Annotated in this window: 107 protein-coding genes (2 of these 107 only partly in view); 57 read left to right on the forward strand and 50 right to left on the reverse strand. The window is 63.1% G+C overall.

Translation table 11 applies throughout. The features are described from left to right. From CLU91_RS22065 to CLU91_RS22090, 6 genes are all read right to left on the reverse strand, one after another. Window positions 1-586, reverse strand: the beginning of a protein-coding gene (locus tag CLU91_RS22065; RefSeq protein ID WP_100875828.1) for a PAAR-like domain-containing protein. The gene continues 4190 nt to the left of window position 1, outside the view; only the first 586 of its 4776 coding nucleotides appear in the window; its start codon is at window positions 584-586; its stop codon lies off the left edge, out of view. Next, complete coding sequence (locus CLU91_RS22070; RefSeq protein ID WP_100875829.1) at window positions 583-1881, reverse strand: DUF2169 family type VI secretion system accessory protein; 1299 nt, start codon at window positions 1879-1881, stop codon at window positions 583-585. The genes CLU91_RS22065 and CLU91_RS22070 overlap by 4 nt, the downstream gene beginning before the upstream one ends. 2 nt (window positions 1882-1883) lie before the next feature. Further along, window positions 1884-4025 carry a type VI secretion system Vgr family protein gene (locus CLU91_RS22075; protein ID WP_100875830.1) on the reverse strand — a complete coding sequence of 714 codons (2142 nt, stop codon included), beginning with the start codon at window positions 4023-4025 and terminating at the stop codon, window positions 1884-1886. A gap of 77 nt (window positions 4026-4102) precedes the next feature. Then, window positions 4103-5155 (reverse strand): type VI secretion system baseplate subunit TssG, encoded by a 1053-nt coding sequence (gene tssG, locus CLU91_RS22080; protein WP_100875831.1) that lies wholly within the window; start codon window positions 5153-5155, stop codon window positions 4103-4105. After that, window positions 5119-6960, reverse strand: a complete 1842-nt coding sequence (tssF, locus tag CLU91_RS22085) for a type VI secretion system baseplate subunit TssF (RefSeq protein ID WP_100875832.1) — start codon at window positions 6958-6960, stop codon at window positions 5119-5121. Before tssF ends, tssG begins: the two co-directional genes overlap by 37 nt. A 78-nt stretch (window positions 6961-7038) precedes the next feature. After that, entirely contained in the window at window positions 7039-7851 is an 813-nt protein-coding gene (locus CLU91_RS22090) for an outer envelope protein (protein WP_100876866.1), read from the reverse strand. 445 nt (window positions 7852-8296) lie between these two features. Between CLU91_RS22090 and CLU91_RS22095 the strand changes: the two genes are divergently transcribed. From CLU91_RS22095 to CLU91_RS22120, 6 genes are all read left to right on the forward strand, one after another. Continuing rightward, window positions 8297-9811, forward strand: coding sequence for an ABC transporter ATP-binding protein (locus CLU91_RS22095; protein ID WP_100875833.1), 1515 nt, complete (start codon window positions 8297-8299; stop codon window positions 9809-9811). Further along, a complete protein-coding gene (locus tag CLU91_RS22100) occupies window positions 9804-10880 on the forward strand; it encodes an ABC transporter permease (protein WP_100875834.1) in 1077 nt (358 codons plus the stop codon). Before CLU91_RS22095 ends, CLU91_RS22100 begins: the two co-directional genes overlap by 8 nt. Then, window positions 10873-11802, forward strand: coding sequence for an ABC transporter permease (locus CLU91_RS22105; protein ID WP_100875835.1), 930 nt, complete (start codon window positions 10873-10875; stop codon window positions 11800-11802). Before CLU91_RS22100 ends, CLU91_RS22105 begins: the two co-directional genes overlap by 8 nt. Window positions 11803-11823: 21 nt before the next feature. Further along, the gene (locus tag CLU91_RS22110) at window positions 11824-12909 is read left to right on the forward strand and encodes a BMP family ABC transporter substrate-binding protein (protein WP_100875836.1); all 1086 of its coding nucleotides are present in this window, start codon (window positions 11824-11826) and stop codon (window positions 12907-12909) included. Window positions 12910-13030: 121 nt separating this feature from the next. Further along, entirely contained in the window at window positions 13031-13867 is an 837-nt protein-coding gene (locus tag CLU91_RS22115) for an HDOD domain-containing protein (RefSeq protein ID WP_100875837.1), read from the forward strand. A gap of 136 nt (window positions 13868-14003) precedes the next feature. After that, window positions 14004-15641: a M28 family peptidase gene (locus tag CLU91_RS22120; protein WP_100875838.1), complete on the forward strand. Its 1638-nt coding sequence runs from the start codon at window positions 14004-14006 to the stop codon at window positions 15639-15641. 31 nt (window positions 15642-15672) lie between these two features. Here CLU91_RS22120 and CLU91_RS22125 read toward each other — a convergent pair whose 3' ends face one another. Continuing rightward, the gene (locus CLU91_RS22125; RefSeq protein WP_100875839.1) at window positions 15673-16686 is read right to left on the reverse strand and encodes a zinc-dependent alcohol dehydrogenase family protein; all 1014 of its coding nucleotides are present in this window, start codon (window positions 16684-16686) and stop codon (window positions 15673-15675) included. Between the two features lie 174 nt (window positions 16687-16860). Between CLU91_RS22125 and CLU91_RS22130 the strand changes: the two genes are divergently transcribed. After that, window positions 16861-17778 (forward strand): LysR substrate-binding domain-containing protein, encoded by a 918-nt coding sequence (locus CLU91_RS22130; RefSeq protein ID WP_100875840.1) that lies wholly within the window; start codon window positions 16861-16863, stop codon window positions 17776-17778. A 1-nt stretch (window position 17779) separates the two neighbouring features. Here CLU91_RS22130 and CLU91_RS22135 read toward each other — a convergent pair whose 3' ends face one another. Further along, window positions 17780-18994, reverse strand: a complete 1215-nt coding sequence (locus tag CLU91_RS22135) for an MFS transporter (protein ID WP_100875841.1) — start codon at window positions 18992-18994, stop codon at window positions 17780-17782. 150 nt (window positions 18995-19144) lie between these two features. After that, window positions 19145-20143: an LLM class flavin-dependent oxidoreductase gene (locus tag CLU91_RS22140; RefSeq protein WP_100875842.1), complete on the reverse strand. Its 999-nt coding sequence runs from the start codon at window positions 20141-20143 to the stop codon at window positions 19145-19147. 260 nt (window positions 20144-20403) lie between these two features. On the opposite strand from CLU91_RS22140, the gene galT reads away from it, so the two are divergent. From galT to CLU91_RS22165, 5 genes are all read left to right on the forward strand, one after another. Next, window positions 20404-21507, forward strand: coding sequence for a galactose-1-phosphate uridylyltransferase (galT, locus tag CLU91_RS22145; RefSeq protein ID WP_100875843.1), 1104 nt, complete (start codon window positions 20404-20406; stop codon window positions 21505-21507). Next, entirely contained in the window at window positions 21504-22619 is a 1116-nt protein-coding gene (locus CLU91_RS22150; RefSeq protein WP_100875844.1) for a M24 family metallopeptidase, read from the forward strand. Before galT ends, CLU91_RS22150 begins: the two co-directional genes overlap by 4 nt. After that, window positions 22616-23683, forward strand: a complete 1068-nt coding sequence (galK, locus tag CLU91_RS22155) for a galactokinase (protein WP_100875845.1) — start codon at window positions 22616-22618, stop codon at window positions 23681-23683. Before CLU91_RS22150 ends, galK begins: the two co-directional genes overlap by 4 nt. Before the next feature lie 177 nt (window positions 23684-23860). Next, on the forward strand, window positions 23861-25600 hold the full coding sequence (locus CLU91_RS22160) for a glycoside hydrolase family 2 TIM barrel-domain containing protein (protein WP_198521500.1): 1740 nt from the start codon (window positions 23861-23863) through the stop codon (window positions 25598-25600). Window positions 25601-25653: 53 nt separating this feature from the next. Next, window positions 25654-29490 (forward strand): NAD(P)-binding protein, encoded by a 3837-nt coding sequence (locus tag CLU91_RS22165; RefSeq protein ID WP_100875847.1) that lies wholly within the window; start codon window positions 25654-25656, stop codon window positions 29488-29490. 261 nt (window positions 29491-29751) lie between these two features. On the opposite strand, the gene CLU91_RS22175 is transcribed toward CLU91_RS22165, so the two are convergent. Then, window positions 29752-30258, reverse strand: coding sequence for a hypothetical protein (locus CLU91_RS22175; protein ID WP_157814763.1), 507 nt, complete (start codon window positions 30256-30258; stop codon window positions 29752-29754). Between the two features lie 263 nt (window positions 30259-30521). Between CLU91_RS22175 and CLU91_RS22180 the strand changes: the two genes are divergently transcribed. Continuing rightward, window positions 30522-30821, forward strand: a complete 300-nt coding sequence (locus tag CLU91_RS22180) for a hypothetical protein (RefSeq protein ID WP_100875850.1) — start codon at window positions 30522-30524, stop codon at window positions 30819-30821. Here the strand turns inward: CLU91_RS22180 and CLU91_RS22185 are convergent, their stop codons facing one another. From CLU91_RS22185 to CLU91_RS22205, 5 genes are all read right to left on the reverse strand, one after another. Next, window positions 30822-31235 carry a VanZ family protein gene (locus CLU91_RS22185; protein WP_232730839.1) on the reverse strand — a complete coding sequence of 138 codons (414 nt, stop codon included), beginning with the start codon at window positions 31233-31235 and terminating at the stop codon, window positions 30822-30824. Between the two features lie 541 nt (window positions 31236-31776). Beyond that, window positions 31777-32541: an SDR family NAD(P)-dependent oxidoreductase gene (locus CLU91_RS22190; RefSeq protein WP_100875851.1), complete on the reverse strand. Its 765-nt coding sequence runs from the start codon at window positions 32539-32541 to the stop codon at window positions 31777-31779. A 23-nt stretch (window positions 32542-32564) separates the two neighbouring features. After that, a complete protein-coding gene (locus CLU91_RS22195; protein WP_100875852.1) occupies window positions 32565-33086 on the reverse strand; it encodes a TPM domain-containing protein in 522 nt (173 codons plus the stop codon). Continuing rightward, entirely contained in the window at window positions 33086-33916 is an 831-nt protein-coding gene (locus CLU91_RS22200) for a TPM domain-containing protein (protein ID WP_100875853.1), read from the reverse strand. The genes CLU91_RS22195 and CLU91_RS22200 overlap by 1 nt, the downstream gene beginning before the upstream one ends. Window position 33917: 1 nt before the next feature. Next, window positions 33918-34532, reverse strand: coding sequence for a LemA family protein (locus CLU91_RS22205; RefSeq protein WP_100875854.1), 615 nt, complete (start codon window positions 34530-34532; stop codon window positions 33918-33920). 157 nt (window positions 34533-34689) lie between these two features. Between CLU91_RS22205 and pyrF the strand changes: the two genes are divergently transcribed. Beyond that, on the forward strand, window positions 34690-35514 hold the full coding sequence (gene pyrF, locus CLU91_RS22210; RefSeq protein ID WP_100875855.1) for an orotidine-5'-phosphate decarboxylase: 825 nt from the start codon (window positions 34690-34692) through the stop codon (window positions 35512-35514). A 310-nt stretch (window positions 35515-35824) separates the two neighbouring features. On the opposite strand, the gene sbcB is transcribed toward pyrF, so the two are convergent. Beyond that, on the reverse strand, window positions 35825-37273 hold the full coding sequence (gene sbcB, locus CLU91_RS22215; RefSeq protein ID WP_100875856.1) for an exodeoxyribonuclease I: 1449 nt from the start codon (window positions 37271-37273) through the stop codon (window positions 35825-35827). A gap of 145 nt (window positions 37274-37418) precedes the next feature. Between sbcB and CLU91_RS22220 the strand changes: the two genes are divergently transcribed. Continuing rightward, window positions 37419-38033, forward strand: coding sequence for a DUF5610 domain-containing protein (locus tag CLU91_RS22220; RefSeq protein ID WP_232730840.1), 615 nt, complete (start codon window positions 37419-37421; stop codon window positions 38031-38033). Between the two features lies 1 nt (window position 38034). Here the strand turns inward: CLU91_RS22220 and CLU91_RS22225 are convergent, their stop codons facing one another. The 5 genes from CLU91_RS22225 to CLU91_RS22245 all read right to left on the reverse strand — a co-directional run bounded on the left by CLU91_RS22225 (window position 38035) and on the right by CLU91_RS22245 (window position 42887). Beyond that, window positions 38035-39000, reverse strand: a complete 966-nt coding sequence (locus CLU91_RS22225; protein WP_100876868.1) for a GGDEF domain-containing protein — start codon at window positions 38998-39000, stop codon at window positions 38035-38037. A 262-nt stretch (window positions 39001-39262) separates the two neighbouring features. Beyond that, window positions 39263-39640, reverse strand: coding sequence for an HPF/RaiA family ribosome-associated protein (locus CLU91_RS22230; RefSeq protein ID WP_100875858.1), 378 nt, complete (start codon window positions 39638-39640; stop codon window positions 39263-39265). A gap of 188 nt (window positions 39641-39828) precedes the next feature. Beyond that, entirely contained in the window at window positions 39829-40494 is a 666-nt protein-coding gene (locus CLU91_RS22235; RefSeq protein WP_100875859.1) for a DUF1345 domain-containing protein, read from the reverse strand. A gap of 38 nt (window positions 40495-40532) precedes the next feature. Next, window positions 40533-41783 carry an MFS transporter gene (locus CLU91_RS22240; protein ID WP_100875860.1) on the reverse strand — a complete coding sequence of 417 codons (1251 nt, stop codon included), beginning with the start codon at window positions 41781-41783 and terminating at the stop codon, window positions 40533-40535. A 78-nt stretch (window positions 41784-41861) separates the two neighbouring features. Then, a complete protein-coding gene (locus CLU91_RS22245; protein ID WP_100875861.1) occupies window positions 41862-42887 on the reverse strand; it encodes a CDP-6-deoxy-delta-3,4-glucoseen reductase in 1026 nt (341 codons plus the stop codon). Between the two features lie 12 nt (window positions 42888-42899). On the opposite strand from CLU91_RS22245, the gene CLU91_RS22250 reads away from it, so the two are divergent. The 4 genes from CLU91_RS22250 (at window position 42900) to CLU91_RS22265 (ending at window position 45091) form a co-directional block, all read left to right on the forward strand. After that, window positions 42900-43817 carry an SDR family oxidoreductase gene (locus CLU91_RS22250; RefSeq protein WP_100875862.1) on the forward strand — a complete coding sequence of 306 codons (918 nt, stop codon included), beginning with the start codon at window positions 42900-42902 and terminating at the stop codon, window positions 43815-43817. An 83-nt stretch (window positions 43818-43900) separates the two neighbouring features. Beyond that, a complete protein-coding gene (locus tag CLU91_RS22255) occupies window positions 43901-44161 on the forward strand; it encodes a hypothetical protein (RefSeq protein ID WP_096234162.1) in 261 nt (86 codons plus the stop codon). Between the two features lie 178 nt (window positions 44162-44339). Continuing rightward, entirely contained in the window at window positions 44340-44609 is a 270-nt protein-coding gene (locus CLU91_RS22260) for a hypothetical protein (RefSeq protein ID WP_100875863.1), read from the forward strand. A gap of 242 nt (window positions 44610-44851) precedes the next feature. Beyond that, complete coding sequence (locus CLU91_RS22265; protein WP_029496207.1) at window positions 44852-45091, forward strand: hypothetical protein; 240 nt, start codon at window positions 44852-44854, stop codon at window positions 45089-45091. A gap of 83 nt (window positions 45092-45174) precedes the next feature. Here the strand turns inward: CLU91_RS22265 and CLU91_RS22270 are convergent, their stop codons facing one another. From CLU91_RS22270 to CLU91_RS22280, 3 genes are all read right to left on the reverse strand, one after another. Continuing rightward, window positions 45175-45834: a glycine-rich domain-containing protein gene (locus tag CLU91_RS22270; RefSeq protein WP_100875864.1), complete on the reverse strand. Its 660-nt coding sequence runs from the start codon at window positions 45832-45834 to the stop codon at window positions 45175-45177. Window positions 45835-46034: 200 nt separating this feature from the next. Further along, window positions 46035-47882 carry a CHASE domain-containing protein gene (locus CLU91_RS22275; RefSeq protein ID WP_232730841.1) on the reverse strand — a complete coding sequence of 616 codons (1848 nt, stop codon included), beginning with the start codon at window positions 47880-47882 and terminating at the stop codon, window positions 46035-46037. Between the two features lie 200 nt (window positions 47883-48082). Further along, complete coding sequence (locus CLU91_RS22280; protein ID WP_100875865.1) at window positions 48083-49849, reverse strand: glutamine--tRNA ligase/YqeY domain fusion protein; 1767 nt, start codon at window positions 49847-49849, stop codon at window positions 48083-48085. A gap of 161 nt (window positions 49850-50010) precedes the next feature. On the opposite strand from CLU91_RS22280, the gene CLU91_RS22285 reads away from it, so the two are divergent. The 4 genes from CLU91_RS22285 to CLU91_RS22300 all read left to right on the forward strand — a co-directional run bounded on the left by CLU91_RS22285 (window position 50011) and on the right by CLU91_RS22300 (window position 52580). Next, the gene (locus CLU91_RS22285; RefSeq protein ID WP_010395442.1) at window positions 50011-50304 is read left to right on the forward strand and encodes a DnaJ domain-containing protein; all 294 of its coding nucleotides are present in this window, start codon (window positions 50011-50013) and stop codon (window positions 50302-50304) included. A 93-nt stretch (window positions 50305-50397) separates the two neighbouring features. Beyond that, window positions 50398-50910, forward strand: a complete 513-nt coding sequence (locus CLU91_RS22290) for a hypothetical protein (RefSeq protein WP_100875866.1) — start codon at window positions 50398-50400, stop codon at window positions 50908-50910. Further along, window positions 50900-51688 carry a hypothetical protein gene (locus tag CLU91_RS22295; RefSeq protein ID WP_046685338.1) on the forward strand — a complete coding sequence of 263 codons (789 nt, stop codon included), beginning with the start codon at window positions 50900-50902 and terminating at the stop codon, window positions 51686-51688. The genes CLU91_RS22290 and CLU91_RS22295 overlap by 11 nt, the downstream gene beginning before the upstream one ends. Window positions 51689-51707: 19 nt before the next feature. Beyond that, window positions 51708-52580, forward strand: a complete 873-nt coding sequence (locus CLU91_RS22300; protein WP_034759925.1) for a hypothetical protein — start codon at window positions 51708-51710, stop codon at window positions 52578-52580. Window positions 52581-52611: 31 nt separating this feature from the next. On the opposite strand, the gene CLU91_RS22305 is transcribed toward CLU91_RS22300, so the two are convergent. Further along, the gene (locus tag CLU91_RS22305; protein WP_100875867.1) at window positions 52612-53514 is read right to left on the reverse strand and encodes a LysR substrate-binding domain-containing protein; all 903 of its coding nucleotides are present in this window, start codon (window positions 53512-53514) and stop codon (window positions 52612-52614) included. Window positions 53515-53621: 107 nt separating this feature from the next. On the opposite strand from CLU91_RS22305, the gene CLU91_RS22310 reads away from it, so the two are divergent. Further along, window positions 53622-54905: an MFS transporter gene (locus CLU91_RS22310; protein WP_232730842.1), complete on the forward strand. Its 1284-nt coding sequence runs from the start codon at window positions 53622-53624 to the stop codon at window positions 54903-54905. 6 nt (window positions 54906-54911) lie between these two features. Here the strand turns inward: CLU91_RS22310 and CLU91_RS22315 are convergent, their stop codons facing one another. After that, the gene (locus tag CLU91_RS22315; RefSeq protein WP_100875868.1) at window positions 54912-55541 is read right to left on the reverse strand and encodes a hypothetical protein; all 630 of its coding nucleotides are present in this window, start codon (window positions 55539-55541) and stop codon (window positions 54912-54914) included. A 164-nt stretch (window positions 55542-55705) separates the two neighbouring features. Between CLU91_RS22315 and CLU91_RS22320 the strand changes: the two genes are divergently transcribed. Beyond that, on the forward strand, window positions 55706-56032 hold the full coding sequence (locus CLU91_RS22320) for a hypothetical protein (protein WP_100875869.1): 327 nt from the start codon (window positions 55706-55708) through the stop codon (window positions 56030-56032). 13 nt (window positions 56033-56045) lie between these two features. Here the strand turns inward: CLU91_RS22320 and CLU91_RS22325 are convergent, their stop codons facing one another. Then, window positions 56046-56882: a LytR/AlgR family response regulator transcription factor gene (locus CLU91_RS22325; protein WP_100875870.1), complete on the reverse strand. Its 837-nt coding sequence runs from the start codon at window positions 56880-56882 to the stop codon at window positions 56046-56048. Further along, window positions 56879-57982: a sensor histidine kinase gene (locus CLU91_RS22330; protein WP_100875871.1), complete on the reverse strand. Its 1104-nt coding sequence runs from the start codon at window positions 57980-57982 to the stop codon at window positions 56879-56881. The genes CLU91_RS22325 and CLU91_RS22330 overlap by 4 nt, the downstream gene beginning before the upstream one ends. A 198-nt stretch (window positions 57983-58180) precedes the next feature. Between CLU91_RS22330 and ugpQ the strand changes: the two genes are divergently transcribed. Continuing rightward, on the forward strand, window positions 58181-58924 hold the full coding sequence (gene ugpQ, locus CLU91_RS22335) for a glycerophosphodiester phosphodiesterase (protein ID WP_100875872.1): 744 nt from the start codon (window positions 58181-58183) through the stop codon (window positions 58922-58924). A gap of 103 nt (window positions 58925-59027) precedes the next feature. On the opposite strand, the gene CLU91_RS22340 is transcribed toward ugpQ, so the two are convergent. Continuing rightward, the gene (locus CLU91_RS22340) at window positions 59028-61085 is read right to left on the reverse strand and encodes a TonB-dependent receptor domain-containing protein (RefSeq protein ID WP_232730843.1); all 2058 of its coding nucleotides are present in this window, start codon (window positions 61083-61085) and stop codon (window positions 59028-59030) included. Window positions 61086-61243: 158 nt separating this feature from the next. Between CLU91_RS22340 and CLU91_RS22345 the strand changes: the two genes are divergently transcribed. The 6 genes from CLU91_RS22345 to CLU91_RS22370 all read left to right on the forward strand — a co-directional run bounded on the left by CLU91_RS22345 (window position 61244) and on the right by CLU91_RS22370 (window position 68763). Next, complete coding sequence (locus CLU91_RS22345; protein ID WP_100875873.1) at window positions 61244-61684, forward strand: Fur family transcriptional regulator; 441 nt, start codon at window positions 61244-61246, stop codon at window positions 61682-61684. 119 nt (window positions 61685-61803) lie between these two features. Further along, a complete protein-coding gene (gene alaS / locus CLU91_RS22350) occupies window positions 61804-64422 on the forward strand; it encodes an alanine--tRNA ligase (RefSeq protein ID WP_100875874.1) in 2619 nt (872 codons plus the stop codon). Between the two features lie 230 nt (window positions 64423-64652). Then, window positions 64653-64880: a sulfurtransferase TusA family protein gene (locus CLU91_RS22355; RefSeq protein ID WP_010395510.1), complete on the forward strand. Its 228-nt coding sequence runs from the start codon at window positions 64653-64655 to the stop codon at window positions 64878-64880. Window positions 64881-65123: 243 nt separating this feature from the next. Next, window positions 65124-65873, forward strand: a complete 750-nt coding sequence (locus tag CLU91_RS22360; RefSeq protein WP_034759884.1) for an electron transfer flavoprotein subunit beta/FixA family protein — start codon at window positions 65124-65126, stop codon at window positions 65871-65873. 76 nt (window positions 65874-65949) lie between these two features. Continuing rightward, a complete protein-coding gene (locus tag CLU91_RS22365) occupies window positions 65950-66882 on the forward strand; it encodes an electron transfer flavoprotein subunit alpha/FixB family protein (RefSeq protein ID WP_077400542.1) in 933 nt (310 codons plus the stop codon). Between the two features lie 90 nt (window positions 66883-66972). Further along, window positions 66973-68763 carry an acyl-CoA dehydrogenase gene (locus CLU91_RS22370; protein ID WP_100875875.1) on the forward strand — a complete coding sequence of 597 codons (1791 nt, stop codon included), beginning with the start codon at window positions 66973-66975 and terminating at the stop codon, window positions 68761-68763. 89 nt (window positions 68764-68852) lie between these two features. Here CLU91_RS22370 and CLU91_RS22375 read toward each other — a convergent pair whose 3' ends face one another. Together CLU91_RS22375 and CLU91_RS22380 are read right to left on the reverse strand one after the other, a co-directional pair. After that, on the reverse strand, window positions 68853-69479 hold the full coding sequence (locus CLU91_RS22375) for a glycine zipper 2TM domain-containing protein (RefSeq protein ID WP_100875876.1): 627 nt from the start codon (window positions 69477-69479) through the stop codon (window positions 68853-68855). A gap of 136 nt (window positions 69480-69615) precedes the next feature. Further along, window positions 69616-70050: an NINE protein gene (locus tag CLU91_RS22380; protein WP_100875877.1), complete on the reverse strand. Its 435-nt coding sequence runs from the start codon at window positions 70048-70050 to the stop codon at window positions 69616-69618. A 277-nt stretch (window positions 70051-70327) separates the two neighbouring features. Between CLU91_RS22380 and rpsP the strand changes: the two genes are divergently transcribed. The 8 genes from rpsP (at window position 70328) to CLU91_RS22420 (ending at window position 75346) form a co-directional block, all read left to right on the forward strand. Continuing rightward, entirely contained in the window at window positions 70328-70579 is a 252-nt protein-coding gene (gene rpsP / locus CLU91_RS22385; protein WP_010395524.1) for a 30S ribosomal protein S16, read from the forward strand. 13 nt (window positions 70580-70592) lie between these two features. Then, window positions 70593-71150: a ribosome maturation factor RimM gene (rimM, locus tag CLU91_RS22390; RefSeq protein ID WP_034759867.1), complete on the forward strand. Its 558-nt coding sequence runs from the start codon at window positions 70593-70595 to the stop codon at window positions 71148-71150. A 49-nt stretch (window positions 71151-71199) separates the two neighbouring features. Continuing rightward, window positions 71200-71946 carry a tRNA (guanosine(37)-N1)-methyltransferase TrmD gene (trmD, locus tag CLU91_RS22395; protein ID WP_099760360.1) on the forward strand — a complete coding sequence of 249 codons (747 nt, stop codon included), beginning with the start codon at window positions 71200-71202 and terminating at the stop codon, window positions 71944-71946. Between the two features lie 130 nt (window positions 71947-72076). Beyond that, on the forward strand, window positions 72077-72460 hold the full coding sequence (gene rplS / locus CLU91_RS22400; RefSeq protein ID WP_010395528.1) for a 50S ribosomal protein L19: 384 nt from the start codon (window positions 72077-72079) through the stop codon (window positions 72458-72460). Between the two features lie 77 nt (window positions 72461-72537). Next, window positions 72538-73197 carry a CoA pyrophosphatase gene (locus tag CLU91_RS22405; RefSeq protein ID WP_100875878.1) on the forward strand — a complete coding sequence of 220 codons (660 nt, stop codon included), beginning with the start codon at window positions 72538-72540 and terminating at the stop codon, window positions 73195-73197. Between the two features lie 97 nt (window positions 73198-73294). Then, window positions 73295-74254, forward strand: a complete 960-nt coding sequence (locus tag CLU91_RS22410) for a CobD/CbiB family protein (RefSeq protein ID WP_096234185.1) — start codon at window positions 73295-73297, stop codon at window positions 74252-74254. A gap of 224 nt (window positions 74255-74478) precedes the next feature. Next, the gene (locus CLU91_RS22415) at window positions 74479-74814 is read left to right on the forward strand and encodes a DUF3579 domain-containing protein (RefSeq protein ID WP_029496213.1); all 336 of its coding nucleotides are present in this window, start codon (window positions 74479-74481) and stop codon (window positions 74812-74814) included. Between the two features lie 82 nt (window positions 74815-74896). Further along, entirely contained in the window at window positions 74897-75346 is a 450-nt protein-coding gene (locus CLU91_RS22420; RefSeq protein ID WP_099760358.1) for a CBS domain-containing protein, read from the forward strand. Between the two features lie 131 nt (window positions 75347-75477). Here CLU91_RS22420 and CLU91_RS22425 read toward each other — a convergent pair whose 3' ends face one another. After that, a complete protein-coding gene (locus CLU91_RS22425) occupies window positions 75478-76218 on the reverse strand; it encodes a GntR family transcriptional regulator (protein WP_035825427.1) in 741 nt (246 codons plus the stop codon). A 388-nt stretch (window positions 76219-76606) separates the two neighbouring features. Between CLU91_RS22425 and CLU91_RS22430 the strand changes: the two genes are divergently transcribed. Further along, entirely contained in the window at window positions 76607-79267 is a 2661-nt protein-coding gene (locus tag CLU91_RS22430; RefSeq protein ID WP_100875879.1) for a TonB-dependent receptor, read from the forward strand. A 9-nt stretch (window positions 79268-79276) separates the two neighbouring features. Here the strand turns inward: CLU91_RS22430 and CLU91_RS27980 are convergent, their stop codons facing one another. Next, the gene (locus tag CLU91_RS27980; RefSeq protein ID WP_157814764.1) at window positions 79277-79525 is read right to left on the reverse strand and encodes a hypothetical protein; all 249 of its coding nucleotides are present in this window, start codon (window positions 79523-79525) and stop codon (window positions 79277-79279) included. Here CLU91_RS27980 and CLU91_RS22435 point away from each other — a divergent pair. Then, window positions 79524-80645, forward strand: a complete 1122-nt coding sequence (locus CLU91_RS22435; protein ID WP_100876872.1) for an acyltransferase family protein — start codon at window positions 79524-79526, stop codon at window positions 80643-80645. The genes CLU91_RS27980 and CLU91_RS22435 overlap by 2 nt on opposite strands. 122 nt (window positions 80646-80767) lie before the next feature. On the opposite strand, the gene CLU91_RS22440 is transcribed toward CLU91_RS22435, so the two are convergent. From CLU91_RS22440 to CLU91_RS22485, 10 genes are all read right to left on the reverse strand, one after another. Next, complete coding sequence (locus tag CLU91_RS22440; protein WP_100875880.1) at window positions 80768-82087, reverse strand: tetratricopeptide repeat protein; 1320 nt, start codon at window positions 82085-82087, stop codon at window positions 80768-80770. A gap of 159 nt (window positions 82088-82246) precedes the next feature. Then, on the reverse strand, window positions 82247-83392 hold the full coding sequence (locus CLU91_RS22445; protein WP_100875881.1) for an ABC transporter ATP-binding protein: 1146 nt from the start codon (window positions 83390-83392) through the stop codon (window positions 82247-82249). 14 nt (window positions 83393-83406) lie between these two features. Continuing rightward, complete coding sequence (locus CLU91_RS22450; protein ID WP_100875882.1) at window positions 83407-84756, reverse strand: MFS transporter; 1350 nt, start codon at window positions 84754-84756, stop codon at window positions 83407-83409. Between the two features lie 26 nt (window positions 84757-84782). Continuing rightward, window positions 84783-85631, reverse strand: a complete 849-nt coding sequence (locus CLU91_RS22455) for a carbohydrate ABC transporter permease (protein ID WP_232730844.1) — start codon at window positions 85629-85631, stop codon at window positions 84783-84785. A 12-nt stretch (window positions 85632-85643) separates the two neighbouring features. Then, entirely contained in the window at window positions 85644-86516 is an 873-nt protein-coding gene (locus CLU91_RS22460; RefSeq protein ID WP_232730845.1) for a carbohydrate ABC transporter permease, read from the reverse strand. 4 nt (window positions 86517-86520) lie between these two features. Continuing rightward, window positions 86521-87780, reverse strand: coding sequence for an ABC transporter substrate-binding protein (locus CLU91_RS22465; RefSeq protein WP_100875883.1), 1260 nt, complete (start codon window positions 87778-87780; stop codon window positions 86521-86523). Between the two features lie 131 nt (window positions 87781-87911). Then, a complete protein-coding gene (locus tag CLU91_RS22470) occupies window positions 87912-88925 on the reverse strand; it encodes an SIS domain-containing protein (RefSeq protein ID WP_100875884.1) in 1014 nt (337 codons plus the stop codon). Next, complete coding sequence (nagA, locus tag CLU91_RS22475) at window positions 88915-90027, reverse strand: N-acetylglucosamine-6-phosphate deacetylase (protein WP_100875885.1); 1113 nt, start codon at window positions 90025-90027, stop codon at window positions 88915-88917. The genes CLU91_RS22470 and nagA overlap by 11 nt, the downstream gene beginning before the upstream one ends. Next, window positions 90024-90758 (reverse strand): GntR family transcriptional regulator, encoded by a 735-nt coding sequence (locus CLU91_RS22480; RefSeq protein ID WP_100876875.1) that lies wholly within the window; start codon window positions 90756-90758, stop codon window positions 90024-90026. The genes nagA and CLU91_RS22480 overlap by 4 nt, the downstream gene beginning before the upstream one ends. A 2-nt stretch (window positions 90759-90760) precedes the next feature. Then, window positions 90761-91633, reverse strand: coding sequence for a BadF/BadG/BcrA/BcrD ATPase family protein (locus tag CLU91_RS22485; RefSeq protein WP_100875886.1), 873 nt, complete (start codon window positions 91631-91633; stop codon window positions 90761-90763). A 347-nt stretch (window positions 91634-91980) separates the two neighbouring features. Between CLU91_RS22485 and CLU91_RS22490 the strand changes: the two genes are divergently transcribed. The 9 genes from CLU91_RS22490 (at window position 91981) to bufB (ending at window position 100016) form a co-directional block, all read left to right on the forward strand. Next, complete coding sequence (locus tag CLU91_RS22490) at window positions 91981-92268, forward strand: hypothetical protein (protein ID WP_035825453.1); 288 nt, start codon at window positions 91981-91983, stop codon at window positions 92266-92268. A gap of 230 nt (window positions 92269-92498) precedes the next feature. After that, the gene (locus CLU91_RS22495) at window positions 92499-93023 is read left to right on the forward strand and encodes a hypothetical protein (protein ID WP_100875887.1); all 525 of its coding nucleotides are present in this window, start codon (window positions 92499-92501) and stop codon (window positions 93021-93023) included. 51 nt (window positions 93024-93074) lie between these two features. Further along, window positions 93075-94709: an ExeA family protein gene (locus CLU91_RS22500; protein WP_100875888.1), complete on the forward strand. Its 1635-nt coding sequence runs from the start codon at window positions 93075-93077 to the stop codon at window positions 94707-94709. A 1-nt stretch (window position 94710) separates the two neighbouring features. Then, a complete protein-coding gene (locus CLU91_RS22505; RefSeq protein WP_100875889.1) occupies window positions 94711-95376 on the forward strand; it encodes a general secretion pathway protein GspB in 666 nt (221 codons plus the stop codon). 100 nt (window positions 95377-95476) lie between these two features. Next, the gene (locus tag CLU91_RS22510) at window positions 95477-96916 is read left to right on the forward strand and encodes an alkaline phosphatase family protein (RefSeq protein WP_100875890.1); all 1440 of its coding nucleotides are present in this window, start codon (window positions 95477-95479) and stop codon (window positions 96914-96916) included. A gap of 95 nt (window positions 96917-97011) precedes the next feature. Next, the gene (mobB, locus tag CLU91_RS22515; RefSeq protein WP_100875891.1) at window positions 97012-97548 is read left to right on the forward strand and encodes a molybdopterin-guanine dinucleotide biosynthesis protein B; all 537 of its coding nucleotides are present in this window, start codon (window positions 97012-97014) and stop codon (window positions 97546-97548) included. A gap of 57 nt (window positions 97549-97605) precedes the next feature. Then, window positions 97606-97806 carry a YjfB family protein gene (locus CLU91_RS22520; protein WP_034781856.1) on the forward strand — a complete coding sequence of 67 codons (201 nt, stop codon included), beginning with the start codon at window positions 97606-97608 and terminating at the stop codon, window positions 97804-97806. A gap of 264 nt (window positions 97807-98070) precedes the next feature. Beyond that, window positions 98071-98373, forward strand: coding sequence for a BufA1 family periplasmic bufferin-type metallophore (locus CLU91_RS22525; RefSeq protein WP_100875892.1), 303 nt, complete (start codon window positions 98071-98073; stop codon window positions 98371-98373). A gap of 14 nt (window positions 98374-98387) precedes the next feature. Then, on the forward strand, window positions 98388-100016 hold the full coding sequence (gene bufB, locus CLU91_RS22530; protein WP_100876876.1) for an MNIO family bufferin maturase: 1629 nt from the start codon (window positions 98388-98390) through the stop codon (window positions 100014-100016). A 4-nt stretch (window positions 100017-100020) separates the two neighbouring features. Here the strand turns inward: bufB and CLU91_RS22535 are convergent, their stop codons facing one another. The 3 genes from CLU91_RS22535 to fumC all read right to left on the reverse strand — a co-directional run bounded on the left by CLU91_RS22535 (window position 100021) and on the right by fumC (window position 102126). After that, window positions 100021-100305 (reverse strand): hypothetical protein, encoded by a 285-nt coding sequence (locus CLU91_RS22535; RefSeq protein WP_070221826.1) that lies wholly within the window; start codon window positions 100303-100305, stop codon window positions 100021-100023. Window positions 100306-100413: 108 nt separating this feature from the next. After that, a complete protein-coding gene (locus tag CLU91_RS22540) occupies window positions 100414-100635 on the reverse strand; it encodes an RNA-binding S4 domain-containing protein (RefSeq protein WP_071079051.1) in 222 nt (73 codons plus the stop codon). 96 nt (window positions 100636-100731) lie between these two features. Beyond that, window positions 100732-102126: a class II fumarate hydratase gene (gene fumC / locus CLU91_RS22545; protein WP_100875893.1), complete on the reverse strand. Its 1395-nt coding sequence runs from the start codon at window positions 102124-102126 to the stop codon at window positions 100732-100734. A 172-nt stretch (window positions 102127-102298) separates the two neighbouring features. On the opposite strand from fumC, the gene CLU91_RS22550 reads away from it, so the two are divergent. Beyond that, complete coding sequence (locus CLU91_RS22550) at window positions 102299-103429, forward strand: FimV/HubP-related protein (protein ID WP_100875894.1); 1131 nt, start codon at window positions 102299-102301, stop codon at window positions 103427-103429. A gap of 405 nt (window positions 103430-103834) precedes the next feature. Here the strand turns inward: CLU91_RS22550 and CLU91_RS22555 are convergent, their stop codons facing one another. Both CLU91_RS22555 and CLU91_RS22560 read right to left on the reverse strand, forming a co-directional pair. After that, a complete protein-coding gene (locus CLU91_RS22555; protein WP_332870900.1) occupies window positions 103835-104086 on the reverse strand; it encodes a flagellar protein FliT in 252 nt (83 codons plus the stop codon). 224 nt (window positions 104087-104310) lie between these two features. Then, window positions 104311-105138 carry an HDOD domain-containing protein gene (locus CLU91_RS22560; RefSeq protein ID WP_100875896.1) on the reverse strand — a complete coding sequence of 276 codons (828 nt, stop codon included), beginning with the start codon at window positions 105136-105138 and terminating at the stop codon, window positions 104311-104313. Window positions 105139-105288: 150 nt separating this feature from the next. Here CLU91_RS22560 and CLU91_RS22565 point away from each other — a divergent pair, with 150 nt between their 5' ends. The 3 genes from CLU91_RS22565 (at window position 105289) to CLU91_RS22575 (ending at window position 108427) form a co-directional block, all read left to right on the forward strand. Further along, window positions 105289-107352 (forward strand): M13 family metallopeptidase, encoded by a 2064-nt coding sequence (locus tag CLU91_RS22565; protein ID WP_100875897.1) that lies wholly within the window; start codon window positions 105289-105291, stop codon window positions 107350-107352. Window positions 107353-107420: 68 nt separating this feature from the next. Further along, window positions 107421-108056, forward strand: a complete 636-nt coding sequence (locus tag CLU91_RS22570; protein ID WP_100875898.1) for a class I SAM-dependent methyltransferase — start codon at window positions 107421-107423, stop codon at window positions 108054-108056. A 185-nt stretch (window positions 108057-108241) separates the two neighbouring features. Beyond that, complete coding sequence (locus CLU91_RS22575; protein WP_034759763.1) at window positions 108242-108427, forward strand: CsbD family protein; 186 nt, start codon at window positions 108242-108244, stop codon at window positions 108425-108427. Window positions 108428-108496: 69 nt separating this feature from the next. Here CLU91_RS22575 and CLU91_RS22580 read toward each other — a convergent pair whose 3' ends face one another. Beyond that, window positions 108497-110704, reverse strand: coding sequence for a S9 family peptidase (locus CLU91_RS22580; protein ID WP_100875899.1), 2208 nt, complete (start codon window positions 110702-110704; stop codon window positions 108497-108499). Window positions 110705-110920: 216 nt separating this feature from the next. Then, window positions 110921-112315, reverse strand: a complete 1395-nt coding sequence (locus tag CLU91_RS22585; protein ID WP_100875900.1) for an MATE family efflux transporter — start codon at window positions 112313-112315, stop codon at window positions 110921-110923. Window positions 112316-112524: 209 nt separating this feature from the next. Between CLU91_RS22585 and CLU91_RS22590 the strand changes: the two genes are divergently transcribed. Together CLU91_RS22590 and CLU91_RS22595 are read left to right on the forward strand one after the other, a co-directional pair. Further along, complete coding sequence (locus CLU91_RS22590) at window positions 112525-113256, forward strand: beta/gamma crystallin-related protein (RefSeq protein WP_100875901.1); 732 nt, start codon at window positions 112525-112527, stop codon at window positions 113254-113256. A 124-nt stretch (window positions 113257-113380) separates the two neighbouring features. Further along, window positions 113381-113883, forward strand: partial view of a DnaJ C-terminal domain-containing protein gene (locus CLU91_RS22595; protein WP_100875902.1) — the 5' portion only. The gene runs 424 nt beyond the window's last position; 503 of the gene's 927 nt are visible here — the first part of the coding sequence; its start codon is at window positions 113381-113383; the stop codon falls past the right edge of the window.

Here is a 113883-nt window from a genome sequence, read left to right on the forward strand (position 1 = left end):
CAGCTGCCGGCAGGCCAACGCCGGTTGCCGCCACGCCCACTCCGGCGACTCCCAGCACGGCGCTGCCTGTCAGGACGGTGCCACCCGCATCCACGAGGTCTTCGGCGGCGCCATGCATGCTCTTCGAACCATGATCTTTGTAGTCTTGTGCCGCTTCCCGTATCGCCGCCTTCAGTTCCTTGAGCACGGGCTTGGCCGCCTCCCCACCCCGTTCATAAATCTTGCCCACGGTATTGCGCGAATTCATCCACACTTCGCGCCCCATCTGCACCAGATTGGCGCCATTGGCGCGGTGGATGGCGCTGGCGACCTTGGTGTCGACCTGCTTGCCGACGGTGCCGCTCTTGATGCCGCCCGCCTTGCCGGCCGCGTCGCCCTTGACGGTGGGAATGATGCTGCGCTGGTGGAGGATGACGGGTTCGCTGTGCGACTTGACGTTGGGCGAAGCGTTCTGTGCCTCCGCAAACTCACCGATGATGCTGTAGGGAATAGGGGGCGTGCTGGAGCCGACGGGCGTCTTGCACATGTCGGGGCTGAGGCTGACGCAATAGAAGCGCGAGGCTTTGGTGACGGTTTCATTCGTCATGATTTTTTGCCTTGCTTGGCGGCTTCGCTGAGCGCTTCCTGCGCCTGTTCCAGCAGTTCGATGCGGGCGATCTGCGCCGGTTCCATCAGGTGCAGCAGGCGCGAGGCGACCTGGCCCGCGTCGGCCGGCACGATGGCGCGCCACACCAGTTCCACGCTGGCCGCCTCGGGATCGATCAGTACCGTATCGATGGCCAGGCGCCAGACGAGCAACTGGTCGTTCTTGTCTGCCAGCAGCAGGCACAGTACTTGTTCAGGCAAGGCGAAGTGCAGCACGGTGTTGCCGCGCTGGTCGATGCGGGCCGAGGGATGGTCGTGGCGGCACAGGTTGGTCAGCGTAAATTGCTCCCGTCCCGCCAGGTACGGACATTGCTGGTCGGGCGGCGTGCTGTTCCAGTACGCGAAATCGAAGTCTTCCGGCAGGGCAGGGACTTCGTCGGTATCCCATTTTTCCTTGACGACGATACTGCCGGCCAGCGCGCGGCGCGGCAGCCAGCCACGGCCGATAACGGCCAGCCCCGCCGGCGCCGGCAAGTCCTTGCCGCCGGCGCCTTGCCAGAACTGGGCGGCCGTACACGGCTGCGATGGCGGTGTGATGCGGGGTGCGGGCACCGCATCGATCTGTTTCACGTCCAGGTACCAGTGCCGCGCAAAACCCCGTCCCAGCGGATTGGCCTGGCAAGAGTCGTGCTTCGCCGCGTTGCAGTCATCGGCCTCGATGCGGCATTGGCCGCCATATGCGTAGGCGTAGTGCAGCGGCAGTTGCAGGAACGCTTCCGGTGTGGATAGCTGCCACGGATTGGGCCGCAGCAAGCCCACGGTGGCGATGCGGGCGCAGCCTTGCGCCAGGCGCGTGAGGACGGTTTTCTTGCGGAAGGCGCGCTCGCCGCATACTTGCAGGGTCTTGTCGATCAGGGTTTTCTTTTCCGATCGCACCTTCAGGTTGACGAGAAATTGCGGCATCGCCTGGCCGCGCGGCGCATGCGCCACGCCATTGACGATCACGTCGCAGCGCGGTTTATAGGGCGCGAAATCGCTTTCCTGCACCGTGCCCGCCAGCGTGTCGCCGTCCAGGTGCCGGTCCTCCGTGGCCAGCGGCGACTGGCGCGCCATGGGCAGCAGGCTGGCCAGGCCGTCCGCGCCGCAGGGACCCAAGGTGTAACCCATGCGCGCTACCACCACATGAAAGGCCTCGCCAAACTGGTCGACCATGTCGAACTGGCTGGCCGCGTGCGGCGTGCGGTTGTCGAAGAGCAGGTTGGGGATGTTGAAATGGGCTGTGCCGGCGTCGTTCATCGTCAGCCCGGATTGTTGTCGATGTCGTCGCCATGGATCTGCACCTTCGACCTGCCGCGGATGATGATTTCATCGGCAACCAGTTCGATGCGCCCCGGCGTGATGGTGATGCTGGATGTGCCTACCGTCATCGTGTGCGAATCGGTGGCCGTGAGCGTGCTGTCGGCCCCGACGATGACGCTTTTCGTCAGGCCGACTTGCTCGGCCTGCGCCAGCACCACGGTGGTGTTCATGGCGCCGATGACGGTGGTCTGGTAGGCGGCGCCGATGGTCAGCACCTTGGCCAGGCCGATCGTTTCGTCCTTGGCCAGGGTCACCCGTTCCGAACGGTGGCCGTCAATTTGCACCTGCTCGTTGCCGCCCACATGTTCGCGGCGGTTGTCGCCGATGTCGATGTGTTCGTCATGGTCGACGCGCTCACGGCGGTTGTTGTGTACGGTGATGTCTTCATCGTGGTCCACTGTTTCCGTGCGGTCGCGCTTGACGTGCACCGTTTCATCGCGGTCGATGGTTTTGCGCCGGTCATTGCCGACCCAGTGCGACTCGTCGTGCTCGACTTCGATGCGCTGGTCTTTTTCCGCATGCAGCCATAGCTCTTCCGCATCCTTGCGGTCTTCGAAGCGCAGGGCATTGGCGTGCGCGGAGGAACCTTTTTTTGAGGAGCGGCTCAGCATGCCGCTTTGCGTCTTGTTGGCCGGTAGCTCCCATGGCGGCATATTGCGCGCGTTGTAGACGCAGCCGATGATGATGGGCATGGCGACGTTACCGTCGAGAAATTGCACGGCCACTTCCATGCCCACCCGGGGCAGGCTGATGTGGCCGAAATTCGGCCCGGCCCAGTTCGATATCACTCTTATCCATGGCGAACTTTTGTCGTCGAAGGTGCCCAGGCGGTCCCAGTGGAATTGCACCTTCACCCGACCATAACCGTCCGTATGGATTTCCTCGCCGGGCGGCCCGACGACGGTGGCCGTCTGCACGCCGTAGATCTTCGGTTCGCGGCTATGAAAATTGCGGCCGGGGCGCCAGGGAGTGGCGCGCGGGATGCACGTAAATGTGTTGCTGTAGTGCGAGGTGGCGCCGTGCCCTTGCTGATAGTTATTGCTGGCGTAGTGGTGCACGGACAGGATCAGGTATTCGCCAGCTGCGCTGTCGAAATGCCCGTCCAGGGTGAACCAGCGTCCCGGCTGCGCCGTGCGGTCATTGCCCTGCGCCTCGAACAGCTGGCCCTGTGCGTCAACCTCTTCCATGCGGCGCTGGGCCAGGGCTTCGCCATCGTCGATGTTTTTAAAACCGTAGCTGCCCGTGTTTTCATACACTTCCAGGGACGGCACGGCGCCTTGCCGGTTCAGCGAGTCGCGGCTGGCGCGGGCGCTGCGCGGATTCTTGAAGTTGAAACTGGCCACCGTCATCTGGGCTGGGGCCATGCGCCGCACCGTGCGCCATTGATGCACGCCATCGTCCTCCAGGGAACCGGCCTGGTGCTGGAAGGGCATGGCGCTCGATTCTCCATCGATGGGCTTGCCGGTAGTGCTGTCGTCGTCCAGCCACAAGGTGTGGCCGTCAAGGCGGTGTTCGTAGCGGTAGTGCCAGCCCAGCTGTTCCCAATGGCGGTGCAGCAGGTTGTGGTCGCTTTCGTTGTGCTGGCACGTGTAGGTGATGGCGGGATCCAGGCCGCTGGCGGCCAGCTTATAGTCGCGCATCAGGTAGTCATCGAAGACCTTGTCCGTCAGCGCAGCCACCGTCAAGCCGTGGAAGGCGACATTGTTTTGCCGCAAGTGCAGGTGCGACAGCCAGGGCTCCAGCACCATTTCATAGAAGGCGAAGCCGCCGTCCGTGCGCAGGAAGCGGAACTCGAACACGTAACCATTGAAGTAGCGCAAGCTGCCGTCTTCGCGCACCAGTTCGATGGTCACCATCTTGCCCATCACCTTGTCGAGCGCGATGGCGGCGTTGTCGGACAGTGCTTCCACCACATAGGAAAAGTCGCGCGACAGGCTTTCGCTGGCGGCCAGGCTGTTGGCCAGGAACTGGATGCCGGCGGGGCCGTCGCCATGCGGAAAGTACAGGCGCAGCAGGCGCTGGCCCTGCATGTCGCCCGTTAATGCCGTCCATGCCGCTGTCGTATCGGGGAACTGGCTCATCGCGCATCGCTTCACGGTAGGAATCGTTGAGCGACTGTAGCAATAGCGAACACAAGCGTTTTGCGCCGCCGCAAGGTTCAATCTTTGAGTGAGGGCATCAATTGCATTTCGTAATGCATGTCGTCGCGGTCGCGCGGTGATGCTGCATCGCCGAGGAAACTGTTGCAGCCGAGTCCGCCTTGTGGCGCGGTCGTCAATGCCAGTCCCCGCACCTCGCTGGCGCGCAACACCAGTACGATCTCGTAGCGCACGAGCGGCTGGCCGAACAGCATCAGCATGTGCCGCAGCGCTTCGCTGCCAGGGGCGCGCGGCAGGAAGCTGGCGTGCTGCTGCGCCGTGAGCGGACCGAGGCGCAGGCGTACGGCCAGGTCGGGGCGGCGGCAGCGCTCGCCGATGGTGGCGCGCTGGCCCAGCACGGCATTGGCCATGCCCAGCGCCGTTTGTTCGCGCGGCGCCAGCACGTCCATGCCCCCCGTCGCTTCGTCGATGTGACAGGGCACGCCAAAGTGGTCGGCAAGGATGCGCGCCATGACGATGGAGGAGATGTTGCGTTGCTGCAGCAAGCCGCTGTACAGGCCGGTCGCCGCCTGGTATTGGTCCTGGCCCTGGCCCGGCTGGCACGCGGCCAGGGCCAGCAGGCGCGACAGGAAGGCGCCGCTGTGGCCGGCCTGCTCGATGCGGTACTTTTGCCACGCCTGGTAAAACAGGGTGACGGCACGGCTGGAAAACAGATCGAGAAAAGCGCGCGCGCTGGTGTCGCGCTCGCCATGCTGGTGCGCGGCGATGCGTTCCGAATAGTGGCTGGGCAAGCTGCCCTGGCCGCCCAGCAAGCCCATGAAGGCGGGCGTGAGGTGGATATGTTGTAACTGACCCGACAGCAGCGCTTGCAGCAAGGCATCGGCATCAGCGATGCCGTTTGTCGTGAGCGCCTCGATCTGGCTGGCGGGAAAGCGCAGCGAGATGCTGTTGTCGAAGCGCATGATCTTTGCCAGCGCCGCGTGCTCATCGATGCCGTGTTCGGCCAGCCACGCCAGCAGCAGGCGTAGCGCCTGGAAGCACTCGAAGCGCTGCGGCGCGTCGAGCAATTGCTGGATCACGCTGGGGTGGCGTCGGCGCTGCGTTCCGGGCATCGTATGAGTTCCTCGCCGCTGCGCTTGGACAGCAGCGTCAGTTGGCTAAAGCAGTTGAGCTGGCTGTTCAGGGCGAAGTAGCGCTGCAGCACCTGGGCGAAAATATAGATGCTGCTGCCGACGAAGGCTTGCTCGTCGATGCCCAGGCGGATGGCGATGCCGGGCATCAAGGTGGGAAACGGCACGGTCGGCATCCACGCGCGCGTGCTGCCGTGCTCCAGCGTAACGATGCCCTGGATCAGGCGCTGCGTGGTGGGCGAACGGGGCAGGTCGTACAGGCTGAGCATTTTCTGGAATTCGCCAAGGCCCGCTTGCGTCAGGCTGGCGTAATTGAGCGACAGGTGCGTAATGAGGCGCCAGTGCGTGTCCGCCAGGAAGCGCATGCTGGGCGTGGGCTTGCGCAGGAAGCGCGCGGGGATGCCGTCGGGCACGTCTTCGGCTAGCAGGTCGCCGCCGGGCAAGCCGTAGTGCAACTGCGTGGGCAAGTCGCGGTTGCTGCACAGCAGTTGCGTCGAGACGGTGGCGCAGGCCGCGCTGTCCGGGGAAAACTGCGGGTCGATCAGGCTCAACCGTATTTCATGGCCGGGGCTGATGGCCGCCACGGCTTCGTCGCGGCGCGCCAGCCAGTATTGTCCATGCTCGGCTTGCGCGCCTTGCAGCGAGGCATACAGCGGCATAAAGGTGCTCAGGCGCTCGCCGGCCTCGTCCTTGCGCACCACGGTGACGGCCTCGATGCTGTGAACGTCATAGGCAAACGCATGCGTGGCATCGGCCAGCAGCGCATAGTCGGGCTCCGTATGCGTGAGGCGGATCGGCACGCCGGACTTGGCAAACAGGTTGACGACGGGCGTACATCCCAGCAAGAGGTTGTCGCGGCTGGCGCCGGACAAGAGCCGTGCTTCGTGGCTGTCGCTGCGCACGCCCTTGAGGGGCAGGTGCAGGGTGAACTGGCGGCACTGTTTCGGCAGCAGGGCCGCCAGCCGGGACCAGGCGATATCGATGAAATGGAATTTTTCCGGAAAGGCGAAATACTCGGTCAGCAGGCGCAGGGCCGGGTGGGAACGGGCGGAAATGGGGATCAGCGCGTCGTCGTCCGCATAGCCGGCCGGCGCCAGCAAGGTGCCGTCAACGGCCAGCCACGGGCTGTGGTCATCCAGCGCCACGTATGCGCCCGTGCCGCGCAGGAACAGGGCGTCGAGCAGGGCCGCGCGCACGGACGGTTCGCCATCGGCAAACAGGCGCAGGCTGGCAAAGCCGGTCTGGTCCAGGTGGTAATTATCACTGCTGCTGGTGAACTGCATGCTGAGCAAGGCGCTGGCGCCGTCGGGCAGACGCAGGCCGGGCGGCGCGTCGATGATGGCTGAAAAATGCAGGCGAGAAATGGCCAGCGGCGCCAGGGTCACGTCATACGCGCTGGTGAATTTGCAGGCCACGCCTTGCACCGGCTGCGAGCGCAGCACCGTACCGCGCGCAATATGCACAAGCTGGGCCAGCTGGCCGCCGCCCGGCGCTTCGTCGGCAGCGATGCGCACGATGGAGCACGAAGGAAACGGCCGCAGATAGTGCGGGTACAGGGTGTCGAGCAGGGAATGCGTAAATTGCGGATAGGCGTCGTCGAGGCGCTTGGCGACCCTGGCAGTGAGCAGGGCAACGGACTGGATCAGGCGTTCGACATGCGGATCTTCGCAGGTGTCGCCGGCGATCAGCAGGCGCCCGGCCGCTTTCGGATAGCGGCTGGAAAACTCGCGCGTGTACTGGCGAAACAAGCCCAGCTCACGCTCGTAATACGGCAGCAGTTGTTCCACGGTCGCGCTCTCCGCCAGCTGGAAAGCTTCATGCTGGCATCAGGCGCGACCGTGGATGTTGATGCGTGACAATGATTCTTAGAAATGGTACTCCGCGCGTATCATCGGCGTCTTCGCCGTCTGGCCCACATTGCCCGTGGTGGCGGGCGAGTTGCCGAACTTGTTCTTCCAGTACTGGTATTCCAGGCCCACGCGGAAAGTATTCTTGGCGCTGCCGAGGGCTGCGCCCACGTCGTACATCACTTGCATGTCGATATTCGTTTCCACCGCCGTCTTGCGTCCCACTTCATCGTTGCCTTTGGAGTCGATGAGGTTAAAGAAGCCTTCGAACGAGAACAGTGGCGACAGGGGAATGCCCCAGGCACCCGTCAGCATGGCATGCGTTTTAAACGTGTAGCGGCCCGTCACTTGCGAGATGGGCGGGAAGGCGCCGCTGGGGGCATTGCTTTCACGCAGCAACAGCAGGCTGGTGTTGAAGAAGCCGGGCACGTCCCACATCAGCGTCGGGCCGGCCACCAGCATGCGCTTGCGCGAGTTGTAGCCGACGTCATTTTTCGTGTTGACGTCGAAGCCCAGGGTGACGCCGACGCCGCGCACGGGGCCGAACTTGATGTCGCTGCCGCGCACCTTGCCGATGTCGATGGTGTTGCGGTACACCAGATACGCCTCTTGCGCGCCGGAAGTCTTGCCCAGCGCGCCAGGGTCCTTGCTGTCGGACATGAGGAAATCGAGGTTGACGAAGTTGCTGCCGTATTTGTAGCCGCTGGCGTGCGTGATGGCAAAGATGTTTTTCTTGATGTCATCGGGATTGAAGGGCTCGCGGTAGTCACTGCCGGCGCGCCAGCTCAGCGCGGTATCGCTCCATTCGGCAGCCTGGGCGGTCGCTCCCAGGCCCAGGGTCGTGGCAAGGCACAGGCAAGGCAACAGACACGGTAAGATTTTTGGCACTTTCGGCTCCTGATGGCGGTGTTGGAAAACGGGTACAAAGGATGGCGGGGCGCGTAGGGCGCATGATGCGCTGCGTTGCCGCAGAATGCGCGCCGTTCAATCCATGATGCGAGAGGCGCGGCGTCAGATAATATGCAGTATTTACATACCTACTATCATTTCTTGCATATAATCATCGCATCTTCCAGCCCTTGTGGGGCAAGGCGGGGGCTGCAAAGCAGCTAATTTTTTCAAAATTGTATACAGGTGTTGTTTTTTTGTAGAAATAGAAACGGACTGCCAAACGCCAGCCCCCAAGCATCCGCGGATGCCGATACGATAGCTATCGCGATGGCGTGATGCCGCACCGATCGATAGACGGACAACTTAGCGAGGCACGAAAAAAACAATGACGGCACGTCTGGAATTACACGACATCAGCAAGCGCTATCCGTCCGTGGTGGCCAATGACGGCATCCACCTGACCGTGGCGCCCGGACAAATTCACGCCGTGCTCGGCGAAAACGGTGCCGGCAAATCGACCTTGATGAAAATCATCTATGGCGCCGTGCAACCCGATGGCGGGCGCATCCTGTGGAATGGCCGCGAGGTCGAGATCGCCAACCCGTCGGCCGCGCGCGCGCTGGGCATCGCCATGGTGTTCCAGCACTTTTCCCTGTTCGATACATTGACCGTGACGGAAAACATCGCCCTCGGTTTGCCCGCCGGCACCAACATGGCGGAACTGGCGCAGCGCATCGAAGACACGGCGCGCCAGTACGGCCTGGACCTGGAACCGCAGCGCCACGTGCACACGCTTTCCGTCGGCGAATGCCAGCGCGTGGAAATCGTGCGCGCCCTGCTGGCCAAGCCGCAACTGTTGATCCTCGATGAACCGACGTCCGTGCTGACGCCGGGCGCCGTGGAGAAACTGTTTACGACCTTGCGCCAGCTGGCGGCCGAAGGCTGCAGCATCCTGTACATCAGCCATAAGCTCGACGAAATCCGCGCCCTGTGCCATACCTGCACGGTGGTGCGCGCCGGCAAGAATGCGGGCGTGTGCGACCCCACTCAGGAATCAGCGGCCAGCCTGTCGCGCATGATGATCGGCGCCGAGCCGCCCGCCGTCACGCGCGTGGCGCGCACGCCCGGTGCCGTCATGCTGAGCGTGCGGCAGCTGGAGTTGCCGAAGAGCCACCCGTTTGCCACGCAGTTGACGGACATCAATTTCGACGTGCGCGCGGGCGAAATCGTCGGCATCGCGGGCGTGTCCGGCAATGGCCAGCAGGAATTGCTCGCTGCCCTGTCGGGCGAGGACATGCGCGCGGCCCCCGCCAGCATCGTGCTGAACGGCACGCCGGCGGGACGCTTGCCGCCGGGACGCCGGCGCGCCCTGGGCTTCGGCTTCGTGCCGGAGGAGCGGTTGGGGCGCGGTGCCGTGCCCGACATGGGGCTGGCCGACAACGTGTTGCTCAGCTTGCAGACCCCCGCCACCATCCGCCACGGCTTCGTGCTCCATCACGTCATCGCGCAGCGGGCGGCCGCCATCATCGAGCGCTTCCAGGTGAAGGCGGGCGGGCCGCAAGCGCTGGCGCGCAGCTTGTCTGGAGGAAATTTGCAGAAATACATAGTCGGCCGTGAAGTCATGCGCGAGCCCACCGTGCTGGTGGTGGCGCAGCCGACCTGGGGCGTGGACGTGGGCGCGGCCGCGCAAATCCGCGCCGAATTGCTGGCGCTGCGCGACGCCGGTTGCGCCTTGCTCATCGTGTCGGAGGAGCTCGACGAATTGTTCGAGATCAGCGACCGCTTGCTGGTGATGGCGAAAGGAAAAATTTCACCGTCGCTCAAGGTGGGCGAGGCCAGCGTAGATCTCGTTGGGCAATGGATGAGCGGGCTGTGGCCGCAGGAGGTAGTCCATGGCTAAGTTCGCCTTGCGTCTGGAAGCCCGTCCTACACCATCGCGGCTGATGTCCTGGCTGTCGCCCGTGCTGGCCGTGCTGCTCACCGTGCTGTGCGGCGCTTTGCTGTTTCTTGCGCTGGGACACGATCCGCTGGCGGGACTGGCCGTCTTCTTCGTGGAACCCTTGCGCGACGCGCATGGCTGGTCCGAGCTGGGCATCAAGGTGGCGCCGCTGCTGTTGATCGCCGTGGGCCTGGCCATCTGCTTTCGCGCCAACATCTATAACATCGGCGCGGAAGGGCAACTGACCCTGGGCGCCATCTGCGGCGGCGCGGCGGCCCTGTACCTCGATGATGGCGTGGGCGGCGCGACCGTCATCGGCGTGTCCCTGCTGGCCGGTATGCTGGGCGGCATGGCGTGGGCAGGCCTGGTGGCGTGGCTGCGCGACCGCTACAACGCCAGCGAAATCCTCGTCTCGCTGATGCTGGTCTACATCGCCCAATTGCTGCTCAGCTATCTCGTGTATGGCGTGCTGCGCGACCCGGAAGGCTTCAATTTTCCGCAATCGAAACTGCTGTCCGATGGCTTGCTGTTGCCGATGGTCATCAGCGACACGCGCTTGCATGTGGGCATCATCTTCGCCTTGCTGGCCTCGCTGGGCGGCTGGCTGTATTTGTCGCGCAGTATTTCGGGTTTTCGCCTGCGCGTGGGCGGCATGGCGCCGGCCGCCGCGCGCTATGCGGGTTTTTCTTCGCGCAAGACCTTGTGGTCGTCCCTGCTGATCTGCGGCGCCCTGTCGGGCCTGGCGGGCGCCTGCGAAGTGCTGGGGCCGATGGGGCAGCTCACGCCCACGGTGTCGCCCGGCTACGGCTTTGCCGCCATCATCGTCGCTTTCGTCGGGCGCTTGCATCCGGTGGGCGTGATTTTTTCCAGCTTCGTCATGGCCCTGTTCTATATCGGCGGCGAACTGGCGCAATCGCGCCTGGGTCTGCCCAGCGCGATCACGGGCGTGTTCCAGGGCATCTTGCTGTTTGCCTTGCTCGCTTGCGACGTGCTGATCCAATACAAATTGCGCTGGAGAAAACATGGATAACCTGGCCCTGACGATAGCGCCCTTGATCGCCGCCAGCATCAATGCGGGCACGCCGCTGATGCTCGCCGCCCTCGGTTTATTGGTGAATGAAAAGGCGGGCGTGGTGAACCTGGGCGCGGAAGGCATGATGCTGGTGTCGGCCATCACGGGCTTTGCCGTGGCCGTCAACACGGGCAGCCCCACCCTGGGCTTCCTGGCGGGGGCGGGCGCCAGCATGGTGCTGTCCGGCTTCTTTGCCTGGCTGACCGTGTGGCTGGGCACGAACCAGTACGCGACGGGCCTGGCTTTATCGCTGTTCGGCGCGGGCGCGTCCACGTATATCGGCTTGAAGTATGTGGGCAACAGCTTGCAGAACGGCCGCTTTGGCATCCCGTTCCTGGAAGACATTCCCGTGCTGGGCCCGGCCCTGTTCCGCCAGCATCCGATGGTGTATCTGTCGCTGCTGCTGTGCCTGGCCATCGCCTGGTTTTTGTACCGCACGCGGGCGGGACTGGTGCTGCGCGCCGTGGGCGAGTCGCCCGCGTCCGCGCATGCGCTCGGCTACCCCGTGCGGCGCATCCGCCTGGCGGCCGTGCTGTTCGGCGGCGCCTGCTGCGGCCTGGCCGGCGCCTTCTTGTCGCTCGTGTACACGCCGCTGTGGGTCGAGGGCATGGTGGCGGGGCGCGGATGGATCGCGCTGGCGCTGACCACGTTTGCCACCTGGCGCCCGGCGCGCGTGGTGGGCGGCGCCTATCTGTTTGGCGGCATCACGATTCTGACCTTCCATGCGCAGGCGCTGGGCGTGCCGATTGCCTCGCAGCTGCTGTCGATGCTGCCATATCTGGCGGCCATCGTCGTGCTCGTGCTCATTTCCAGCAATGCCAATTACATCAAGCTCAACATGCCCGCTTCGCTGGGGAAAAATTTCAATCCCGGAAATTAATCACTCACCACAAGGAAAACCATGTCCAAGAAATTACTGTGCGCCGCCGTTTGCGGTGCCACGCTGATGTCCTCCATGCCTGCCATGGCCGCCGCGCCCGCCGCCGCTCCATTGAACGTCGGTTTTGTTTACATCAGCCCCATCGGCGACGCGGGCTGGACCACCCAGCATGACCAGGCGCGCAAGGAAATGGAAAAGGCGCTGGGCAACAAGATCACCACCAAGTTTGTGGAAAACGTGCCGGAGAGCGCCGATGCCGAGCGCGTGATCCGCGACCTGGCGCAAACGGGCAGCAAGCTGGTCATCACGACTTCGTTCGGTTACATGAATCCCACCTTGAAAGTGGCGAAGCAATTTCCTAATGTGAAGTTCATCCACCTGACTGGCTACAAGACGGCCGTCAACGTGGCCAACACGAATGCCCGTTTCTACGAGGGCCGCTACCTGGCCGGCGTGTTGGCAGGCAAGATGAGCAAAACGCATGTGGCCGGTTACGTGGCGGCGTTCCCCATCCCGGAAGTGTTGCAGGGCGTTAACGCCTTCACGCGCGGCATGCGCAGCGTCGACCCGAAGGCGGAAGTGAAAGTGGTGTGGGTCAATAGCTGGTTCGACCCGGGCAAGGAGCGCGACGCGGCCATTACCCTGATCGGCCAGGGCGCCGACGTGGTCACCCACCACACGGACTCGACCGCCGTGGTGCAGGCGGCGGAAGAGAAGGGCAAGTATGCGATCGCCTACCACTCGGACATGAAAAAGTACGGACCGAAGGCGCAGCTGGCCGCCGTCACCCACCATTGGGGCGAGTACTATACGAAGCAGGCGCAAGCTGTGCTGGACGGTACGTGGAAGTCCAGCAGCACCTGGGGCGGCATCAAGGATGGCATGGTCAAGCTGGAAGGCATCAACGCCGCCGTGCCTGCGGACGTGAAACAGTTTGTATTGGCGCGTGAGAAAGACTTGGTTGCTGGTAAGCTCAATCCTTTCAGCGCGCCGATCAAGGATAACGATGGCAAGGTGCGCCTGGACAAAGGCGTGCTGGACGATGCGGCGCTGACGAAGATGGATTATTTTGTCGAAGGCGTGGCAGGGAAAGTTTCCGGAAAGTAATAGGTTTGAGTTTGAACTTGCTGTAATATTGCCGGAAACGGGAGCAGGGCCGGGGATACATGCGCATTCCCGGCCCCTCCATAGAGCAGAGCCTGTATAGGCCCGTACCGGAGATCGACCCATGGACAGACTGGAAGTATTCAAGATTATCGCGCTGCAAGCGAGCAAGGGCGAGCTGACGTTCCCCGCCAACGTCAAGGCCACCTTGAAGCTGCAGGAAGCGCTGGACGACCCCGATTGCCATATCGAAGCGGCCGCCCGCATGGTCATGGCCGAGCCGCTGCTGTCGGCGCGGGTCGTGGCCTTGGCCAACTCGGCCGCCTACAACCGTTCCGGCAATGAAATCGCCAATGTGCGCGCAGCCGTTTCGCGGCTGGGCTTTGCCACCTTGAAATCGATGGTGGCGTCCGTCATCGTGCGCCAGCTGGGCAGCCAGATTACCGACCCGCAATTGCGCGCCAAGGGGGCCAGACTGTGGGAGCACACGGCCCACGTGGCGGCACTGAGCCAGGTCATCGCGCGCAAAGTCACGCACGTGGACGTGGAAACGGCCATGTTCGCCGCCATCGTGCACGAGGTGGGCGGCTTTTATCTGCTGTCGCGCGCCGAGGAATATCCTGGCTTGCTCGACGACAACACGGAAGACTGGATCGAATACGGCGAAAAACTGATCGGCCGCGGCGTGCTGCGCCAGCTGCAAGTACCGGACATGGTCTTGCAGGCCGTGGAAGGTATGTGGCACGGCGGCAGCCCGTTCCCGCCCCGCACCTTGGGCGCGACCCTGGTGCTGGCCAACGATCTGTCACCCGTCGGCTCGCCCCTGCACCCGCCGGAAAGCGCCGAGCGGCGCCTGGCGGCGGCGAAGATCGACTTCGGGATAGGCGGCAGCACCCTGCACACGATACTCGAGGAATCGGCCGAAGAGATCGAATCGCTGGCGGCGGCCCTGCTGGTCTGACGCTTCCCCATCGTCTATCCCCGCCTTTGCCGCGGGGATTTTTTTCGTCCGCATTTTGCTGCGCCTGCCCCATGGCATACAATCGCCGGCCCGGTTATCCGCCGGACTGACTGTCTCCTCTTACCCAAAGGATCTTATGCAGAAGCTGTTTTCTTCCCTGACCTTGACTGCGCTGGCGTTTTCCGCGCACGCCGCTACCGGTTTGCCCGTGGTACAGGAAGCGCCCCTGCGCGCCCACCTGGCCTTCCTGTCCAACGATTTGCTGGAAGGCAGGGGCACGGGCCAACGGGGCGCCGACCTGACGGTGGCCTACCTGGAAACCCAGGCGCAGATGGCCGGTTTGCGTCCCGTGCGCGGCAACAGCTACCGCCAGAGCGTGCAGATCGCCGGCGTGAAGTCGCTGCCTGCCGAGAGCAGCCTGCAGGCGCTGGCCGGCGGTAAAACCGTGCCGCTGGCGTTTGGTCCGGACTGGGTCTGGGCCACGGGCGACTCCGTTGCCGCGCACACCTTCGATGCGCCGCTGGTCTTCGTCGGCTACGGCATCACGGCGCCGGAAGAGGGCTGGAACGATTTCAAGGGGACCGATGTCAAAAACAAGATCGTCGTCATGATGGTCAACGACCCGCAGCCGACCGCTGGCGATCCGAATCGCTTTGCCGGCAAGGCGCTGACCTATTACGGCCGCTGGACGTATAAATTCGAGGAAGCCAAACGCCAGGGCGCCGCTGGCGTCTTGCTGATCCACACGAAACCGTCGGCCTCGTACGACTGGAGCGTGGTACAGAACAGCTGGAGCGGCAGCGAACGCTTCCAGTTGGCGGACCGCACTGTCGGCACTCCCCTGCAGGGCTGGATCGCGGAAGACGCGGCGCGCCGCCTGTTTGCGGCCGGTGGGCAAGACCTGGACGCCTTGCGCGCGCAAGCGGAAAGCAAGGACTTCAAGGCCGTCGCATTGAATGCCAAGTTGTCGGGCGACATGAAGTCCATCGTGCGCAAGGTGGAACAGTTCAATATCGCCGGCATGGTGCCGGGCACGGACCCGACACTGAAAGAGGAAGCCGTCATCTACAGCGGCCACTGGGACCACCTGGGCAAGCAAGGCGAGGGTGACGAAAAAGCGGGAGATACGATCTACAACGGCGCCGTCGACAACGCCTCGGGCACGGCCGGCCTGCTGGCCATGGCGCAGGAAGCCGTGAAAAAGCCGGCCAAGCGCACGCAGATCTTCCTGTGGGTGGCGGCTGAAGAGCAGGGTTTATTGGGCAGCGCCGCGTATGCGGCCGACCCGCTGTGGCCCCTGAACAAGACGGCGGCCGCGCTGAATCTCGATAGCCTGAACTTCGTCGGTGCCACGCACGACATCGGCGCGCAGGGCAGCGAGCGCACGGAACTGGGCGCCATGGCGGCGGCAACTGCCAAAGCCATGGGCATGCATATTGCCCAGGCGCGTCCCGACCTGGCCGGCGGCTATTTCCGCAGCGACCATTTCAGCTTTGCCAAGGCGGGCGTGCCCGCGTTTTCCATCAATGGAGGACGCGAGTACGTCAAGGATGTGGCAGAGTCGAAAGCCAAGGCGGCTGCCTATGGCCCCCGCTACCATCAAGTCACCGATGAGTACGATGCCAGCTGGGATTTGTCCGGCATGACGCAGCAGGCGCAATTTACCTTGAACCTGGGGCAAGCCGTGGCCAACGCGGCGAAAATGCCGGCCTGGAAGGCGGGCGATGCGTTTGGCAAGGCGCGCGAGCAGGCCGGCGCCAAGTCAGCCATGTAAACCAGGCACGGCCAGATCGTCGCCAGGTCGCTTAGCCGGCGACCTGGATGACGACCTTGCCGAAGGCGCCGCGCGACAGGTGCTCATAGGCTTGCACTGCTTCCTCGAACGCATACACATGCTCGATCACGGGCTTGATGTTGTGCTTGTCCAGGAACGGGTTCATGCGGTCGAACGAGGTGCGCGGCGCCACGGCGATGCCGCGTATCGTTGTCTGGCGGAAGATGAGCGGCATCAGTTTCAGCGCCGTGGTCTGTCCCGTCAGGAAACCGACCTGCGCGATCACTCCAGCCGCCTTGGTGGCGGCAACGGACTGGTTCAGGCCATCGCCGCCGGCCACGTCGATGGTGATGTCGACGCCTTTGCCGTCCGTCAATTCCAGCACCTTCTGTTCCCATTGCGGAAACGTCCGATAGTTGATGCCGTCCGTGACGCCCAGCGCCTTGATCCTGGCCAGGTTGGCATCGCTGCTGGAGGTGGCGATGACGCGCGCGCCGTGCGCCAGGGCGATCTGCGCGGCAAAGATCGACACGCCGCCCGTGCCTTGCACCAGCACTGTCTGGCCCGGCTGTAAGTTGCCCACATCCATCAGCGTATACCAGGCGGTGAGGGCGGCGATGGGCAGCGTGGCTGCCTCGGCGTCGCTCATCATGTCCGGCGCCCGGACGGCGCTGTCTTCATGGATGATCATGAATTCGGCCAAGCCGCCCGGCAACGGCGAACCGAAGCAATAGTCGGGTTCGTTGGGGCCTGGCGGGCCGTCGATCCAGCGCGAATACAAATGCGAATTGACGCGCTCGCCCACCTTGAAACGGCTCACGCCGGCGCCCACGGCTACCACCACGCCGGCGGCGTCGGAAACGGGAATCAGGGGTTTCGGCACCATGTGCGGCTCGTAGATGCCGTCGACAATCGCCTTGTCGCGGAAATTGAGCGAAACGGCGCCCACCTTCACCAGCAACTCGCCCGCCTGCGGCACGGGTGTCGGCACCTCTGCCATCTTCAAATTGTTCAAGCCGAAATCCTGTAACAGCCATGCTTTCATATTCTTCTCCAGTGAGCCATGCCGGGCAAGTGCCAGGCCGTGCAACGATGGAGACAGTGTAATTGCATCCTCTGGCGAGAGTTAGGGGGTAAAAAGACGGGCACTGCATCCTGTCATTCCAGAATTGACTATACTGTGCACGATTGCATTCAACACTTTTGGAATGGCGGTGACATGGAAGATCGTTTTGCAGGCATCCGCGAGTTTGTCGCGGCCGTCGACGGCGGCAGTTTCACGGCGGCGGCGCTGGTGCTGGGTGTGACCGGCTCGGCGGTCGGCAAGAGCCTTTCGCGGCTGGAAGCGCGCCTGGGCGTGCAACTGCTGCACCGCACGACGCGCCGCATCGACCTGACCACGGAAGGGGAAGCGTACCTGGGAAGTTGCCGGCGCGTGCTGGAAGAGCTGGAACAGTCCGAAGCTTGTCTGGCCACCGGCCACCAGCAGCCCGTCGGACGCCTGCGCATCGACTTGCCGACTACATTTGGCCGGCGCCACATCCTGCCAGCCCTGCTGGCGCTGGGTGAGCGCCATCCCCGGCTGGACCTGTCCGTTTCCCTGCGCGACAGGGCGGTGGACATGGTGGGCGAAGGCATCGATATCGCGGTGCGCATCGGTAGCCTGGGCAACCATGCGGATCTGGTGGCCCGTCGCCTGGGCGAGCAGCATCTGGTGATCTGCGCTTCGCCCGCGTATTTGCAGCGGCGCGGCACGCCCTTGACGCGCGCGGACCTGGCCAGCCATGCTTGCCTGGCCGGCTGGCGTCGTGGCAACCGGCCGGCATGGCTGTTAAGAAATGAATTGGGAGAAACCGCGCTGCAGGAAATCCATGCCCGGCATGAATTGGCCGATGGCGATGCCTTGCTGCAAGCTTGCGTGAGCGGCAGCGGCCTGGCGCAGCTGCCGACCTGGCTGGCAGGCGATGCCTTGCGTAGCGGCGCCTTGTTGCCCGTCTTGCCCGATATTGCCGGCGCCGCCATGCCCATCCACGTGCTGTGGCAGAAAACCTGGCATATGCCAACCAAGGTCAGGGTGACGGTCGATGAACTGTTGCGCCTGGCCGCGGCCGACAGCGCCGTCTTTTCTGCCGCTTAGATCAGGCTAGCCGCTCAAGGCGCCGCTGCGTGTGCCGATACTTGCTCCACACCAGCAGCATCAGCAAGGGCATGGCGCCGCCCACCATGCACAGGGCGGGCCAGCCGCCGGCGGCAAAGCTGGCGCTGGCCAGCGCCGAGCCAGCGGAGGCGCCGATGAAGCCGCCCGCGATGAACACGGTGGTGACCCTTGCCCGCGCATGCGGCGCCAGTTTATAGATGATGGACTGGTGCGTCACTTGCAAGCCCATCACGCCCATGTCCAGCAGGACGATACCGATCAGCAATAGCACGAGCGAGTGGGCGCCGAAGCCGATCAGGGCCCAGCCCGCGATCGAGGCGACGGCCAGCAGCCAGGTGGCCTGGCGCGCGTAGCCGCGGTCGGCCATGCGGCCAGCCGTGTTGGCGGCAAACGCGCCCGTGGCGCCGGCCAGGCCGAACAGGCCGATCTGCATTTCCGAATAGTGATACGGCGCGCCGCTGAGCAAGAAGGTCAGGCCCGTCCAGAACACGCTGAAAGTGCCCAGGCCCAGGCCCGAGAACAGGGCGCGCTGGCGCAGCAACGGTTCCTGGCGGATGATGTCGGCCAGGGAAGCCAGCAATTTTCCGTACTGCAGCTTGCCACGCGGCGCCTCGTTCGGCAGGATGCGGCGCAGCATGACGAGCAGGGCGGCCACGACGATGGCGGCCAGCACGTAGACGCTGCGCCAGCCGCCGCTGATCTGCGACACCGTGCCGGAGACGGTACGCGCCAGCAAGATGCCCAACAACAAGCCCGTCATGACGGTGCCCACCATGCGGCCCCGGCTGTGGTCGGGCGCATACGAAGCGACCATGGCCGTCACCACCATCAAGGCGCTGGATGTGATCCCCATCAAGACGCTGGCGATGGCAAAGACGATGATGTTCTGGCTGGTGGCGGCCAGCAGCAGGGCGGCTATCTTGGCGATCAGCATCCACGTCAGCAACTGGCGGCGGTTCAGCACGTCGCTGAGCGGCACCAGAAACACGATGCCCAGCACATAGCCGATCTGCGTGGCCGTGACCAGGTAGCCCGCTTGCGGCACGCTGACGCCAAACGAGGCGGCCAGCATGGAGGTGAGCGGCTGCACGTAATAGAGGCTGGCGACGAGCACGCCGGCGGACAGGGCAAACAACAGGATGCGGGTGGACGTCAGCAGGGTACTGGCGTCGACGGAGGACGGTGCGGATTTCATGCGCTTACAACTTTCTTGGAATGATGCTTTTGGATGGACATGATAGCGGGGCTGCGCATTTCTTGCCGGGCAGGCAAAAAAATCCCGGCGATCGTTGCCGACGGCCGGGAAAAGGGTATAGGGGGATATATACCGAGGGAGAGTTAAAACTTAAGCAGCGCGTGCCAGCTCCGCATGCACCTGCGCCGTGATTTCATACGAGCGCAGCCGGTGCTGGTGCTCGAAAATTTGCGAGGTGATCATCAGCTCGTCGGCGCCCGTTTCGGCGATGAAGGAAGCCATCTTTGCCTTGACGGTGTCCGGCGCGCCGATGGCCGTGCACGACAGGACGGAATCGAGCATGGCGCGTTCCTGCGGGCCCAGTTGCTCCAGGTAGCCGGGCACGGGCGGCTGCAAACGCGACGGGCGGCCCGTGCGCAGGTTGACGAAGGCCTGCTGCATCGACGTGGCGCGCAGGTGCGCCTCGGCATCCGTGTCGGCGGCGAACACATTAAAGCCCAGCATCACGTACGGTTTCGCCAATTGTTTGGACGGCTTGAAGTGTTCGCGGTAATACGCCACGGCTTGCAGCATCATTTGCGGCGCGAAATGCGAAGCGAACGCATACGGCAAGCCCAGGTGGGCGGCCAACTGGGCGCCGAACAGGCTCGACCCCAGTATCCACACGGGCACTTTCGCGCCCTTGCCGGGCACGGCCAGCACGCGCTGGCGCGGCTCGTCGGACATATAGTCGATCAATTCCAGCACGTCTTGCGGGAACTGCTCCGCGTCCGATTGCAGGTCGCGGCGCAGGGCGCGCGCCGTGGTCTGGTCAGAGCCGGGCGCGCGGCCCAGGCCCAGGTCGATGCGGCCCGGGTGCAGCGCTTCCAGCGTGCCGAACTGTTCCGCGATGACCAGCGGCGAATGGTTCGGCAGCATCACGCCACCCGCACCCACGCGGATGGTGGTCGTGCCGGCCGCCACATGGGCGATGACGACGGCCGTGGCGGCGCTGGCGATGCCGGGCATGCCGTGGTGTTCGGCCAGCCAGTAGCGGTTGTAGCCCCAGCGTTCGCCGTGCTGCGCCAGGTCCAGCGTGTTCTTGAACGACTGGCTGGCGTTGCTGCCTTCGGCGATGGGCGCGAGGTCGAGTATGGAAAATGGAATCATGGTAGCGATATCGGGACGTGGTGGAAAATCACAATGGACGATTTGTCTATCCCCTGACGACAATAGGGTCGGCCGTGAAAGCGGCAGGGATGACAGGCTGTGCACATGATAATGCGAATCGGGAATTTGCGTACTGATCGGTAAAAAACTCGTGCTGATCGGGGGCGGTACCGCTTGAACTGGAGAAATTGCCGTCGGCTTCGGAACTTTTCTTGCCAGTGCCAGTCTTAAGAAGTCGTGTCTTAAGATTGCGAAACATCATGTATTGCAAGCAACTCGTCAAGCCCGACGGCCGCCAGCTGACCCTCTACAGCCGGCGTCCCATCGTCGTCGCCGGTCTTGCACCGAGTCCTTTCCCGCTGCCGCAGCAAGCCAATCCGCACTTGCGCTGGCACCCCTTGCGCGGCGAGTGGGTGGCGTATGCGGCTTACCGCCAGGGCCGCACTTTCCTGCCACCGCCAGAGTACAACCCGCTGGCGCCCACGCGCGATCCCGACCATCCGACGGAATTGCCTGCCGGCGACTATGATATCGCCGTCTTCGACAACCGCTTTCCCACCCTGGCGCCGCATGCCCATGACCCGCCCGACCTGACGGTCGCCACGGCGCCCGCCAGCGGCCATTGCGAAGTGGTGGTGTTCGCCCAGGATGCCGGCGCTTCGCTCGGTACATTGCCTGTCAGCCACATTGCCTTGCTGCTGCAAGCATGGGCCGGACGCACGCAGGAGCTGGCCAGTCGGCCCGGCATCGCCTACGTGCTGCCGTTCGAAAACCGTGGCGCGGAAGTGGGCGTGACCCTGCACCATCCGCATGGCCAGATCTACGCCTATCCCTTTGTCCCGCCGGTGCCGGCGCGCATGCTGGCGCAGGAGCGCGCGTATTGTGCCGAGCATGGCCAGGCCTTGCTGGTGGACATGGCGCGGCGCGAAGCCGATGGCGGCACGCGCTTGCTGTATCTGGGACCGGAAGCCATCGCCTTTGTTCCCGCCTGCGCCCGCTACCCGTATGAAGCGTGGGTGATGCCGCGGCGGCAGACGGACAGTTTTACGGCTTTGTCGGCCGGGCAGCGCGAGGATCTCGCATGCGCGCTGAAAACCGTCTTGCTGAAATACGACGGCCTGTGGCAACGCGCCATGCCCTATCTGATGGCCTGGTACCAGGCGCCGCCGGACGGGTGCGCGCACCCGGAAACGCAGCTGCACGCGCAGTTCTATCCGCCGTATCGCACGCGCGAACGGCTCAAATACCTGGCTGGCACGGAGCTGGCCGCCGGCATGTACGCCATGGATGCCTTGCCCGAGGAATCGGCGCGGCAGTTGCAGCAAGTGCGCGTGGCATGGGAAATGGCAGGAGATATCGCATGAACTGGAATGTGGAACTGGAAATTGCACATAAGCTGGCGCAGATGCGCGGCTGGCTGGAACAGGAGCGCGCTGGCGTGCTGCGCTTGCGCGGTGTGGACTGGTTCGCCTGGGCCACGGCGGGCGCGTCGGGCAGCGCCAGCCACTCGGCCGAGTGCGGCTGTGCCGAGGTGCTCGTCACGCGCGATGCGGCCTACATCCTGACCGATGCGGCCGAGGCGCAGCGGCTGCGCCAGGAAGAGGTGCGCGGCAGCTGGACCTGGCAAGTGACGCCGTGGATGCAGCCGCGGATGGCCGAGCTGCGCGAACACTTCGTGCAGCATGCGGCAGGCGGGCGCTCCGTGCTGTGCGACCGGCCGGGCCTGCATGAACGCAGCCTGCCCGCCGCGCTGCGCGAAGAGCGCCTGCCCCTGCTGGCCGCGGAACAGGCGCGCTACCGCGAAGTGGGACGCCTGGCCGCCGCGGCCGCCAGCGAAGCGCTGCGCGCCGCGCGTCCTGGCTGGAGCGAGCAGGACCTGGCCGGCGCCTGCGCCCGCGCCCTGTGGTCGCGCGGTCTGCACGCCGTGTACGTGCTGGCGGCCGGTGCCGAGCGCTTCGAGCGCTACCGGCGCGCGCCACCGGCCGCGTCGCCGCTGGGCGAGCGGGCCGTGCTGGCGCTGTGCGCGCAAGCTTACGGCCTGTGCGCCAGTCTGAGCCGCCAGCGCCGCTTCGTTCCCGTCCCTCCCGCGCGCGACGGCATCGATGAAGCGGACGCGGCCATCCTGGCGCTGGAAGCGGTGGCGCTCGATGCCTGCGAAGTGGGCCACGCGCTGAGCATGGTGTATCACGCGCTCGACAGCGCCTATGCGTATGCGGGCCAGCCCGATACGGTGCATGAATACCGGCAGGGCGGCATCGCCGGCTACCGCTCGCCCGAAGTGGCGGCCGGCGCGCACACGGAAATCGCCCTGAAGGACGGCATGGCGCTGGCCTTCCATCCCAGCTTGCCCTGCAGCATGGTGGAAGACACTTTCCTGCTCAGCGGCGGGCGTCTGCACAACCTGACTTGCGACCCGGACTGGCCGGTCACTTCTGTGCAGGGAAGGCTGCGTCCGCTGACCCTGGAGTTGCCATGATCAGCCCCGACGCGTATTTTGGCGCCAGCCCCGTGGTGGAGGCGTCGGCGCCCGGCAGGGTCAACCTGCTGGGCGAGCATACGGACTACAACGATGGCTACATGCTGCCGTGCGCCACGCCGCAGCGCACGCGCGTGAGGCTGGCGCTGGCCGCCGACGGACACCACCAGTTCTATTCGGCAACCCTTGATCAGCTCGTGCATTTCGAGCAGCAGTGCGCCGCGCCGCCCGGCTTTGGCCGCTACCTGGAAGGCTGTATCCGCCTGCTTGAGGAGCGCGGCGTCGCCGTGCCCGCCGTGCGTGCCCACATCGATTCGGACGTGCCGCCGGGCGCCGGCCTGTCGAGCAGCGCAGCGCTGGAGATCGCCATGCTGCGAGCGCTGCGCCAGCTGCTGGGGCTGCAGATTGACGACGTGTCGCTGGCGCTGATGGGGCAGCAGGCGGAAGTCCGCTACGCGCAAGTCAATTGTGGCGTGATGGACCAGATGGCGTCGAGCCTGGCCGACGAGCGCCATATGCTGCTGCTCGATGCGCGTACCTTGCAGCATGAATTGCTCGACTTGCCCGGCGACAGCGAGGTGCTGGTCATCGACAGCGGCGTGGCGCGCACCCTGGCCGGCAGCAAGTACAACGAACGGCGCGCCGAATGCGAACAGGCGGCGCGCCTGCTGGGCGTGGCGGCGCTGCGCGACGTGCGCGCGCCGTCCATGGTGGACGGCTTGCCCGAGCCGTACCGCCGCCGCGCGCGCCATGTGGTCAGCGAAAACCTGCGCGTGCTGCAAGCGTGCGGCCAGCATGATCCCGTGCTCTTCGGCCAGTTGATGGCGCTGTCGCACGCCAGCCTGCGCGACGATTACGAGGTGTCGCTGCCGTTGCTCGATACGCTGGTGGCGCTGATGTCGGCACAGTCCGCCGTGTACGGCGCGCGCCTGACCGGTGCCGGTTTTGGCGGCGCTTGCGTGGCCCTGTGCCGCAAGCAGTGCGCGGCCAGCGCGGGGCGCGCGGTGGTGCAGCGCTTTAACGCTGATGGACACAGCGCACGCATGGTGGTTCCGTTGACGTGAGCGTGTGTTGATCTTGCTCATGCGTTGCGGCGCAAGCCCCCTACGCCGGAACTTGCTCCTTGCCGCATGCATCCAACAGGCATGCTCAATGACCATCTCTCCCCACCCGATACAGATGAAGGCCAGGCCGAAACCGTCCTGTCTGGCGCGGGCGGCTTCGCCTATCCCCGCCCGCAGATGGTGCGCGAAAACTGGCAATCGCTGAACGGCACCTGGCGTTTCACCTTTGACAATGAACGGCGCTATCGCCTGCCCGATGGCGGCATCGGCTGGACGCACGAGATCACCGTGCCATTTCCGCCCGAATCGCAGGCCAGCGGCGTGGGCGACCGGGGCTTTCACCGCGTCTGCTGGTACCAGCGCGAGTTCCTGCTGCAGCCGGGCGGCCCCTGCGTGCTGCTGCATTTCGGCGCCGTCGACTACCATGCGAAGGTGTGGCTGAACGGGCATGTGGTGGCCGACCACGAGGGCGGACACACGCCGTTTGTCGCCCACATCAGCCATGCGCTGCTGCCCAACGGGCCGCAGGTGCTGACGGTGCGCGTCGAGGACGATCCGCACGACCTGGCCAAGCCGCGCGGCAAGCAGGACTGGCAACTGCTGCCCCATTCCATCTGGTATCCGCGCACCACGGGCATCTGGCAAAGCGTGTGGATCGAGCGCGTGGCGGCCACCTACATCGGCAAGCTGCGCTGGACGCCCGTGTTCGAGGGCTACGAGATCGGCTGCGAAGTGTTCGCCATGGGCGACCTGCAGGATGACCTCACGGTGGGCGTGCGCATCTGGCATGGCGGCAACCTGCTGGCCGACGACCAGTACAAGCTGATCGAAAACGAGGCGAGCCGCAAGATCGCGCTGTCCGACCCCGGCATCGACGATTCGCGCAACGAATTGCTGTGGAGTCCGGAGCGTCCCATTTTGCTCGATGCCGAAGTGACCTTGTGGCATGACGGCGAGCTGCTCGATACGGTCAAGTCGTACACGGCGCTGCGCTCGGTGGCGATCAACCGCGACCGCTTCATGCTCAATGGCCGGCCGTATCCGCTGCGCCTGGTGCTCGACCAGGGTTACTGGCCCGACACTCTGCTGGCGGCGCCTTCCGACGACGCCTTGCGGCGCGACGTGGAACTGGCCAAGGCCCTGGGTTTCAACGGCGTGCGCAAGCACCAGAAGATCGAGGATCCGCGCTACCTGTACTGGGCAGACCGCCTGGGCTTGCTCGTGTGGGAAGAAATGCCATCGACCTACCGCTTTTCCAGCAAGGCCATCACGCGCATGGTGCGCGAATGGACGGACGTGATCGAGCGCGACTACAGCCACCCGTGCATCCTCGTCTGGGTGCCGTTCAATGAATCGTGGGGCGTGCCCAACCTGACGGCCATCCAGGCGCACCGCAACGCCGTCGAAGCGCTGTACCACCTGACGCGCACGCTCGACCCCACGCGCCCCGTGATCGGCAACGACGGCTGGGAAGCGTCGGCCACCGACATCCTCGGCATCCACGATTACGACTGCGATCCGGAACGCCTGCAGGCGCGCTATGCGATCAGCGATTCGGCCCGCACGACCCTGTTCGACCAGCGCCGCCCGGGTGGGCGCATCCTCACGCTCGACGGCTTCCCGCACCGGGGCCAGCCCATCGTCCTGACGGAATTTGGCGGCATCGCCTTTGACCGGGAACAGGGTGAATCGCCGGAAACCTGGGGCTATGCGCGCGTGGGCAACGAGGCGGCCTTCCTCGATATTTACCGACGCCTGATGACGGTCGTCAATACGGCGCAGATGTTCAGCGGCTTTTGCTACACGCAGTTCGCCGACACCTTCCAGGAAGCCAATGGCCTGCTGACGGCGGACCGAACGCCGAAGGCCGCGCTGGAACTGCTCAGCGCGGCCACCTGCAACATCCGGCTCAATTGAACGCAAGCCGGACCTCGCACGTTTCATCTGGTTCAGATTTCAAAGGAGCAGGCATGGCCGATACCGATGGCGCGGCAGCGCCGTTCCTGACTTACTGGCAGGCTGGCTACGAAGGTGCCGACCATGTCACCCATGGCGGCCAGGCGCTGGACATGAACCGCGCCACGGGCCACCTGGACAGGGTGCGCGCAGACTACCTGCTGCTGCGCCAGTTCGGCATTCGCAGCGTGCGCGAAAGCATAGGCTGGCGCCTGGCCGAGCGCGATGGCCAGTTCGATTTCTCTTTCATCGAGGAGCGCGCCGCCGTGGCGCAGGAACTGGGCCTGCAGATCAACTGGACCTTCTGCCACTACGGCTGGCCGGCCGGGCTCGACCTGTTTTCACCCGACTTCGTGCCGCGCTTTGCCCGCTATTGCCGGGCGGCGGCGCAGTTCCTCGCGCCGTATGCGGGTAGCGCGCCCGTGTATTCGCCCATCAATGAAATCTCGTTTACCAGCTGGGGCTTGTCCGTGCACATGTTTCAGTGCCTGAATATGTACCGGGCCGATGCGGGCCACGAAGGCAAGCGGCAGCTGGTGCGCGCCAGCATTGCCGCCTGCGACGCGATCCGCGCCGTCAGTCCACAGGCGCGCTTCCTGCAATGCGATCCCCTGATCCACGTGACCGCGCCGCCCGGACGCACGGACTGGGTCGACCAGGCGGCGGCCTGGCGCGCCTCGCAGTTCGAAGCGTGGGACATGCTGTGCGGCCGGCAAGCGCCGGAACTGGGCGGCGCGCCGCGCTACCTGGACTTGATCGGCCTGAACTATTACCACAGCAACCAGTGGGAAAGCGGCAGCAATTTGCGCCTGTGGTGGCACCTGGGCGAACCGCGCCGCATGCCCCTGCACCAGTTGCTGCTGGAAGTGCAGGCGCGCTACCAGCGGCCGCTGCTGCTGGCGGAAACGAGCCACGTGGGCAGCGGGCGCGGTGCCTGGATACGCGACGTGGCCGCCGAGGCGGCGCTGGCCGTCCAGCATGGCGCCGCGCTGCGCGGCATCTGCATCTATCCCATCATCGACCGTCCAGACTGGGATGATGCCAGCCACTGGCACCACAGCGGCCTGTGGGAGGCTGGCCTGGAAGGCGAGGGGGGCGAGCGGCTGCGGCGCATCCCCGTGCCCCCTTATGCGGCGGCATTACGGCAGGCACAGCGTCTGACCGGACAACTTTGTTCAACGTTTGCCCTGGCGGGGCAGAAAGGAACTGGCATGCGAACCATCATCGTGTTTTCCCATTTGCGCTGGAATTTCGTGTATCAGCGTCCGCAGCAGCTGCTGTCGCGGCTGGCGCAATTCTACCGCGTGGTCTTCGTCGAGGAACCCGTCTGGCACGATGGACCCGGCACGCTGGAACTGTCCACGCCGGCGCCGAACGTGACCGTGTGCCAGCCCCGCACGGCCGTGCAGGCACCCGGCTTTCACGACGACCAGCTGGCCGTGCTGCAGCCCCTGCTGAGCCAGATCACGCCTGCCGACGACCCCATCGTGTGGTTCTATACGCCGATGGCGCTGCCGCTGCTGCCGGCCCTGCACGCGGGCCTGGTCGTGTATGACTGCATGGATGAGCTGGCCGCGTTCAAGAATGCGCCGCGTCAGTTGTTGCAGCGCGAAGCGGCCTTGCTGGCGCGCGCCGACCTCGTGTTCGCGGGCGGGCCCAGCCTGTTCGAGGCGAAGCGCTCGCGTCATGCCAACGTGCATTGTTTCGCCAGCAGCGTCGACACCGTGCACTTCGAACAGGCGCTGGACCGCCACAATGGCCATCCCGCGCAGGCGGAGATCGGCCGGCCCAGGCTCGGCTATTACGGCGTGATCGACGAACGTTTCGAGCCGGCCCTGGTGGCGGCGCTGGCCGATGCCCATCCCGACTGGCAAATCGTGCTGGTCGGCCCCATCCTCAAGATCGACCCGGCCAGCCTGCCGCAGCGGCAGAATATCCATTACCTGGGCCAGCAACCGTATCAGGCCCTGCCGCACTTCCTGGCCGGCTGGGACGTGTGCCTGCTGCCGTTTGCCAGCAATGAGGCGACCCGCTTCATCAGTCCCACCAAGGTGCTCGAATACATGGCGGCGCAACTGCCCATCGTCAGCACCCCGATCGCCGATGTGGCCGTGCCGTATGGCCACATCGTGGCCATCGCCGACACGCCCGACGCCTTTGTTGCCGCCTGCGAGGCGGCGCTGGCCGCGACGCCGGAACAGCGCGCGGTCATGGCCGCGAACATGCGCGCCATCGTCGAGGCCACCTCCTGGGATGCCACGGTGGAGCAGATGCGCAACTTGCTCGACACGACACCGCCGGGGCAGGGCGCGCGCCAGGCCGTGCCCGCCGCCGGCACGGGGCAAGCCGCCGCAGCAGGCGCCGGTGCCGATGTCAATCTGCTGCATCCCCCCGGTGCGCCGCAAGCCGTGGCCTGCGCCATCATCGGCGCCGGTCCGACGGGCCTGAGCGCCGCCTATCACCTGGGCGCCGATACCTTGCTGCTGGACAAAAATGCCACCGTGGGCGGCTGGTGCCGCTCCATCCAGGACCGCGGTTTTACCTTCGATCACGCGGGCCACATCATGTTTTCCAACGATGACTATGTGCTCGACATGTACCGCACCTTGCTGGGTACTAACCTGCACTGGCAAAACCGCGAAGCCTGGGTTTACAGCAAGCAGGTCTACACGCGCTATCCTTTCCAGGGGGCGCTGTACGGCTTGCCGCCGGCCGTCATCAAGGAATGCATCGTCGGCGCCATCGAGGCGCGCTACGGCAAGGCGCCGGCCGCGCCAAGCCCTGAAGCGGCTGCGGCCTGCGCCGTGGAAGACTGCTGCGCCGACGGCGGCACGGGGCTGGAACAGGTGCACGATGCCGTGGCGGCGCCGGACCAAGCCCAGGGCCAGAGCGCGCCCAATTTCGAGCAATTCATCCATCAGGTGTGGGGCAGCGGCATCGCCCGCCATTTTGCGATTCCCTACAACAAGAAATTGTGGACCGTCCCCCTGGCCGAAATGGAAACGTCGTGGCTGGGCGGGCGGGTGCCCTTGCCGAACCTAGAAGAAATCATCGAGGGCGCGCTCGAACCGGTGGCCAGGCCGATGGGCCCGAATGCGCGCTTCGGCTACCCCTTGCGCGGCGGTTTTCAGGCCTTGATGTCGGGCTTCCTGCCGCACCTGCAGGGCAAGCTGGAACTCAATGCCGATGTGGTGCAGGTCTTGCCGCGCCAGCACGTGATCGTGCTGGGCGATGGCCGCCGTTTCCGCTATCAGCACTTGCTGAGCACCATGCCCCTGCCGCAACTGGTGCGCCTGATCGGCGAGCAGGCGCCGCCGCGGGTACAGGCGGCAGCGCGCGCCTTGCGGCATATTTCCGTGCGCTGCGTCAACCTGGGCGTGGCGCGCGAAAACATCAGCGAGAAACACTGGATTTACTATCCGGAAGAGACGATATTCCACCGTATTTTCCTGCAAGGGAATGCCAGCCCCCACTGCAACGCGCCGGGTGGTTTCGGCCTGACGTGCGAGATCAGTTATTCGCCCTGGAAACCGTTGCCGCTCGATGGACAGGCCCTGATCGACCGCTGCATGGCTGACTGCATCGCGGTGGGTTTGCTGCGCGACGATGACCGCCTGCTGGTCGCCAACCAGGTAGACATGCCGTACGCCTACGTGGTGTACGACCATGCGCGGGCCGCCAACGTGGCGCTGGTGAAAGCATGGCTGTCCACGCAGGACATCGTGCTGGCGGGACGCTACAGCGAGTGGGAATACTACAATTCCGACCATGCCTTCCTGGCCGGGAAAAAAGCGGCGGAACTGATCGCCGGGCTGGCGGCAAGCCAGCGCAAGGTGGGTATGGTGGAATAGGCGCTAGCGCCGGGAGCACGGGAATGGCGCTCCCGGCGCGTGGCAGGCACGATGGGAACGACGGACATGGGGGATGCGATGAAGATGAGGGACGGGTAACAGGCAACAGGCAACAGGCAACAGACAACAGACAACAGACAACAGACAACAGGCAGCAAGACAGGCAAGGACGATGGAACCTGCCTTGCCTGTGCAGGGCGCGGGTGGCGCGCCTGGCCAATGGCGCTCTGCGCCCCGAACGCCAAGGGCCAGGCGGGATCGTTAATAGCGCTGCAGCAAGCCGTTGACCACCTTGACCCTATCGCCAATCTGGTAGCCGGGCTGGGAGTTTTGCATGAGGGTGCGTGTGCTGCCGTCGTCCAGGCGCAGGGTGACCCGGTACTGCGTGTTGCCCGAGGTGGTGCCTGCCGTGCCGGAGCTGCCCGACTGCATGTCGCCGCTGCCCTGGTCCATGCCGCGCGCTACCGGCTCGATCGATTGCACCGTGGCGGAGGCGATGCTGACACCCGATTGGCTGCCGTCCATGCTCATGGCGTTGTTGGCCGTGGAAGTGCGCGTGTCGGCGCTGCCTGTGCTGCTTGTGCTGGTGTCGCTCATGCTGCTGGTGGCGCCGGTGTTGGTCGTTGCGTTGCCCGTCGCGGTTGTGTTGCTGTAGTTTTCGCCGCTGCGACCATTCGTGCTGCTCATGCTGGTGCCGTTCGGATTCGAACTGCAGGCGGCCAGCGTACACAGCAGGCCGGCCAGCGCCATGGTTTTTTTTGCTCTCATCTTGTTCTCCTCTTGGTCTGACAAAGTGTTAACCCGGTTTCCAGGGTGCGGCGGAGGTCAGCGTCAATGACGCATGCCAGGCATGGCCGCAACTGCTGCTAGTAAGAGAGCAGGAGGACTGAGATGTTCGGTACTTGTTATTTCACATTGAGGTACATCAAGCGCTTCAATTGTCGAGCTTGGTATAAAAGACATTCTTGTGCAGGGCGAGCACGGCGTTCGCGCTTTCCCCTTGTTCCCCGTTGCTTACTTCAGGAGAATAAATGTCTGCCGATTCCCATAGCGTCAAGCTGATCAATGAGCTGGTGATTGCGGTGTACGGTGCCCCGGGCGCTGCGAACGGGGCGCGCGCCCGCTATGCGCTGACCCAGGCGCTGCATGCCTTGACGAGGCTGTCACGGTCGGAGCAGTTGATGGAGATGCAGCGCGATGCGGCGCGTGCAGCGGGAGCGGCCAGCCGGCGCGAGATGCGCACGGCCTTGCGGCGCATCGCCAGCCGGGCGGCAGCCGGCCAGGGCCAGTTGCCGCTGGCGCTGGGCGCCAGCGATGGCGGCGCGCCGTGATCAGCCCTGCTGTTTCTTCAGCGCGGCGGCGGCCATGCCAGGCCAGCAAAAGTAGAGCGGCAGCACCACCGCCGTGGCGGCCGTGATATCGACCACCCAGTCGCTGACGGCGCCACGGCGGTAAGGCAGGAAACTCTGGATGAATTCGTCCAGCGCGCCCATGGCCGCCACCATCAGCACCGACAGCAGCGCGCGGCGCGCCATGCCGCCGGCCGTGCCGCTGAACAGGATCAGAGCCAGCACGCCATAGCCGACGGAATGCAGCACGCCGCCCGACGCATATTGGCCCACGTCCGCGCGCACGCCCGGTATGTCGCCGATCAAAATGACCAGGGCATACAGCAGCAGTGCGGTGCGGTAGCGCAGGCGTTCGTAGCGGTCGGCAAAACACAGTTCGGGCAAGGGGGCAGGCATGAGGCGTCAGGACAGGTGGAAAGGCCGCCACAATAGCATGGGCATGCCAGGTCACCATGTTTTTGCGCAAGAGCTTGCCGATCAGGCAAAAAAAGGCCCGCGGGGACGCGGGCCAAAAACCCAAATGAAATGGGTCAAGAGTTGAGAGTTGCTCGGTACTCAGCATGTCGCGCGCCTTGCCGGCGCCCGCCACGGTCATGAAAGGGGAGTGGTGTGCCATCGCGGCACACCTGTCTGTAGTCAGGCATATCGGTTGCCTGTACAGCAGATGAAGCAAGTATAGGGGGCGAAAATGACGAGCTGATGACACGCCGCAACATTTTTTCAGCGCCGGCATAGTGACTGGAAAAACCGGGCGGGATGGCAAGAATGGCCATGTTTCATTCGTGATAGCAAAAAAAAGCCCGCTGGTGAAAGCGGGCTTAAAACTATTTTCTTGGAGGAGAATAGTGGAGACAGGTGCATTATGCTGCGTCGCACGATATGTGTCTAATGATCTTTCTAGATATGCATTATTATTTTTTGATATAACTCGCCTGTTTCACTCTTTCACGGGCACCGTGTAGTTGAGTGCCATGCGTCCGCCATCGACATAGATGGTCTGGCCCGTCATGTAGGTGGCGTCGTCGCTGGCCAGGAAGGCGGCGATGCCGGCCACTTCTTCCGGTTCGCCGCAGCGGCCCAGCGGCGTGCGCGACAATATCGTGTGGCGCGCCTCCGGGCTCGACAGCACCGCCTGCCTGGCCAGTTCCGTCAGGATGGTGCCCGGGCCGATGCCGTTCACGCGCACGCCGTACGTGGCCAGGTTCAGGGCCATGACCTTGGTCAGCTGGTTGATGGCGCCTTTCGATACCACGTACGGCACCTGGTTCGGGATCGCCAGCTCCGCATTCACACTGGACATATTGATGATGCAGCCGCTGTTGCGCTTGACCATCTCGCGCGCCACGGCCTGGCCGCACAGGAACATCGATTTCAGGTTGATGCGCATGACCCGGTCGAAATCGTCTTCGCAGACATCGAGGAAATCGGCCGCGTGCGTCACGCCCGCATTGTTGACGAGGATATCGATGTGGCCGAACTGCGCCAACGTTTCCTTCAGCATGGCGTCCACATCCGCCTTCTGGCTGACGTCGGCGCAAAAGAAGCGCGCCTGCGGGCCGAGCGCGGCGGCCGCCTGCGCGCCTTCTTCCTTGATGTCGACCAGCATCACCTGCGCTCCTTCGGCGATCAGGCGGGTGGCGCATGCCAGGCCGATGCCTTGCGTGGCGCCCGTGACGATGGCGGTTTTATTGACTAGTTTCATGTAATCGCCTCAGCAAAAAAAAATCAGAGGAGGATGGGTTCGTTCGGCAACTGGTTGCCGCGCGTGCCATCGGCGGGAAAGTGGCTTTGCAGCAAGGTATTCAGCTGCGCCAGTGCTTCCAGCGTGCTGTCGTGGTAATTGCCATCCTTGAAGCCGCCCGTCATGGTGCGGCACACGGCTTGCCACTGTTCCGGCGTGACGCGGCGGCCCACGTTGCGGTCGGCCACGATATCGACCTGGTGCTCGGCCAGGTTGATGTAGATCAGCACGCCGACGTTGTCTTCCGTATCCCACACGCCATACTGGGCGAACAGTTCGCGCGCCCGCTCGCGGTTGCTCACGCCCTGGTAAGCCATGCCGGGTGTCAATGCCGCCTCGACGATCAGACGCACTTCCGCCTGGTGCATCGCTTCACCGTCGGCAATCGCCGTCTCGATGGCTTTCAGTGTACGTTCCGGAAAGGCCTGGCGCGCCGTTGCCGGCGTGCCGCGCAAATGTTTTAAAGCGCGCCCGCAGCGCTGGCCAAATGTCAGTTGTTTCGTCATTACCAATCTCCCGAGGCGCCGCCGCCGTCAAATCCGCCGCCGCCGCCACCGAAACCACCGCCGCCACCGCCAAAACCACCGCCGCCGCCGAAGCCTCCGCCACCACCGCGGTTGTTCAGCGCCTGGCTCAAAATGCTGCCCAGCACGACACCGGTGGCGCCGCTGGACCAGTTGCTGCCGCGCTGCAGGCGGTTAGGCCCGCCGCGCGAACGGAACAGGGTCAGCACGACGAGGAAGCCGAAGAACAGCAGCGGCAGCCAGAACGTCAGGCCGCCCGCTTCCACGGTGGCTGGCGCCTTTTGCTGTGCCGGAGCGGGAAATTGCTCCTGGTTCAGCAGGGTGGCAATCGACCCCACGCCGGCGACCAGGCCGCCGTAATAGTCGTTTTGCTTGAAATGCGGGGCGATCACGTCTTGCAGGATGCGTTTCGATTGCGCATCCGTCAGCACGCCCTGCACGCCGCGGCCCGCTTCGATGCGCAGGCGGCGCAGCGACGATGGGTTGTCTTTCGCCACCATCAGCAGCACGCCGTCATCGACGCCCTTGCGGCCCAGCTTCCAGGCATCGGTCACGCGGATGCTGTATTGCTCGATGGCTTCCGGTTCCGTGCTCTTGACCAGCAGCACGGCGATCTGGCTGCCCGTCTTGGCTTCGTAGTCGGCCAGCACGCCTTCCAGCGCCGCCTTTTGCTTGGCGTCGAGCATGCCGGCGTTGTCCGTCACGCGCGCGGCCAGCGGCGGCACGGGCTGCAAGCCCTGCGCGCCGGCTGGCGCCATCGTCCACAGCAGCAGCGCCGTCGCCAGCGCCGCGAGGTAGGACCAGGCTTTCATCTTATTTGCCAAAGTTGACGGTCGGCGCGGTCGAGATGGCTTTTTCGTTTTCCACCGTGAACGATGGCTTGACCTTGTAGCCGAAGACCATGGCCGTCAGGTTGTTCGGGAAGCTGCGCGCATGCACGTTGTAATCCTGCACGGCCACGATGTAGCGCTGGCGCGCCACGGTGATGCGGTTTTCCGTGCCTTCCAGTTGCGACTGCAGGTCGCGGAAGCTGGTATCGGCCTTCAGGTCCGGATATTTCTCGGACACCACCATCAGGCGCGACAGGGCCGACGACAGCTGGCCCTGCACTTGCTGGAATTTCTCGAACGCGGCCGGATCGTTCAGCACTTCGGGCGTGATCTGGAAACTGGTGGCGGCCGCGCGCGCCTTGGTCACCGCTTCCAGCGTTTCGCGCTCGTGCGTGGCATAGCCCTTGACGGTATTGACCAGGTTGGGGATCAGGTCGGCGCGGCGCTGGTACTGGTTGACCACTTCGCCCCAGGCGGCCTTGGTGGCTTCATCCTTGCTCTGGAAGTCGTTGTAGCCGCAGCCCGTCAGGACGCCGGCTAGCACGGTGATGCTCAGGGCCAGGCGCAGCCATTTGGTGAATTGATTGGTGATTTGCATGATGGGTTCCGTGCCGAGTAAAAGGGATGGGGCAAATATACCTGAAACGGCCCGCAATGGCGTTTTAATCAGCGCCGGCTGCCACCACCGGCTGACTTGACAGGACCGCGCCGCGTTACAATACGGGGTTTGCAACTGAATATAGAGAAGGTGTGCCGTGAATTTCATCAATAAATTATCCGCCGCATGGACGGCCAATAATTCCCTGCTGTGCGTGGGCCTCGACCCCGACCTGGCGAAACTGCCGGCCGAACTGCGCGACCTGCCCGATGGAATCACCACCTTTTGCACGCGCATCATCGATGCGACGGCCGACCTGGCCTGCGCCTTCAAGCCGCAGATCGCCTATTTTGCCGCGCTGGGCGCGGAAAAGCAGCTGGAAGACATCTGCCGCTACTTGCGCGAACATTATCCGCACATCCCCCTGATCCTCGACGCGAAACGGGGCGACATCGGCGCGACGGCCACGCAGTACGCGCGCGAAGCGTTCGAGCGCTATGGCGCCGACGCCGTCACCGTCAACCCCTACATGGGCGAGGATTCGCTCGATCCCTACCTGGCGTGGAAAGACCGCGGCGTGATCATCCTGTGCCGCACCTCGAACCCGGGCGGCTCGGACCTGCAATTCCTGAATACGGATGGCGAACCGCTGTACCAGCGCGTGGCGCGCCTGGTGGCCAATAAATGGAACAAGAATGGCCAGTGCGCGCTCGTCGTCGGCGCCACTTTTCCTGAAGAACTGGCGCAAGTGCGCGCCATCGTCGGCGACATGCCGCTGCTGGTGCCCGGCATCGGTGCCCAGGGCGGCGACATCGCGGCGACAGTTGGCGCGGGCCAGACGGCGAACGGCATGGGCATGATGATCAGCTCGTCGCGCGCCATCATCTACGCCACGCCGCACGATGGCGAAGACTGGGCCGACGCGGCGCGCCGCGTGGCCATTGAAACGCGCGATGCGATCAATCAGCATCGTTCGGTTTAAGCACTATCCATAAAAAATGTAGGTCGGGTTAGGCCAGCGGCCGTAACCCGACAACACCGGTAACGTCAACAATGTTGTCGGATTACGCGGGCCTTCTGCCCGCTAATCCGACCTACGGCTGCAAATTGAGCGCGCGATGTGATCAAAGCGCAACGTGCGGGCTGAAAAATTACATTCAGCAGGCCTCACGGCGCCTAACAAAACCGTAGCGAGCGGAAGGGAGAGGTGGTCGAGAAGCGCAACCGTACTCTAGTACGGTGAGCATCGCAGGCCACCTATACCGACGCGCAGTAGGTTTGGTTAGGTGCGACTAATCGCGCATGGGCGCCACCATCTCCGCGTAATCGTACAGCTCGCCCAATATTTCTTCCCCCCGCTCATCGACCGACTCCGACACCACGTCGATCTCCGTAAACAGCATTTCGATGTTGCGGGCGCCGCCGTCGCCGTCGAACAGGCGGGCGGCGCGGTGCTGTTCCCAGCGCAAGCTTTCCGCTTCGCTCAGGGTTTGCGGGAAATTGCGGGCGCGGTAGCGGAACAGCAGTTCCTGCAGGCGCTCGTCGGCAAACGAGGGGCGGGCCGTGGCCAGCCTGGCCGGCGTGTCGCGGCGCAGGGATTCGAGCAGACGGCGGTCGTCGTTGCTGACGAAACCGTTGTACAAATCCTCATCCACGTCCAGCGCGGCATTCGCGCCCGGGCGCTGGAACACTTCGGCCCAGATCGCATCCATGTTCGGCGCCGCGGCGGCCAGCTGGGCGTTGACCTTCGCCGCATCCACGTCGATGCCCCATTGCGCAGCCATGGCCGGCGACAGGGTTTTTAAATTGCCGACCAGCATGGGCGACTTGTTCAGGTGCACGCTTTTCACGGGCAGGCGCGTCATGCCTTCCGGCATGGCTTCCTTGCGCGTAAACAGGCTCGTGCGGATGGTGTCGGCGTCCAGACTGAACAGTTCGCGCGGATCGTAGGCGCAATCCCAGACGAGGATTTCATTTTTGTTGCTCGGGTGCGTGGCCAGCGGCCAGACGATGCCCAGGCAGCCCCGTTCGGCGGGGAACATGCCCGACACGTGCAGGAAGGGCTGGCGCTCGGCGGCGGCCAGGTGCATGCCCATTTCGCTGGCGACCCTGTCCTTCTTGTGCAGGGCCAGGCAGAATTCGAACAGTTTCGGCTGCTTTTCGCGGATCAGGCGGGCCAGGGCGATGGTGGCGCGCACGTCGGACAGCGCATCGTGCGCCGCTTCGTGCACCAGGCCATTGGCCTTGCTCAGGTGTTCCAGCTTAAAACTGGTCTGGCCATCGTCGCGCTTCGGCCATTGCATGCCTTCCGGGCGCAGCGCGTGCGTCATGCGCACCACGTCGAGGATGTCCCAGCGGCCGCAATGGTTTTTCCATTCGCGCGCATACGGGTCGATCAGGTTGCGCCAGAACAGGAAACGCGTGACTTCATCGTCGAAACGGATGGTGTTGTAGCCCACGCCGATGGTGCCTGGTTCCGAAAAGGCCGCTTCGATGGTGGCGGCGAACTGGTGCTCGGGCACGCCCAGCTGCAAGCACTGCTGCGGCGTGATGCCCGTGATCAGGCACGCTTGCGGATCGGGCAGGAAATCATTGGCAGGCTGGCAATACAGCATGATCGGCTCGCCGATCTCGTTGAGGTCGGCATCCGTGCGGATGGCGGCGAACTGGGCCGGGCGGTCGCGGCGCGGCTGGGCGCCAAAGGTTTCGTAGTCGTGCCAAAGGAAAGTCTGGGTAGTCATTGATGTCGTTGCTGAATTGGTTATCTGGGCCGCTCAAAGCGTCGCTGCTACAGTTTTCTGAAAACCTGCCGATACTACATGAGAGGATGGTCATCATGGCGTTTCCCGCATGGTGGCATATATTGCCCGTTCAAGGAGGTCTATCGTGTCAATTCCCATCGCCGCAAGCGGCAATTCCACCCCTTCCGTGACTTCCGTCAGTACGGGCGTTGCCGGCAAGGACGATAAAGTCCAGAAAAAGGACGGCGTCAACGCTGAAATGAGCGTGAACGAGCGCAGCAAGCTGCAGTTGAACGCCTCCATCATGCAGGCGTCGCTGAATGTCTCGATCGGTTCGGAAAACGAGCCGCTGGCGCTGCTGTACAAGACGGCCATCACCAACATCAATGAAGCGCTGAAGAGCCAGTACGGTGACGATGCGATCCAGAACGCTGCCTCGCAAGACAATAGCGCCGAAGCGACGGCAAGCCGCATCGTGTCGCTGTCGACGGGTTTTTTTGACGCGTTCAAAAAACAGAATCCCGGCATGGACGACGATGCGGCCCTGAGCAAGTTCATGGACACCATCAGCGGCGGCATGGAAAAAGGCTTCAAGGAAGCGCGCGACATCCTGGACGGCTTGAAAGTGCTCAATGGCGATATTGCCGGCAATATCGACAAGACGTACGAGCTGGTGCAGAAGGGCTATGCGGATTTCATCGCCGCGCACAGCAGCAAGAAGGATGACGCGGCCAAGCCGGCCGACAGCAAGGCTGCCTGAGCTACAGCATGACCCGGTTGCGACCCGAGGCTTTTGCCCGGTACAGCGCCGCGTCGGCGGCGGCGATCAGCGCCTCGTCGTCCTGGTCGGCCGCCAGGCTGGCCACGCCGAAGGAACCCGTGATGTGCGGCAGCGCGCTGCGCATGTCGGCGAAGATGACGGCATGCTGCATGCGTTCGCACAGGCGCTCGGCCACCCGCAGGGCCACGTGTTCGTTGGTATCGGGCAAGATCACCATCATTTCCTCGCCACCATAACGCACAGCAAAATCCGTCGGACGCAGGGCTGCGCCCAGCACTTGCGCGGCGATGCGCAACGCCTGGTCGCCCGCCTGGTGGCCGTGGGTGTCGTTGAAACGCTTGAAATGGTCGAGGTCTATCATCACCAGCGACAGCGGCGAGCCGCTGGCGTGGGCCGTGATGATCATGTTCGGCAGCAGATCCGTCAGCCAGGCGCGGTTGTACAGACCCGTCAGGCTGTCGACCATCGACAGCTGGCGGTAGAATTCGCCCAGTTTCTGGCGCCGGCGCAGCAGGGCATTGGCGGCGCGGATGCGGAAGGACAGCAAGCGCAGCAGGTTGCGCGCCAGGCCGTTCGATTGTTCGATCAATTCCCAGACGACGGCCGCGTCGATCACCAGCAAATCGGTTTCTTCCAGGGCGGAAATGGCAGCCAGGTTGCTCGCTTCATCGAGCACCGATTGTTCGCCCACGCTTTCGCCGGGCAAAACCTTGCTGACGGTGCCGTCATCCATGCCCGTGTGGGTGTCGGCCGCCACGGCCAGCGAGCCGCGCAGGACGATGTACAGGCTGGTGCCCTGGCTGTCGGCAATGGCTTCGCCCGCTTCGAGGCGCATGACGGGGCAGGGCGCCAGCATGGCGGCCGTCTGGCTGTCCGCAGCATCGCTAAATAGCTGTAAATCGCCGATGTTGCAGCCTGAAGCACCGAAATTACCGATCTGTTCCACAATCATACTTTCAAAAAGCCGGTGCGCGCGAGCAGGGGGCCGGTAGCTTCATGATAGCGTAAAGCGGCCTTGGCTGTAACGGCAAAGGCTTGCTCGACGTCACTTACTGTGGGAAATACGACAATTATTTCATTCTCGCGTCCATGCGTTGGAATGCTGATGGTTTTGGCATTCTTGTTACCGCGCACGAAAGACGGGGCCGGATGTGCAAAGGCAGCCTTGAACGGCTGCCTCAGTCTCTGGAAATCCTGCAGGTGGGGAGTTACTCGGCGGTTTCTTCCGCTTCAGCCGTATCGATCACGGCATTCTTGCCGGTGGCGTGGCGCTTGCTGTCTTGCAGGCGGCCCAGGGCACTATCGATGGCGCGTTTCAGTTTGTCCGTGGCGCCGGCAACGGATTGATGCACGGTGGCGTTCTGTTCGGTCACGGCAATCGGTTGATAGCCAGCAACGCGTGCTTCCATGACGCAGCGGATATCGTCGGCGCCGCCTTTCGGGCCATTCGTGTCGCTGATGTGGACTTCGATGCGGGTCAGGTTGTCGCGGAAGCGGTTCAGTGCGGCTTCCAGTACGGATTGCACATGTTCGTTCAGTCCAGCGGTGTTGGCGATGGTGCTGTCGGTATGAATATTGATTTGCATATGCTTACTCCTGTCAATTCAAAAAAAACCCATCTCAGGCGTGCTGCGGCCTGGTTGCTGCCTCATGCACATGACCTCTGTGCATGGAACTTATCTTACTCCTCTTTCTGGTATTTCAAGAGGGGGCGCACGATTAAGATGAGCTTAACCCTTCAGCCAGGTCAAGTTTCCGCTAGGAAATGATTTTTTCAGCCATTGATGAGTCCAGCCGCGATATTGATCGACAGTCCCAGCACGACCAGGTTGAAGAAAAAGCTCAGCACGGATTGCCCCAGCACGATTTGCCGCATCGGGCGCGTCTGCACGCACACGTCCGACGTTTGCACGGCCACGGCGATGGTGAAGGCGAAATACAGGAAATCCCAGTAATCGGGATTGGGCTCGTCGTCGGGAAACTTCAGGGGGCGCAGCGTGGGGTCGGCCTGGTAATACAGGTGGGCATAATGAAAGCAGAACAGGGTGCCGACGAGAAACCAGGAGCCGACCAGGGTGAGGATCGTCAAGCCGTAGTGCAGCGCGCGCTCGTCCGGCGCCATGTCTTTCATCGAGGACAGCTGCGAGACGATGGCCGCCAGGCTCATCACGGATGCGACGGACAGGGCCGACAGGACTGTTGCTGCCCGCTCGTCCTGGCGCGCCGCCATGGCTTTGACCTTGTGATGGTTGGCGCGCATCATCATCCAGGCCATCGTTGCCAGGTAGAACCAGACGGCCACGTTCCACGCCGTCAGCAAGCGCGTCATCTCTTGCCACGAGGCGGGCAGCAGCAGGCCGGCCGCCACGCCGATGGCCGTGGCCATGCTCAGGTGGGGGCGGCTGCGGATGAAGCTGTGGAACGGAAGCGTGATTTTCATGCTGCGGCTTGGTCAGTGGCGATAGCGCATCTTATAGCTTATGTGCCTGCCGCGGTGGCCGTCCTGGCGGCCGCTTCCTTCTCGTGGTGGGGGAAGCGGTCCATGCGCGACAGCACGGGGAACAGCACGGCCCAGATGCCCGTTACGGCCAGGGTGGCGGCGCCGCCGAAGAGCACGGCGCGCACGAGGCCGAACCAGCCGGCCGTCAGGCCCGATTCGAATTCGCCCAGCTCGTTCGAGGCGCCGATGAAGACGGCATTCACGGCGCTGACCCGGCCGCGGATCTCGTCGGGCGTTTCGAACTGCACCAGCAGGTGGCGGATGTAGACGCTGACCATGTCGCCGGCGCCCATCAGGAACAGCGCCGCCAGCGCCAGCGGGAAATAGCTGGTGCTGCCCAGCACCAGGGTGCCCAGGCCGAAGACGGCCACGCCGCCGAACATCCACGCGCCCACGCGGCGCGTGATGGGAAAGATGGCCAGCGCGATCGAGCACAGGGCGGCGCCGGCGCCCGGCGCCGTGCGCAGCAAGCCCAGGCCGCTGGGGCCGATATGCAGCACGTCATGCGCCAGCGCCGGCAGCAGCGCCGTGGCGCCGCCGAACAGCACGGCAAACAGGTCGAGCGAAATGGCGCCCAGCACGATGGGTTTCGACCAGACGAAGCGCAAGCCTTCGAGCAGCGTATGCCAGCTGACGGGCTCGCGCTTGACCACTTGCGGCGCCGGCGTGGTGGCACGCATCAGCAGCACGGACACGACCAGCAGCGACGCCGAGATCAGATACACCACCTTGGGGCCGAAGTAATACAGCAAGCCGCCCAGGGTAGGCCCAAGGATGATGGCCACGTGCGAGCTCGACGAACTGAGCGCGACGGCGCGGCTGAAGTGTTGCGTGGGCACCATGTTGACGAGCACGGCTTGCGTGGCCGGCATCATGAAGGCGCGCGCGCTGCCGAACAGCACCAGCACGGCAAACACGGGCCAGACGATGGACAGTCCGCTCAGGGTAAAGGCCAGCAGGGCCAGCGCGCACGCCAGTTGCGCCGCCAGGCACCAGGCGATGATGTTGCGGCGGTTATAGCGGTCGGCCACGTGGCCAGCCGGCAAAATCAAGACGAGGAAGGGCGCGAACTGTGCCAGGCCGATCAGGCCCAGGTCGAACAGGCTGCCCGTGATCTGGTACACCTGCCAGCCGATGGCCACGCTTTGCATCTGCACGGCCACCGTGCCCAGCACGCGGGCGGACAGGTAACAGGCGAAATTGCGGTGACGCAGGATAGCGATGGACATGAGATTTCCAGGAGGCAGCGGGGTGGGGCGGGTGGCGGCAGCGGATGCCGCGCCAGCAGCACCCCGCTGTCTGGAGGCTTACTTGGCCAGGTCGGCTTCGGTGGTGAAGGCGTCCGCGTAGAACTCGTCGGCTGGCAGCTGGCACAATTGCACGAAATCGCGGTTGGCCGACTCGACGACGATCGGTGCGCCGCAGGCATACACCTGATACGCGGACAGGTCGGGCAGGTCGGCCATGACGGCCTGGTGCACGAAGCCCGTGCGGCCGCTCCAGGCGTCTTCCGGCAGCGCTTCCGACACGACGGGCACATAGGTGAACTGCGGCAAGTCGGCGGCCCACTGGCGGCACAGCGCATCCATGTACAGGTCGTGCGGACGGCGCGCGCCCCAGTACAGGGTGATCGGGCGCGGCGATTGCTCGTTGATCATGTGCTCGACGATGGCTTTCAAGGGGGCAAAGCCCGTGCCCGAGGCCAGCAGCACGACGGGCTTGTCGGAATCCTCGCGCAGGAAGAAGGTGCCCATCGGGCCTTCGAAGCGCAGGATGTCGCGCTCTTTCATGCTGCCGAACACCTGGTCGGTGAACAGGCCGCCCGGCATGTGGCGGATGTGCAGGCTCACGGGGCCGCCGTCGACGGGCGCGCTGGCCATGCTGTAGCTGCGGCGCTTGTTGTCGCGCAGCATGATTTCGATATACTGTCCGGCGCGGTAGTTGAGGCGCTCGCTGGCCGGCAACTGCAGGGTCAGCACGACGACGTCGGGCGCGACCTTTTCGATGGTGGTCACGCGCGACGGCATTTTCTTGATCGGGTAGTCGCTGCTGCCCGCCACTTCGCGCGCCTGCACCACCAGGTCGCCTTGCGGCACTGCGCAGCACAGCAGCGAGTAGCCGGCTGCCGCTTCCTCTTCCGTCAGGGAGCGCGCCTGGTAGGGCTTATGCTGTACATTGCCGGAGACGATCTTGCCTTTGCAGGAGCTGCAGGCGCCGCTCTTGCAGCTGTACGGCAAGCCCACGCCGGCGCGGATCGCCGCCGACAGGACGGTTTCGTCCGCTTCACAGCTGAATTGGTGGCCGCTGGGCTGAACAGTAATTTGAAAAGTCATACAATCCTTGAGATGAAAAATATGTTAATGCACTCTTTGCGCAAGCCGGTGGGCTTGCCGCGCTTGCTGATCCTGGGCTGCGGCGACGTGGGCATGCGCTTGCTGCCGCAGCTAGCGGCGCGCTTTCGCGTCTTTGCCGTCACCAGCCAGCCAGCGCGTTGCGCGCAGCTGCGGGCAGCCGGCGCCGTGCCCATCGTGGCCAACCTCGATGACCGCGCCAGCCTGCAGCGGCTGGCGGGACTGGCGACGATGATCGTGCACCTGGCGCCGCCCATGTCGTCGGGCTTGCTGGACCGGCGCACGCGCAATCTGGTCGCCATTTTACCCGAGCATGCACGCATGGTGTATGTGAGTACCAGCGGCGTGTATGGCGATTGCGCCGGCGCCTGGGTCGATGAGACGCGCCCGACGGCGCCAGCGAATGCACGCGCGAAGCGGCGCGTCGATGCGGAGCAGGTCTTGCGTGGCTGGGGCGCGCGCCGCGGCGCCACGGTGGCCATCCTGCGCGTGCCCGGCATTTATGCGCCCGACCGTTTGCCGTTGAAGCGCCTGCGCGAAGGCACGCCGGCCCTGGCCGCTGACGACGATGTGTACACCAACCATATCCATGCCGATGATTTGGCGCGCATCATCGAACGGGCCTTGTGGCGCGGCAAGCCGGGACGCGTGTATCACGCCAGCGATGACAGCGAACTCAGGATGGCCGAGTATTTCGATGCCGTGGCCGATACTTTCGGTCTGCCGCGCCCGCCGCGCCTGCCGCGTGCCGAGCTGCGGCAAGTGGTCACGCCGATGCTGCTGTCGTTCATGTCCGAGTCGCGCCGCCTGCACAATACACGCCTCAAGCGCGAGCTGGGCGTGCGCCTGCGCTACGCGCGCGTAGCCGATGCCTTGCAGTTGCTGTCCGCCGATACGGCCGGCATCGGGTAAAATGGCCGGTTATCTGCGCACTTTGCCGGACCGGTGCGCAGCGCGCCGTTGCGGCGGCGCGCCATTCACTTAAGGACTACAGCATGACCACCCTCACTTACGAAGAATACCTGGACGAGGTCACCACCGTCCTGACGGAACTGTATGACCTCGACGACGACGCCGCCATCAAGCTGGTCGTGGCGGCGCAGGATGCCGAATTTTTTGTTCCGCACGATGCGCATGAGGAAATGCGGACCGCTGAGCAAGCCAAGAAAGATGCGGTCACCCTGTTCGAGCGCAAGCAGAACCGCCAGCAAACGCAGGAAAAACAGCAACAGCGCGTGCGCCAGCAAAAGAAATAAAACGCTGGGGCAGTGTGGGCTTCGGCGCAACGCCGGGGCCTTGCCATTTGATGCAACGCAAACGCGTCATGGCGCGCTGGCGATATGGTGAGCAATGTCGTCACGCGTCCTGGCTTGTTGTGGCGGGCTCGGCATCTACAATTAGCGCGACGCAGTTTCCCGTCAGCAGGAGCGATCCATGCGAGCTACGAGTCACCCCAGCAAGGAACAGGTGCGCGCCTATATGCGGCGTCGTGAACGTGCGCTGCAGCCGCCACCGCCGCCCGATGAAATTCGCCGGCAACTGGCCTGGTGCCGCGTGGATGCCTTCACCGGCACTTGCCTTCCCGCCACCCCGGCCGGCCTGGCCGTGCAAGGCTGGCATTTATCCGCCGACATGGTCCGCCTGGGCACCCTCATGGCCATAGCCTGGCTGATGCACGGCGGTGTTGCTCATCGTAAAAATTGATGACGTGCAGCAAATTTTCCCGATTTGAGTTATCCTCTAGCACATCCCAAGTGCGTCAATTCTCTTCAATTATCACAATTTTGCTTTAAGTTACGCAAAAATCAACAATAGCGTGTATTATATTGTTTGTGGCGTAAAGGCCGCATAAGTGATGGCGCTTTTTAGTGTGTTTACCCTGAATTATTGCAGAAGAGACATTCTGTTTCTTTTTGCCTTAATACAACAAGTACGGATTTTCGATCATGTCTCTCAAACAAATTACCTCTTTGCCTACCTACAACCCGAATCGCGTCCTCGACGCGATCATCGACAAGCTGCAGCTGAAAAACGATGCCGCCCTGTCGCGAGCACTGGAAGTGGCGCCACCGGTCATCAGCAAGATTCGTCACAACACCTTGCCGATCGGCGCCACGATCCTTATCCGCATGCATGAAATCAGCGATTTCAGCATTCGTGAACTGCGCGAGTTGATGGCTGCCTAAGAGCGCCTGACAGACGGCAAACTGAGAGGTGCTGTCTGGGTAAGTCAGGCTTGCCGCGTGCGGCAGCCACATCTGTTCTTTTTCTATTGCGGGTCGCGGTTCAGCACCGGACGATCGACATAGAAGCGCCCCATTTCCAGGCCAGTCGTGGACGACTTGACCACCGCCGCCGTCAGTGAGGCAGGTGCGCTGGAAAATGCCGTGCTGGCAGTCCCCGTCGCGCGGCCTGAATATGCCGTCGCTTGTACCGCCGCACTCGAAAACGCCGCCTGCACGGCACGGCCCGAGTATGCCGTCGCTTGTACCGCGCGTCCCGAATACGCTGCCTGTACTGCCCGTCCCGAATACGCCGTTTCTGCGCGGATATAATCTTCCCCGAACGTTTGCTCATACAGCTGCTTCATGCGCTCGCCCACGCGCTGGTGCGCCGCTTCGTCGTCTTCGCCGCGCAAGCCGATGTACGGGAAGTGATGCAGAAAGTAACCGAAGACCTGTTCGCAGTCCGCCGCATATTTCAGCGTGTCGAGGATGTGGTAGTGCCAGAAGGTATCGACGTCCATCAGCGGCGCCGTTTCTTCTTGCGGAAACTGTTTCATCAGGATCAGGAAACGCCGGTATTCGAATTCCACCGCATTGGCCTTCTCCAGGCTCCATCCTTCGCCTGACTCCCGGTGCATCAGCTTGACCTTGATCGCGTCCAAATTCAAATCGGCAATTGCCTTGAAACTGTCGTTCGTATCCATGAATGTCCTTGTGGTAAAGAGCGTTGTGGGAAATACAGTGCAACAAGGGAGAGCGGCGCTTGTGTGGCGGTTGTGTACTCCTGGCAAATGGTCGCGGAATGCCTGGCCCTTGGCGGGCTTGGCGCTGAGTTGTTCTACATCAATATTGCATCTAATTACAAAATACGCAAGCTGAGCTTGTTTCATGCGGGACGTGCCTGTCAAGCGCTGGCCCGGCCATCTTCCTGGTAGGGAAATGCGGTGGCGTCCGCGCCCAGTGGTACGCTGACGTGCACGCTCATGCCGGCGCCGGGACTGCTTTCGATGTAAAAAGTGCCGCCTAGCAACTTAATGCGCTCCTCGATGCCCACCAGGCCAAACGAGCCCAGCTTGTTGCGCCCGTCGATGGCCGCGCCCACGCCGTTGTCGCTGATGCTCATCGATACCGTATCGCGGCACTTTTCCAGCTTGACTTGCACGCGGCTGGCATGGGCATGCTGGGAAATGTTGCTGAGCGACTCTTGCAGGATGCGGAACAGGGCCGTCGCGCACTGGTCGCTGAGGCAAATGTCGTCATGGCTTTCGCTCACTTCGCAGGCGATGCCCGTGCGCTGGCGAAATTGCGCCACCTGCCATTCGACGGCCGCATTCACGCCCAGGTCCAGTACGGTAGGGCGCAAGTCGTTGATGATCTGCCGCACGCTCTTGATGGTGGCGTCGATCTGTTCCAGGGTCGAGCGGGCGCGGGCATTCAGGCGCGGGTGGCGGCGATGCGTGCGCGAGGCCAGCATGTCTGCGTCGATGCGCAGCACCAGCAGGTTCTGTCCCAGGTCGTCATGGATTTCGCGCGCGATGCGCTTGCGCTCTTCTTCCTTGATCTGGTCGGCGTGGGCCGCCAGGCGGCGCAGTTTCTGGTGCGACAGCTGCAGACGGATCTGGCTGGCGCGCAATTCCTCCGTCATGCCGTTCGCCATCTGGATGGCGCGCCGGCGCGACGATGCCAGGGTGTGGAACAGCATGTACAGCAGCATGGTGCTGGCAAAGCCTATCAGCAGGGCCAGCCAGGGCAAAAAGGCGTCGAAGCGCGTATACAGGTCGCTCTTGCGCACGCTGAACAGTGCTTGCCACACGCGGCTATTATGTTCGATCAGCATCGTGCTGCTCAGGTAGCGGCCGGAATTGCCGGGCAGCCACCATGGCGCATGCATGCCTGCCGTCGTGCTGTCGAAGATGGGGCGCATGTCGTGCGGTAAGTCTAGCGGTGCGCGCGCCTGCGGGCCGATATCGAACAGGGTCAGGCGGACGTTGCGTACCGGCATGTCCGCCAGCGCGCTGCGCATCATCGTCACCAGGTCGTAGCCGATGCCGACGGAACCCTGGTACGCCGCGCGCCGCTGCTCCACCGTATCGACCGGCATGCCAAAACGGTACACGGGCAGGCGCATGGCCATGCCCGTCAATTGGGGACGGCCTTGCATCGGCACGGGCACGCCGGAATTGCTGATGTTGCCGGAGTCGCGCGACTGCGCCAGCATTTCGGCGATCAGGGGGCGCGAGGCGATGTCATAGCCATATTTTTCAGGGGCGCTGGCAATCGGTTCGATATACACCAGTACGGAATAGTGTGCGCGCGGGGCGGGTGGATGGATGGCAAACGCCGGATAGCCGTCGCGCCCGGGGGGATAGTCGCGCTGCATGGCCGCTTCGAGGGCGGCGCGCTGCGTCTCGTCCAGTTCCTGGCTGTAATTGAGGTTCATCACGCCAGGATAGTTCTGTTGCAGCGCGATGTTCGCCACGTAGCGGTGGAATTGCTCGCGGCTCACGTGTTCGTTGGCGTGGAACAGGCTGGCCGTGCCGCGCAGCAGGTTGGCATACGACTTGACGCGTGATTCGATGTTTTTCTGGGTATTGCGGGCCAGATTGTTGAATAACTCACTGGCATCGTTTTCGATCGACAGCGAGGCGGCCATATAGAACAGCAGGCCCACCATCGTCGACATCACGAAGCCGAGCAGCCACAGTGGTCTTTTTTCAGCAGATAAGGGGTGTTCGCCGGCAGTAGAAGACATCGCCATCCGCATCAGGAAGAGGAATCGGGTGCCGCCTGGGCGGCGGAGGCTAGGCTGCGTTGTGTAAGCGCTATTAAAATTGCAAATTGCTCAATAGCTGCCTAATATACAAAATTATCGTTATTATAGTCAACAGGCAATATTTCTCGCTGAAACGAAAAAAACCGCCGCAGCGGTTTTTTTTCGTGTGCCGTCAGCCCTTATTTGGCGGGTTGCCAGCTGTCTTTCAGGGTGACGATGCGGTTGAATACGGGCTTGCCAGGCTGGCTGTCGACGCGGTCGGCCGCAAAATAACCGTGGCGCTCGAACTGGAAGCGCTCTTCCGGCTGGGCCAGTTCAGCGCCCGGTTCCAGCCACGCTTGCACCACTTCCTTGGCCAGCGGATTCAGGGCCAGCTTGAAGTCCTTGCCGCCCGCATCAGGCTGCGGGTCCGTAAACAGGCGGTCGTACAGGCGTACTTCGGCGGCAATGGCCGTCGGCGCGCTGACCCAGTGCATATTGCCCTTGACCTTGTAGTTGGAGCTGCCTTCCGTGCCCGACTTGCTGTCCGGGAAGTAGGTGCAATGCACGGCGATGACTTTGCCGTTGTCATCCTTGTCGTAGCCCGTGCACTCGATCACGTAGCCGTAGCGCAAACGCACGCGGCTGCCCGGCTTGTCGTCGATCGGCGGATACAGACGGAAATAGCCCTTGTTCGGCACTTCCATGAAGTCGTCTTCCTCGATCCACAGCTCGCGCGAGATGGGGAAGGTGCGCAAGCCGCGCTCGGGGAAGTGCGGGTGCACGGGCGCCGTGCATTCCACGCTTTCGCCTTCGGGGAAATTGTCGATGATCAGTTTCAAAGGACGCAGCACGGCCACCGTACGGGGCGCCTTCGGGTCCAGGTCTTCGCGCAAACAGCCTTCGAGCACGCTGTAGTCGATCCAGCCGTCCGATTTCGTCACGCCCGTGCGTTCGCACATCAGCTGGATCGCTTCCGGCGTGTAGCCGCGGCGGCGCATGCCCACCAGGGTCGGCATGCGCGGGTCGTCCCAGCCATCGACGATGTTTTCTTCCACCAGCTGGCGCAGCTTGCGCTTGCTGGTGACGATGTACGTCAGGTTCAGGCGCGAGAATTCGTACTGGTGCGGCACGGGCTTGGCGAAGAAGCCGCCGGCCGACAGGGTTTCCAGCAGCCAGTCGTAGAACGGGCGGTGATCCTGGAATTCCAGGGTGCAGATGGAATGCGTGATATTTTCCAGCGCGTCCGAGATCGGGTGCGTGTAGTCGTACATCGGATAGATGCACCAGGCGTCGCCTGTGCGGTGGTGGTGCGCATGGCGGATGCGGTAGATGGCCGGGTCGCGCAAGTTCATGTTCGGCGAACTCATGGCATCTTCGCTCATCTTCGCGCGCAGGATGTGCTCGCCGTCCTTGAATTCGCCCGCCTTCATAGCGCGGAACAGGGCCAGCGATTCGTCGCGCGGACGGTCGCGGAATGGCGAATTCTTGCCGGCCTGGCCGAAATTGCCGCGGTTGGCGGCCATGTCTTCGGCGCTCTGGCTGTCGACGTAGGCAAAGCCGGCCGTGATCAGGTACTCGGCCATCGCGTACAGCTGGTCGAAATAGTCGCTCGCGTAGTGCAGGTGGCTCTGGCCATCGGCCTGCTTCGGCTCCCAGTCAAAGCCCAGCCATTTCACGCTGTCCATGATGGTGTCGACGTATTCCTGCTCTTCCTTGGCCGGATTGGTGTCGTCGAAGCGCAGGTTGCACTGGCCGGCGTAATCGCGCGCCAGGCCGAAGTTGACGCAGATCGACTTGGCGTGGCCCACGTGCAGGTAGCCGTTCGGCTCCGGCGGGAAACGCGTGATCACCTGGGGCAGGCCGGGACGCACGTGGGCGCCGGCAGCCAGGTCGGCTTCGATGATGTTACGCAAGAAATTGGGCGCCAGCGCTGGCGCGGCGGTATTCGGTTTATCGTTGCTCATTGATCAATGCGGAAGAGTGACAGTAAAAAGCATTTTACCGTACCGCAAGCGCTTTATAAGCACGTATTTACCCCCATTTCCCGGCATGCAAGCGACGCCGACGCCGTTCTATAGGATAATTCGCCTTTAATTAGTAGAAAAACGTGACCCCGGAGCCTTTTATGGAAAATTTATATAACGTCCTCGGTGTCGCGCCCAATGCCAGCGACGATGAAATCAAGAAGGTTTACCGTTCGCTGGCCATGCGCTTCCACCCCGACCGCAACCAGGCCCCCGGCGCCGAGGCGCGCTTCAAGAGCGTCACCAAGGCGTATGAAATCTTGGCCGACCCGGCCAAGCGCGCCGAATACGACCAGAGCGTGAACCACCGCATCATCATCGATCCGGAAGCGGAAGCGTATGCGCTGTGGTGCGGCGTGTTTCGTTTACATGGCACAGTATTACCTGCCGACTAAAACGATGCGGCCCGCATCAGCCGGCCCGAATTACTTGAAAACAACAACAACGGCGCTTTTATCAGCGCCGCGCATTACATTGGAAAGCACAGCATGAGAAGAGTACACCCTGAATTCGCGTACCAGTCGCGCGAGCTGGAAGGCCAGATCGAAGGCATCCTCGGCGACCCGCCGAACCGCAAGAACTACAAGAGCATGGTCGATGCATTGGTCGGTGAATACGCGAGCGGCGGCGGCATTGAAGACGTGAACATGCTGGCCTTCGCGCTGGTCGACCACATCACCTTCAGCGACCCGAAAGGCTTGCTGGCCGAAAGCGAAGACTACGAGTTCGGCGACTCGGCCCGCGTGTTTTCCATGGCCGCCTGCGCCGCGCCGGAAGCGGCGAAGATGTACGCCGCCATCGAAGAGAGCTTCCCCGACCTGGCGCGCCAGGCCATCATCACGGCTTTCCTGCACAAGAATCCGCGCCTGTGGGACGACGACGACCAGTCGCTCGACCAACTGGCTGCCAATGACGACGGCGACGACGATCACGACGAAGACGAAGCCACCGACGATTTCGCCCAGATGTTTGACCAGGATGGAGATGACCATGGCCGATAACACGGAACAAAAGAGCAATCTTCCCGCGCTGACGAAACAGGTCACGGAATTGGTGCTGTCCGGTTCGCTGGGCCACGCCGAGCAGGCGTTTGCCGACGCGGCCGACCAGTACGGCGACCTGGCCGTGGTGGAAGTGCTGAGCGCGATCCCGCCACAGGTAACGGCCCTGCACCTGGCCGGCTTTGACGGCGGCAAGATGTCGCTGGCAACCCTGCTGGTGCCGCCGAAGGCGTGGGCCGACAGCCTGGCCTTCATCGCCGCCACCTGGAGCGACGACCAGATCGAGGACGATCCGGAACGCATCGCCGAAGCCCTGTTCGCGCACATCCACGGCGTGGTGTTTTCCACCGACGACGCCGAGCGCCGCCGCGAGCTGCTGCTCGAAGCATCCGCCACCGACTGGGGCGCCACGGCGTTCGCCATCCTGTTCTCGATGGCACCGAAGGAAATCCTCGAAGTGGCGGGCGAGATCGTCATCAAGGGACCGTACGTGACGGGCGTGACCTCGTCCGACAACGACGTCGTGCCGCTGGCCATCGAACTGGCGCAAGCGAATGAAGACGGCTGGGACCGCTCGCTGTTCGAACTGTTCCCCGACTTCCGCCACAGCGCCGACCTGGCCGACGCGGAATACTCGGACGACCCGGACGAAGAGCCGACCATGTTGCAGCGGAGCACCAAGGAATTGCTGTACCGCCTGCGCAAGCAAGTGCCGAGCACGCGCAGCGCGCCGCGTTCCAGCACGCGCCGCAGCCTGGGCACGGGCATTTTCTCGTAATGAAAGCAGGGAACGTCTAATGCTGCCAGCAATTGTTGTAGAGAATCTTCCGCGCCTCGTGCGCGCCATCAAACTGTTGCCGGGCGACCCGCGCGAGGACGCGGCCCTGAACCTGGCCGACGAATTGACGGGTATCACGGCCATGGTGGCCGAGAAGTTCACGAATGAACGCACGGCCGACGGCATCCAGAAAGCGCTGTACCTGACGGTGGGCGGCGTGTCCTTGGGCCTGGAACAGGCCGTCACGCATGAAGGCGACCAGGCCGCGCTCGATTTCCTCGTCGAGCACGGCGCCGAGCACGCGTTCCAGGTGGGCTTTCGTCTGATCAAGGAATTGTCGCAGCTGCCCGAAGACGCCCTCGTCGGTGAGTACGACCAGGACCCCGTCTACCTGCAGCGGCGCCTGCGCGAGCTGTTCATTGATATTTGCCAGGCCGACCCGAACCAGAACTGGGCCGGCTATGAAAAGTATGCGGTTCAATTGCAACAGCGCAAGGAAGTGCAAGCCGTCGTGCGCCTGGCAAGCTGGCTGCGCCGCCACCATGACAACGGCCCCGTCAGCGACAGCGACTTGAATGCCGAGGGCGTCATCGCGCTGGCCATCATCTTCGCCATCGAAGGCGGCGGACGCATCATCGCGCGCACGGGTCAAAAGGAGTTTGAACGCTTCGTGCGTTCCGTGCGCAAGAACAAGCCCGACTTCGAGGAAGGCTGGGCCGCCCTGGTGGCCAAGGTTCCCGTGCAGCACCATCCGGTCTTGCTCGACCGCATCGAGTCGTACCGCCGCAGCTGCACCGTCGTGCATAAAATCCTCACGCGGGCCAGCATGAAAAGCCTGTTCGAGGACCTGGAAAATTATGCGGGTTCGGAGCTGGACGCCGATTACTCCTGATGTACCTCAATGTAGGCCGGCACCTGCCGGCCTATTCTTTTTCTTCCAGCGCCGCTGCCTCGGCCAGTTTCACGAACGCCGCCACCAGCGGCGACGTCTCTTCTTCCCGTTGCGCAAGTAATAAGCTGGTGGTCGCCTGCGGGTCGGCGATCGGGCGGTAGCACACGCCGTCCATGCGGATGCGGTCGAACGAGGCGGGCAGCACGGAAATGCCGCAGCCGGCCGCCACCAGGCCGATGATGGTCGACGCTTCGCCCGCTTCCTGCGCCACCTGGGGCACGAAGCCGGCCGCCTTGCACAGGCGGAAGATCTGCGGATAAATCCCCGTGCCCGCATCCTTGGGATACATCACAAAACCTTCGCCCGCCATGTCGGCAATGGCAATCGCGTCCTTGGCCGCCAGCGGATGGGCGACGGGCAGCACGAGGAACAGCGGATCCTGGCGCAATTGCGTCAGCTTGATATCGGATGGATACGTCGTTTCCGGCGGGCGCACGAAGCCCAGGTCCATGGTGCGGCCGCTGATCGCTTCCAGCTGATGCAAGGTCGCCATTTCATGCAGGGTCAGTGTGACGTGGGGAAACTGCTGGCGGTAGCGGTTGATGACGGTGGCGAAATACGGCGTAAACGGCGTGGAAAACGTAAAGCCGATGCGCAATTCCCCCGCTTCGCCCCGCTGGGCCCGGCGCGCCGTGACGGCCGCCTGTTCCGACAGGGCCAGGATGCGCCGCGCATCGTCGAGGAAGAGGCGGCCCGCTTCCGTCAGCCGCACGGAGCGCTTGTTGCGCTCGAACAACTGCGCGCCCAGTTCCCCTTCCAGCGCCTGGATTTGCTGGCTCAGCGGCGGCTGGCCGATGTGCAGGCGCTCGGCCGCGCGCGTGAAGTGCAGTTCCTCGGCGACGGCGACAAAGTAACGCAGGTGGCGCAGTTCCATGTTTGTCCAGTAATCGTTTTAAAGTATGAGTTGGTCCTTAAATATATATTGGACGATATGAGTTGGCAATCCTAACATGCAGACTCGCTCCTCTTCGAAACATGGCCATGTCTGATTCATCGCTTGCCTTTGCCCCCGCTGCCCCCGCTGCCCCATCGGCCATCCCGGTTTCCGCTCCTGCTGCCCGCACGGCCATCGCCAAGGGTTCGATTGAATTCAAGCGCAGCAACCGCGCCCTGTTCTTTGGCGGCTTTTCCACCTTCAGCTTGCTGTACTGCATCCAGCCGCTGTTCCCGCTGCTGTCGCAGCAGTTTCATTTGACGCCGGCGCAAAGCAGCTGGTCGCTGTCCGTGTCGAGCGGCTTGCTGGCCATTTCCCTGGTGTTGCTCAGTGCCGTTTCGGACCGGGTGGGGCGCAAGCCGCTGATGGTGGCGTCGATGTTTTCCGCCGCCATATTGACGATTTTGTCCGCCTTCGCGCAGGATTACGCGCAATTGCTGGCGATCCGCGCGGCGCTCGGCATCGCCCTGGGCGGCATGCCGGCCGTGGCCATGGCCTACCTGGGCGAGGAAATCGAGGGACCGTCCCTTGGCTTGTCGATGGGCTTGTATATTGCGGGCAGCGCCTTTGGCGGCATGTCGGGGCGCTTGATCGCTTCCATGCTCAGCGATTTCCTGTCGTGGCGCTGGGCGCTGGGCGTGCTGGGCGTGGCCGGCGTGCTGGCGGCGGCGGAATTCTGGCGCAGCCTGCCCGCGTCGAAAAATTTCGTGCCCAGTACCAAGGGTTGGAATGCCTTGCCGCACGCCATCAAACAGCATTTTTCCGATAAGGGCTTGCCGTGGCTGTTCTGCCTGGCGTTCGTGCTGATGGGTTGTTTTGTCAGCCTGTATAACTACATCGGTTACCGCCTGCTGGCCGCACCATTCAATTTGCGCCAGAGCACGGTCGGCTTGCTGGCCTTTTTGTACCTGATCGGCATCTTCAGTTCCGTCTGGGCGGGACGCCTGGTGGACCGGCTGGGGCGCCGGGGCGTGCTGTGGATCATGCTGTCGCTGATGCTGTCCGGCATTGTATTGACCCTGTTCGATTCGCTGCCGCTGATCGTCATCGGCATGGCGCTGGCCACGTTCGGCTTCTTTGCCTCGCACTCGATCGCCAGCAGCTGGGTCAGCCGCCGCGCCCGCGCGCCGCAGGCGCTGGCCTCGGCTTTCTATCTGCTGTTCTATTACCTGGGATCGAGCCTGATCGGTTCCGCTTCGGGCATGATGTGGGGCTTCGACGGCTGGACGGGCGTCATCATCATGCTGGGCCTGTGCCTGGGCGGCGGCGTGCTGATCGCCTTGCGCCTGCGCCATCTGCAGCCGCTGGGGGCGCGCGAAGCGGTGGGCTGAGTCCGGCTATTTGGGACACATGCCGATCATCGTTTCGCCCTGCTTGCCGGCGCGCGTGGTCACGCACAAGCTGCCCAGCGCGCTGGTGATTTTATACGTGCGGCTGCCCTTGGCCTCATTCGCGCCGATTTCCTCGATTTTTGATGCCTCGTACCATTTCGGCGGCACGGCCGCGTAGGCTTCGGCAAAGCCTTGCTGCATGCGCTTGTAACCCGTGTCCTCGAATTTCTCTCCGCCCCGCTGCGGGAATTCCTTGCGCAACTCCCTGTCGATCTTGCCCACGTCGCGCTTGGCTTGCGCCAGGATATCGGCCGCGCTGGGCGCTGGCGTCACTGTGATCGCTTCCGGCGCTGCAGGTGCTGGCACCTGTTCGATGGCGGGCGCCGGCATGGGCCGGCGAGGCACTCTTGCGACAGTTGGTTTTGTGCTGGGTAACGCTACGGGGACGGGCTTGGGCGGTGCCGGCAGCGTGTGGCGCAGCCAGGTGATGGCCGGACCTTGCTGCAGGTTGTCGTCAGAGGCAAGGCGGGGCCGCGACTGCACGATGACATAGGCCAGCCCTGCGTGTAGCAGGATGATCAGCAGCAAGCCGGGCGCGCGGCGGGGCAGGATAGTCAGCGAGGTCATGGAGGGCATGGTGGTTCAGGTACGCCAATGTATCTGAGGCATTTGATCATTATCTAAAATGTCACAAGCGCTTACAAAAAAGTGCTGCATGGAAATTTCGACCTTGTGGCCGCCAGCGGGGAACCCCGTACCGGCTTGACGATCCAACTCCCTACACTGTGGGAGGACACATCATGATGCAGGTAAAGGAAGTGGCACGGCGCTTCGGCGCCATCGAACACGCGATCGGCCAGGCGGCCCAGCTGTGCGGCCAGCAGCAGGGCATGCCCATGGATTTGAAGGATTGCATCAACCAGCTGGACCAGCAAAAGAGCGCCGTGCGGCAAGCGATCGACACGCAAGACGATGCGCGCATCCGGCAAGCCGTCGACCAGATGGAATCCTTGGGCGACCGCGCCAAGCGGGCCTGCGGCACGGCGTCCAGCGTCACGCCGGAAATGAAGAGCGCCGTGCTCAAGGTGCACGATGAATTGTCGGACCTGAAGCACCAGCTGCATTAACCAGTTGCATTAGCTACATCTGGCGGAACAGATGCGCATATAAAGGACTGACGCGCAGCTGCGCCGGATGCTGGCGCAGGGTCAGCGACAGCTTGCCCGCCTCGTCGCGCACGGCCGTGGCGATGGCGCTGGCGTTGACGATGGTGCTCCGGTGGATTTGCCAGAATTGCTGCGGGTCCAGTTGGGGCAAGAGTTCCTTCAGGCTTGTGCGTATCAGCGCTTCGCTGTCCTGGCACACGACGTTGATGTATTTGTCCAGCGCTTCGAAATACACGACGTCGGCCAGGGCGATCATGCGCACGCTGTTGCCGACGGCTGCCCGTATCATGTGCAGGCGCGGCGCGGGCGCCGTCATCGCCTGCAGCTGGGCCAGTAAACGGACCATGTTGTCGTCGCTGGCGGACCCCGCCGTTGCTGCCGCCGCCGCTGGGGTTGCTGTTGCTGTGCCGTTGCCGCTGTCGCCCAAGCGCTGTTGCAGGCGTTCCACCGTCTTGCCCAAGCGGGCATCGTTGACGGGTTTGAGCACGTAATCGGCGGCCGCGTGCTCGAAGGCGGCCAGCGCATATTCATCATAGGCCGTGACGAACACGATGTGGGGAAACGCAATACCGTCGGGCCACTGTTCCGCCAGTTCCTCGGCCGCTTCCAGGCCCGTCTTGCCTGGCATCTTGATGTCGAGAAACAGTATGTCGGGCTGCAGCGCCAGGCCCTGGCGCAAGGCTTCCACGCCGTTGGGGCAGGTGGCGACGATGTCGAGTTCGGGCCACAGCCGCTGCAAGGCGTGCGCGAGGGCGGCGGCAAGGATGGGTTCGTCTTCGGCGATCAGGGCGCGCGGGGTGTGGTGGCTCATGCGATAGGACTCGTGATGGTGGGTGGAAGGGGGAGTGTCAGGCGGGCGGTCGCGCCTGCCGGATGGTTGGCGGCCAGCGACAGGCTGGCGCCATCGCCATGCATGCCGCGCAGGCGTTCGCGGATATTCGCCACGCCCAGATGCGTGCCCTTGGTCTGGCCCGGATGATCGAGGCCCAGGCCATCGTCGGCAACCGTCAGGATCAGCACGCCAGCGTCCGTGGATGCCTGCACGTGGATATGGCCGCCTTCAATCTTTGGTTCCAGGCCGTGCTGGATGGCGTTTTCCACCAGCGGCTGCAGCAGCATGGGCGGCACTTTGATATCGCGCAAGGCCTCGGGCAAGTCCAAGGTAAAGCGCAGGCGCGCACCCATGCGTATCGACATCAGGCCCAGGTAGGCTTGCATCAAGGAAAACTCCTGCTTCAGGGTGGTGGACCCGGCGCGCGAGGAAGAGAGGGTGGCGCGCAGATACTGGATCAGCTGGTCGAGCAGCAGCTGGGCGCGGTCCGGATCAAAGCTGATCAGACCCTGCAGATTGGCCAGGGTATTGAACAGCATGTGTGGTTCGATCTGCGCCTGCAGCAGCTGCAGCTGGGCCTGCATGGCCTGGCGCGCCACGGATTCGGCGCGGGCTTTTTCCTGGGCCGCCTCCATTTGCAAGCGGGCGATCTTTTCGCGGCTGCCAAAGAACAGGATGGCCGCTCCCGCCGCCGCCAAGGTGAACACCGTCATGCCGACATTGCGTGACGACATGGAGACGGGCGCGGGAACGTCGATATTGGCCAGCCAGCCGAACAGCATGGTGCCGCCAACTTGCGCCACGGCGGCGCTGACGATAATGAGGGCAGTGAAGGGCAGCAACGGGGCGCGTCGCTGTTCGCCCCAGCACGCCAGGCGGATGCCGTCGATGAGCAGGAAAGCAATACTGCCGATGCACATGGACGCAAGCAGGTTGAGCCAGAAGCTTTGCCCACCGCTCAGCACGAAGGTAATGAAGAGGGCACACAAGACATTGAGCAGCATCGCATAGCGGGCATCGCCCAGCAGGCGCCGGTAGGGAAAGCCCGTCTTGCGGGGGGCTGCGTCGGTAGTGTGCATGCGGGAATGCTTTCAGGTGGACACTCGGGTTGGCAATGCGGCAATTATGGGCGGCTCTGCACGCGGGCGCAACGCCGTTGCGACGAAACCGGGCGGTGACGGCGCCAATCGCCCGATCGCGTCCTTTACATGGTGGCGCTGGCGCGCGATGATGGCAAGATGTCTTGATCGACAACCTCATCACGATAAAGGAACAGCATGTGGCCCTATCCACGCACCCTGGCGCACCGCGGCGGCGGCACCCTGGCGCCTGAAAATACCCTGGCCGCCCTGCGCTGTGGCCTGGTCTACGGCTACCGCGCCGTGGAATTCGACGTCATGCTGGCGTCCGACGGCGTGCCCGTCATCGTGCACGACCCCGAGCTGGGCCGCACCGTGGCCGGCAGCGGCCATGTCAACGATTACACGGCCGCGCAGCTGGGCGCCATGGAAGCGGGCGCCTGGTTCGGCCCCGCATTCGCGGGCGAGGGCGTGCCCACGTTCGAGGCCGTGGTGGACTATTGCAAGGCGCAGCGCATTTGGATGAATATCGAAATCAAGCCGGCACCGGGCGTTGACGTGGCCACGGGCAAGACCGTGGCGCGCGCCACGCGCGATTATTTCGCAAAGGAAATTGCTGCAGGAGAGTTATTGCCGCTGCTATCGTCGTTCAGCATTGAAGCGCTGCAGGCGGCGCGTGAAGCGGCCCCGGAACTGGCGCGCGGCTGGCTGGTCGAACAGATACCATCTGATTGGGTGAAAAAGGCAAAGGAACTCGGCGTGGTGGCCATCCATTGCGACCATCAGCAACTGACGCCGGAACTGGCGCGAGAGATCAAGGCGGCCGGATACGGGCTGTTCTGCTACACCGTCAACACGCCGGAGCGGGCCAGCGAACTGCTGGCCTGGGGCGTGGATGGGTTTTGCACGGACAGGATAGATATTATTCCATCCATGGCGTAGGTCGGATTAGGCGCGCAGCGCCGTAATCCGACAACATTGTTGGCGCCGCTGGTGTTGTCGGCTTACGCGCTTGCTCGCTAAGCCGACCTACGTTTCAAGCAGCTTAGAAAGTCACGCGCATACCGATGGTCACATTGCGCCCCATCAACGGCGCCGCATTCTTGATGAACGAGGTGTGGCTGTAAGCCAGCTCATTCGTCAGGTTGTTCGCCTTGATGTAGAACTGGGCCGGCGTCGTGCCGATGCGCGTGTCGTAGTTGGCGGACAGGTTCAGCATGTTGTAGCCCGGGGTTGCCGTTTCAAACGCGGCGACCTTGTCTTGCTTGCTCACGCGGTAGAACTCGGCCACGCCACTCCACGCCTGCCAGTTGGCGTCGAACTTCACGCCGAAACGCTGGGCGGGGATGCGCGGCAAGTTGCCACCGCCGGCGGCCAGCTTGGCCCGAACGTAGTCGCCGAACACGCTGGCGCCGAACATGGGGTTCAGTTGCTGGCGGATCTGCCCTTCGACGCCCGTAAAGGTGGCGTCGCGCTGGGCGTACTGGATCAGCTGGAAGCCTTCGTGGCTGTCCAGCGTGGAGCCGAAGATGTAGTTATCGACCTTGTTGCGGTAGGCGCTGGCCGAGAACGTCGTGGCGCCCGCATATTTGCGCAAGGTCAAGTCGATATTGTTCGACGTTTCCTTGCCCAGGTTTTCATTGCCCAGCTCATATGTGGCCGTGGCCATGTGCACGCCGTGCGCATACAGTTCCTCGGCGCTGGGCAAACGGTGCGTGCGCGAGATGGTCGAACCGAGCGAGTACTGTGGCGCGAATTTCCACACGGCGCCCAGCGAGACCGATGTGCCCTTGGCGCTGCGGTTTTGCAGGGTGGCGCTGTCGACCGTGATGTCTTGCCATTCGTGGCGCAAGCCCGCTTCGAAGCGCCATTGGTCGAGCTTGTATTCCTCGACCAGGAAGGCCGCGTGTTTCTTCGTTACCGTTGGCGCCACGTACGCTTCTTCGCCCAGGGCGGAGAAATCGCGCTTCGATGTTTGCAGGCCCACTACGCCGCGCCAGCCGAAGACGGGATGGTGCTCCATTTCCAGGCGCGCGTCGTGGCCCTTGTTCTTGAACGTGGTGGCGATTTGCGTGCCTTCGATTTCGTCGTGCTTGTAATCGGTGAATGCGGCGCGCAGGCGCAGTTTGGCGAAGCCGGGCACGGGATCGCGCAATTCGCCGCGCACGTCCCAGCGTTCGCTCTTCAGTTTCACGTAGGGAACGGCACCATCTTCGTGCTCGTGGTCATGTTCCTCTTCATCACCGTGGCCGTGGCCTTCGTGGCCGCCGCAATGCAAATGCGTGCCGTGCGGGTGGCAGCTTTCGAATTCGTGGTTGTGGCCAGGTAATCCATACTCTGCGTTCTGGCTGGTGAAGGCCAGGCCCAGGAAGCCGCGCTGACCCACCCACGACACGCCCACGCTGCCCGTGTCCGTCTTGTTGTAGCTGCCGCCGACTTTCGAGCCGCCTTCCCAGCCGCTGCCGACCTTGTATTCCTTCGCGTCGCGCTTGACGCCTTCCGCGTGGAAAGCGATGTTGCCGGAGCCGCCAGTCACTTCAAAGGCGCCCGCCTTTTCGCGCGCGGCCGAGTTGGCGCGCACTTCCGCGCTGCCTTCAACACCTTTCGCAGGCACGCGCGTGGGGATTTTCTTGTCGATCACATTGACCACGCCGCCGACGGCGCCGCCGCCGTAGGCCAGCGCGGACGGGCCGCGCAGCACTTCAATCTGTTCCGACAGCATCGGTTCAGCAGCCACCGCATGGTCGGGGCTGATGGTCGAGGCATCTTGCACTTCGGCGCCATCGGACAGCACTTTCACGCGCGGGCCATCCATGCCGCGGATGATGGGACGGCTGGCGCCGGCGCCGAAATGGCTGGACGTGATGCCGGGCTGGCCGGCCAGGGTTTCGCCCAAGGTCGCAGCCCTTGCCAGCACCAGTGCCTCGCCTTCGAGTACGGTGACTGGCGTGCTCATGTCGTCGCTGCCCAGGGCCAGCGCGCTGGCCGAGACGGTGACGGCAGGCAAGGTTGTCGCCTGCTGCGCCAGGGCGCTGGCGGGGGCGGCAAAGGCCAGCATGATGGCCAGCGCGAGGGGAGTCGGTTGTTGAGGGCGTACGGACATGGGCAAGATTTCCTTATCGGCTATCGGTGTTGGCAGGGTTGGGGCAGCGCGTGAAAAGGAAATAGCCTGCCCTAAGTTGATAATGATAACCCATTATCATTACTGTGTGACAGTTTTTCCGGGCGGTAGATACAGGCGGATGGTGTATTCTGTCGGCTATGGAACGCACAACACGTCAAAAAACCGCTATTCAAGCCGCCATCGAGTCGGCCCAGCGCCCCCTGTCGGCGCAGGAAATCCTCGTGCAGGCCAGCTTGCAGGTGACGCAGCTGGGCATCGCCACTGTTTACCGCAACTTGAAGTCGCTGGTGCTGGAAGAAAAAGTGCACGTGGTGACCTTGCCGGGTGAAAACCCGCGCTATGAGTCGAATGCTGTCGCCAATCACCACCACCACCATTTCCAGTGCACCACGTGCCAGCGCGTGTTCGACGTGCATGATTGCCCGGGCGACTTGAAGCGCATGGCGCCGCAAGGCTTTGTTGTCGAACGCCACGAGCTGACCTTGTACGGCCGCTGCGCCGATTGCAATGCCGCTGCCGGTGCCAGTGTGGCTGGCACAGCCCCGCACGCCTGCGCCAGCCACCACGACCCGGCCTGAGTCGGCAGACTGTCGATGTTGGCACGGGCGCAACAATGCCCTGGCCAGCCGTCATTGCCGCACCCCATATCACGTATAATCTTCCCTTTAAAGCTGCCGCCACTCTTTGCCAAAAAAACATGAAATCAACTGAAATCCGCGACAAGTTCCTCAAATTTTTCGAGTCCAAGGGCCATTCCATCGTCCGTTCCAGCTCCCTGGTGCCAGGCAATGATCCGACTTTGCTGTTGACGAACAGCGGCATGGTGCAATTCAAGGACGTGTTTACGGGCACGGACAGCCGTCCGTACACGCGCGCCACCTCGGTGCAGCGCTGCGTGCGCGCCGGCGGCAAGCACAACGATCTGGAAAACGTCGGCTACACGGCGCGCCACCACACCTTCTTTGAAATGCTGGGCAACTTCAGCTTTGGCGACTATTTCAAGCGCGACGCGATTCAATACGCGTGGGAATTGCTGACCAAGGTGTACGGCTTGCCGGCTGACAAGCTGACCGTCACCGTCTACATCGAAGATGACGAAGCGTACGATATCTGGGCCAAGGAAATCGGCGTGCCCGTCGAGCGCATCATCCGCATCGGCGACAACAAGGGTGCGCGCTACGCATCGGACAATTTCTGGCAGATGGCTGACACGGGCCCATGCGGTCCATGCACGGAAATCTTCTACGACCACGGCGCCGACATTCCTGGCGGCCCGCCGGGTTCGCCTGACGAAGATGGCGACCGCTTCATTGAAATCTGGAACCTCGTGTTCATGCAGTTCAACCGCGACGAAGCCGGTGTCATGCACAAGCTGCCGAAGCCTTGCGTCGACACGGGCATGGGCATGGAGCGCCTGGCCGCCGTGCTGCAGCACGTGCATTCGAACTATGAAATCGACCTGTTCCAGCATTTGATCCGCGCCGCCGCGCGCGAAACGGGCGCCACGGACCTGGAAAACAAGTCGCTGCGCGTGATCGCCGACCACATCCGCGCCGCCGCCTTCATGATCGTCGACGGCATCATCCCGGGCAGCGAAGGCCGCGCGTACGTATTGCGCCGCATCATCCGCCGCGCCTTGCGCCACGGTCACAAGCTGGGCCAGACGAAACCGTTCTTCTACAAGCTGGTGGCCGATCTCGCCATCGAGATGGGCGGCGCCTATCCCGAGCTGGAAGACGCGAAAGACAACGTCGCCAATATGCTCAAAGCCGAAGAAGAGCGTTTCGGCGAAACCCTGGAAACGGGCATGAAAGTGCTGGAAGCGCAGCTGGCCAAGGATGCCACGGGCATCGACGGCGCCACCGCGTTTACTTTGTACGAAACCTACGGCTTCCCGCCGGACCTGACGGCCGACATTTGCCGCGAACGCAACATCAGTTTCGACCAGGTGGGCTACGACGCGGCTCTGAAGGAAAGCCAGGAACTGTCGCGCAAGGGCGGCAAGACGCACAAGGACAGCAAGGTCGAGTACACGGGTGAGAAAAACACCTTCGTCGGCTACGATCAATTGACGTTCAGCGGCAAGGTCGTGGCGCTGTACGCGGCCGGCACGCAGGTCACGGAACTGAAGGCGGGCCAGGAAGGCATCGTCGTGCTCGACACCACGCCGTTCTACGCCGAATCGGGCGGCCAGGTGGGCGACCAGGGCGTGATCGCCTCAGGCGCCGGCAGCTTTGCCGTCAGCGATACCTTGAAAATCCAGGCGGATGTCTTCGGCCACCACGGCGTGCTGGAGTCCGGTGTATTGAAAGTGGGCGACGCCGTCTCGGCGCAAGTCGATACGGCCAAGCGCGCGCGCACCATCCGCAACCACTCGGCCACGCACTTGATGCACAAGGCCTTGCGCGAAGTGCTGGGCAGCCACGTGGCGCAAAAGGGCTCGCTGGTCGATCCCGATAAAACCCGTTTCGACTTCAGCCACCATGCGCCGATGACGGCGGAACAGATCGTCGCCGTGGAAACCATCGTCAATAAAGAGATCCTGGAAAACCGCGCCACACAGGCGCACCTGATGTCGTTTGACGATGCCGTCAAGCATGGCGCGATGGCCCTGTTCGGCGAGAAATACGGCGACGAAGTGCGCGTGCTCGACATCGGCAGCTCGAAAGAGCTGTGCGGCGGCGTCCACGTGCAGCGCACGGGCGACATCGGCCTGTTCAAGATTATCGGCGAAAGCGGTGTTGCCGCCGGTATCCGCCGCGTGGAAGCGGTGACGGGCGAGGGCGCGCTGGCGCTGGTGCAAACCATCAACCGCCGCCTGGTCGAAGCGGCGCAAGCGCTGAAGGCGCAACCGGAAGAACTGACTGCCCGTATCGGACAGGTGCAGGACCATGTGAAGGCGCTGGAAAAGGAACTGGCCGCGCTGAAATCGAAACTGGCTTCGGGCCAGGGCGATGAGCTGGTCACGCAAGCCGTCGATGTGAACGGCATCAAGGTGCTCGCTGCCGTGCTCGATGGCGCCGACGTGGCCCGTTTGCGTGAAACCATGGACAAGCTGAAGGACAAGCTGAAAACGGCCGCCATCGTGCTGGCCAGCGTGGCTGACGGCAAGGTCAGCCTGATCGCCGGCGTCACGGCGGACGCGACTTCCAAGGTCAAAGCGGGCGAGCTGGTGAACTTCGTTGCACAGCAAGTGGGCGGAAAAGGCGGCGGACGCCCCGATATGGCGCAGGCTGGCGGTACCGATCCGAGCGGTCTGGCGAACGCCCTGGCTGGCGTGCCGGCCTGGGTCGGCGAACGCGCAACACAGGCGTAAGCTAGCAGGCATGCGGGGTTTTCACCCCACAGCCCCTTGAAAACGGCCCGCAGACGGTGTTTGCGGGCCGTTTTGCCGTGTGGAATCTCGTTGTGACACCACAACAGCCGATGAACTATTTTGGTGCAGCGCGTCAATGCCCCTGATTTAGAGTAGTATGTCGAAAATCAGTACAACAAAACAATGGTGGGATATTGATGATGAGCGACACACTACTTGATACCGAGATTATGGAATTTCACAAAGAACTCGACGCGCGGGGCTTGAATTGCCCCTTGCCGATTCTGAAGGCGAAAAAGGCTTTGTCAGAGCTGCAGAGCGGGGAAGTGCTGCGCATCATGGCAACCGATCCCGGTTCCGTGCGCGACTTCCAGGCTTTCGCCAAGCAAACGGGCAATGCCCTGCTGTCGCATGTGCAGACGGGCACCGAATTCGTCTTCCTGATGCAACGCAAATAATTCTGCCAGCCGGGGCCGCCGTGGCGCGGCCTGGTTTTCCTTCCCGAACCAGCCCTTTTGCTGCCCTGCAGCGTAGCGGCAGACTCCCCTGAAATCCCCGAAGCTGGACAGTTTAGATGGATTGCTCTAACAAAAAATCGCACGATCGTGCTTAAATTCGGTTCAGGATTCAAATTTCTCTTATAATCGAACGCACAATCAGCACTTGATCCGTCATTTTTATAATTTCCCAAAGGCATAGCTATGAAAGTCTTGGTACCCGTCAAACGCGTGGTCGACTATAACGTCAAAGTCCGCGTCAAGAGTGACGGCACTGGCGTCGATACCGCCAACGTCAAAATGTCGATGAACCCTTTCGATGAGATCGCGCTGGAAGAAGCGATGCGCCTGAAAGAAGCTGGCAAGGTCACTGAAGTGGTCGCCATCTCCTGCGGCGTGACGCAGTGCCAGGAAACCCTGCGCACGGCCATGGCCATCGGCGCCGACCGCGGCATCCTGGTGGAAACGACGACCGAACTGGAACCGCTGGCCGTCGCCAAGCTGGTGAAATCCCTGGCCGAGAAAGAACAGCCGCAACTGATCATCCTGGGCAAGCAAGCCATCGATGACGACAGCAACCAGACCGGCCAGATGCTCGCTGCCCTGCTGGGTTGGCCACAAGCCACGTTCGCTTCGAAAGTCGTGCTGGAAGACGGTAAAGTCACCGTCACGCGCGAAGTCGACGGCGGCCTGGAAACCCTGGCATTGACCTTGCCTGCGATCATCACCACCGACCTGCGTTTGAACGAGCCACGCTATGTGACCTTGCCGAACATCATGAAGGCAAAGAAAAAGCCGCTCGAGACCGTCAAGCCGGAAGACCTGGGCGTCGACGTTGCGCCACGCCTGAAGACCCTGAAAGTCGTCGAGCCAGCCAAGCGCTCGGCCGGCATCAAGGTCCCGGACGTCGCCACCCTGGTCGCCAAGCTGCGTACCGAAGCCAAGGTTATTTAAACATACCCCAAGACAAAAACTGGGGTCAGACCTGGAAGGTCCGACCCCCGGCACTTGCACATTACTAGGAATAATCATGGTCGCATTAGTTATTGCTGAACACGACAACGCTACCTTAAAGGGCAGCACCCACCACACCGTGACCGCGGCTGCCCAGTGCGGCGGCGACGTGCACGTACTGGTCGCAGGTTCGAACGCATCGGCCGCTGCCGCTGCCGCCGCGCAAATCGCCGGCGTGACGAAAGTCATCGTCGCCGACGCACCATATTTTGCCGATGGCCTGGCCGAAAACGTGGCCGAGCAAGTGCTGGCCATCGCCGGCAACTACAGCCACATCCTGGCGCCAGCCACCGCCTACGGCAAGAACATCCTGCCACGCGTCGCTGCCAAGCTGGACGTGGCGCAAATCTCGGAAATCACCAAGGTCGACTCGCCAGATACGTTCGAGCGTCCGATCTACGCCGGTAACGCCATTGCCACTGTGCAATCTGGCGACAAGGTCAAGGTCATCACCGTGCGCACCACCGGTTTCGACGCCGCTGCCGCCACCGGCGGTTCGGCTGCCACCGAAACCGTCGCCGCCGTTGCCGACGCGGGCAAATCGGCCTTCGTGGGCCGCGAACTGGCCAAGTCCGACCGTCCAGAACTGACCGCCGCGAAAATCATCGTGTCGGGCGGCCGTGGCATGGGTTCGGCCGAGAACTTCCACATCCTGGAGCCGCTGGCCGACAAGCTGGGCGCCGCCATGGGTGCATCGCGCGCCGCCGTCGACGCCGGCTTCGTGCCGAACGACTGGCAAGTGGGCCAGACGGGCAAGATCGTTGCCCCATCGCTGTACATCGCCGTCGGTATCTCGGGCGCGATCCAGCATCTGGCCGGCATGAAAGACTCGAAAACCATCGTCGCCATCAACAAGGATCCGGAAGCGCCGATCTTTGCCGTGGCCGACTACGGCATCGTGGGCGATCTGTTCGAGATCGTGCCGCAACTGGTCAAAGAACTGGGCTAAGTCTTAGCCATTCAGGTTTTGTTATTGACAAAGCCACGCCGGCCCGCCCCACACGGCGAGCCGCGCGTGGCTTTTTTCTTGGAGAAATAGATGAGCTATCAAGCCCCGCTGAAAGACATGTTGTTCGTGATGAACGAACTGGCCGGCCTGGCCGAAATCCACACTTTACCGGATTGCGAAGACGCCACGCCCGACACGGCCGAAGCCGTGCTGGAAGAGAACGCCAAATTCTGCGGCGCCGTGGTGGCCCCGCTGAACTGGCCCAGCGACAAGGAGCCGAGCTTCTGGCACGACGGGCAAGTGACCACCTCGAAAGGCTTCAAGGAAGCGTTCAAGGCCTACGGCGAAGCGGGCTGGCAAGGCGTGCAGCATCCGACCGAATTCGGCGGCCAGGGCTTGCCCAAGCTGCTGGCCACGCCGTGCATCGAAATGCTCAACTCGGCCAGCATCTCGTTTGCTTTGGTCGCCCTGCTGTCGGACGGCGCCATCGAAGCGCTGCTGACGGCCGGCAGCGACGAGCAAAAGGCGGTCTACCTGGAAAACCTGGTGTCGGGCAAGTGGACGGGCACCATGAATCTGACGGAGCCGCAAGCGGGGTCCGACCTGGCCGCCGTGCGCACGCGCGCCGTGCCGCAGGATGACGGCACGTATAAAGTGTTCGGCACGAAGATTTTCATCACGTATGGCGAACACGACATGGCGGAAAACATCGTCCACCTGGTGCTGGCCCGCACGCCGGACGCGCCCGCTGGCGTGAAAGGCATCTCGCTGTTCATCGTGCCGAAATTCCTCGTCAATGCGGACGGCAGCCTGGGCGAGCGCAACGACGCCCATTGCGTGTCCATCGAGCACAAGCTGGGCATCAAGGCTAGCCCGACGGCCGTATTGCAGTTCGGCGACCACGGCGGCGCCATCGGCACCCTGGTGGGCGAGGAAAACCGCGGCCTCGAATACATGTTCATCATGATGAACGCGGCCCGCTTCGGCGTGGGCCTGCAGGGCATCGGCCTGGCCGAGCGCGCCTACCAGCAAGCCGTGGCGTTCGCCAAGGACCGCGTGCAGTCGCGCGACCTGGCCGGCTCGCCTGGCCCGGTGTCCATCATCCACCACCCGGACGTGCGCCGCATGCTGATGTCCATGCGCTCGCAAACGGAGGCGGCGCGCGCGCTGGCCTACGTGGGCGCGGCCATCAGCGACGTGGCGCACCACCATCCCGATGCGGAAGTGCGCGCGGAAAGCCTGGCGACGTACGAATACCTGGTGCCCGTGATCAAGGGTTGGTCCACGGAAATGTCGCAGGATGTCACGCGCGACGGCGTGCAAGTGCATGGCGGCATGGGTTTCATTGAAGAAACAGGCGCTGCCCAGCATTACCGCGATGCCAAGATCCTCACCATCTACGAAGGCACGACGGCCATCCAGGCGAACGACCTCGTGGGCCGCAAGACGGTGCGCGACGGCGGCGCCGTGGCGAAAGCCATCATCGCCCAGGTGCGTGCCACGGAAGCCCAGCTGGGTGAACTCTCCGGCGCCGACTTCCAGGCCATGCAGCGTCACCTGGCCGAAGGCAGCGCCGCGCTCGAAGCGGTGGTGGAGTATGTGGTGGCGAACATGAAGACGGACATCAAGGCCGTGTTTGCGGGCAGCGTGCCGTATCTGAAGCTGGCCGGCATCGTGCTGGGCGGCTGGCAAATGGCGCGCGCGGCCGTGGTGGCGCAGCAAAGGCTGGGAGAGGGCAGCGGCGACGCGTCGTTCTACAAGGCAAAAATCGCCACGGCGCGCTTCTTTGCCGACCACATCCTGTCGCAGGCACCGGGCTTGCGCGCCACCATCATCGATGGCAGCGCCGGCGTGATGGCGCTGTCGGAAGAGCAGTTTTAAGCTTAACCAGCCCAACTGCAAATGCCGGGGTCGGACCCTCAGGGACTCGGCGTCCCCGTACGACCCCAGTCCTTGCTTTTGGGTTCAGCTTACCTTCTGGCAATGCCGTTGCCAGAATTACGCACCAGGTCGCCAGCGGCCAATCCCGGATCCTGGTCAAACGCGAAATCCGCCTTGGCGCCCGTTTCGTATTGCACGGTGACGGTCCAGGTCTTGGCGTTCTTCATGTGGCCTTCGACTTGCTTGCCTGCGTAGGCGCCGCCAGCGGCGCCGGCCAGGGTGGCCAGGTCCTTGCCGCGTCCGCCACCGACCTGGCGGCCCAGCAGGGCGCCGGCCACGCCGCCGCCTATCATGCCCAGCGCGCCGCCTTCACCGGCCTTCTCGGTGACATTGACTGCCAGCACTTTGCCGCAATCGGCGCAGATCTGGTGTTGTGGCTGCTTGGAGGGCTGGCTGGCGTAGGAATTGCCCGCTTTCTGTGCGGCCTTGGCATTGATGATGGCCTGGTCGTATTCGCCCTTGGCGTCGCGCAGGCATTGCATGCGGGCTTTTGAGCTGCTTTCTTCTGCGCACAATTTCTTGTCGTCCGCATAGCGCGTGCTCGCTTGTTTCGTATCGTAAGCGTATTGCGCCTTCGGCGACAGGTTTTGCGCGAAGGCGGAGGTGCTGAACAGGGCCGTGATGGCGACTGCGAGGATGAGTGGGCGACGAATCATGATCTTCTCCTAAGGGGTGTTGAATGTGCCAGTAATGTCGGCATTGTGAATGCAGTATAGGGGAAAATCATGATTGCTTACCAACACTTACATGTGGGCGCGGTGTCCAGGACGTGATGGCATTTCCGTATGGACATTAACCGTAGGCGCCGCCTGTGTACAGCAAGTCGAACAGGCGCGCCATGGTGGCGATCAGCACGCCCGCGCCTAGCATCAAGGTAGCGACCAGTACCACGGCCAGGGGCCAGCCCGTGTCCGACATGTGGCCGGACGCGGCGTTGTAGCGCGCATCCCACTTGTCGTCCGGCATCAAGCCCAGCACCAGTGCTTCCAGGAAGCCGATCAGGGCGGACAGGGTCAGCGGCAACAGCTGGTAAAACCAGTCGGCCTCGGGAAACAGCTGGCGCAGCAGCAAGGAGGCGGGCAGGGCGGCCAGGTGCAGCCAGCCCCAGCGGTCTTTGCTGCCGTGCAGGTAAAAGCGGTGGGCGCCCAGCATGCCCAGCAGGAAGGCCAGCAAGGTGGTGAAGGCCTTGTTCTTGTGCGACTGTTGCAAAATGGTAGTGGTGGTCATGGGACTCCAGAGTTGCTCATCGGTAAAGATTGCCAGTATCGGTCATCGTCTCGCACAACGATAGCACTTTCCTGTGGCGTTTATGCAATGATTTCGCTTGATTCCTGGCCATGGCCGGCACGATAGGCGCAGACGCCTATTGCGTCTTCGGCCATGACTGGTCATAATGTTTGATTAGCCCAAATTACACGCCCGTCATCATAACGCTTGCTGCCTGGCGGTAAAGCGCGCTATAATTTGCGGCTTTTTCCGCCTCAGCACACTTTTTGGAAATATTATGGTCGTTATTCGTTTAGCTCGTGGAGGCGCCAAGAAGCGCCCGTTCTTCAACATCGTCGCTACTGATTCGCGCAATCGCCGCGATGGTCGCTTCATTGAGCGTATCGGTTTTTACAACCCGATGGCGCAAGGTGGCGAAGTTCCACTGCGTATCACCGCAGACCGTCTGGCCTACTGGCAAGGCGTTGGCGCACAATTGTCGCCAACCGTTGCTCGCCTGGTTGCCAGCAACAACAAAGCAGCAGCTTAATTAGATCACTGGTTTGACGGTCAAGACTGCATCCGGGGTGAAAGTCCCCGATGACCTGGTACAGGTAGGCTATGTCTCCGGTGCTTATGGCATTGCTGGCGGGGTCAGGATCACTCCTTTCTCCGACGACGCGGATGCATTATTAAGCGTCAAAACCTGGTGGTTTGATAAACCGACCTTGCATGATGTTCAAGTCAGGCAAGCGAAGTTACACGGCGGCGACGTCGTGGCCCAGCTGGTGGGTGTGGTCGGGCGGGATGCCGCAGAAGCGCTGAAAGGTGTCTCTGTGCAAATTCCGCGTAGCCATTTCCCGACGCTGACGGCCGATGAATTTTATTGGTCCGATCTGATCGGACTGACAGTTGAGAATTTGCAAGGCGAGTGCCTCGGCACAGTGCACGACATGATGAGCAATGGTCCGCAGTCGATCTTGCGCGTTACGCCCGTGGCCACTGCCGATGAGACCGTTGAAAAGGCGCCTGAGCGCCTGATCCCGTTTGTTGGCCAGTTTGTCATTAACGTTGACAAGGCTGCCAGCAAGATCACGGTCGACTGGGGCCTCGATTATTAAACCGCCTGCGCATAATTTGCGCCGGGCAAACATTGCAGGATGGTGAGCGATGCAATTTGATGTCGTGACCCTGTTCCCGGAAATGTTTGCCGCGCTGACGCAGTCGGGTGTGACCCGGCGCGCCTTCGAGCAGGGGAAATGTGGCTTGTCGCTGTGGAATCCCCGTGATTTCACCACCGACAATCACCGTACCGTGGATGACCGCCCGTATGGCGGCGGCCCCGGCATGGTGATGATGGCGCGTCCCCTCGAAGCGACAATCAATGCCGCGAAGCAACGCCAGACCGAACTGGGACTGGCGGCGCCCCGCGTGGTGTTCATGTCGCCGCAAGGCCGTGCGCTGACGCACGAGCGTGTTACGCAGCTGAAAGCCGAACCTGGTTTGGTGATCCTGTGCGGCCGCTATGAAGCCGTGGACCAGCGTTTGCTGGACCGTTGCGTCGACGAAGAAATCAGCGTCGGCGACTTCGTGTTGTCGGGCGGTGAATTGCCCGCCATGGCGCTGATGGATGCGGTGATTCGCCTGTTGCCGGGTGTCTTGAACACCGAGGCATCGGCCATCGAGGACAGCTTCGTCAATGGCTTGCTCGATTCGCCGCACTACACGCGGCCGGAAACATATGAAGGCATGGCCGTGCCGCCCGTCTTGATGGGTGGTAATCATGCCGAGATCGTCAAGTGGCGCCGCCAGCGCATGCTGGAAGCGACCGCGACAAAGCGGCCTGACCTGCTGGTCAGTGCGCGCGCCGCCGGCTTGCTCAGCAAGACCGACGAAAAATTCTTGGCCAGCCTGTAAGCCGTCTCCGGACGGCCGGCAGGGTGGCCAGTAGTGCCGGGCATGTTGCCCAAATTGTCTTACCCATCCTCTACCGGGCGGATACTTGCTATCCACAGTGCGCCGGCATGATGGTTTTCGGAGTTATAAAATGGACTTGATTCAACAATTAGAGCAGGAAGAAATTGCTCGTCTGGGTAAAACCATTCCTGAATTCGCACCAGGCGATACCGTTATCGTCAGCGTCAACGTAGTCGAAGGTACGCGCAAGCGCGCCCAGGCTTACGAAGGCGTCGTTATCTCCCGTCGTAACCGTGGCCTGAACTCGAACTTCATCGTTCGCAAGATCTCGTCCGGCGAAGGCGTCGAGCGTACGTTCCAACTGTACTCGCCGCTGATCGCTTCGATCGAAGTGAAACGCCGTGGTGATGTTCGCCGCGCCAAGCTGTACTATCTGCGTGAGCGTTCGGGTAAATCGGCGCGTATCAAAGAAAAATTGCCAAATCGCCGCGTTGTGGCGAAAGCAAGCGCGTAATATCAGCGTCTGCGTTGGGAAAAGGGGTGCCTCTCGGCGCCCCTTTTTTATTCCGAATTGTCTATGGGACAAGCTGCATGGCCACCATCGCATTTGATCCACAACAACTAGCCATCGATTCGATCGCCGGCGAGGCGGCGCTGGACGCCGTGCGCCTGACGCCGGACTGGCTGCGCCAGCGCCTGGCCGAACAGCCCGACTGGCAACCCGAGATGACCCAGGATTTCCTCTCCGCCCGCGCCGTGCCCGTGCGCGCCGCCGTGCTCATTCCCCTGGTGCAGCGCCCGCAGGGCTTGACCATCCTGCTGACCATGCGCACGGACCATCTGAGCAGCCATGCGGGCCAGGTCAGCTTTCCCGGCGGGCGCAGCGAAGCCTTCGATGCCTCGCCCATCGCCACGGCCTTGCGCGAAACGGAAGAAGAAGTGGGCCTGGCGCGCGAGCACATCGAAGTGCTGGGCCGCCTGCCCGACTACCTGACGGGCACCGGCTACCAGGTCACGCCCGTGGTGGGCCTGGTGGCGCCGCCGTTCGAACTGCGCGCCGACCCGTCCGAAGTGGCGGAAATCTTCGAAGTGCCGCTGGCTTTCCTCATGGATGGCCTCAACCACCAGCGCCTGTCGGTGGAATTGCCCGGCGGACGGCGCTCGTTCTACGCCATGCCGTACGAGCGCTTCTACATCTGGGGCGCCACTGCCGGCATGCTGCGCAATCTGTTTCACCTCTTGCGCGCGTAAAATGGTGCCGCGCACGTAATAAGTTTGATTCCAGCACGGCACTGCGCTATCGTAGCGGGCATTGCGGTATTGCTGAAAAAGACAAAAAGGACGTTTGATGACATTTCTCTCCATACTTTGCGCATTGCTGATCGAGCAGCTCAAACCTTTGCGCGCGGACAATCCGATCTACGCCGAAATCAAGAGCCTGGCAATGCGCATGGAGACCTGGTTCAATGCCGGCCACGCCAACCATGGCCGCATGGGCTGGTTCCTCATGATCGGCGTGCTGATGCTGCCGACGGCAGGCGTGTACTGGCTCTTGCAGCATTATCAGCTGACCCTGCTGGCTTTTGCCTGGAACGTCCTCATCGTCTACCTGACCCTGGGCTTCCGCCATTACAGCCATTACTTTACCTCCATCCAGCTGGCCCTGAGCGCCGGCGACGAAGCGACCGCGCGTACCCTGCTGGCCGACTGGACCAAGCTCGACACGGTGGGCATGGAAGCGAGCGAAATCGCCCGCATCGCCGTGGAAAAAGCCCTGATCACCACGCATCGCAATGTATTTGGCGTCTTCTTCTGGTTCCTGATGCCGCTGGGCCCTGCCTGCGCCGTGATGTACCGCGTGGCCGAATACCTGGCGCGCGCCTGGAACGAGCCCGAGCACATGCGCAATGAAGCGTTCGGCCAGTTCGCCGCGCGTGCCTTTTACTGGATCGACTGGATCCCCGTGCGCCTGACGGCCGTGGCGTTTGCCGTGGTCGGCAATTTCGAGGATGCCATCTATGCCTGGCGCAATTTCGCCCAGCGCTGGCAGGACGAGGCCATCGGCATCATCCTGACGGCTGGCGGCGGCGCCATGGGCGTACGCCTGGGTACGCCAGCGGAAACGGCAGCCCGTGTGCTGGTGACCCCCGACATGGCCGTCGATGACAGCGACAGCGAAAGCGATATCCTGCCCGGTGAAGAGCCGGGCGCGCGCGCCTTGCAGAGCACGGTCGGCCTGGTCTGGCGCGCCTTGCTGCTGTGGATGCTGCTGCTGCTGTTGATGTCTGGCGCCGTTTTCCTCGGCTGATGCGGGCGCACACGCGCCATCCATGCGCCTTGCGCGTGGAACAAGGTTAAAATAGGGGCTGGCGCGTTAGGCGTGCCGGCCCCTGTTTGCATCGTCAGGGCAGATCGAGGTAGAACCCAAGTCTTCTATAAGATATAATACTGGCTTACCGCAGCAAACGTAGTTGACTACCAGCCCGGCTTACCCGCCGGGGCCATTCACGCAATCCAGTCCCGACAAGCCACATGGCCGAGTTATCTCAAAAAACAGGGGAACTCTCAGACGAGTTCTTCATCCTTGGTCTCACCAGCAATGGCAAGCAATTCCGACCCAGCGATTGGGCCGAGCGCCTTTGTGGAGTGATGTCCTGTTTCAATCCCGAAGGTGGCGGGCGCAATGCGCACCTCCAGTATTCGCCCTACGTGCGCCCGACCGTCGTCAATGGCGTCAAGTCGGTGGTGGTCAACACGAAGTTGCGCGAGATCGAGCCGATGGCGTTTCACTTCGTGCGCGAATTTGCCAAGGATAACGACCTGCAGATCGTCGAAGCCTGCTTCCTGCCGCCGCCCGAAGAAAAGTAAGGCCGTTTCAATTGATTTGCCGCAAAGCCGCGCAAGGCGGGGCGGCGTAGCGTGGACACTCTGCCTCAAACGGAGTGGCGACATGCGTATCGGCGACATTTGTACCCTGCACACCATCCATTGCCAGCGTGACACCAGCGTGCAAGACGCGGCGCTGCTGATGCGCCAGCATCATGTGGGCGACCTGATCGTGGCCGAGCAGCCGAACGGCGAGCGCGTCCCCATCGGCATCCTCACCGACCGCGACATCGTCATTTCCGTCATCGCCCTGGGCCTCGACCCCGCCAGCCTGCTGGTGGGCGACATCATGAGCGCGCAGCTGCTCACGGCCAGCGAAGACGAAGACGTCTACGACATCATCGAACGCATGCGCGTCAACGGCATCCGCCGCCTGCCCGTGGTCAATAGCCTGGGCGGCCTTGCCGGCATCGTCAGCATCGACGACCTGCTGGCCTTCCTGGCCCAGGAGATGGCCGAGCTGGCCCGTATCAGCAGCGGCCAGCTGGTACATGAAAAACGCACGCGCAAGTAACTCAGCATTGCGCAATGTCAGTCACGGCATCGATTGCAATACTGCCGTCCCTATATCGGCGTGCTGCCGGCATATATATTGCACTGCAATAAGTGGTGTTATCTGGTATTGAGAAATTCGGGCGGCTGGTATTAATTGGTACTTAATTCGGCCACGAAGTCATACATATCGCCGCGGAAGTAGGAGCGGCAAAATTCCACGGCGCGGCCATCGCGCAAAAAGCCAAGCCTTTCCACCGACAAGCCCGCGTCGCCTTCCTCCGCCTGCAACAGGCTGGCCTGTTCCCCCGTCAGCAAAAGCGCGCTGAGCCGCTGCAAGGCGCGTACGGGCCGGTTGCCCGCCTGTTCCAGCGCGTCATACATGGACACATCGACGGCGTCGAGCGCCGGCAGGCAGCTGGCGACGATGGTCGCGTACTCCAGGCACATCGGTATCTCGTCCGCATAACGGATGCGGTGGAAGCGGTACACGGGCGCGCCCGGCGACAGCCGCAGGCGCAAGGCTTCTTCCGGCGTGACGGTGCCCTCCGCGCGCTTGAGCCACACGCTGCGCGGCGTGCGTCCGCGCGCCCGCATGTCCTCGGAAAACGAGGTCAGCTTGGCGAAATTCTTCTCGATACGCGTATTGATGAAATTGCCCGAGCCGGGGCGCCGCACCAGCAAGCCTTCGTTGACGAGGCCATCGATGGCCTTGCGCACGGTGATGCGCGAGACGGACAGGTCGCTGGCCAGCTGGCGCTCGGCCGGCAGGGCTTCCTCGGGGCCAAGGATGCGCTTGTCGATCGCTTCGCGCAGCGCGCGCTGCAGTTGCTGGTACAGGGGCAGGCTACTCGTCTGCCCCAGGCCTTGCATGATGTGAGCCAGGGTTGTCATACGCTGAGGGTCTCCGTTACGGCGCGTTGCAGACGCGCTCTGTATCTGTTTTGTGTCGCTGGATAATACCAAAAAAGGCCGTTATAAAACCAATTTGAATTATCAGGCCAGCAATTTATGCCTGGCCTCGCTGGCATTTGCGTCGCTGATACGGGCTACGGATTGATTTGGATAAAGTGGTCTGTGTGATTCAAACAACGTTATAAAAAAAAAGTTGCAACTGGTAGTGTTCTGGTATTGGATAGTAGTATATTGGCGTTGAATTGGTTTTGTAAGTGGTTGTGCCGAAGGGTCTGCAGCATGCCGGCGAGAGTGGGCGGGCTGGAAAGAAGATCTACGTTAAAAATGAAAAGGGTCCAATCCTGGAGCCTAAATCAAGGGGGAGTACATGAAACGCAATTTGACACCTGCAGCTGCCGTCGTGAAATCCGGATCGCGTAGCCGTACGCCGATCGCTACGGCTGTTGCCGTGATGGTCGCTGGTCTGGCCTTTTCGGCGCAGGCGCAGGAAGCACCCGCCGACGATGTGTCCACCGTAGTGACGGTGACCGGCGTGCGTGCCTCACTGGAAAAATCGCTGAAGCAAAAACGTAATGCGGATTCCGTGGTGGAAGTGATCACCGCCGAAGATATCGGCAAGATGCCAGACCGTAACGTGGCTGACGCGATCCAGCGCCTGCCAGGTGTGAATACCCAATCGTCTGCCGGTGGCGAAGGCGGCTTCGGCGAAAACGACCGCGTCAGCCTGCGCGGCACCAGCCCCAGCTTGCAACAAACTCTGTTCAATGGCCACGCCATCAGCACGGGCGACTGGTTCGTACTGAACCAGTTCGGTGGCAACGTCGGCCGCAGCAGCAGCTTCTCCTTGCTGCCATCGGAGCTGGTGAGCTCGGTTGTCGTGCGGAAGAGCGCGACAGCCGATCTGGTGGAAGGTGGCGTGTCCGGTGCGATCGACGTGATTACCCGCCGTCCGCTGGAGTTCAAGAACAAGCTGACTGCCGAAGGCTCCATTCAGGCCAACTACAATGACCTGTCGGAGAAAACCCAGCCGCAATTCTCCGGTATGGTGAACTGGAAAAACGACGACAATACCCTGGGGATCATGGTTCAGGGTTTCTCGCAAAAATCGGAAGTGCGTCGTGATGGCCAGGAAATCCTCGGTTACACGGCGATTGCCGCCGACAAGGCTGCCGCCAAGGCGCATCCTGACCTGGTGGGCGTCCTGGCTCCGACCTTCATCGGCGCGAGTTTCTTCGAGCAAAAGAAAACCCGTGAAGGTGGTGCATTTGACATCGAGTTCAAGCCGAACAAGGATCTGACGCTGGATTTGAATGGCTTCTATTCGCAATTGAAGGCGCCGCATTCGAACACCAACCATTTGGCCGCGCCGAGTGGCTCGATTAACGCGGGGATGGTGCCGACGTCCTACACGGTGCGCAATAATACGCTCGTGGCGGCGAATTTCACGCAGAATGCCGGCGAGGTCGATAATATTTATCGTCCTGACGCAGGCGGTGAAACGTACTACCTCGATTTCAACTTCAAGTACCGTGCCAGCAAGGACCTGACCTTTACAGGCAAGCTGGGCAAGACCCACGGCGTGGGCTACGACCGTGACGATGTGTACTACCAAAACAAGGTCGATGGCGGCATGAACTATGCGCTCAATGGCATGAGCCCGGCTACCGTCGCCTACCCGGGCGGCACGACTACCGCGCCATTGGGTACGGCATGGATCGGTGGCGGGGAATCGCAGTCGGTCGACAAGGAACTGTATACCCAGATCGACGGCGAATTACGCCTGTCAAACGGCATATGGGATTCCATCAAGTTTGGCGCACGCTTCACTGACCATAAACGTACCGCCGAGCATCCGTTTGAAACGGGTCCTGGCGCGACGGGCTTGAACAGTGCCGGCCCGATCTGGAACGGTACGCAGTACCCGAGTAATTTCGCGTCCAATCTGGGCGGTAATTTGCCGACCAACTATTTCCGCTATGACGGTGATGCCTTGGCAAAATGGGCGGCGATTCCCGGCAACCGCAATCCTGACCGCGTAGCTCGCCATAACTGGCGCGATGAATTCAAGCTGCAGGAAAAAACCCAGGCAGTCTACGGTATGGCCAATTTGGCTGGCGATGACTGGAGCGGTAACTTCGGTGTGCGCGCAGTCCGCACCAAGCAGTCCACTACTGTTAATTCCAGTGGTGGTCCGATCACGGGTTCCGCGTTTGGCGCCTACTCGCAAAACACTTTCGAGCGCACCTATAACGACTTCCTGCCGAGCGCCAACATCAAGTTTGATGTCAACCGCGATCTCGTTGTGCGCGCGGCCTTGGCCAAGACCATTGCGCGTCCTGACTATAGTGCGCTGGGCGGTGCCGTATCGCTGAATGAGGATTCCCTGAGTGGCACCAAGGGCAACATCAATCTCAATCCTGTGCGTTCGAACAATGCCGAAGTCAGCGCCGAGTGGTATTTCGCGCCAAAATCGGCGGTCTCGGCCGGTATTTTCTACATGGATTTGACGTCGATCGTGGCGCAACGTAACGTCAACGCTACCTATTTCAATACCAAGGTCGGTGCTGACAGGGTGTTCCAAGTTACCGAGTCCTACAACACCAAGGGCAAGAACAAGGGTATCGAGTTGAGCTATCAGCAACCGGTGCTGGGTGATTTCGGCGTACTGGCCAACTACACCTATGCTGATGGCAAGCTGAACGATGGCAGCGAATTGCTGAACGCGTCGAAGAACACCTACAACCTGACCGCTTTCTACGAAGCCCATGGTTTTAGCGCGCGCCTGGCTTATAACTATCGTTCGGCCTACAAGGCAGGCGTGGACCGTGGCGCCAGCCAGCACGTCGACGACAGCAGCACCCTGGCAGGTTCGCTCAACTACAAGATCAACGAACACTTCACGATTACGTTCGATGCGCTTAACCTGACCAATGAAACCATCAAGATGTACGCGGAAAACAGGGATCAGCCACGCGCTTTCTATAGCAACGGCCGTACCTTCTACCTGGGCTTGCGCGGCAAGCTGTAAGCAAGACGATCAGGCCTGATGCAGCCGCGTCAGGCCAGGTCTTCCTCGGTCTTTCAAGCAAGTTCCTGCTTCAGGGGCTTGCTTTTTTTTTGCGCTCACCGGCAGTGCTGCTTCTGTCTTGTTCACGCCAGGGCTGTCCCCTCCGGTCGCCAGCATCACTTGTGCCCACGAAGCTTGTATCCGGCGGCGTAAGGTTTTCTGCCGCCTCCTTGCCGCGAGCAGGAAGGCGGTTTTTCTTATTTGGAATTGTTTGATCATGACTATTGCACCTCAGCGCTACCTCGCCCTCGACGTCCTGCGCGGCCTGACCGTGGCGCTGATGATCGTCGTCAATACGCCGGGTGACTGGGGCAGCGTGTATGCGCCGTTCCTGCATGCCGAATGGCATGGTTTTACCGTGACGGACCTGGTCTTTCCCAGCTTTTTGTTTGTCGTCGGCAATGCGCTGGCCTTTGCGCTGGGGAAATATGAACACCTGGGCCATGGCGCCGTGCTGGCCAGGCTGTGCCAGCGCAGCGCGCTGATCTTTTTACTGGGCTTCCTGCTGTACTGGTTCCCCTTCTTCAAGATCGATGATGCGGGCCAGTTCGCCTGGTCGCCGCTGTCGCACACGCGCATTCCCGGCGTGCTGCAGCGCATCGCCGTGTGCTACCTGGCCGCCGCGCTGATCCTGCATTACTGGAAGACGCGCGGCGCGCTGGTCTTTTGCGCTTGCGCCTTGCTCGGCTACTGGGCCATCCTGGCATGCTTTGGCGACTACAGCTTGCATGGCAATGCGCCGGCCAGGCTCGATTTGATCTTGCTGGGCGACAGCCATCTGTACCACGGCGAAGGCATCGCCTTCGATCCGGAAGGCATACTCGGCACTTTGCCGGCCATCGTCAATGTGATTGCCGGCTACCTGGCGGGCAGTTTCGTGCGCCTGACGGCACCGGCGCAGCTGCGTGCGGCGCTGTATCGTCTGGTGGTGGCCGGCGTCATCTGCGTGGCCGTGGCCCTGTGCTGGAATGAAGTGTTTCCGATCAACAAGAAGCTGTGGACCAGCTCTTACGTGATGCTCGGTATCGGCCTGGACTTGCTGCTGCTGGCGCTGCTGATGTCCATCATCGACGTGTGCAAGATGACGGGCTGGACCTACTTCTTTGAAGTCTTCGGCAAGAACACCTTGTTCATCTACTTGCTGTCGGAAGTGCTGGTGATCATCGCGTTTACCGTACGCATCGGCAGCGGCAACTTGTACCAGTGGCTGTATACGCACTGGTTTACGGGCTGGGCGCCGGCGCGCGTGGGCTCGCTGCTGTTTGCCGTCAGCTTCATGCTGCTGTGCTGGCTGATCGCCTACGCCATGGACAAGCGCAAGATCTACATCAAGGTCTGACACGCCACATCCAGCTGCGCCGCGTGGACACGGCAGCGGGACGGATGGGTGAAAAAGGTCGAAAAAAAAGCAGCCCCGGCCTGAGCCGGGAACTGCTTTGCGCATGCTGCGGGGAGCAGGAATTACTGCGCCGCTGCTGCCGGTGCTGCCGGTGCCGCTGCCGTGGCAGGACGGTTCAGCCACAGGATCCAGTAGCGGGCCAGGTCGCCCACGCCATCGCCGCCCTTGACCGTTTCCAGGACCTTGATGGCGTCGTCTTTCTTGCCGGCCATGGCGTAGGAATAGCCGAGGCGCAGTTTGGCGTCTTCTGGACGCTTCAAGCCGCCCTTGGCGATGCCTTTCTGGATCAGGTCGATACCTTTGTCGAACTGGTCCATCGTCACGAAAGCGTAGCCGAGGTTGATCAAGCCCGTGCCATCCTTGCTCTTCATGGCCGAGGCTTCGCCGCTGGCAATGCTTTTCGCATCGTCGGCGGCCGCCTTGCTGGCCTGGTCGCGCAGTTTCTTGTGCTTGGCGGCATTCGCGCCCGTGCCCAGCACGCCTTTCGCAAAGCCGGCGTCGAGGACTTTTTTCGCTTCCGTCGGGAAGGCGTTCTGCAAGGCGATTTCAGCCATGTCGCTGTAATCTTGCGGCGGCATGGTGCCGACGGCCTGGAATTGCAGGCGCAGCACGTCGAGCGCGAAGCGGTCCGAATAACCGGCCTTGCCTTGCAAGCGGCCCAGCAGGTCGCTCCAGTAGTCGTCCGACGGGTAGTAGCGCACCAGGTTTTCCATGGCGATCAGATAGGTTGCTGGATCCTTGCTTTTCGAACCCGTGTTGGCCAGCAATTGCAGTTCTTCGATGCTCGGCGACTTGCCTGCTTGCTGCTTGGCCGTTACGTCGGCCATCAGTTCCTGCTTGGCGCGCGCGAAATCGTTGCTGAAGTAATAGGCGCGGATGATGTAGGGACGCACGGTGGCCACGTCGCCCGTTGCCGTCTGGTAACGGGTGAACCATTTGATGGCGTTCGGGTAATCCTTGGCGTTGTAGTGGTAGTTCGCCAGTGCCTGGATGAAGTCGCCCTCCGATTTCTTGTCCAGCTTGCCCGATTCGATCACCGCTTCCAGCGCCGTCATGGCCATCGGTGCATTGTTGGTGGTCGAGGCCAGCGCCACGCGCAGGCGGTTCAGCACGAATAATTCGTAGGGCGTCAGGGCGGGAATGGCGGCTGCCTGGTCGATGCGGCTTTGCACGTCGGCGTAGTTTTTTGCATCCATCGATGCCTTCACGACGGCCGGATCGAGCAGCTTGAATACTTCAGGGCGCACCGTGTCGGCCGGGGCAGCAGCAGCGGCAGCGGCAGCGGCTGGCTTGGCATCCTGCGCGTGCGACAGGGCGGGCAGGACGTTCAGGCCGATGGCGGCCAGGAGCAGGCTAAGACGGGCAAGGCGGAATTGGGACATGGGTTATCCTTCAATCAATAACAAAAATACGCACCGGCACTGGCAGCCGCAACATTGGGTAGTAGCGTTGCCAGAGGGGCAAGGAAGCTCAAAAAAATACACATTGCCACTCTGCCTGCATAAGTCAAACAGAGGCGGCATGATAAAAAACGGCTATTGTCACATAAACGGCTGAGCGGGTGCGGCAAACGTGCGCGCCAGTGCTTGCCCAGCGGCATCGAACAGCAGGCAGCGCTGCGGCGGCAAATGCAGGCGCATGGTGTCGCCCGCCTGGCGCATGCCTTCCTCGGCCGGCAGCTTAACGGCCAGCATCTCGGCCAGCATCCCGGCCACACCTGGCATGTTGGCGTACACGATGGCCACGTCGCCCAGGTATTCGACATGGCTGACGGCCGCGTCGACCACGTTGTCGCCTGCATCGTTCGCGTGCCACAGGCTGACATGCTCGGCGCGCACGCCCAGGGTCAGCCGGTCGCCGGGCGCCACGCCATCCCCCTGCGCTTCGACCTCGATCACGGCGCCGCCGGGCAGGCGCACGGCCACGGACCCGGGGCCGCAGGCGACGGCCTCGCAAGCGACGAAGTTCATCTTCGGCGCGCCCAGGAAGCCGGCCACGAACAGGTTGCCGGGATGGTTGTACAACTCGTGCGGACTGCCCACCTGCTCGATGCGCCCGCCGTTGAACACGACGATGCGCTCGCCCAGGGTCATCGCCTCGACCTGGTCGTGCGTGACGTAGATCATGGTGGTTTTGAGTTCCTGGTGCAGGCGCGAAATCTCCACGCGCATCTGCACGCGCAACGATGCGTCGAGGTTCGACAGCGGCTCGTCGAACAGGAAGACCTTCGGTTTGCGCACGATGGCGCGGCCGATGGCCACGCGCTGGCGCTGGCCGCCCGACAGATCCTTCGGCTTGCGTTTCAACAGTGGCGTGATCTGCAGGATCTCGGCCGCGCGCTCGACGGCGGCGCGCACCTCGGCCTTCTTGTGTCCCGCCAGCGAGAGGGCGAAGGCCATGTTTTCGTACACCGTCATGTGCGGATACAGGGCATAGCTCTGGAAGACCATGGCCAGGCCCCGCTCGGCCGGCGCGACGTCGTTGGCCAGCTGGCCGCCGATGTGCAGCTCGCCGTCCGTGATGTCTTCCAGGCCCGCGATCATGCGCAGCAGGGTCGATTTGCCGCAGCCGGACGGCCCCACGAAGACGACGAATTCGCCGTCGCCGATAGCGAGGTCGATGCCGTGGATGACCGGGTGCTTGTCGTCGTACCGCTTGACGATATTCTTTAAAACGATATGGGCCATGTCGTGGTTCTATCCTAGCTGGCGCTGGCTGGCGCCTGGGGCGACCCGGCCTTGGCTTCGGCCTTGGTCAGGTCAGGTTGGTTGGCATCTTCCTTCGGCCCGACGCGGATGAAGCGCGACAGCACCAGCACGGGGATGGCTGACACCAGCACCCACAGGAAGAAATTTTTGTAGCCGAGCGCCATCTGCACGTCGCCGCTGATCATCTTGAACAGCACGGAGCCCAGCTGCATCACGCCGGTGGCGAAGGCATAGTGGGCCGTCTGGTATTTGCCCACGGAGACCACCTGCATCATGTACAGGATCAGGCCGACGAAGCCGAAGCCGTAGCCGAACATTTCCACGCTGAGCGCGGCCGTGATCAGGGCCAGGTCGGTCGGCATGCTGTGGCTCAGATAGTAGAACACCAGGTTCGGCAAGTTCATGGCCAGGATCAGGAAGAACATGGCGCGCTTGAGGCCCAGCCAGGAAGTAAAGTAGCCGCCGCCGATGCTGCCCAGCAGGAACGCGACGGTGCCGGCCGTGCCGTACACGGCGCCCACTTCCGTCGTCGACAGGCCCAGGCCGCCCAGTTCGCGCGCTTCGCGCAGGAACAGCGGGCCGATGGTCTGCACTTGCGCCTCGCCCGCGCGGAACAGGATGATGAAGGCGATCATGCCCCAGATGCCGGGCTTTTTCAGGAAGTCGACCAGCACGTCCCACAGGGTGCGGCTGATACCGGCCACGCTCTTGTCGGCCACGGCCGCGTTGCGCACCTGCGGCAGCGCCCACAGGTGGTACGCGGCCAGCGACAGCATGATGGCGCCGATGATCAGGAAGATCACCGACCACGCCTGCTGCTTGCCGATATGGTCTTCCAGGTAGCCGGCCAGGATCACCAGGCCGCCCAGCGAGATGAACTTGCCGGCGTTGAAGAAGGCGCCTTGCCAGCCCGCGTAGGCAGCCTGCTGCTTGTCCGACAGGCTGGCGATATACAGGCCGTCGCAGACGATGTCGTGCGTTGACGAAGCCAGCGCGGCGACGAACAGCACGGCGATGCAGGCGGCGAACCACAGCGGCGTTTGCAGGGCCAGCGCGATCAGGCCCAGGCTCAGGCCACCCGCGAACTGGAACAGCACCACCATGGTCTTCTTGCTCGACGCCAGCTCCAGGAAGGGGCTCCACAACGACTTGAAGACCCAGGCAAAGCCGATCAGTCCCGTCCAGCGAGCGATCTGGTCGTTCGGCACGCCCAGGCTCTTGAACATCAGGCCGGCCACCAGGGCCACCGCGTAAAACGGCAGGCCTTGGGCGAAGTACAAAGTGGGCACCCACGAAATCGGGCTGCGTACTTTTTTGCTGATGCTGATGCGCTGATCGTGCATGGAGGCTTCCTTATCGAGAGACGTTTTCATTTGACTGCGCCGTCCATGCCGCGCATGAAGAAGCGTTGGGTAAACAGGAAGGCGAGCAGGGTTGGCACGATGGTGATCAGGGTGCCGGCCGCGATCACGCGCGTGCTGCTGCCGAAGGTGCCGCGCAAATACAGCACGCCCACCGACAGGGGGAATTCATCGGGCTTGCTCATGACGATGGAAGGCCAGATGTATTCATTCCACGATTCGACGGCCGTCAGGATGCCGACGGTGGCCAGCCATGGCGTGATCAGAGGCAGCATGATGCGGCTGAAGATGACCCACTCGGAGGCGCCATCGACACGCGCCGCGTCGATCAGGTCTTGCGGCACTTCCTCGAACGCCTGCTTGAGCAGCAAGATGGCCACGGCCGTCACCACGTTGGGCAGGATCACGCCCGTGTAGGTGTCGACCAGGCTCATTTGCGTGATGGTGATGAAGTTGACGAGGAAATTCACCTCCGACGGCAGCACCAGCGTGGCCAGGATCAGGCCGAACACGAGTTTGCGGCCACGGAATTTCAGGCGCGCCAGCGGATACGCGGCCAGTGAGCACAGCAGCAGTTTCCAGAACACGGTAAACACGGCGATCAGTACGGAATTCTTGAAGAACGACCAGATCGGGATCGCCTTGAACACTTCGATGAAGTTCTCAAACGACGGCGCCTTCGGCCAGAACGTGGGCGGAAAAGCAAAGATATTGCCTTCCGTCGAGATGGCCGTCACCAGTGTCCACCAGAACGGGAAGACGCAGACGACGGCGATCACGCACAGCACGGCATAGTGGCCAGCGTATTGGCCAATGAGCTGCAGGCGCGTTTTCAGGGGGCGGGAGCGGTTTGTCATGGTCATTCCCGGTTAGCGGTGCTTCGGTTTCAGATAGCGCAGGCATAGCAGTGCGATGGCTATGCAGAACAGCGAGACGACGAAGCTGGCCGCCAGCGCGCGCGGCAGTTTCAAGTGCTTCAATCCCTGGTCGTAGGCGTAGTACAGCGCCGTGAAGGTCGAGTTCATGGGGCCGCCCTGCGTCAGCACGTCGACTTCCTGGTAAGCCTTCAGGGCCGCCAGCACGGACAGGATGGAGCACAGCATGATGGTGGGGCGCAGCATCGGCACGGTGATTTTCCAGAAGCGCTGCCAGCGGCTGGCGCCATCGAGCATGGCCGCTTCCTGCATGTCCGACGGGATCGATTGCAGGGCCGCCAGATACATCACCATGTACCAGCCCAGGCCGCGCCACAGGGTGACGAACATCACGGCAAACAGGGCCAGGCTGTCATTCGACAGCCAGCCGACGGGCGCGTTGACGAGTTTTAAGGTCATCATCACGTAGTTCAGGGCGCCCTGTTCGTGGAACATGAAACCCCACATGATGCCGACCACGGACACGGTGGTCACCACGGGCACGTAGAAGGCGGCGCGGAACAGACGGATGCCGGGCAGGCGGTTGTTCACCAGCACGGCCAGGGTGATGGCGCCCACCTGCACGAAGGGCACCATCAGCAAAAACATCAGCGAGTTTTTCAGGCCCGAGACGAACATCTCGTTGTTGAAGATGTAGCGGAAATTATCCAGGCCGACGAAGCGCGTCTCGCGTATCAGGCTGTAGTCGGTAAACGCCAGCACGGAGCCGTAGCCGACGGGCCAGAAGGAAAAGGCGGCCAGCAGCAGCAGGGCGGGGGCGAGAAACAGCCAGGCTTGCAGAGTGTGGCGGTGGGCGAGTTTCATCATGTCCTCAGTGGCGCGGCAGGGTGGCCAGCTTGCGGTTCCAGATGGCGACGGCCTGGTCCAGCGCCTGCTGCACATTTTGCTTGCCCGTGACCCCGGCTTCGACGGCTTTTACCAGCGAGCGGCGCAGTTCGTCGTAGTCGTCGATGCCGGCCACGTACAGGGTGCGCGAGTGATTCATCGACAGCGCGCCGGCGGCCACCGCCTTTTCGGCCGCGCCCGCATTTTGCGGCGTGGACAGAAAAAACGGGTCAGCCGCCGCTTTCACTGTGGTGGGAAAGACGCTGGCCTGGCGCGCGAAGGCCAGCTGGTTGGCGTCGTTCGTCAGGAAGCGTGCGAACTTGCCCACCGACGGCAGCAGGCGCGCCGGCACGCCTTTTGGAATGGCGAAGTGCACCAGCCAGCCGCCGTCCGCAATGCCCGTCGGTCCCAGCGGCGCGGGCGCCACGTCGGTGATGGCGTAGATGTCTTTCGCGTCACCGCGGATGCGCTGCATGGCCGTCGGCGGCGCCAGCAGCATGCCCAGGCGCCCGCCCTTGTAGGCGTCGATCACGGCCGGGAAGTTATCTTCGGCGAACAGGCTTTCTTTCAATAAGCCGCCGACCTTGTAGGTGTCGGCCAGTTTTTGCACCAGCGCCACGTGCTGCGGCGAATTGAAGACGGCGCGGTTGTTGGTAATGACGGCCAGGCCCTGCTGCATGAACAGGCCGTCGATTTTCGACAGGGCGGGGGCGATGCCGGCCTTGCCCGTGCGTTGCGCGATCTGGCGCGCAAACGCCAGCTGCTCATCGAGGCTGGCGGGGCCGCGCGTGAGCCCCGCCTGCTTGAAAATGGCGGTATTGAAGGCGATCACCGCGACATTGCTGTACATGGGAAAACCATAGGTGCCGCCCTTGAAGCGCAAGTCTGCCAGGGCGCTGGGAATGTAGCTGGCGCGCGCTTCCGCGATCAGGCCATCGACGGGGGTGAGCAAGCCGTCGCGCGCGAATTCGTCGGCCCAGGGCACGTTCAGGCTGACCAGCGCGGGCGGCGTGCCGGCCACGATGCGCGTGACCAGCTTGGTCTGGATGACGTCCCATGGAAAATCGATCCATTCGATTTTGACGCCGGGATTCTGCGCTTCATAGCGCGCCACCACCGCATTGAAATACGGCGTGAACTTGGGCTTCATGCTGAAGGTCCAGAATTCGATTTTCTCGGCAGCCCATGCCTGCGGCGCGAGCAGGCCCGCGCAGGCAACAACCGCCAACAGTCTCTTGATCGTCATTTTTATCCTGGAGCGTGGCGCTCCAATGTCCATGAGTCCGCGGCGCGGGTACATGCCCTTGCCGTCGCTTATATTCGGGTGCTTCTGCCGGCAGTCCCGCCCCGTGCCGGGGGCAGGTTGCCGGGTACTGCTTAATTGGTCTTCGTGACCTTGCTCAGGTGGCGCGGCGCATCCGGATCCATGCCGCGCGCGGCAGACAGCTTGGCCGCCATCACGTAGAAGGACTGGATGGCGACGATCGGATCGAGATCCGGCGTGGCCGCCACGGGCAGGGTCAGGTCGCGCTCGGCCACATCGCTTGGCGCCGCCAGCAAGACCTTGGCGCCGCGGCCGCGCATCTCCGTTGCCAGCTGCAGCAGGCCGGCCTGGGTCGGGCCGCGCGTGGCGAAAATCAGCAGCGGGTAGCCGTCTTCGATCAGGGCCATGGGGCCGTGCTTGATTTCGGCGCCGCTGAACGCTTCCGCCTGCAGGGCCGAGGTTTCCTTGAATTTCAGGGCAGACTCCAGCGCCACGGGGAAGCTGATGCCGCGTCCCACGACCATGATGTTGCGCGCCGGGGCCAGCACGTCGATGGCCGACGACCAGTCGACGCGGGTCGCTTCGAGCAGCGCTTCGGGCAGCGCTTCCAGGCCGCCCAGCAGTTCGGGATCGTTCTGCCACTGGGCCACCATGCGCGCACCGGCGACCAGGCTGGTGATGAAGCTTTTCGTCGCAGCGACGCTTTGTTCCTTGCCGGCGCGCAGAGGCATCGCCCATTCGGCGGCGTGCGCCAGCGGCGAATCGATGTCGTTGACGAGGGCCACGGTGGTGGCGCCGCCGTCGCGGAAGTAGCGGATCGGTTCGACCACGTCAGGGCTCTGGCCCGATTGCGAGATCGAGATGGCCAGCGTATCGCGCGTCACCAGCGGCGACTTGTTGAGGGTCACCAGCGACATCGGCAAGGATGCGACGACGCGGCCCAGGCGCGCCATGATCAGGTAGGCGACGTAGTTGCAGGCGTGGTCGGAGCTGCCGCGCGCGATGGTCAGCGCGGTCGAGAACGAGGTGCTCCTCAATTTGCGGCCCAGTTCCGCGTAGCGTTCCGTGTCGCTGGCCAGTTGCAGGGCGACGCATTCGGCGGCGGAAATGGCTTCTTTAAGCATCATTGAGGTCACAGATTTCTCCTTCTATATACACAGCTTTGAGTTTGAGATCGCGATCGAGTACCACCAGATCGGCGTAAGTGCCGGGGGCCAGCCGGCCGCGTTCTTCCAGGCCCAGGTAATCGGCGGCATTGGTCGACACGCGCTTGGACGCGTCGGCCAGGTCCAGTCCCAGTCCCACCAGGTTGCGCAGCGCCTGGTCCAGGGTCAGGGTGCTGCCCGCCAGCGTGCCGTCGGGCAGGCGCACGCCGCCCATGCATTTCTGCACGGCGTGGCGGCCCAGCATGTACTCGCCGTCCGGCATGCCGGTGGCGGCCGTCGAATCGGTGACGCAGTACAGGCGCGGGATGGCGCGCAGGGCCACCTTGATGGCGCCCGGATGCACGTGCAGCAGGTCGGGGATCAGTTCGGCGTATTCGGCGTGCGCCAGGGCGGCGCCGACCATGCCCGGCTCGCGGTGGTGCAAGCCGCTCATGGCGTTGAACAAATGCGTAAAACCCATGGCGCCGTGTTCCAGCGCGGCCACGCCGTCTTCATACGAGCCGAGCGTGTGGCCGATCTGCACGCGCACGCCGGCGTCGGCCAGGGCGCGCACCAGGTCCAGGTGGCCGGCGATTTCCGGCGCCACGGTGATGACGCGCAGCTTGGCCAGCGTTTGCAGGCGTTCGATTTCGGCCAGCGTGGCGGCGCGCGCGTAGTTCGGCTGCGCCCCGAGCTTGCCGGAATTGATGTACGGGCCTTCCAGGTGGGCGCCCAGCACGCGCGCCGTGTTCGGGCGGCGGTGTTTGGCGGCGATGCCGATGGCCGTCAAGGCCATGTCGATGTCTTCCGGCGGCGCCGTCATGGTGGTGGCCAGCAGGCTGGTGGTGCCGTGGCGCGCGTGGATGGCGGCGATCGTGTAGACGGCTTCGCCGCCTTCCATGATGTCCTTGCCGGCACCGCCATGCACGTGCAGGTCGATAAAGCCGGGCAAGATATAGTCGTCGCTATTGGTCGACGGGTGGAGGGAATCGCCCGTGATGCTGTCGACGCGCTCGCCAAAGGCGATGGCGCCGTGGATCCAGCCGCCGGGGGTAAGGATATTGCCTTTGATAGTGCTGCTCATCTGCGCGACTCCGCTACGAATTCATAATAATCACTGCGGCAATACGAGTGGGTCAGTTCCACCGCTGCGCCGTTGTCGAGATAACTGACACGGGTGATGTGCAGCATGGCTTCACCCGTCTTGATATTGGCCAGCTTGGCCTGTTCCGCCGTGGCGTTGACGGCGCGGATATGCTGCAGCGCGCGCATCGGGATGGTGCCGCGCGACTCCAGGTAGCCGTACAGCGAATCGGTGACTTGCTGAGGGTCCGGCATGTACAGCGCGGGGATGGTGGTCGTTTCGATCGCCATCACCACTTCGTCGGCCGTGCGCAGGCGGCGCAGGCGCGCCACCGGCATGTGCGGCGACAGGCCCAGCGACAGCAGTTCCAGCGGCGCGGCCGAGCCGATGTCGCGCTGCAGCCAGCGCGAGCCGGCCGTAAAGCCCCGCTGGCGCAATTCTTCTGAAAAGCTCGTCAGGCGCGACAGCGGCTGCTCCAGCTTGGGCGTGATGTAGGTGCCCGAGCCGCGCCGGCGCGTCAGCATGCCCCGGTCGCACAGCATGTCGATGGCCTTGCGCGCCGTAACGCGCGAAATTTCCAGGATGTCCGACAGTACGCGCTCGGAAGGCAGGGCCTGGTTGGCGCGCCAGTCGCCGCTGGCGATGCCGTCCGACAGCATGTTCGCCAGCTGCATGTAGAGCGGCGTGTCGCTGGCGGGATTCGGTTTGAAGGCGGACAGTTTGGTCAGCATGGTCATTGCTCCTGCAAGTGCTTGCTGATCAGGCGCAGGCCGCCTGCGGCCGAGTCGCCCTGTGCCGGCACGACCAGTTGCAACAGTGCCGCCGGCAGGTAGCTTGACAAGGGCGCCGCCAGGCCGCCGCACAGGGCCACGGGCAAGGTGCCGGCCGGGTCGAGCGCCCTGGCGATCAGCGCAATTTGCCGGCCCGCGTCGCTCAGGATGCCATGTGCCACGGCATTGCTGGCCGCATGTTCGAGCACCAGCCGCGCCAGTTGCGCATAGGTGGTCTGGCTGGCGGCCGCCAGCCACACCTGCATGGCGTTGCGCTGGCCGCCGCAGGCGTCGATGACGGCCGTGGCGAAGGCGCTGCCGGGCACGCGCCCGTCGACCACTTGCTGCGCGTGGTTGATGGCGCGCATGCCGATCCAGGCGCCGCCCGCTTCGTCGCCGGAGGGAAAGCCCCAGCCGCCCACTTCGTGGCGGCTGCCGTCCGCGTGCAGCACTTCGCCCACGCTGCCGGTGCCGATGGCAACGATGACGCCCGGCTGGCCCGCGTGCGCGCCCAGCAGGGTGGTCAGGGCATCCGATTCGAGCGCCACCAAGGCATAGCCGGGATTGTGTTCGACAAAGCTGGCGGCCCACTGCTTGTTGTGCACGCCGGCCAGGCCCAGGCCGATGGCCATGCGTTGCAGCGACGGCTGTTCCAGGCCGGCGGCGCGGAAGGCCAGGGTGACGGCATGCGCCACGGACGTCCAGGCCCGCTCGATGCCCAGTCCCAGGCCGGATGGGCCGCTTTGTCCCTGCGCCAGTTCCTGGCCATCGAGGCGCGCCAGGCGTACGCGGGTGCCGCTGCCCCCGCCGTCGACGCCGATTATGTATTCGATCATGTTGTGCAGTCCCGCATATGGTTGATTGCGCCTGTCTCGTTTTTTTATTTGTCGGGCGGCGAAAAAGCTGAAGGCACTATATTGTCGCCCCGATGGCTTGTCAACAGGTATTTAAGTGGTATTAACAAATGCCTTGTGCGATGCCGTGCCATGCCCGAGGTGGTGATTGCAAGTCGCTGTTAATAAAGGGATTTTTGTGTGCGGTGAATGGTATTGAAATTGGCCTTGTTTAATGCCAATTTTTTGCAACTGGTCTGTTGTTGGACGTGCGCTATTGCTTGTATGCATGCTTGGCAAGGGACGCCATGAAGAGTAAAGTCCGCCTTTTACACCTGAGTTGGAAGAGCATGATGAACGACAAGGCAGCAAAGAGCGAGTACTGGGACGACTGGCAGCAAGAGGCGCTGGCCGCCGGCGTGTCGGCGCCGCTGGCCAAGCTGGGCATGGAAATGATGCGCACGCACCGCAAGAACCGCTGGCCGAAGGATTTCCTGGGCCGTGAAAGCGATGGCCCGGTCATGATCGAGATGTGCCTGGAAGACGAGGCGGAAACGGAATTGTTCTTTATCGAGAACCTGCATCCCTACGATGCGGAGCTGATCGAAAAGACGCGCCGCCGCCTGTGCCTGCACTGACCGGGCGCTGATGCCTGACTGGAACGGCCGCCTTGTGCGGCCGTTTTGCTTTTCGGGTGGCATTTTCATGGGGGAGTGTCATAATGGCCCAGGCATTTTCGCCCAAGCATGGAGTAGATGATGAGCAAGGCACAGGACAGCAAGAAAGAAGCCAAGAAGGAACCGGCCAAGACCATGAAGGAAAAGAAGGAAGCCAAGAAGGTCAAGAAAGAAGAGCGCAAGCGCTGATCATGCGCCTGCGTCGCTTACTGTCGCGCCCCTGGCGTGCGCCGGCCCTGCTGGCGGCGCTCGCCCTGCTGGCCTTCGGTGTCCCCGTGGCCGGCGTGCTGGCGCAGCAAAAGTCACCGCCGTCCACGTTCGGGCAAGTGGTGGGCAATGCCGTGCTGTGCATCGACCAGATCGACAACAAGGCCTTCTATGCCTATTTGCTGACGGCCTTCGGCCCCGCCTACAAGCATGAAGGGGGCGCCTACTGGTTCCGCACGGACGCCACCTTGTGGGGCGCGCCCGTTACCGACGTGATCGTCAGCGACGATACCAGTCCCCTCGTCTTCATGGGCGTGGTGGCGGACGCGACACCGGAAAAGCTGGAACCGGCTATCCGCAGCGCCTCGGGCCTGCGTTTCAATAAACTCGACAATTCCGCCTTTCCTGTCCGTGGTTCCATGCCTGGCAGTAAAATCGTCTACTTCCGTAGCAAGGCGAAAGTGTATTGCGCCAAATACAAGCCGTTGCCGCCCGCCCGCACCCGCTGAGGGGTTCGGCTTGCCGCCGCGCATTTTGATCGTTTCATCCGCAGGGTCTCCATGTACACGCATTATTTCCAGCTCAAGCAATCGCCGTTCTCGATCGCCCCCGATCCGCGCTACCTGTTCATGAGCGAACGCCACCGCGAAGCGCTGGCGCACCTGCTGTATGGCGTGGGCAGCGGCGGCGGCTTCGTGCTGCTGACGGGAGAAATCGGCGCCGGCAAGACCACCGTGTGCCGCTGCTTCATGGAACAGATTCCGGACAATTGCCAGCTCGCCTATATCTTCAATCCGAAACTGTCCGTCGAGGAATTGCTGCTGTCGATCTGCGAGGAATTCCGCATCGCCGTGGCGCCCGGCGTGGCCAGCGTGAAAGGCTATGTCGACGCCATCAATGCGCATTTGCTGGCCAGCCATGCGCAGGGCAAGAATAATGTGCTGATCATTGACGAAGCGCAAAACCTGTCCGCCGCCGTGCTGGAGCAGCTGCGTTTGCTGACCAACCTGGAAACGAGCGAGCGCAAGCTGCTGCAGATTATCCTCATCGGCCAGCCGGAATTGCGCGCCATGCTGGCCCGGCCCGAGCTGGAACAGCTGGCGCAGCGCGTGATCGCCCGCTATCACCTCGGCTCGCTGACGGCGGACGAGACTGCCAGCTATGTCCGCCACCGCCTGGCCGTGGCGGGCAGCACGGCGCAGACGCCGTTCGCGCCGCGCCTGATGGCGCAGATCCATGCCTTGAGTCACGGCGTGCCGCGCCGCATCAACTTGCTGTGCGACCGCGCGCTGCTGGGCGCCTATGTGGAAAACCAGCCGCAGGTGACGCGCCAGATCCTGCGTCGCGCCGCCGAGGAAGTATTTGCCGAAGAGGGCAAGCCGGCTGCCGGACGGGGCTTGCGCTGGCCGCACGTGGCCGGCGGCGTGCTGGCCGGCGCCGTCGTCACGGCCGCGCTGGCCTGGCAGTTCATGCCGCACGCGCCTGCCACAGTGGCCGTGGCGAAAGCGCCCGCCGTGGCGGCGCCCGTTGCCGCCACTGTTCCTGCGACGGCGCCCGCGCCTGCACCCGCCAGCGTGCCGGACCGCAACGCCGTGCTGCGCCAGCTGGCTGCAATGTGGGGCGAGCAGTTGCCGGCCGGCGACGCTTGCCAGGCGGGCGCGCGCGCCGGCCTGCGCTGCCTGCACAGCCGGGGCGGCATCGCCGAGCTGCGCGTGCTGGACACGCCCGCCATGCTGGCCTTGCGCGATGGGCAAGGAGTGGAACAGCTGGCGCTGCTGACGCGCTTGCAGGGCGAGACGGCCACCTTGATGCTCGATGGTAAACAGCAAAGCCTGCCGCTGGCCCAGCTGGCGCAGCGCAGCGATGGCAGTTTCACGACCTTCTGGCGCGCCCCGCGCAGCTGGCGCGACGAGGTGCCGCTGGGTGCCCGCGGCGCGGACGTGGACTGGCTGGCGCAGCGCCTGGCGCAGCAGCGGGGCTTGCCGGCGCCGGCAGCCAATCTGCCACTTGATGCCGAGATGCAAGGCCAGCTGCGCGCTTTCCAGCAAAGCCAGAACCTGCGGGCCGATGGCCTGGCGGGTCCGAAAACGTATATACGCCTGAGGCAACTGGGTGACAACGCGGAGCCGCGCCTGAGCAGCGCAGCTCCTGCCGTGGCAGCACCCGCTGCGACGGCGATGGTGGCGGGGAAATAAGATGTCCTACATACTTGAAGCACTGAAAAAATCGCAGGCCGAGCGCCAGCTGGGCGAGTTGCCGTCGATTCACGCACCGCAAGTGCAGCTGCATGATGGCGCAGCGTCCGCTTCTGCCCGGCGCACGCCCGTGTGGCTGGCGCTGGGCGGCGTCGCCGTGGCCGTCGCTGCCGCACTGCTGCTGTGGCAGCCCTGGCAGGCATCGGCCACGGCGGCTGTAGCCGCTCCTGCCGTGCTGGCTCAGGCTGTGCCCGCGCCTGTGCCAGCAGTCGTCCCGCCCGCAGTCCCTGTGCCGGCGCCTGTGGCTGTACCGGTGCCGGTGCCGCCAGCGGCCACCGCCGCGCCCGTGCACCATGCCAGGCCTGTGGCGGAGCCGAAGCAGGAGACGCCCGGTCAGGCCGCTCCGCCTGTCCCCGCTCCTGCGCCTGCAGCCGAAGAGAGCGTACCCGGCATGCGCGACTTGCCCGAGCCGATACAGCGGCAAATCCCCGCCATTGCCATCGGCGGCTATATCTATTCGAAGAATCCGGCCGACCGCCTGTTGCTGATCGACAAGGTCCTGCGCCATGAAGGCGAGGAGCTGGCGCCCGGCCTGGTGCTGGAAAAGCTGCAGCCGAAGGCGGCCATCTTCAGTTTCAAGGGTTACCGCTACCGCGTGCCGTATTGACTTGTTGCGCATCAAGGCCGGGCCGCCATAGCTGAACCATACTGGCCTGGCCTGGTCGAACCAGGGTCGCTGCGACCGTGTGCGCGGCCGGGGAGTTCCGATGATTGCTGCCGCAGCTGCAGGTGAGGGTGCGCTTGATACGGATGCGCCGGAAAATCTGGCGCGCATCGAGCATATCGTCGTGCTGATGATGGAAAACCGCTCGTTTGACCACATGCTGGGCTACCTGAGCCTGGAAGGCGGGCGCACCGACATCGATGGCTTGCAGGCCAGCCATGCCAATGTGCATGCGGGCGTGAACTACCCCGTGCACCATTTGCGCCGCACGGCTTTCGGCCCGCAGCAAGACCCGTCGCATACGGGCATGTCGGTGGCGCAGCAATTGCAAAACAATAACGGCGGCTTTGTCGACGACTATGCGCAAACGCATCCGGGCGACCCCGACATCGACCTGGTGATGGGTTACTACAATGCATCCGACTTGCCCATGTATGATTTCCTGGCGCAGCAGTTCTGCGTCTGCGACCGTTGCTACAGTTCCGTGCCGGGCGCCACCTGGCCCAACCGCCTGTATGCCATCAGCGGCAAGGCGGCCGGCAGCCGCGACAGCAAGCGTGTGCCCCTGTATGCGAACAAGTCCTTCGTGCGCCACCTGGACCGGGCCCAGGTCGGCTGGAAATTTTATTCCGCCTGGAAACCGTGGAGCCTGGCCTTCAGCGACGACCATTACCGCTCGTCCGAGTGGTATGAACCCTTCGGCTCCAGCGCGCGCCGCTATGGCTTCATCGGCGATGCGCTGGCGGGCACCTTGCCCTCGGTGAGCTGGATCGATCCGCATTTCTTCGACAATGACGACCACCCGCCGGCCGATATCCGCGCCGGCCAGGCGCTGGTGGCGCAGGTTTACCAGGCCCTGTCGCGCGGTCCCGCCTGGCCACGCACCCTGCTAATTCTCAGTTATGACGAGCACGGCGGCTTTTTCGACCATGTGCCGCCGCCCGCTGCCGTCGATGACGACCCCGCGTTTCGCCGCTACGGCGTGCGCGTGCCCATGCTGCTGGTGTCGCCGCTGATCGCGCCGGGCAGCGTCAGCCACCAGGTGGTCGATCACACGTCGATCATCAAAACCATCCTGCAGCGCTTTTGCCGCGCCGCCGATGGTGGCTTGCCACAGATGGGGGCGCGCGTGGCGGCCGCCAGCGGCCTGGGCGCCGTGCTGACCCTGGCGCAAGCGCGCGCGGCGCCCGCCGTGCCTGCTGCTGTACTGGCGCAGCGGGCCGCATGGGAAGCGGATGTGCGGGCGCAGGATTTTACTTCGCTGGCGTCCGCTTGTCCGCCCGATGGCGAGCTGGCCACTGCCGCCGCCGTACCGTTCCAGTCCGATACCGAGGCCGGCGCGATCGCCGCGCACCGGCAATTGGCGCGCACGGCCAGGAATGCCCGGACGGTCAATAATGAAGCTGCCAATAAAACGTCGGGCAGGCGCCGGCGGCAGGCGCCCGCCGGTGCGAACAATGGTGGAAAACCTGGCGGCGCTTGACTTGGGCGATGAGCTGGGCAATGCATGGCGCCCGCGCCGGGCGCTGGCGTCGACAGGGCTGCGTATAATCACTGCTTCTCAAACAAGGAGTGACCATGCACGATGCGATGCCCGCCCACCCGGTACTCGGTGTGATCGGCCGTTCCGGTAGCGGCAAGACGACCCTGCTGGAATTTGTGGTGAAGGAACTGGCGGCGCGCGGCTTGCGCGTCAACCTGGTCAAGCATAGTCACCATGACCTGGCGCTGGAGCCGCCGCAAAAAGACAGTGCCCGGTTGCGCCTGGCAGGGGCGGCGGAAGTGCTGGTGGCGTCGCCTTACCGTTTTGCCATCGTGCATGAACTGCGCGGCGCGCCCGAGCCGAGCCTGGCGCAGCAATTGGCCCGCATGGGGCCGGCGGACCTGACCCTGGTCGAAGGTTTCAAGACGGACCCCATTCCCAAGCTGGAAGTGTTCCGCCCTGAAGTGGGGCAGGCGCCTTTGTATCCGCATGACCCGCATGTGATCGCCGTGGCCTCCGACAGCCCGGCGCCGGCCGACTTGCGCGAAGGCGTAGTATGGCTGGACTTGAATGCGCGCGAGCACGTGCTGGCCTGGTTGCTGCTGCAGTTGGAAAATAAGCTGGAAAAATAAGCTAAAGGTTTGCCGGCGGCATCCGTTAATAATGGTAGAACCTCATTGGAGAAACGTATGGACGTCGGAAGCATTGCTCAACTGTCAACCACGATGGCAGAGACAGGCACGCGGCAAGCCGTCGGCTTGACCGTCCTGAAAAAAGCCCAGGATATTCAAAGCTCGACTGCCACTGCCTTGCTGGCAGCGTTGCCACCGGTACAGTCGGCGCCGAGCCTGCCGGCTCACCTCGGCAACCGCATCAACACGACCGCCTGAGCGCAGTCCGGCGGCGCCAGCCTGGCGCCCGCTCTCTTGACGCCCGCACCACCGTCATCGACAGTGGAGAGTGGGCGTTTTTGTCTGTCGTTCCACTTCCCCCCCCCTCCATACAATTGACTGCTAGAAGATGGCTCCCCATGGCGCGGCCGATTCAGTAGAATGACGTCCAACACCTCGCGCTGCCCATCGTGCAGCCCGGGGCGTGCCGTGATTTGCCGCGATTACTTATCGATTACTTCGACCCATGCAAGAGGAATCCCCATGAACAAACGTCAAGCTCTCATCGCCGCCGCCCTCGCGGGCCTCTGTGCCGGCACTACCCTTAACGCGGCCGCGCACGATGGCCCAGCCCCTGGCGACAAGGAAAAATGCTACGGCGTCGCCAAGGCGGGGCAGAACGATTGTGCCTCATCCGATGGTGCGCATTCCTGCGCAGGCCAGGCCGAGGCAGACAGCCTGCCCACGGAATGGGCCTATGTTGCCAAGGGCACGTGCGAACAGGCGGGCGGCTCCGTCAAGCCCATCAAGGCCGGCAAGGCCGCCAAACCGGCCACGCAGCCGTAAGCTTGCGCTTGCCCATGCCGCCGCCCATCCAGGCGCTTGCCGGCGTCGGCCTGCGTGCCGCGCATTACCGCGACTTCCTGGCGCGCCGGCCCAAGGTCGGCTGGCTGGAAGTACATACTGAAAATTATCTGCAGCCGTCGGGCTGGGATAATCATGTGCTGCACACCCTGCGCCAGGATTACCCGCTCAGCCTGCATGGCGTGGGCCTCGGCCTGGGATCCGCGCACGGCTTTTCCGAGCCCCATTTGCAGCGCGTGCGCGCCGTGGTCGAGCGCATCGAGCCGGCCCTCGTGTCGGAACATCTGAGCTGGGGTGCCGTGGCGCAGCAGCAACTCAATGATTTGTTGCCGCTGGCCTTGAATGGCGCGGCCCTCGATTTGCTGTGTGCCAGAGTGGGAAGGGTGCAGGATGTGCTGAAAAGGCCGATCTTGCTGGAGAATGTCTCCACTTACCTGCGTTTTGCCGACGATGCCATGAGCGAGGCGCAATTCCTGGCGGAACTGGCGCGCCGCAGCGGCTGCGGCCTGCTGCTCGATATCAACAACTTGTATGTGAACCAGTGCAACCACGGCGAAGACGCCCTGCTTGCCATGCAAAGCATCGCGCCGGGCAGCGTGGGCGAGCTGCACCTGGGCGGCCATCTGCTGACGCCGCACGCCGTGATCGACCACCATGGCGCCGCAGTGGCCGAGCCCGTATGGGGCTTGTATGCGGCCGCCTTGCTGCGCTTTGGCGCCGTGCCCACCCTGGTCGAATGGGACACGGATTTGCCGCCGCTCGATATCCTGCTGGGCGAGGCAAGCAAGGCGCAAGCGATGCTGGCGCAGCACGAGCAACATTCGCCGTGGCATGGGGTACCGGTGCTGCCACGGCCACCGCCATCACCGGTCTCGCTTGACGCGCTGGCGGCCGGCCAGCACGCATTTGCCACGGCCTTGCTCGATACTGCGGCAACGTTGCCATCGTTCGCGGGAGAATCGGTGCCGCAGCGTTTCTCTTTGTACCGCGGCAACATGAGCACAGCCTCGCGCCGCACCTTGGGCCACGCCTATCCCGTCGTGCTGGCGCTGGTGGGCGAGGCATTCTTTGGCGGCCTGGCGCGCGCGTACGGCCGCCAGTATCCGTCAGATAGCGCCGATTTGAACCAGTTTGGCGAGCGTTTCGCCGATTTTCTGACCAGTTTTCCACCTGCGGCCGAGTTGCCGTATCTGCCGGACATGGCGCGCCTGGAATGGGCCGTGCACCTGGCCCATTACGCGGCCGATGCGCCGGGCATCGCGCCCGAGGCGCTGGCCTCCTTGCCTCCCGATCAACTGGAAGCGCGCCGTTTCAGCCTGCAGCCCGCCTGCGCCTTGCTGGCATCCAGCTGGCACGTGGCGGCCCTGTGGCAGGCGCATCAGGAAGGTGAAGGGCAGGGGAAGTTTCCGCGCGATATGCAGGTGGCCAGCTGGGCGCTCATATGCCGGCCGCGCTGGAAGGCGCAGGTGCTGGTAGTGGAGGCGGCCGCGCATGCCGCCTTGGTCATGTTGCAGCAGGGCCAGTCGTTTGGCGCCGCGCTCGATGCGGCGTTTGAGCGGGACCCGGCATTCGACCTGGCGGCACACTTGCGCCAGTGGCTGGCGCACGCGGTGTTGTTGGCGTGATAGTTTATTCGAAAGCCCGCAGCAGGCGCGCTTCGCCCGTCTGATCGCGGTACAGGGCGTTCGCGGCCAGGGTGGCATCCATCATGCGCGTCACTTGCTCTTCTTCAAAGCGGGCCAGTTCGGCCGTGGCCGCGACGAGGGCCAGTTGCAGCCTCGCGCGCGCGCTTTGATACAGGCTGCTGGTGTATTTGTCTGTGTTACGCAGCAATTCTTCCGCGTTTTCTATTACCTGGCGCAAGTCGCCGATCAGGCGTTCCTGGCTGCGCGTACCTTGTTCGGGATGGTCCATGGCGCTTCCCTTCCGCAATCGATATTTATCTGACAATAACGACGTGTTGCAGCTTGATGCAGGCAGCTGGCTGGACGCATGGGGCTGCTTTCGCGCCCCATGCCCGGATCAGGCGGGAGCGACGACCGTAATACGGATATCGCCCACGCTGACGACCTGGCCGGCGCGGATCTTGGCGGTCTTGCGCAATTCCTTCTTGCCATCGACCTTCACGACGCCGCTATCGACCATGACCTTGCCTGCGCCACCGCTGTCGCACAAGCCGACCAGCTTCAACAGCTGGTTCAGCTCGACGAACTCGGATGTTAAATCAAAGCTTACTTTTTGCATTGTATCCCTTATTGCAATGATGTGTTTTCAACACTTGATGACGGTGTTAACTAAGGTCATAGTTTACATGAAGCGGGGGAGAATGCAGGCTGAGCCTTAACTTTTCTTGGGCTGCGTCATCTCCAGGGGCACGATCCACGCACTGAATTGCTCTTCCGTTACATAGCCCAAGGCCAGTGCCGCTTGCTTCAAGGTCGTGCCGTCATGCTGGGCCTGCTTGGCGATGTGCGCCGCCTTGTCGTAGCCGATATGGGGCGCCAGGGCCGTGACCAGCATCAAGGAGCGCTCCATCAGGTCGGCGATGCGAGCACGGTTCGGTTCGATGCCATGCGCGCAATGCGCGTCGAAGCTGCGCATGCCGTCGCCCAGCAGGCGCGCGCTTTGCAGGAAGTTGTGCGCAATCAAGGGTTTGAAGACGTTCAGTTCGAAATTGCCCGAGGCGCCGCCCACCGTGATGGCGACGTCATTGCCGAACACCTGGCAGCACAGCATGGTCAGTGCTTCGCACTGGGTGGGATTGACCTTGCCCGGCATGATGGAGCTGCCCGGCTCGTTTTCGGGGATCGTGATTTCACCGAGGCCGGAACGGGGGCCGGACGCCATCCAGCGCACGTCGTTGGCGATTTTCATCAGCGCCGTGGCCAGGGTTTTCAGCGCGCCATGGGCAGCGACGAGCGCATCGTGGGCGGCCAGGGCGGCAAACTTGTTGCTGGCCGTCTCGAACGGCTGGCCCGTCAGGCGCGCCAGTTCTTGTGCGATGCGGCCGGCAAATTCCGCGTGGGCATTCAGGCCCGTGCCGACAGCCGTGCCGCCGGCGGCCAGTTGCAGCAGCGGCGGCAACGCTGCCGTGATGATGTGTTCGGCAAAGTCCAGCTGCGCCACGTAGCCGGAAAATTCCTGGCCCAGGGTCAGCGGCGTCGCATCCTGCAAATGGGTGCGGCCGATCTTGACGATGTCGGAAAATTCCGTCGCTTTCGCGTCGAGCGTGGCGCGCAGCTGGCGCAGCGGCGGCAAGACCGTATTGGCGACGGCCAGGGCGGCCGCCACGTGGATGGCGGTGGGGAAGATGTCGTTTGAGGACTGGCCCAGGTTGACGTCGTCGTTCGGGTGCAGCAGGCGCGCTTCACCGCGCAAGCCGCCGATCAGCTCGGAACCTCGGTTGGCCAGCACTTCATTCATGTTCATATTGCTTTGCGTGCCAGAGCCCGTCTGCCAGACGGCCAGCGGGAATTCCGCATCGTGCTTGCCGGCCAGCACTTCGTCAGCCGCTTGCGTGATCGCGATGGCCTTCTTGCCATCCAATAGGCCCAGGTCCAGGTTGACGTGGGCGGCCGCGCGCTTGACGGTGGCCAGGGCGGCGATCAGTTCAGGCGGCATCTTTTCCGTGGAAATATGGAAATGCTCAAGCGAGCGCTGCGTTTGCGCTCCCCACAGCCGGTCGGCGGGTACGTCGATCGGGCCGAAACTGTCGCGTTCGATTCTGCTACTCATGGCATCCCTTTCATCGATGGAGGTGGATCGAGTGTACTCCAGGCGTCAAAAAGACACAGGATGATGCTGTATTGCATCATTTTTGCTTTGGCCCATCTATATTTTTGCGATTTCCTGCCGTTAAAGACAGGCGAGTCCCCATTATTTATCCTGTTATCAAAGCGATCAGTCCATGCACAGCAGCATTATTCCCCGTTGGTCCCTGATCGCGTGCGCCGCGGCCAGCCTGGCCTTGCCGCCCGTCATGGCGGCCGAACTGGGCGAGATGGCCGTGCTGTCGCACGTGGGCCAGCCCTTGCTGGCAGAGATCGAGCTGACGGCGCTGGCACCCGAAGATGTCAATGGCGTAACCGTGCGCCTGGCCTCGCCCGATGTGTACCGCGGTGGCGGCATCGGCATGGACCCGGCCTTGCAAACTTTGACGATCAGCCCGCTGGAGCGCGGTGGGCGCCACTATGTGCGCGTGACAACGCGGCAAGCCATCCAGGCGGGCCACGTGCATTTGTATTTGTTGCTGGGCAATGGCAATGGCGCCGTCGTGCGTCTGGGTACGCTGTGGCTGACGCCGGCTCCACCCGCCGCTGCCGCCGCTGCTGCCAGTGCGCCAGCCAGGCCCGCCATTCCGGTACCCATGCCCATGCCGCTGCCGCGCGCTGCACCCGGCGCGCCGCCGCCCGATGCCGCCGCGCTGGCGGCCCGCGCGCGCGCCGAGGGCCTGGTGCGCCCGGCGCGCGTGTTCGTGCCGCCGCCCGCCGCGCCTGCGCCGGCTGCTCCCGCGCTGCGTCCGCCGCTGCGCCGCGCCACGGCGCCCGTGGCCGCTTGCGCACCGCAGGCGGATGCCGGGCAGGCGCAAGCGTGCGTGGCGCTGGATGAGAAAAATGCGGCCCTGAATGCCAAGCTTGGTGAATTGGAAGGCAAGATAGGCGCCTTGCAAAAGGCGCTGGCTCAGCCTGCCACCGCTACCGCCGCCGCTGCGCCTGCTGCCGCGCCGGCCGAGGCGCAGGCGCCGCATGCCAAGCCCAAGCCGCTGCACGCGGCGCCAGCCGCCGACAAGGAAAAGAAAACGGGCGGCAACGGCTTGCTGTGGCTCGGTATCGGCACCGTGGCCTTCCTGCTGTTGACGGCGCTTATCGCGTATGTCGTGCGCAAGCGCAAGCAGGCGGCGGGGCCGGGCGCGCCGTCGAAATACTGGGTCTTGCTGCGCAAACCGTTCCGCCGCAAGAGCAAGGATGTGCCCGTGCTGACGGAGGCGGTGGAAGAGGGGGCGGCAGCTGAGCCGGAAGCGGAGCCGTTCTCGCGTTAATGTGGCTACAAATTTGATATAAAAAAAGATATTCAAAAAAGATAGGAAGTGCCTGTGTAGGGTGTTGCCTATTTTTCAAAGATGGTGATATGATTAACTCAGTGGACTTGCTCTACGACAAAACAGCCCCAGCCTGGCGCAGTCACCAACGATAGTGTGGCGCGGCAAACAGGTGTAGCGTTGCATAAACGCCTGGGACTGGAAGCGGTTTGCGATGCCGACGATGTGCTCGCGAACGCCGGATGCAACCGGCAGCGAGGCGACGCCAGGAGATACCTGGGGTTCGCCTTCCAAATTCCCTCCTCCTTGCTTTTCGAGCGTCGCAACTGGCGCGCTCCCCGGCACGGCGGCAGACGTAAAAAAAGCACCCGCGGGTGCTTTTCTTGTTTCTGGTGCGGCAACTTCTTACATGCGGGCGCGGGCGCCGTGCATGGCGCTCGGCAGCTGCGTCATCCACGGTTCTGTGATGGCGCGGATTTCGCGGTCATTGGCCAGGATTTGCTTGAGCAAGTCGATCTTGCGCAGGCGCGAGGCGCCGGCCAGGGCGGGCACCTTGCCCGTCATGGTCGCGCTGGCGGCGCTGGCGCACTGGTTTTCCAGGGTGTCGAGGCCATCCCAATCGTTCGAACGTGCGGCCACGACCATTTTATTGGTCATTCCTGCAATATTTTCATACATCGAAAGAACGTCGTTGGAGGTCATGAGCACACCCGTAACTAGTGAATGGATTACCGCTTGTCCAGGTTAGCGGCAGATTCAGCGGGAACTTGAGGGTGTTTTTGAAAAAAAAGTGAAAATAATGTGCATGGTTTTGGCCGGCCGCCGGAATCGCCCGCAAAACCCGCATGGATGCTGGGCTGACGATTCCGGCCGCGATTGCTTTATTTGACGAGTTCTTCCAGTCCCGCGCTCAGTTCGGCAGGCGGCGGCATCCTGTCCACCAGCACGGACGGCGGTAAACCGAGCGCTTCAGCCACGTCATTCGGGTAGCAGGCGATGATTTCTTCCGCGCTCAACGCATTTTCCTCGATGCGCGCACGCCAGGAGGCCAGGTGCACGATGGCGGCCAGGCGGTTCAAGGGCGCTTTGGCCAGCGGATCGGGAAAGGCGGCGATGGCTTCGGCAAAGGTGCTGGGGAACTTCCAGCGGCGCGTCAGTTCGGCGCCCACTTGCGCATAGTCATAGCCCAGCGACACCCGTTCCGCATCAAGCCGGCGCGCATCGAGCGGCGGCGCGATCTTGTCGAGCTGCATGGCTTGCTCGGGCATGGCGGCATGGATCACCAGTTGACCGATCGCATGCATCATGCCGATGGTGAAGGCCAGGTCCTGGTTGTCGCCGGTCTGCCTGGCGATCCAGCGGGCCGACACGGCGCTGTGCAGGCTGTAGCGCCAGAACTGCGGCAGATTCAGGCCGGGCACGGTCTTGTAGCCGCTGACCAGGCCCGAGCTGATGACGAGGGTGCGCACGGTCACAAAACCGAGCATCAGCACGGCGTCTTCGACCGTGCCGATGCTGCGCGAGACGTGGTAATAGGCCGAGTTGGCCAGCCGCAGCAGCTTGGCGCTCAGCACCGGGTCCGCTCCCAGCTGGCGCGCGATCTCCTCGGTGGCAATGGCGGGATTGTCGAAACTGCGCACCAGTTCATTGACGATCTTCGGGGCGGCAGGCAGGGCGTGGGGTTGCTGGAACAGCGCTTCCAGTTGCATGGCAATCTCCTTGGCGTACACGCGGCACGGGGTCGTGAAACTATAGGCCGTTTTTTTGTCCGCATGCAAAAAAGTTTGGGGGCGGTTTTTTGGCCCAAAAAAGGTATGATTTCAGGCTATGAATTTCTTGTTTTCATCGAAAGGATCGCCATGCACGGTTTGCGTTTTTCCTGGCCCCGGACGCCAGTCCAGGCTGCCATCGTCCTCGCCCTGGCCGGCGTCTCGCTGGCCGGTTTGCCGGCCCAGGCGCACGGCCAGGCCGCCGGCGCCACTGCCGCTGTCCCCGTCAAAGTCTTGCCTGGTGACGACTTCTACGACTACGTGAATGGCGACTGGCTGCGCAGCACGGAGATTCCTGCCGACCGCAGCAGCTGGGGCTCGTTCGCCATCCTCGCCAACGCCACCAACGAGCGCATCATCGGCCTCGTCGAAGGACTGGCGGCGGCGCCGCAGGCCGATGCCTCCGCGCGCCAGGTCAGCGATTTTTACCGTTCCTGGATGGATGAAGCGGCTATCGAAGCGAAAGGCTGGGCGCCGATCAAGCCGTTGCTGAAGAAGATCGATGGCATACGCGACCAGGCGGGCCTGGCCCGCGCGCTGGGCGAGAGCTTGCGCGCCGATGTCGACCCGCTCAACGCCACCAATTTTTATACGGAAAACCTGTTCGGCCTGTGGGTGGCGCAAGACTTGAACGACACCACGCGCAATGTCGCTTATCTGCTGCAGGGCGGGCTGGGCTTGCCAGACCGCGCGTTCTACCAGGCCGACAGCGCCCGCATGCAGGGCTTGCGCACGGGCTACCAGGCGCATATCGCCGCCATGCTCAAGCAGGCCGGCTACAGCGATGCGCCGGCCCGCGCCGCGCGCGTGTTTGCGCTGGAACAGCAAATTGCCGCCCGCCACGCCAGCCGCGAAGATTCGGCCGATGTTGCCAAGGGCAATAACGCCTGGCGCGCCGCCGACTTCGCCAGCAAGGCGCCCGGCCTGGACTGGAACGCCTTCTTCCAGGCGGCAGGGCTGGGCCAGCAAGCGGATTTCATCGTCTGGCATCCGACGGCCATGACGGGCAGCGCCGCCCTGGTGGCAAGCGTGCCGCTGGCCACGTGGAAGGATTTCCTGGCCTTCCATACCATCAACCATTTCAGCACGACCTTGCCGAAGGCGGCCGCCGAGCAGCGCTTTGCCTTCTATGGCAACACCCTGAGCGGCACGCCGCAGCAGTCGCTGCGCAGCAAGCGGGCGCTGGCCGCGACGAATGCGGCCCTGAGCGACGCCGTCGGCAAGCTGTACGTGGAGCGCTATTTCCCGCCGGAATCGAAAGCCCGCGTGCAAGCCATGGTGACGAATATCGTCGCCGCCTTCTCACGCCGTATCGACAAGCTGGACTGGATGGCGCCCGCCACCAAGGCGCAGGCGCAGGAAAAGCTCAAGACCCTGTACGTGGGCGTGGGCTATCCCGAGCGCTGGGACAGCTATGCGGGCTTGCGCGTGGTGCGCGGCGATGCGCTGGGCAACGTGCAGCGGGCGGAACAGTTTCACTATCGCCAGGAACTGGCCAAGCTGGGCCAAGCGCCCGACCGCAAGGCCTGGGCCATGCCGGCGCAGCTGGTCAACGCCGTCAACCTGCCGCTGCAAAATGCGCTCAATTTCCCGGCCGCCATCCTGCAACCGCCGTTCTTCGATCCGACAGCGTCCGATGCGGCCAACTATGGCGGCATCGGCGCCACCATCGGCCACGAGATCAGCCACAGTTTTGACGACCAGGGCGCCCAGTTCGACGCCCAAGGCAAGCTGCGCGACTGGTGGACGCCGGCCGACCTGGCGCATTTCCAGTCGGCATCCCAGCAGCTGGTGGCGCAATTCGCGTCCTACAAACCGTTTCCCGACCTGGCCGTGAATGGCCAGCTGACCCTGAGCGAAAACCTGGCCGACCTGGCCGGCGTGGCGGCCGCGCATGATGCGTTCACCTTGTCGCAGCAGGGCAAGCCGGTGCAGGCGGACGCGGACCGCGATTTCTTCATCGGCTACGGCGTCAGCTGGCGCAGCAAGGCGCGCGAAGCGGCGGCGCGCCAGCAAATCCTCACGGATGGCCATGCCCCGGCGCAATACCGCGCCGCCACCGTGCGCAACCTCGACGCCTGGTATCCGGCCTTCGACGTCAAGCCGGGGCAGCAGCTGTACCTGGCGCCGGAGCAGCGCGTGCGCGTCTGGTAGTCATTGACGGTGCCGCACGCCCAGCGCGCCGGCACCGTAAAATGGCGGAACATATCGATAGGACCGCCATGAAGCCGAACCCGCAGCAAGACCCCATCCACGCCATCACGGGCCGCACCCTGGCCCATTACGACGCCAGCGCCGAGCAGTTTTTCGAAGGCACGCGCGACCACGACGTCAGCCAGAACATCAGCGCGCTGCTGGGGGCCATCGGCAAGCCGGCGCCTTTGGATATTCTCGACCTCGGTTGCGGCCCGGGCCGCGATCTCAAAGCGTTCACGGCCATGGGCCACCACGCCATCGGTGTCGATGGCTGCCCCCGCTTCGTCGAGATGGCGCGCACCTACAGCGGCTGCACCGTGTGGCAGCAGGATTTCGTTGATCTCGACCTGCCCGCCGCGCACTTCGACGGCGTGTTCGCCAATGCCGTGCTGTTCCACGTGCCCAGCGCCGCCTTGCCCGGCGTGCTGCGCGCCCTGCATGCTTGCCTGAAGCCCGGCGGTGTACTGTTCAGCTCGAACCCGCGCGGGCAAAACCAGGAAGGCTGGAATGGCGCCCGTTATGGCAGCTACCACGACGAAGCGACCTGGGCCGCCTACGTGCAGGCGGCCGGTTTTACCTTGATCGAGCAGTACTACCGTCCGCCCGGCCTGCCGCGCGAGCAGCAGCCGTGGCTGGCGACGGTATGGCGCAAAGCGGGCTGATTTTGCGTAATTAGCTGATTTTTGGCATGTGTTAGGGACCGTACATAGTTTTTGCAACCTCAAGCGTAGTATGGACACATCGACACGCAGCAAGCAGCGCAAGCCGCTTCAAGCAGCGTGTGAGCCGCAGTACCGGCGCTTCGGGCGCCGGACAACAGATGTACCAACTACAGTGAGGATTCATCATGAACAAAGATCAAGTCGAAGGTAAACTGAAGGAAGTCGGCGGTAAAATCCAGGAAGCCGCTGGCAAAGTCGTCGGCAGCGAAGAACAGCAAGCCAAGGGCCTGGCAAACCAGGTCGAAGGCAAAGTGCAGAAGAAAGTTGGCGACGTCAAGGATGCGGTCGAGACCGTTACGCGCAAACCGTAATCTGACGCACGCATAAAAAAACCGCCGCCTGTCGCGAGACAGGCGGCGGTTTTCATTTGCGGGCGCGCTTTACTTCGCGACGCCCAGGTTCTGCTTGAAGAACATCTCGATTTTCTTGTACACGTGGCGCTGGCCCGCGCGCGACGAGATGCCGTGCTTGGCGCCCGGATACGTCATCAGGTCGAACTGTACGCCGCGGTTCACCAGCGCATCGATCAGGCGCGTGCTGTTGCTGAACAAGACGTTGTCGTCGGCCATGCCGTGCACCAGCAGCAGCGGCGACTTCAAGCCATCGAGGTGGGCGAACACGGTGCTGGCCTTGTAGCCATCGACGTTTTCCTTCGGCATGCCGAGGAATTGCTCCGTGTAGTGGGTGTCGTACAGCGACCAGTCGGTCACGGGCGCCACCGACACGCCCATGGCGATCTTGTCGGATGCGGCCGACAGCAGACGCAAGGTCATGAAGCCGCCGTAGCTCCAGCCGAACACGCCGATGCGCTTGGCATCGACGAAGCTTTGCTTGCCCAGCCAGGCTATGCCGACCAGCTGGTCGGCCACTTCGGCCGCACCAAGGTTGTGGTAGATGGCGTCCGTGAACGCGCGCTCGCGGCGCGAGGAACCGCGGTTATCGAGGCGGAAGACGACGAAGCCTTGCTGCGCCATGTACTGGTCGAAGTTGTTGCCCCAGCGGCGCGCCACGTGCTGCGAGTGCGGGCCGCCATACGTCGACAGGTAGACGGGATAGCGTTTGCTGGCGTCGAAGTTCGACGGCTTGACGATGGAGTAGTACAGCGTCTGGCCATCGTTGGCCTTCAGGGTGCCGTACTCGGTCGGCAGGTGGTCCGCCTTGTACTTGGCGTACGGGTGGCTGGCGTTCAGCGCATTTTCTTCCAGCCAGCCCACCATGGCGCCGTCAGGGCGGCGGATGCTCACTTGCGGCGGCGTGGCCGGGTCCGAATACGTGTCGACGAAGACTTCGCCATTGCGCGAGAACGTCGTGTCGTGCCAGCCGTCGGCTTTCGTCACGCGCTGCGGCTTGTCGGCCGTGCTGCCATCGAGTGCCAGGGCGTAGGTCTGCTTGTCGATCACGGCGTCGCGGTTCGAGGCGACGAACACTTTACCGGTTTTCTGGTTCACGGCCAGCACGCCGTCGATGCCCCACTCGCCGGACGTGACCGGGTGCAGCAGCTTGCCGCTCATGTCGTACAGGTACAGGTGATTGCGGCCCGTGCGCTCGGATGACCACAGGAAGGTGCCGTTCGACAGGAAGCGCAGGTCGTCATGGATGCTGACCCAGGTTTTGGACGTTTCCGTCAGCAGGGTGCGCTGCGCCAAAGTACCCGCATCGACGGCGACCAGGTCGAGGGTCTTCTGGTCGCGCGACTGGCGCTGGTAGACGAGCGACTTGCTGTCCGCGCTCCAGTCGGCGCGCACCAGGTAGATGTCGGGGTTCGTGCCCAGGTCCACCTGGCGCTGCGCGCCCGTTTCCGGCGAGACGATCAGCAGTTGCACCAGCACGTTCGGGTCGCCGGCGGCAGGGTAGCGCTGCTCGACGACATCGGTGCGGTCGGCGAAGATTTCAAAGCGGCGCACGACGGGCACGGGCGCTTCGTCATAGCGTTTATACGCGATGGCGGAATCGTCGGGCGCCCAGTAGTAGCCGGTGCGCTGTCCCATTTCTTCCTGCGCCACGAATTCGGCTTCGCCGTTGCGGATGGCGCCCTTGCCGTCGGTCGTCAGCTGGCGTTCCTTGTCCGTTTTGAGGTCGATCACATAGATGTTCTGGTCGCGCACGAACGAGACGTAGCGGCCTTTCGGCGAGATTTTCGGGTCCAGCACATTGCCCTTGGCGACCAGGCGCGCCTTGTCCGGATGGGCCGCGTCGACCAGGTACAGATTGCCGGCCAGCGGCACCAGCAGCTGCTTGCCGTCCGGCGACCAGGCGTAGCTGAGAATGCCGTTCAGGCTGGCCGTGCGCTCGCGTTCGCGGCGCGCCTGCTCTTCGGGCGAAATCGTTTCATTCGGCACCAGCGCCTTCGAGTCGACCAGGCGGTGCGTGCTCTTGTCCTTGAGCTTGAATTCCCACAGGTCGAGCTGGAACTGGTTGTCCGCGCGGCCGCGCAGGAACGTGACGCGCTCGCCATCGGGCGAGACCTTCAGGTTGCGCACGCCGGGGCCGGCCAGCGCCGGATCGGCGTGAATGCGTTCCAGGGTCAGCTTTTCAGCCGATGCGGGAACGCTGGCCATCGCGGCCAGAAAACAAAGAATAAAACGCATGGATGTCTCGGTGATGGTAAAGGGATGGTCAAGCAGATGCTTGACGGCAAACGATACCAGAGCACGGCGTTTAATGCGATAGGGCCAGCCACGGAATAATCCGGCAATTGCCTTCTTTACTTTGGCGTAACGAGTGGACTGGTGGTGCTTTGTATGGCGAAGCGGCAAGGGCGGCACGCATAAATTGCGCGCCGCCCTGTGTTCAAGGCGCTCGGTTCAATGCGCGGTGCGCAGGCGCTGCAGCGACAGCCTGTTCAAATACCAGGTCAGCAGCACGGCAGCCACCGTCAGGCCCGTGACGAGGCCGATCCAGAAACCGGCGGCGGCCATCGGTTCGGCCGGCGACCAGATGAAGCCTGGCGGCGCGAGGCCCAGCACATAGCCGATCGGCAGCGAGAAACCCCAGAACGCCAGCAGCTGGATCAGCATCGGCTGGCGCGTCACCTTGTAGCCGCGAATCGCGCAGGACGTGGCCACCTGGGTGGCGTCGGACAGCTGGAACAGGGCGGCGAACAGCAGCAGCTGCGCGCACAGTTCCTGCACCTGCGGATCGGACGTATAGGCTTGCGCGATCTGGTGGCGGAAGACGGTGATGACGGTGGCCGAGACGATGGCCGCCGTCAGCGACATGGCCACGCCCACCCACGAAATGAAACGGGCGCGGCGCAGATTGGCTTCGCCCACGGCATGGCCCACGCGCGTCACCAGCGCGATGCCGAAGGTGAGCGGCACCATGAAGACGACGGACGAGAAATTCAGGGCAATTTGATGCGCCGACACCTGGATCACGCCGAAGCGCGCCACGAGCAGGCTGATGACGCCAAAGGCGCTCACTTCGGCAAAGTAGGTCACGCCTATGGGCAGGCCCAGGCGCAGCATGGGACCGATGGACGATGGCTGTGGCCATTCCCAGTGCGTGAACGGATACGTGGCGCGGTAGGCGGGCGCGATCCTGATCCAGGCCAGCATGGCCAGCAGCATCATCCACACGCAGCAGGTGGTGGCCACGGCGCAGCCCACGCCGCCCAGTTTCGGCATGCCCCAGTGGCCGTAGATCAGCAGGTAGTTGACGAAAATATTCAGCGCCAGCGCCGCCAGCGCGATGACCATCACGGGCTTGGTCTGGTTGATGCTGGTGCTGTAGCCGTACAGCGCGCGGTAGGCGGCGAACGGCGGCAGCGCGCAGCTGATGATGTGCACGAACAGCTTGGCCTTCGATGCGACGGCGGGTTCGAGCATCAGGTGGTCGAATACCAGCGCCGCCATGTTCGTCAGCAGGCAGGCCACCAGGCCGACGAGCAGCGCCTTCCACAGCGACTGGCGCACGATGTGCGGCACCTGGTCGTGGCGCGCAGCGCCGATTTCATGCGCCACCAGGGTATTGATCGCCATCATGATGCCGCTCACGGTGACGAGCACGATGGACCAGATGGCCGCGCCCAGCGACACGGCCGCCAGTTCCTCGGGATTCGTATGCCCCGTCATCGCCACGTCGGCCGCGCCCATGCCGACGGTGGCCAGCTGGCCGATCAGGATGGGCCAGGCCAGCTTCCATAATGAAGATACTTCGGCGCGGACGGCGGGCAGGGTGAACGAGGTCGTGTGTGGCATGGGTGGCAAACGTGGCTAAACACGCAATTCTACTGATAATGTGCCCGCTTGTCCCCGCGCCACGGGCCGCAGGATGGTGTCGCCTGGGGGTGTTTTCTTTCTTTTGGTAACAATTCATTGTTTTTTTTCGTATATTTGTTACACCGTTTTTTTGTCTGGCCGCTACACTGACAACTATTGATGCCGACCATATCCACGGAGACTTTCCCATGAACCGCCCGCTTACCCACGCCCTGCTATGCGCAGCCTCACTCTTCATCCATGTTGGCGCGCAGGCCGGCGAGATCACCCTGTTCAAGGACGATAATTTCCGCGGCCGGTCGCTGACTTTGCGCGAACCGACCGAGTATCTTGCCAACCATGGCTTCAACGACAAGGTATCGAGCATCATCGTCCATTCCGGCACCTGGCAAGTGTGTGTCGATGGCGCTTTCCGCGGCGCCTGCCGCGTGCTCGAACGCGGTGAATATCCGTCGATGCCGGGCATGAACGATGAAATTTCTTCGGTGCGTGAAGTGGCGCGCGGCAGCGGTGGCTACAACCCCGGCTACCCGGGGCGCGATCCGGACCGCGATTCGGGCCGCAACCCGGGGCGCGATCCCGACCGTGGCCATGGTGGCTATGGCCGTGGTTCGACTCTGGAGATGTACACCAGCGACGGCGCCGCCGTGCGCATCAACCGCGATATCGAAGCCTTGAGCGATATCGGCTTCAATGACCGCGCCACCGGCATCTACATCGACCGCGGCTACTGGCAGCTGTGCAGCAACTGGCGCTACCAGGGCACTTGCCGCATCTTCGGGCAGGGGCGTTTTGAAAACCTGGGACGCGGCCTCGATGGCCAGGTGTCGTCGGTGCGCCAGGTCGATCCGCGCGATGCGCGCCGCCAGGAGCACTTCATGGACCAGCGCGAGCCGTCGCAGGACGATTATTACCGCTGATGTACTGAGCGAGTGCCCGCGTGCGCTGGTACGCCGGCGGGCAGCGTTGTATTGTGCACACGCTGCCTGCCGCCTAATTCGTGTACTCTTCCCATGGGCAGTTCAACCATGGGGAGCAAGCGCGGTGGAATACAAGGACTACTACAAGGAGCTTGGCGTCGAAAAGACGGCGACCGAGGCCGAGATCAAGAAGGCGTACCGCAAGCTGGTACGCAAATACCATCCCGACGTGAGCAAAGAACCGGACGCGGACAAGCGCACCAAGGCCCTCAACGAGGCCTACGGCGTGCTGGGCGACGCGGAAAAGCGCGCCGCCTACGATGAACTGGGCCGCAGCGCCCAGGGCCATCCCAAGGGAGAGCCCTTCCGGCCGCCGCCGGACTGGGGTTCGGGTTACGAATCGTCGGGCGCCGACGACAGCGACTTCTTTGCCGACCTGTTTGCCCACGTGGGCGGGCGCCGCCGCGCTGGAGGCAGTTTCCAGATGCAGGGCGAAGACAGCCACGCCGCCATCACCATCGATTTGCACGACAGCTACCACGGCGCCAGGCGCCACATCGTCATGCGCGTGCCCGAAGCGGATGCGCAAGGCCATGTCGTCACGCGCGAGCGCACCTTGGAAGTGAC

It is taken from the genome of Janthinobacterium sp. 64 (assembly GCF_002813325.1).
Classification (GTDB): Bacteria; Pseudomonadota; Gammaproteobacteria; order Burkholderiales; family Burkholderiaceae_D; genus Janthinobacterium.

Bases quoted from the DNA above. Each gene is read 5' to 3' on its own strand.
- CLU91_RS22070 (WP_100875829.1), bottom strand. From the start codon at position 1,881: ATGAACGACGCCGGCACAGCCCATTTCAACATCCCCAACCTGCTCTTC.
- CLU91_RS22075 (WP_100875830.1), bottom strand. From the start codon at position 4,025: ATGAGCCAGTTCCCCGATACGACAGCGGCATGGACGGCATTAACGGGC.
- tssG (WP_100875831.1), bottom strand. From the start codon at position 5,155: ATGCCCGGAACGCAGCGCCGACGCCACCCCAGCGTGATCCAGCAATTG.
- CLU91_RS22095 (WP_100875833.1), top strand. From the start codon at position 8,297: ATGACGGCACGTCTGGAATTACACGACATCAGCAAGCGCTATCCGTCC.
- CLU91_RS22100 (WP_100875834.1), top strand. From the start codon at position 9,804: ATGGCTAAGTTCGCCTTGCGTCTGGAAGCCCGTCCTACACCATCGCGG.
- CLU91_RS22105 (WP_100875835.1), top strand. From the start codon at position 10,873: ATGGATAACCTGGCCCTGACGATAGCGCCCTTGATCGCCGCCAGCATC.
- CLU91_RS22110 (WP_100875836.1), top strand. From the start codon at position 11,824: ATGTCCAAGAAATTACTGTGCGCCGCCGTTTGCGGTGCCACGCTGATG.
- CLU91_RS22115 (WP_100875837.1), top strand. From the start codon at position 13,031: ATGGACAGACTGGAAGTATTCAAGATTATCGCGCTGCAAGCGAGCAAG.
- CLU91_RS22120 (WP_100875838.1), top strand. From the start codon at position 14,004: ATGCAGAAGCTGTTTTCTTCCCTGACCTTGACTGCGCTGGCGTTTTCC.
- CLU91_RS22125 (WP_100875839.1), bottom strand. From the start codon at position 16,686: ATGAAAGCATGGCTGTTACAGGATTTCGGCTTGAACAATTTGAAGATG.
- CLU91_RS22130 (WP_100875840.1), top strand. From the start codon at position 16,861: ATGGAAGATCGTTTTGCAGGCATCCGCGAGTTTGTCGCGGCCGTCGAC.
- CLU91_RS22135 (WP_100875841.1), bottom strand. From the start codon at position 18,994: ATGAAATCCGCACCGTCCTCCGTCGACGCCAGTACCCTGCTGACGTCC.
- CLU91_RS22140 (WP_100875842.1), bottom strand. From the start codon at position 20,143: ATGATTCCATTTTCCATACTCGACCTCGCGCCCATCGCCGAAGGCAGC.
- galT (WP_100875843.1), top strand. From the start codon at position 20,404: ATGTATTGCAAGCAACTCGTCAAGCCCGACGGCCGCCAGCTGACCCTC.
- CLU91_RS22150 (WP_100875844.1), top strand. From the start codon at position 21,504: ATGAACTGGAATGTGGAACTGGAAATTGCACATAAGCTGGCGCAGATG.
- galK (WP_100875845.1), top strand. From the start codon at position 22,616: ATGATCAGCCCCGACGCGTATTTTGGCGCCAGCCCCGTGGTGGAGGCG.
- CLU91_RS22160 (WP_198521500.1), top strand. From the start codon at position 23,861: ATGGTGCGCGAAAACTGGCAATCGCTGAACGGCACCTGGCGTTTCACC.
- CLU91_RS22165 (WP_100875847.1), top strand. From the start codon at position 25,654: ATGGCCGATACCGATGGCGCGGCAGCGCCGTTCCTGACTTACTGGCAG.
- CLU91_RS22175 (WP_157814763.1), bottom strand. From the start codon at position 30,258: ATGAGAGCAAAAAAAACCATGGCGCTGGCCGGCCTGCTGTGTACGCTG.
- CLU91_RS22180 (WP_100875850.1), top strand. From the start codon at position 30,522: ATGTCTGCCGATTCCCATAGCGTCAAGCTGATCAATGAGCTGGTGATT.
- CLU91_RS22185 (WP_232730839.1), bottom strand. From the start codon at position 31,235: ATGCCTGCCCCCTTGCCCGAACTGTGTTTTGCCGACCGCTACGAACGC.
- CLU91_RS22190 (WP_100875851.1), bottom strand. From the start codon at position 32,541: ATGAAACTAGTCAATAAAACCGCCATCGTCACGGGCGCCACGCAAGGC.
- CLU91_RS22195 (WP_100875852.1), bottom strand. From the start codon at position 33,086: ATGACGAAACAACTGACATTTGGCCAGCGCTGCGGGCGCGCTTTAAAA.
- CLU91_RS22200 (WP_100875853.1), bottom strand. From the start codon at position 33,916: ATGAAAGCCTGGTCCTACCTCGCGGCGCTGGCGACGGCGCTGCTGCTG.
- CLU91_RS22205 (WP_100875854.1), bottom strand. From the start codon at position 34,532: ATGCAAATCACCAATCAATTCACCAAATGGCTGCGCCTGGCCCTGAGC.
- sbcB (WP_100875856.1), bottom strand. From the start codon at position 37,273: ATGACTACCCAGACTTTCCTTTGGCACGACTACGAAACCTTTGGCGCC.
- CLU91_RS22230 (WP_100875858.1), bottom strand. From the start codon at position 39,640: ATGCAAATCAATATTCATACCGACAGCACCATCGCCAACACCGCTGGA.
- CLU91_RS22235 (WP_100875859.1), bottom strand. From the start codon at position 40,494: ATGAAAATCACGCTTCCGTTCCACAGCTTCATCCGCAGCCGCCCCCAC.
- CLU91_RS22240 (WP_100875860.1), bottom strand. From the start codon at position 41,783: ATGTCCATCGCTATCCTGCGTCACCGCAATTTCGCCTGTTACCTGTCC.
- CLU91_RS22245 (WP_100875861.1), bottom strand. From the start codon at position 42,887: ATGACTTTTCAAATTACTGTTCAGCCCAGCGGCCACCAATTCAGCTGT.
- CLU91_RS22250 (WP_100875862.1), top strand. From the start codon at position 42,900: ATGAAAAATATGTTAATGCACTCTTTGCGCAAGCCGGTGGGCTTGCCG.
- CLU91_RS22255 (WP_096234162.1), top strand. From the start codon at position 43,901: ATGACCACCCTCACTTACGAAGAATACCTGGACGAGGTCACCACCGTC.
- CLU91_RS22260 (WP_100875863.1), top strand. From the start codon at position 44,340: ATGCGAGCTACGAGTCACCCCAGCAAGGAACAGGTGCGCGCCTATATG.
- CLU91_RS22265 (WP_029496207.1), top strand. From the start codon at position 44,852: ATGTCTCTCAAACAAATTACCTCTTTGCCTACCTACAACCCGAATCGC.
- CLU91_RS22270 (WP_100875864.1), bottom strand. From the start codon at position 45,834: ATGGATACGAACGACAGTTTCAAGGCAATTGCCGATTTGAATTTGGAC.
- CLU91_RS22275 (WP_232730841.1), bottom strand. From the start codon at position 47,882: ATGTCTTCTACTGCCGGCGAACACCCCTTATCTGCTGAAAAAAGACCA.
- CLU91_RS22280 (WP_100875865.1), bottom strand. From the start codon at position 49,849: ATGAGCAACGATAAACCGAATACCGCCGCGCCAGCGCTGGCGCCCAAT.
- CLU91_RS22285 (WP_010395442.1), top strand. From the start codon at position 50,011: ATGGAAAATTTATATAACGTCCTCGGTGTCGCGCCCAATGCCAGCGAC.
- CLU91_RS22290 (WP_100875866.1), top strand. From the start codon at position 50,398: ATGAGAAGAGTACACCCTGAATTCGCGTACCAGTCGCGCGAGCTGGAA.
- CLU91_RS22295 (WP_046685338.1), top strand. From the start codon at position 50,900: ATGGCCGATAACACGGAACAAAAGAGCAATCTTCCCGCGCTGACGAAA.
- CLU91_RS22300 (WP_034759925.1), top strand. From the start codon at position 51,708: ATGCTGCCAGCAATTGTTGTAGAGAATCTTCCGCGCCTCGTGCGCGCC.
- CLU91_RS22305 (WP_100875867.1), bottom strand. From the start codon at position 53,514: ATGGAACTGCGCCACCTGCGTTACTTTGTCGCCGTCGCCGAGGAACTG.
- CLU91_RS22310 (WP_232730842.1), top strand. From the start codon at position 53,622: ATGTCTGATTCATCGCTTGCCTTTGCCCCCGCTGCCCCCGCTGCCCCA.
- CLU91_RS22315 (WP_100875868.1), bottom strand. From the start codon at position 55,541: ATGCCCTCCATGACCTCGCTGACTATCCTGCCCCGCCGCGCGCCCGGC.
- CLU91_RS22320 (WP_100875869.1), top strand. From the start codon at position 55,706: ATGATGCAGGTAAAGGAAGTGGCACGGCGCTTCGGCGCCATCGAACAC.
- CLU91_RS22325 (WP_100875870.1), bottom strand. From the start codon at position 56,882: ATGAGCCACCACACCCCGCGCGCCCTGATCGCCGAAGACGAACCCATC.
- CLU91_RS22330 (WP_100875871.1), bottom strand. From the start codon at position 57,982: ATGCACACTACCGACGCAGCCCCCCGCAAGACGGGCTTTCCCTACCGG.
- ugpQ (WP_100875872.1), top strand. From the start codon at position 58,181: ATGTGGCCCTATCCACGCACCCTGGCGCACCGCGGCGGCGGCACCCTG.
- CLU91_RS22340 (WP_232730843.1), bottom strand. From the start codon at position 61,085: ATGTCCGTACGCCCTCAACAACCGACTCCCCTCGCGCTGGCCATCATG.
- CLU91_RS22345 (WP_100875873.1), top strand. From the start codon at position 61,244: ATGGAACGCACAACACGTCAAAAAACCGCTATTCAAGCCGCCATCGAG.
- alaS (WP_100875874.1), top strand. From the start codon at position 61,804: ATGAAATCAACTGAAATCCGCGACAAGTTCCTCAAATTTTTCGAGTCC.
- CLU91_RS22355 (WP_010395510.1), top strand. From the start codon at position 64,653: ATGGAATTTCACAAAGAACTCGACGCGCGGGGCTTGAATTGCCCCTTG.
- CLU91_RS22360 (WP_034759884.1), top strand. From the start codon at position 65,124: ATGAAAGTCTTGGTACCCGTCAAACGCGTGGTCGACTATAACGTCAAA.
- CLU91_RS22365 (WP_077400542.1), top strand. From the start codon at position 65,950: ATGGTCGCATTAGTTATTGCTGAACACGACAACGCTACCTTAAAGGGC.
- CLU91_RS22370 (WP_100875875.1), top strand. From the start codon at position 66,973: ATGAGCTATCAAGCCCCGCTGAAAGACATGTTGTTCGTGATGAACGAA.
- CLU91_RS22375 (WP_100875876.1), bottom strand. From the start codon at position 69,479: ATGATTCGTCGCCCACTCATCCTCGCAGTCGCCATCACGGCCCTGTTC.
- CLU91_RS22380 (WP_100875877.1), bottom strand. From the start codon at position 70,050: ATGACCACCACTACCATTTTGCAACAGTCGCACAAGAACAAGGCCTTC.
- rpsP (WP_010395524.1), top strand. From the start codon at position 70,328: ATGGTCGTTATTCGTTTAGCTCGTGGAGGCGCCAAGAAGCGCCCGTTC.
- trmD (WP_099760360.1), top strand. From the start codon at position 71,200: ATGCAATTTGATGTCGTGACCCTGTTCCCGGAAATGTTTGCCGCGCTG.
- rplS (WP_010395528.1), top strand. From the start codon at position 72,077: ATGGACTTGATTCAACAATTAGAGCAGGAAGAAATTGCTCGTCTGGGT.
- CLU91_RS22405 (WP_100875878.1), top strand. From the start codon at position 72,538: ATGGCCACCATCGCATTTGATCCACAACAACTAGCCATCGATTCGATC.
- CLU91_RS22410 (WP_096234185.1), top strand. From the start codon at position 73,295: ATGACATTTCTCTCCATACTTTGCGCATTGCTGATCGAGCAGCTCAAA.
- CLU91_RS22415 (WP_029496213.1), top strand. From the start codon at position 74,479: ATGGCCGAGTTATCTCAAAAAACAGGGGAACTCTCAGACGAGTTCTTC.
- CLU91_RS22420 (WP_099760358.1), top strand. From the start codon at position 74,897: ATGCGTATCGGCGACATTTGTACCCTGCACACCATCCATTGCCAGCGT.
- CLU91_RS22425 (WP_035825427.1), bottom strand. From the start codon at position 76,218: ATGACAACCCTGGCTCACATCATGCAAGGCCTGGGGCAGACGAGTAGC.
- CLU91_RS22430 (WP_100875879.1), top strand. From the start codon at position 76,607: ATGAAACGCAATTTGACACCTGCAGCTGCCGTCGTGAAATCCGGATCG.
- CLU91_RS22435 (WP_100876872.1), top strand. From the start codon at position 79,524: ATGACTATTGCACCTCAGCGCTACCTCGCCCTCGACGTCCTGCGCGGC.
- CLU91_RS27980 (WP_157814764.1), bottom strand. From the start codon at position 79,525: ATGATCAAACAATTCCAAATAAGAAAAACCGCCTTCCTGCTCGCGGCA.
- CLU91_RS22440 (WP_100875880.1), bottom strand. From the start codon at position 82,087: ATGTCCCAATTCCGCCTTGCCCGTCTTAGCCTGCTCCTGGCCGCCATC.
- CLU91_RS22445 (WP_100875881.1), bottom strand. From the start codon at position 83,392: ATGGCCCATATCGTTTTAAAGAATATCGTCAAGCGGTACGACGACAAG.
- CLU91_RS22450 (WP_100875882.1), bottom strand. From the start codon at position 84,756: ATGCACGATCAGCGCATCAGCATCAGCAAAAAAGTACGCAGCCCGATT.
- CLU91_RS22455 (WP_232730844.1), bottom strand. From the start codon at position 85,631: ATGACAAACCGCTCCCGCCCCCTGAAAACGCGCCTGCAGCTCATTGGC.
- CLU91_RS22460 (WP_232730845.1), bottom strand. From the start codon at position 86,516: ATGATGAAACTCGCCCACCGCCACACTCTGCAAGCCTGGCTGTTTCTC.
- CLU91_RS22465 (WP_100875883.1), bottom strand. From the start codon at position 87,780: ATGACGATCAAGAGACTGTTGGCGGTTGTTGCCTGCGCGGGCCTGCTC.
- CLU91_RS22470 (WP_100875884.1), bottom strand. From the start codon at position 88,925: ATGATGCTTAAAGAAGCCATTTCCGCCGCCGAATGCGTCGCCCTGCAA.
- nagA (WP_100875885.1), bottom strand. From the start codon at position 90,027: ATGAGCAGCACTATCAAAGGCAATATCCTTACCCCCGGCGGCTGGATC.
- CLU91_RS22480 (WP_100876875.1), bottom strand. From the start codon at position 90,758: ATGCTGACCAAACTGTCCGCCTTCAAACCGAATCCCGCCAGCGACACG.
- CLU91_RS22485 (WP_100875886.1), bottom strand. From the start codon at position 91,633: ATGATCGAATACATAATCGGCGTCGACGGCGGGGGCAGCGGCACCCGC.
- CLU91_RS22490 (WP_035825453.1), top strand. From the start codon at position 91,981: ATGATGAACGACAAGGCAGCAAAGAGCGAGTACTGGGACGACTGGCAG.
- CLU91_RS22495 (WP_100875887.1), top strand. From the start codon at position 92,499: ATGCGCCTGCGTCGCTTACTGTCGCGCCCCTGGCGTGCGCCGGCCCTG.
- CLU91_RS22500 (WP_100875888.1), top strand. From the start codon at position 93,075: ATGTACACGCATTATTTCCAGCTCAAGCAATCGCCGTTCTCGATCGCC.
- CLU91_RS22505 (WP_100875889.1), top strand. From the start codon at position 94,711: ATGTCCTACATACTTGAAGCACTGAAAAAATCGCAGGCCGAGCGCCAG.
- CLU91_RS22510 (WP_100875890.1), top strand. From the start codon at position 95,477: ATGATTGCTGCCGCAGCTGCAGGTGAGGGTGCGCTTGATACGGATGCG.
- mobB (WP_100875891.1), top strand. From the start codon at position 97,012: ATGCACGATGCGATGCCCGCCCACCCGGTACTCGGTGTGATCGGCCGT.
- CLU91_RS22520 (WP_034781856.1), top strand. From the start codon at position 97,606: ATGGACGTCGGAAGCATTGCTCAACTGTCAACCACGATGGCAGAGACA.
- CLU91_RS22525 (WP_100875892.1), top strand. From the start codon at position 98,071: ATGAACAAACGTCAAGCTCTCATCGCCGCCGCCCTCGCGGGCCTCTGT.
- bufB (WP_100876876.1), top strand. From the start codon at position 98,388: ATGCCGCCGCCCATCCAGGCGCTTGCCGGCGTCGGCCTGCGTGCCGCG.
- CLU91_RS22535 (WP_070221826.1), bottom strand. From the start codon at position 100,305: ATGGACCATCCCGAACAAGGTACGCGCAGCCAGGAACGCCTGATCGGC.
- CLU91_RS22540 (WP_071079051.1), bottom strand. From the start codon at position 100,635: ATGCAAAAAGTAAGCTTTGATTTAACATCCGAGTTCGTCGAGCTGAAC.
- fumC (WP_100875893.1), bottom strand. From the start codon at position 102,126: ATGAGTAGCAGAATCGAACGCGACAGTTTCGGCCCGATCGACGTACCC.
- CLU91_RS22550 (WP_100875894.1), top strand. From the start codon at position 102,299: ATGCACAGCAGCATTATTCCCCGTTGGTCCCTGATCGCGTGCGCCGCG.
- CLU91_RS22555 (WP_332870900.1), bottom strand. From the start codon at position 104,086: ATGACCAATAAAATGGTCGTGGCCGCACGTTCGAACGATTGGGATGGC.
- CLU91_RS22560 (WP_100875896.1), bottom strand. From the start codon at position 105,138: ATGCAACTGGAAGCGCTGTTCCAGCAACCCCACGCCCTGCCTGCCGCC.
- CLU91_RS22565 (WP_100875897.1), top strand. From the start codon at position 105,289: ATGCACGGTTTGCGTTTTTCCTGGCCCCGGACGCCAGTCCAGGCTGCC.
- CLU91_RS22570 (WP_100875898.1), top strand. From the start codon at position 107,421: ATGAAGCCGAACCCGCAGCAAGACCCCATCCACGCCATCACGGGCCGC.
- CLU91_RS22575 (WP_034759763.1), top strand. From the start codon at position 108,242: ATGAACAAAGATCAAGTCGAAGGTAAACTGAAGGAAGTCGGCGGTAAA.
- CLU91_RS22580 (WP_100875899.1), bottom strand. From the start codon at position 110,704: ATGCGTTTTATTCTTTGTTTTCTGGCCGCGATGGCCAGCGTTCCCGCA.
- CLU91_RS22585 (WP_100875900.1), bottom strand. From the start codon at position 112,315: ATGCCACACACGACCTCGTTCACCCTGCCCGCCGTCCGCGCCGAAGTA.
- CLU91_RS22590 (WP_100875901.1), top strand. From the start codon at position 112,525: ATGAACCGCCCGCTTACCCACGCCCTGCTATGCGCAGCCTCACTCTTC.